Source organism: Streptomyces sp. JH14 (genome assembly GCF_029428675.1).
Classification (GTDB): domain Bacteria; phylum Actinomycetota; class Actinomycetes; order Streptomycetales; family Streptomycetaceae; genus Streptomyces.
The window spans coordinates 2,698,694-2,814,036 of record NZ_JAJNEL010000001.1 but is presented as its reverse complement, the minus strand read 5'-3'; the positions used below and the strand labels follow the sequence as shown (position 1 = coordinate 2,814,036).

The 115,343-nt window shown below is 70.4% G+C and carries 90 protein-coding genes, 2 tRNA genes, 3 pseudogenes and 1 riboswitch (1 of these 96 cut by a window edge); of the genes and pseudogenes, 56 read left to right on the top strand and 39 right to left on the bottom strand.

From position 1 onward, the window contains the following. A protein-coding gene (locus LRD69_RS12505) for an SDR family NAD(P)-dependent oxidoreductase (protein WP_277326646.1) crosses the window boundary here: on the top strand, positions 1-717 show its 3' portion. Its footprint begins 78 nt before the window's first position; 717 of the gene's 795 nt are visible here — the last part of the coding sequence; its start codon lies off the left edge, out of view; it ends in the stop codon at positions 715-717. A 58-nt stretch (positions 718-775) separates the two neighbouring features. On the opposite strand, the gene LRD69_RS12500 is transcribed toward LRD69_RS12505, so the two are convergent. The 4 genes from LRD69_RS12500 to LRD69_RS12485 all read right to left on the bottom strand — a co-directional run bounded on the left by LRD69_RS12500 (position 776) and on the right by LRD69_RS12485 (position 5,123). Beyond that, positions 776-1,684 (bottom strand): helix-turn-helix transcriptional regulator, encoded by a 909-nt coding sequence (locus LRD69_RS12500; RefSeq protein WP_277326645.1) that lies wholly within the window; start codon positions 1,682-1,684, stop codon positions 776-778. Positions 1,685-2,046: 362 nt separating this feature from the next. Then, positions 2,047-2,898, bottom strand: a complete 852-nt coding sequence (locus LRD69_RS12495) for a DMT family transporter (protein WP_277326644.1) — start codon at positions 2,896-2,898, stop codon at positions 2,047-2,049. Continuing rightward, positions 2,895-3,404, bottom strand: a complete 510-nt coding sequence (locus tag LRD69_RS12490) for a YbaK/EbsC family protein (RefSeq protein ID WP_277326643.1) — start codon at positions 3,402-3,404, stop codon at positions 2,895-2,897. Before LRD69_RS12490 ends, LRD69_RS12495 begins: the two co-directional genes overlap by 4 nt. Positions 3,405-3,485: 81 nt before the next feature. After that, positions 3,486-5,123 (bottom strand): penicillin-binding transpeptidase domain-containing protein, encoded by a 1,638-nt coding sequence (locus LRD69_RS12485; RefSeq protein WP_277326642.1) that lies wholly within the window; start codon positions 5,121-5,123, stop codon positions 3,486-3,488. A 524-nt stretch (positions 5,124-5,647) separates the two neighbouring features. Here LRD69_RS12485 and LRD69_RS12480 point away from each other — a divergent pair. Further along, positions 5,648-6,457, top strand: a complete 810-nt coding sequence (locus LRD69_RS12480; RefSeq protein WP_277326641.1) for a hypothetical protein — start codon at positions 5,648-5,650, stop codon at positions 6,455-6,457. Between the two features lie 139 nt (positions 6,458-6,596). Here the strand turns inward: LRD69_RS12480 and LRD69_RS12475 are convergent. Both LRD69_RS12475 and LRD69_RS12470 read right to left on the bottom strand, forming a co-directional pair. After that, positions 6,597-7,254 (bottom strand): annotated as a pseudogene (locus LRD69_RS12475) (site-specific integrase); the annotation flags it as partial. Between the two features lie 525 nt (positions 7,255-7,779). Further along, positions 7,780-9,558: a phospholipid carrier-dependent glycosyltransferase gene (locus tag LRD69_RS12470; protein ID WP_277326640.1), complete on the bottom strand. Its 1,779-nt coding sequence runs from the start codon at positions 9,556-9,558 to the stop codon at positions 7,780-7,782. 53 nt (positions 9,559-9,611) lie between these two features. On the opposite strand from LRD69_RS12470, the gene rsmI reads away from it, so the two are divergent. The 10 genes from rsmI to LRD69_RS12420 all read left to right on the top strand — a co-directional run bounded on the left by rsmI (position 9,612) and on the right by LRD69_RS12420 (position 22,420). Next, the gene (gene rsmI, locus LRD69_RS12465) at positions 9,612-10,505 is read left to right on the top strand and encodes a 16S rRNA (cytidine(1402)-2'-O)-methyltransferase (protein WP_277326639.1); all 894 of its coding nucleotides are present in this window, start codon (positions 9,612-9,614) and stop codon (positions 10,503-10,505) included. 160 nt (positions 10,506-10,665) lie between these two features. Then, positions 10,666-11,037 carry a hypothetical protein gene (locus tag LRD69_RS12460; protein ID WP_277326638.1) on the top strand — a complete coding sequence of 124 codons (372 nt, stop codon included), beginning with the start codon at positions 10,666-10,668 and terminating at the stop codon, positions 11,035-11,037. A 32-nt stretch (positions 11,038-11,069) separates the two neighbouring features. Continuing rightward, the gene (locus LRD69_RS12455; RefSeq protein WP_277326637.1) at positions 11,070-11,936 is read left to right on the top strand and encodes a TatD family hydrolase; all 867 of its coding nucleotides are present in this window, start codon (positions 11,070-11,072) and stop codon (positions 11,934-11,936) included. Positions 11,937-12,112: 176 nt separating this feature from the next. Next, positions 12,113-13,420: a resuscitation-promoting factor gene (locus LRD69_RS12450; protein WP_277326636.1), complete on the top strand. Its 1,308-nt coding sequence runs from the start codon at positions 12,113-12,115 to the stop codon at positions 13,418-13,420. Next, a complete protein-coding gene (gene rsmA, locus LRD69_RS12445) occupies positions 13,417-14,367 on the top strand; it encodes a 16S rRNA (adenine(1518)-N(6)/adenine(1519)-N(6))-dimethyltransferase RsmA (RefSeq protein ID WP_277326635.1) in 951 nt (316 codons plus the stop codon). The genes LRD69_RS12450 and rsmA overlap by 4 nt, the downstream gene beginning before the upstream one ends. Next, the gene (locus LRD69_RS12440; RefSeq protein WP_277326634.1) at positions 14,364-15,257 is read left to right on the top strand and encodes a 4-(cytidine 5'-diphospho)-2-C-methyl-D-erythritol kinase; all 894 of its coding nucleotides are present in this window, start codon (positions 14,364-14,366) and stop codon (positions 15,255-15,257) included. Before rsmA ends, LRD69_RS12440 begins: the two co-directional genes overlap by 4 nt. A 185-nt stretch (positions 15,258-15,442) precedes the next feature. Further along, positions 15,443-17,260 carry an ABC-F family ATP-binding cassette domain-containing protein gene (locus LRD69_RS12435; protein ID WP_277326633.1) on the top strand — a complete coding sequence of 606 codons (1,818 nt, stop codon included), beginning with the start codon at positions 15,443-15,445 and terminating at the stop codon, positions 17,258-17,260. Positions 17,261-17,617: 357 nt separating this feature from the next. Further along, positions 17,618-19,504, top strand: coding sequence for a PQQ-binding-like beta-propeller repeat protein (locus LRD69_RS12430; protein ID WP_277326632.1), 1,887 nt, complete (start codon positions 17,618-17,620; stop codon positions 19,502-19,504). Between the two features lie 88 nt (positions 19,505-19,592). Beyond that, positions 19,593-21,485 (top strand): PQQ-binding-like beta-propeller repeat protein, encoded by a 1,893-nt coding sequence (locus LRD69_RS12425; protein WP_277326631.1) that lies wholly within the window; start codon positions 19,593-19,595, stop codon positions 21,483-21,485. Between the two features lie 239 nt (positions 21,486-21,724). Then, positions 21,725-22,420 (top strand): LuxR C-terminal-related transcriptional regulator, encoded by a 696-nt coding sequence (locus LRD69_RS12420; RefSeq protein ID WP_277326630.1) that lies wholly within the window; start codon positions 21,725-21,727, stop codon positions 22,418-22,420. Positions 22,421-22,457: 37 nt separating this feature from the next. Here LRD69_RS12420 and LRD69_RS12415 read toward each other — a convergent pair whose 3' ends face one another. Beyond that, positions 22,458-22,730 carry a hypothetical protein gene (locus tag LRD69_RS12415; protein WP_277326629.1) on the bottom strand — a complete coding sequence of 91 codons (273 nt, stop codon included), beginning with the start codon at positions 22,728-22,730 and terminating at the stop codon, positions 22,458-22,460. Between the two features lie 85 nt (positions 22,731-22,815). After that, positions 22,816-23,213, bottom strand: a pseudogene (locus tag LRD69_RS12410) (Na+/galactose cotransporter); the annotation flags it as partial. Between the two features lie 159 nt (positions 23,214-23,372). Between LRD69_RS12410 and galT the strand changes: the two are divergent. The 3 genes from galT to galK are packed head-to-tail and all read left to right on the top strand — an operon-like array spanning position 23,373 to position 26,604. Further along, a complete protein-coding gene (galT, locus tag LRD69_RS12405; protein ID WP_277326628.1) occupies positions 23,373-24,416 on the top strand; it encodes a galactose-1-phosphate uridylyltransferase in 1,044 nt (347 codons plus the stop codon). A gap of 32 nt (positions 24,417-24,448) precedes the next feature. After that, on the top strand, positions 24,449-25,429 hold the full coding sequence (gene galE / locus LRD69_RS12400) for a UDP-glucose 4-epimerase GalE (RefSeq protein WP_277329714.1): 981 nt from the start codon (positions 24,449-24,451) through the stop codon (positions 25,427-25,429). Further along, entirely contained in the window at positions 25,426-26,604 is a 1,179-nt protein-coding gene (gene galK / locus LRD69_RS12395; RefSeq protein WP_277326627.1) for a galactokinase, read from the top strand. Before galE ends, galK begins: the two co-directional genes overlap by 4 nt. Before the next feature lie 9 nt (positions 26,605-26,613). Here galK and LRD69_RS12390 read toward each other — a convergent pair whose 3' ends face one another. Continuing rightward, positions 26,614-27,057, bottom strand: a complete 444-nt coding sequence (locus tag LRD69_RS12390; RefSeq protein ID WP_277326626.1) for a GNAT family N-acetyltransferase — start codon at positions 27,055-27,057, stop codon at positions 26,614-26,616. A 277-nt stretch (positions 27,058-27,334) separates the two neighbouring features. Between LRD69_RS12390 and LRD69_RS12385 the strand changes: the two genes are divergently transcribed. Next, positions 27,335-28,111 (top strand): response regulator transcription factor, encoded by a 777-nt coding sequence (locus LRD69_RS12385; RefSeq protein WP_277329713.1) that lies wholly within the window; start codon positions 27,335-27,337, stop codon positions 28,109-28,111. Here the strand turns inward: LRD69_RS12385 and LRD69_RS12380 are convergent. After that, a pseudogene (locus LRD69_RS12380) lies at positions 28,070-28,568 on the bottom strand (MarR family transcriptional regulator). The gene LRD69_RS12385 and the pseudogene LRD69_RS12380 sit on opposite strands and share 42 nt — an antisense overlap. A gap of 88 nt (positions 28,569-28,656) precedes the next feature. Here LRD69_RS12380 and LRD69_RS12375 point away from each other — a divergent pair. Together LRD69_RS12375 and LRD69_RS12370 are read left to right on the top strand one after the other, a co-directional pair. After that, positions 28,657-29,466 carry a trans-aconitate 2-methyltransferase gene (locus LRD69_RS12375; RefSeq protein ID WP_277326625.1) on the top strand — a complete coding sequence of 270 codons (810 nt, stop codon included), beginning with the start codon at positions 28,657-28,659 and terminating at the stop codon, positions 29,464-29,466. Beyond that, on the top strand, positions 29,463-29,825 hold the full coding sequence (locus LRD69_RS12370) for a VOC family protein (RefSeq protein ID WP_277326624.1): 363 nt from the start codon (positions 29,463-29,465) through the stop codon (positions 29,823-29,825). The genes LRD69_RS12375 and LRD69_RS12370 overlap by 4 nt, the downstream gene beginning before the upstream one ends. Before the next feature lie 75 nt (positions 29,826-29,900). Here the strand turns inward: LRD69_RS12370 and LRD69_RS12365 are convergent, their stop codons facing one another. The 4 genes from LRD69_RS12365 to LRD69_RS12350 form a co-directional block, all read right to left on the bottom strand. After that, positions 29,901-31,568: a VCBS repeat-containing protein gene (locus LRD69_RS12365; RefSeq protein WP_277329712.1), complete on the bottom strand. Its 1,668-nt coding sequence runs from the start codon at positions 31,566-31,568 to the stop codon at positions 29,901-29,903. A gap of 365 nt (positions 31,569-31,933) precedes the next feature. Further along, positions 31,934-33,706, bottom strand: a complete 1,773-nt coding sequence (locus LRD69_RS12360) for a VCBS repeat-containing protein (protein ID WP_277326623.1) — start codon at positions 33,704-33,706, stop codon at positions 31,934-31,936. Positions 33,707-33,951: 245 nt separating this feature from the next. Continuing rightward, positions 33,952-34,638: a TetR/AcrR family transcriptional regulator gene (locus tag LRD69_RS12355; RefSeq protein ID WP_277326622.1), complete on the bottom strand. Its 687-nt coding sequence runs from the start codon at positions 34,636-34,638 to the stop codon at positions 33,952-33,954. Beyond that, complete coding sequence (locus LRD69_RS12350) at positions 34,635-35,621, bottom strand: fatty acid desaturase (RefSeq protein WP_277326621.1); 987 nt, start codon at positions 35,619-35,621, stop codon at positions 34,635-34,637. The genes LRD69_RS12355 and LRD69_RS12350 overlap by 4 nt, the downstream gene beginning before the upstream one ends. Before the next feature lie 355 nt (positions 35,622-35,976). Between LRD69_RS12350 and ppc the strand changes: the two genes are divergently transcribed. Then, entirely contained in the window at positions 35,977-38,706 is a 2,730-nt protein-coding gene (gene ppc / locus LRD69_RS12345; RefSeq protein WP_277326620.1) for a phosphoenolpyruvate carboxylase, read from the top strand. 69 nt (positions 38,707-38,775) lie between these two features. Here ppc and LRD69_RS12340 read toward each other — a convergent pair whose 3' ends face one another. The 8 genes from LRD69_RS12340 to LRD69_RS12305 all read right to left on the bottom strand — a co-directional run bounded on the left by LRD69_RS12340 (position 38,776) and on the right by LRD69_RS12305 (position 45,381). Then, positions 38,776-39,480, bottom strand: coding sequence for an LPXTG cell wall anchor domain-containing protein (locus LRD69_RS12340; protein WP_277326619.1), 705 nt, complete (start codon positions 39,478-39,480; stop codon positions 38,776-38,778). 244 nt (positions 39,481-39,724) lie between these two features. Continuing rightward, positions 39,725-40,195, bottom strand: a complete 471-nt coding sequence (locus LRD69_RS12335; protein ID WP_277326618.1) for a hypothetical protein — start codon at positions 40,193-40,195, stop codon at positions 39,725-39,727. 86 nt (positions 40,196-40,281) lie between these two features. Then, complete coding sequence (gene pth / locus LRD69_RS12330; protein WP_277326617.1) at positions 40,282-40,875, bottom strand: aminoacyl-tRNA hydrolase; 594 nt, start codon at positions 40,873-40,875, stop codon at positions 40,282-40,284. Between the two features lie 127 nt (positions 40,876-41,002). After that, on the bottom strand, positions 41,003-41,590 hold the full coding sequence (locus LRD69_RS12325) for a 50S ribosomal protein L25/general stress protein Ctc (protein WP_277326616.1): 588 nt from the start codon (positions 41,588-41,590) through the stop codon (positions 41,003-41,005). Between the two features lie 182 nt (positions 41,591-41,772). Beyond that, complete coding sequence (locus LRD69_RS12320; protein WP_267004755.1) at positions 41,773-42,747, bottom strand: ribose-phosphate diphosphokinase; 975 nt, start codon at positions 42,745-42,747, stop codon at positions 41,773-41,775. Between the two features lie 119 nt (positions 42,748-42,866). After that, on the bottom strand, positions 42,867-44,315 hold the full coding sequence (gene glmU, locus LRD69_RS12315) for a bifunctional UDP-N-acetylglucosamine diphosphorylase/glucosamine-1-phosphate N-acetyltransferase GlmU (protein WP_277326615.1): 1,449 nt from the start codon (positions 44,313-44,315) through the stop codon (positions 42,867-42,869). A 109-nt stretch (positions 44,316-44,424) separates the two neighbouring features. Beyond that, a tRNA-Gln gene (locus LRD69_RS12310) sits at positions 44,425-44,496 on the bottom strand. Positions 44,497-44,520: 24 nt separating this feature from the next. Beyond that, positions 44,521-45,381 carry a hypothetical protein gene (locus tag LRD69_RS12305; protein WP_277326614.1) on the bottom strand — a complete coding sequence of 287 codons (861 nt, stop codon included), beginning with the start codon at positions 45,379-45,381 and terminating at the stop codon, positions 44,521-44,523. Between the two features lie 155 nt (positions 45,382-45,536). Here LRD69_RS12305 and LRD69_RS12300 point away from each other — a divergent pair, with 155 nt between their 5' ends. Next, positions 45,537-46,853, top strand: a complete 1,317-nt coding sequence (locus LRD69_RS12300) for a histidine kinase (RefSeq protein ID WP_277326613.1) — start codon at positions 45,537-45,539, stop codon at positions 46,851-46,853. A 105-nt stretch (positions 46,854-46,958) separates the two neighbouring features. On the opposite strand, the gene LRD69_RS12295 is transcribed toward LRD69_RS12300, so the two are convergent. Both LRD69_RS12295 and LRD69_RS12290 read right to left on the bottom strand, forming a co-directional pair. Next, on the bottom strand, positions 46,959-47,507 hold the full coding sequence (locus LRD69_RS12295) for an SUKH-3 domain-containing protein (protein ID WP_277326612.1): 549 nt from the start codon (positions 47,505-47,507) through the stop codon (positions 46,959-46,961). A 10-nt stretch (positions 47,508-47,517) separates the two neighbouring features. Beyond that, positions 47,518-48,039: a YwqJ-related putative deaminase gene (locus tag LRD69_RS12290; RefSeq protein WP_277326611.1), complete on the bottom strand. Its 522-nt coding sequence runs from the start codon at positions 48,037-48,039 to the stop codon at positions 47,518-47,520. A 301-nt stretch (positions 48,040-48,340) separates the two neighbouring features. Between LRD69_RS12290 and LRD69_RS12285 the strand changes: the two genes are divergently transcribed. From LRD69_RS12285 to LRD69_RS12275, 3 genes are all read left to right on the top strand, one after another. Beyond that, positions 48,341-49,318 carry an SMI1/KNR4 family protein gene (locus LRD69_RS12285; RefSeq protein WP_277329711.1) on the top strand — a complete coding sequence of 326 codons (978 nt, stop codon included), beginning with the start codon at positions 48,341-48,343 and terminating at the stop codon, positions 49,316-49,318. A 5-nt stretch (positions 49,319-49,323) separates the two neighbouring features. Next, positions 49,324-51,876 (top strand): SUKH-4 family immunity protein, encoded by a 2,553-nt coding sequence (locus LRD69_RS12280; protein WP_277329710.1) that lies wholly within the window; start codon positions 49,324-49,326, stop codon positions 51,874-51,876. Positions 51,877-52,062: 186 nt separating this feature from the next. Next, complete coding sequence (locus LRD69_RS12275) at positions 52,063-52,956, top strand: cellulose-binding protein (protein ID WP_277326610.1); 894 nt, start codon at positions 52,063-52,065, stop codon at positions 52,954-52,956. Between the two features lie 118 nt (positions 52,957-53,074). On the opposite strand, the gene LRD69_RS12270 is transcribed toward LRD69_RS12275, so the two are convergent. From LRD69_RS12270 to LRD69_RS12260, 3 genes are all read right to left on the bottom strand, one after another. Continuing rightward, complete coding sequence (locus LRD69_RS12270) at positions 53,075-54,697, bottom strand: cation acetate symporter (protein ID WP_277326609.1); 1,623 nt, start codon at positions 54,695-54,697, stop codon at positions 53,075-53,077. Then, positions 54,694-55,179: a DUF485 domain-containing protein gene (locus LRD69_RS12265; protein WP_277326608.1), complete on the bottom strand. Its 486-nt coding sequence runs from the start codon at positions 55,177-55,179 to the stop codon at positions 54,694-54,696. The genes LRD69_RS12270 and LRD69_RS12265 overlap by 4 nt, the downstream gene beginning before the upstream one ends. Positions 55,180-55,328: 149 nt before the next feature. Further along, a complete protein-coding gene (locus tag LRD69_RS12260; RefSeq protein ID WP_277329709.1) occupies positions 55,329-56,831 on the bottom strand; it encodes an MFS transporter in 1,503 nt (500 codons plus the stop codon). Between the two features lie 533 nt (positions 56,832-57,364). On the opposite strand from LRD69_RS12260, the gene LRD69_RS12255 reads away from it, so the two are divergent. The 3 genes from LRD69_RS12255 to mfd all read left to right on the top strand — a co-directional run bounded on the left by LRD69_RS12255 (position 57,365) and on the right by mfd (position 64,572). Next, on the top strand, positions 57,365-58,153 hold the full coding sequence (locus LRD69_RS12255; protein ID WP_277326607.1) for an ABC transporter ATP-binding protein: 789 nt from the start codon (positions 57,365-57,367) through the stop codon (positions 58,151-58,153). Further along, a complete protein-coding gene (locus LRD69_RS12250; RefSeq protein WP_277326606.1) occupies positions 58,150-60,735 on the top strand; it encodes an ABC transporter permease in 2,586 nt (861 codons plus the stop codon). The genes LRD69_RS12255 and LRD69_RS12250 overlap by 4 nt, the downstream gene beginning before the upstream one ends. Before the next feature lie 306 nt (positions 60,736-61,041). Next, a complete protein-coding gene (gene mfd / locus LRD69_RS12245; protein ID WP_277326605.1) occupies positions 61,042-64,572 on the top strand; it encodes a transcription-repair coupling factor in 3,531 nt (1,176 codons plus the stop codon). Here mfd and LRD69_RS12240 read toward each other — a convergent pair. Beyond that, complete coding sequence (locus tag LRD69_RS12240) at positions 64,550-65,125, bottom strand: TetR/AcrR family transcriptional regulator (protein ID WP_277326604.1); 576 nt, start codon at positions 65,123-65,125, stop codon at positions 64,550-64,552. The genes mfd and LRD69_RS12240 overlap by 23 nt on opposite strands. 105 nt (positions 65,126-65,230) lie before the next feature. Between LRD69_RS12240 and LRD69_RS12235 the strand changes: the two genes are divergently transcribed. Together LRD69_RS12235 and LRD69_RS12230 are read left to right on the top strand one after the other, a co-directional pair. Next, on the top strand, positions 65,231-66,097 hold the full coding sequence (locus LRD69_RS12235; RefSeq protein WP_277326603.1) for a hypothetical protein: 867 nt from the start codon (positions 65,231-65,233) through the stop codon (positions 66,095-66,097). A gap of 121 nt (positions 66,098-66,218) precedes the next feature. Then, a complete protein-coding gene (locus LRD69_RS12230; protein WP_277326602.1) occupies positions 66,219-66,989 on the top strand; it encodes an HNH endonuclease family protein in 771 nt (256 codons plus the stop codon). Positions 66,990-67,173: 184 nt separating this feature from the next. Here the strand turns inward: LRD69_RS12230 and LRD69_RS12225 are convergent, their stop codons facing one another. Next, complete coding sequence (locus tag LRD69_RS12225; protein ID WP_277329708.1) at positions 67,174-67,911, bottom strand: metallophosphoesterase; 738 nt, start codon at positions 67,909-67,911, stop codon at positions 67,174-67,176. A 178-nt stretch (positions 67,912-68,089) separates the two neighbouring features. Between LRD69_RS12225 and LRD69_RS12220 the strand changes: the two genes are divergently transcribed. Both LRD69_RS12220 and LRD69_RS12215 read left to right on the top strand, forming a co-directional pair. Then, positions 68,090-68,704, top strand: coding sequence for a CGNR zinc finger domain-containing protein (locus LRD69_RS12220; protein WP_277326601.1), 615 nt, complete (start codon positions 68,090-68,092; stop codon positions 68,702-68,704). A gap of 156 nt (positions 68,705-68,860) precedes the next feature. Further along, a complete protein-coding gene (locus LRD69_RS12215) occupies positions 68,861-69,607 on the top strand; it encodes an N-acetyltransferase (protein WP_277326600.1) in 747 nt (248 codons plus the stop codon). Between the two features lie 271 nt (positions 69,608-69,878). Here the strand turns inward: LRD69_RS12215 and LRD69_RS12210 are convergent, their stop codons facing one another. Beyond that, complete coding sequence (locus tag LRD69_RS12210) at positions 69,879-70,712, bottom strand: DUF4190 domain-containing protein (protein WP_277326599.1); 834 nt, start codon at positions 70,710-70,712, stop codon at positions 69,879-69,881. A 232-nt stretch (positions 70,713-70,944) separates the two neighbouring features. Here LRD69_RS12210 and LRD69_RS12205 point away from each other — a divergent pair, with 232 nt between their 5' ends. The 3 genes from LRD69_RS12205 (at position 70,945) to LRD69_RS12195 (ending at position 75,428) form a co-directional block, all read left to right on the top strand. Beyond that, positions 70,945-73,137, top strand: coding sequence for an N-6 DNA methylase (locus LRD69_RS12205; protein WP_277326598.1), 2,193 nt, complete (start codon positions 70,945-70,947; stop codon positions 73,135-73,137). A 129-nt stretch (positions 73,138-73,266) separates the two neighbouring features. Continuing rightward, positions 73,267-73,899 (top strand): hypothetical protein, encoded by a 633-nt coding sequence (locus LRD69_RS12200; protein WP_277326597.1) that lies wholly within the window; start codon positions 73,267-73,269, stop codon positions 73,897-73,899. Further along, positions 73,896-75,428 carry a serine/threonine-protein kinase gene (locus LRD69_RS12195; RefSeq protein WP_277326596.1) on the top strand — a complete coding sequence of 511 codons (1,533 nt, stop codon included), beginning with the start codon at positions 73,896-73,898 and terminating at the stop codon, positions 75,426-75,428. The genes LRD69_RS12200 and LRD69_RS12195 overlap by 4 nt, the downstream gene beginning before the upstream one ends. A gap of 253 nt (positions 75,429-75,681) precedes the next feature. Here LRD69_RS12195 and LRD69_RS12190 read toward each other — a convergent pair whose 3' ends face one another. Further along, a complete protein-coding gene (locus LRD69_RS12190) occupies positions 75,682-78,228 on the bottom strand; it encodes a YfhO family protein (RefSeq protein ID WP_277326595.1) in 2,547 nt (848 codons plus the stop codon). Positions 78,229-78,363: 135 nt separating this feature from the next. Between LRD69_RS12190 and LRD69_RS12185 the strand changes: the two genes are divergently transcribed. From LRD69_RS12185 to LRD69_RS12125, 13 genes are all read left to right on the top strand, one after another. Continuing rightward, positions 78,364-79,323, top strand: coding sequence for a glycosyltransferase family 2 protein (locus LRD69_RS12185; protein ID WP_277326594.1), 960 nt, complete (start codon positions 78,364-78,366; stop codon positions 79,321-79,323). Next, a complete protein-coding gene (locus LRD69_RS12180) occupies positions 79,320-79,733 on the top strand; it encodes a GtrA family protein (RefSeq protein ID WP_277326593.1) in 414 nt (137 codons plus the stop codon). Before LRD69_RS12185 ends, LRD69_RS12180 begins: the two co-directional genes overlap by 4 nt. Positions 79,734-79,871: 138 nt before the next feature. After that, positions 79,872-80,528 carry a SurA N-terminal domain-containing protein gene (locus LRD69_RS12175; RefSeq protein WP_277326592.1) on the top strand — a complete coding sequence of 219 codons (657 nt, stop codon included), beginning with the start codon at positions 79,872-79,874 and terminating at the stop codon, positions 80,526-80,528. A gap of 13 nt (positions 80,529-80,541) precedes the next feature. Next, positions 80,542-81,516, top strand: a complete 975-nt coding sequence (locus tag LRD69_RS12170; protein WP_277326591.1) for a nucleoside triphosphate pyrophosphohydrolase — start codon at positions 80,542-80,544, stop codon at positions 81,514-81,516. A gap of 9 nt (positions 81,517-81,525) precedes the next feature. Beyond that, a complete protein-coding gene (locus LRD69_RS12165; RefSeq protein ID WP_277326590.1) occupies positions 81,526-82,899 on the top strand; it encodes a cytochrome P450 in 1,374 nt (457 codons plus the stop codon). A 106-nt stretch (positions 82,900-83,005) separates the two neighbouring features. Continuing rightward, entirely contained in the window at positions 83,006-83,935 is a 930-nt protein-coding gene (locus tag LRD69_RS12160) for a transglycosylase family protein (protein ID WP_277326589.1), read from the top strand. A 300-nt stretch (positions 83,936-84,235) separates the two neighbouring features. Beyond that, positions 84,236-84,407: riboswitch (cyclic di-AMP (ydaO/yuaA leader) on the top strand. Between the two features lies 1 nt (position 84,408). Then, entirely contained in the window at positions 84,409-85,119 is a 711-nt protein-coding gene (locus LRD69_RS12155) for a transglycosylase family protein (protein ID WP_277326588.1), read from the top strand. Between the two features lie 278 nt (positions 85,120-85,397). Then, positions 85,398-86,684 (top strand): phosphopyruvate hydratase, encoded by a 1,287-nt coding sequence (eno, locus tag LRD69_RS12150; RefSeq protein ID WP_277326587.1) that lies wholly within the window; start codon positions 85,398-85,400, stop codon positions 86,682-86,684. Between the two features lie 203 nt (positions 86,685-86,887). Continuing rightward, positions 86,888-87,358, top strand: a complete 471-nt coding sequence (locus LRD69_RS12145; RefSeq protein WP_277326586.1) for a septum formation initiator family protein — start codon at positions 86,888-86,890, stop codon at positions 87,356-87,358. Between the two features lie 81 nt (positions 87,359-87,439). Next, positions 87,440-87,997, top strand: a complete 558-nt coding sequence (locus LRD69_RS12140) for a DUF501 domain-containing protein (RefSeq protein WP_277326585.1) — start codon at positions 87,440-87,442, stop codon at positions 87,995-87,997. A 46-nt stretch (positions 87,998-88,043) separates the two neighbouring features. Then, positions 88,044-88,985: a Ppx/GppA phosphatase family protein gene (locus tag LRD69_RS12135; RefSeq protein ID WP_277326584.1), complete on the top strand. Its 942-nt coding sequence runs from the start codon at positions 88,044-88,046 to the stop codon at positions 88,983-88,985. 623 nt (positions 88,986-89,608) lie between these two features. Beyond that, positions 89,609-90,994 carry an NAD(P)/FAD-dependent oxidoreductase gene (locus LRD69_RS12130; protein WP_277326583.1) on the top strand — a complete coding sequence of 462 codons (1,386 nt, stop codon included), beginning with the start codon at positions 89,609-89,611 and terminating at the stop codon, positions 90,992-90,994. Between the two features lie 332 nt (positions 90,995-91,326). After that, positions 91,327-92,631 carry a cyclopropane-fatty-acyl-phospholipid synthase family protein gene (locus tag LRD69_RS12125; RefSeq protein ID WP_277326581.1) on the top strand — a complete coding sequence of 435 codons (1,305 nt, stop codon included), beginning with the start codon at positions 91,327-91,329 and terminating at the stop codon, positions 92,629-92,631. Positions 92,632-92,710: 79 nt separating this feature from the next. Here LRD69_RS12125 and LRD69_RS12120 read toward each other — a convergent pair whose 3' ends face one another. The 3 genes from LRD69_RS12120 to LRD69_RS12110 form a co-directional block, all read right to left on the bottom strand. Continuing rightward, on the bottom strand, positions 92,711-95,266 hold the full coding sequence (locus LRD69_RS12120) for an ABC transporter permease (RefSeq protein WP_277326580.1): 2,556 nt from the start codon (positions 95,264-95,266) through the stop codon (positions 92,711-92,713). 64 nt (positions 95,267-95,330) lie between these two features. Beyond that, positions 95,331-96,101 carry an ABC transporter ATP-binding protein gene (locus LRD69_RS12115; protein WP_277326578.1) on the bottom strand — a complete coding sequence of 257 codons (771 nt, stop codon included), beginning with the start codon at positions 96,099-96,101 and terminating at the stop codon, positions 95,331-95,333. A 193-nt stretch (positions 96,102-96,294) separates the two neighbouring features. Further along, entirely contained in the window at positions 96,295-97,317 is a 1,023-nt protein-coding gene (locus LRD69_RS12110) for a LacI family DNA-binding transcriptional regulator (protein WP_277326576.1), read from the bottom strand. A gap of 222 nt (positions 97,318-97,539) precedes the next feature. On the opposite strand from LRD69_RS12110, the gene LRD69_RS12105 reads away from it, so the two are divergent. The 8 genes from LRD69_RS12105 to LRD69_RS12070 all read left to right on the top strand — a co-directional run bounded on the left by LRD69_RS12105 (position 97,540) and on the right by LRD69_RS12070 (position 106,939). Beyond that, positions 97,540-99,276: an ABC transporter substrate-binding protein gene (locus tag LRD69_RS12105; protein ID WP_277326575.1), complete on the top strand. Its 1,737-nt coding sequence runs from the start codon at positions 97,540-97,542 to the stop codon at positions 99,274-99,276. Positions 99,277-99,414: 138 nt separating this feature from the next. Further along, positions 99,415-100,410, top strand: coding sequence for an ABC transporter permease (locus LRD69_RS12100; protein WP_277326574.1), 996 nt, complete (start codon positions 99,415-99,417; stop codon positions 100,408-100,410). Continuing rightward, complete coding sequence (locus tag LRD69_RS12095; RefSeq protein ID WP_277326573.1) at positions 100,407-101,333, top strand: ABC transporter permease; 927 nt, start codon at positions 100,407-100,409, stop codon at positions 101,331-101,333. Before LRD69_RS12100 ends, LRD69_RS12095 begins: the two co-directional genes overlap by 4 nt. A gap of 4 nt (positions 101,334-101,337) precedes the next feature. Further along, positions 101,338-102,279 (top strand): ABC transporter ATP-binding protein, encoded by a 942-nt coding sequence (locus LRD69_RS12090; protein ID WP_277326572.1) that lies wholly within the window; start codon positions 101,338-101,340, stop codon positions 102,277-102,279. Continuing rightward, the gene (locus LRD69_RS12085) at positions 102,279-103,178 is read left to right on the top strand and encodes an ATP-binding cassette domain-containing protein (protein ID WP_277326571.1); all 900 of its coding nucleotides are present in this window, start codon (positions 102,279-102,281) and stop codon (positions 103,176-103,178) included. The genes LRD69_RS12090 and LRD69_RS12085 overlap by 1 nt, the downstream gene beginning before the upstream one ends. After that, positions 103,175-105,580, top strand: a complete 2,406-nt coding sequence (locus tag LRD69_RS12080) for a glycoside hydrolase family 2 protein (protein ID WP_277326570.1) — start codon at positions 103,175-103,177, stop codon at positions 105,578-105,580. The genes LRD69_RS12085 and LRD69_RS12080 overlap by 4 nt, the downstream gene beginning before the upstream one ends. A 238-nt stretch (positions 105,581-105,818) precedes the next feature. Then, positions 105,819-105,904: transfer RNA gene (locus LRD69_RS12075), tRNA-Leu, on the top strand. A gap of 147 nt (positions 105,905-106,051) precedes the next feature. After that, positions 106,052-106,939 (top strand): Bax inhibitor-1/YccA family protein, encoded by an 888-nt coding sequence (locus LRD69_RS12070; protein ID WP_277326569.1) that lies wholly within the window; start codon positions 106,052-106,054, stop codon positions 106,937-106,939. 78 nt (positions 106,940-107,017) lie between these two features. Here LRD69_RS12070 and LRD69_RS12065 read toward each other — a convergent pair whose 3' ends face one another. Further along, positions 107,018-107,245: a DUF4287 domain-containing protein gene (locus LRD69_RS12065; RefSeq protein WP_277326568.1), complete on the bottom strand. Its 228-nt coding sequence runs from the start codon at positions 107,243-107,245 to the stop codon at positions 107,018-107,020. Positions 107,246-107,347: 102 nt separating this feature from the next. Here LRD69_RS12065 and LRD69_RS12060 point away from each other — a divergent pair, with 102 nt between their 5' ends. Then, on the top strand, positions 107,348-107,665 hold the full coding sequence (locus LRD69_RS12060) for a hypothetical protein (RefSeq protein ID WP_277326567.1): 318 nt from the start codon (positions 107,348-107,350) through the stop codon (positions 107,663-107,665). 83 nt (positions 107,666-107,748) lie between these two features. On the opposite strand, the gene LRD69_RS12055 is transcribed toward LRD69_RS12060, so the two are convergent. The 3 genes from LRD69_RS12055 to LRD69_RS12045 all read right to left on the bottom strand — a co-directional run bounded on the left by LRD69_RS12055 (position 107,749) and on the right by LRD69_RS12045 (position 112,533). After that, on the bottom strand, positions 107,749-108,576 hold the full coding sequence (locus LRD69_RS12055) for a hypothetical protein (RefSeq protein ID WP_277329707.1): 828 nt from the start codon (positions 108,574-108,576) through the stop codon (positions 107,749-107,751). Positions 108,577-109,958: 1,382 nt separating this feature from the next. After that, positions 109,959-111,179, bottom strand: coding sequence for an acetyl-CoA C-acetyltransferase (locus LRD69_RS12050; RefSeq protein ID WP_277326566.1), 1,221 nt, complete (start codon positions 111,177-111,179; stop codon positions 109,959-109,961). 160 nt (positions 111,180-111,339) lie between these two features. Further along, positions 111,340-112,533, bottom strand: coding sequence for an SGNH/GDSL hydrolase family protein (locus LRD69_RS12045; RefSeq protein ID WP_346771935.1), 1,194 nt, complete (start codon positions 112,531-112,533; stop codon positions 111,340-111,342). A 156-nt stretch (positions 112,534-112,689) separates the two neighbouring features. Here LRD69_RS12045 and LRD69_RS12040 point away from each other — a divergent pair, with 156 nt between their 5' ends. Then, positions 112,690-114,093 carry a cystathionine beta-synthase gene (locus LRD69_RS12040; protein WP_277326565.1) on the top strand — a complete coding sequence of 468 codons (1,404 nt, stop codon included), beginning with the start codon at positions 112,690-112,692 and terminating at the stop codon, positions 114,091-114,093. A 355-nt stretch (positions 114,094-114,448) separates the two neighbouring features. Here LRD69_RS12040 and LRD69_RS12035 read toward each other — a convergent pair whose 3' ends face one another. Continuing rightward, on the bottom strand, positions 114,449-114,871 hold the full coding sequence (locus tag LRD69_RS12035; RefSeq protein ID WP_277326564.1) for a hypothetical protein: 423 nt from the start codon (positions 114,869-114,871) through the stop codon (positions 114,449-114,451). Positions 114,872-115,343: the final 472 nt, after the last annotated feature.

Here is a 115,343-nt window from a genome sequence, read left to right as displayed (position 1 = left end):
ACTGCCCGCCGACTGGCCGACGAGGGCGCACGCGTCCTGGTGACCGATCTGGACGGTGACCGTGCCGAGCGCACGGCGGCGGCGATACGCAAGTCCGGTGCCACCGCGCTGGCGCTGCCCTGTGACGTGGGCGACCGGGCGGCGGTCGAGGCGGCGGTGGTCCGTACCGTCGACGCGTTCGGCTCGCTCGACGTCCTGGTCAACAACGCGTACGGGTGCACCCCCGACGCGCCCCTCTTCGAGGACGAGCCCGACGACGTCTGGCAGCGTGATCTGGACGCCACGCTCACCGGCCCGTACCGCTGCTCGCGCGCGGCACTGCCCCACCTGGTGGCGTCGGGGAGGGGAGCGATCGTCAACATCGGTTCGGTCAACGGCGAGCAGAGCTTCGGCAACCACGCCTACAGCGCCGCCAAGGCCGGCCTCGGCAGTCTGACCCGTACGCTCGCCGGCCATGCCGGTCCGCGCGGGGTCCGGGTCAACCTGGTGGCGCCCGGCACGATCCGCACGGACGCCTGGGCGGGGCGCGATGCCGAACTGGACCGGGTGAGCACGCTCTATCCCCTCGGCCGGGTCGGCGAACCGGACGACATCGCGGCAGCGGTCGCTTTCCTCGCCTCGCGCGACGCGTCCTGGATCACGGGGACGACGCTGCGGGTGGACGGCGGCCTGCTCGCGGTGAACACGGGCTTTCGCAGGGCGATCGCGCAGGAGTGAGCCCGATGGCGGCCGACGGGCATCCCCGTTGCGTACGCATGTGCCGGACGGTCATCGGTCAGTGACCGCTGCGTCGTTCCGCCGGGCGCGGCGTTCGATGCGCGTGCCGCGGTGGAACATGTGCCCGGCGCGGACGCCAGGAGAGTGCCGTCAGTTTGTTCTCGGTCTCCGTGCCGGGCTGCGGAATTCCGAGAACGATCCGCTGCCCCGAGCAGTCGTCGACGACGAGTGCGATCTCCTCCAGCACCAGCCGGCCGACACGGGGGTGCTTCACTTCGCGTGCGGTGACGTGGTGCCGCTCGACTTCGTGTTGCTGCCACCATCTGCAGAATTCCGTGCTGTTCCAGCTCAGTTCGCCGACCAGATCGGTGAACCACGGTTCGTGGACGTACATTCCGGTGGCCGCGCGGAATTCGGCCAGCAGGGAGCGGGCGCTCGGCTCCCAGTTCAGAATGAGTTCGCGCAGATAGCCGCCGAAGAAAAGCCACAGCATGTGACGGTGCTCGGGGGGAACGGCGGTCAGATCGCCGTAGACATCGGTGGTGGCGCGGTTCCAGGCGAGAATGTCGAAACGGGGACCGAGGACGAATGCCGGATGAGGCTGCTGGCTGTCCAGGATGCGCTGGAGCGTCGGCGGCACACCGCCCGCGGGAACGCTCGCGCTGGAACGCGTGTCACCGCCCTCGCTCGCCAGGGCGAAGAAGTAGTCGCGCTCCTCGGCGTTGAGGTGCAGCGCCTCGGCCAGCGAGGTGAGGACGTGCTCGGACACCCGGATGTCCCGGGCCTGCTCGAGGGAGGAGTACCAGGAGACGCTGATGCGTGCGAGGTCTGCGACGTCTTCCCGCCGCAGGCCGGGCGTCCGCCGCCGCGACGCCCGGGATGCCAGGCCGACCGCTTCCGGTTGAAGGGCCAGCCGTCGTGTCCTGAGGAAGTCCGCGAGCTCTGCTCGCCGTTGGTCGTGATTCATCCGTTGTCCCCTGTGCTGGGTGGACAGTTGCGGACATTCATTACCCTGCGATCCCCGCTACTAGGATAATGGCTTGCTGTACGCACCGCCTCGCGTGACGACGCAAAGGCGCTGCCGCCCGGTTCGGCAGCGGAAATTTCGGCAGCGGAAATCATTCATCGTTCACCGACGGGCGCCTGTATTTCGTATTTCGTTCCGCAGCCGGAAGACCTTCAGCACGCCCGTCGGCCCGCTGCACCGGCGGCCGCGGACCGGGAACGCCGCTCACCGTGAGCGCTTCAATCCGGATTGTGATCGCGGGTGGCCGGCCCCGGCACCCGGCACCCGCCGCCCGCCGGGCCCGTCACGGCAGGTCCGCACGCTCAACTCGTGTGCAGCATCAGTCCGATCCCGACGACCATCAGCCCTGCCGCCGCGATCCTCGGTGCGCCGAACCGCTCCTTGAAGAACACCGTCCCTATCGCCGCGCCCACGATGATGGACGACTCGCGCAGGGCGGCGATCGGGGCCAGCGGCGCCTTCGTCTGCGCCCACAGGACCAGCCCGTACGCGGTCACCGACAGGGCCGCGCCGAAAAGCCCCCGTACCGCGAACGGCCTCAGCTGGGGCATCAGTTGCCGACGGCGGCGGTACAGCGCGTACGCCGGCACGGCGAGCCCCTCCAGGATCATCAGCCAGGCGATGTAGCCGAGCGAGGTGCCGGAGGCGCGGACGCCCACCCCGTCGACGGTGGTGTACCCGGCGATCGACAGACCCGTCGCCAGCGCGGCGACGATCGCGGGCCATTGCGGGCGGCTCCGTCCGTCGCGGATGCCCCACAGTGCGATGCCGAGCAGCCCCGCGCAGGCGACCGCGACCCCCGTCGTCGCCCAGCCGTCGGGCCGCTCGCCGATGAAGACCGCCGCCAGCACCGTCACCACCAGGGGCGCGGTGCCGCGAGCGATCGGGTACATCTGGCCGAAGTCACCCAGCGTGAACGACCGCATCAGCAGCACCATGTAGCCGACATGGAGCACCGCCGAGGCGACGAGACAGGGCCACGCCCCCGCGGCGGGCAGCGGGACGAAACAGGCCGTCACCGCGCCGATCAGAACCCCGCCGCCGGAGATCAGGGTGAAGGAGAGCAGTTGGTCCTTGATGGCGTGGGCGATCGCGTTCCAGCTGGCGTGTGTGACGGCCGCGATCAGCACCGCGACGACGACCAGCGGCGTCACTCGGACTGCTCGCGCACGTCCACCACGGTGCCGCCGGCGTGCTTGATGACCGACGTGGGGTCGAGCGGGAAGACCGTGTGCGGGGTGCCCGCCGCGGCCCACACCACGGGGTGGTCGAGCAGTCCGCGGTCGGCCAGCACCCGGGTCTTCGTACGGTGACCGAAGGGCGGCACTCCACCGATCGCGTACCCGGTGGTCTCCCGGACCAGATCGGCCCCGGCGCGCTTGACCTTCCCGGCGCCCAGCTCCTGCCGTACGAGCTCGACGTCGACGCGGGACGAGCCGTCCATCAGAACCAGGACCGGCGCCCCGTCCGCCTCGAAGACCAGCGACTTGACGATTGCGCTGAGCTCGCAGCCGATGGCAGCCGCGGCCTCGGCGGCGGTGCGCGTGGCATCGGGGAAGCGGCGGATCTCGACCTCCAGGCCCAGTTCGCCGAGGGCCTCGGCGAAGCGGGGGTGGGCGTCGGTGCGGGAGGCGGCGGGGGTGGCGTCGGGTGTACTCATGCCCTGCACGCTAGCGGTCGGTGTACCGGGCATGCGACGCGGTTTCGGAGTGCCTCCGGATCGTCCGTCCGATGAGGCCGTTCAGGACCCCGCCCGCAGTACCGCCGCCACCACCGGGCCGGCCGCGTCGCCGCCGTGGCCGCCGGACTGGACGACCGCCGCGGCCGCGAGATCGTTGCTGAAGCCGGTGAACCAACTGTTGGAGGTGGCCTGTCCGTCGACCTCCGCCGAGCCGGTCTTCGCGCCCTTGTCGCCGCCGACCGAGGCCATCGCCGCCTTGGCGGTGCCCCAGCTCGCGGTCTGCCGCATCATGTTGGTCACCTGCTGGGAGACGGACGCGGGCAGCGAACGGGACGCGGTGGCGAGAGGGCGGCCGTCCAGGTCCTGGGGGACCAGGACCGGCTGGCGGAAGATGCCGTTCCGTGCGGTGGCGGTGATCGACGCCATGTTGAGTGCGTTCATCTGGATGGTGCCCTGGCCGATGTACTGCGCGGCGGCCTCACCGCCGACGGCCTCGGGCACGCTGCCGTCGAACGACGCGATGCCGGTCTGCCAGTCGAGGCCGATCCCGAAGACGTCCCGGGCCTCCTTGGCGAGTGCGGCGTCGTCGTGCGCATCGTCGATCAGCTTGATGAAGGCCGTGTTGCACGAGCGGGCGAAGCTTGTGGTGAGCGTGTCGGTGGCCGGGAGCGAGAAGTTCTCCAGGTTGTGGAAGGTGCGGCCCTGGTACATCACGTCCTTCGGGCACTCGACCGGACGGTTCGCGGCGGCGACCCCCTTCTCGATCAGCATCGACGCGGTGACGATCTTCATCGTCGAACCGGGCGCCTGCTTGCCGAGCATGGCCGCGTTGAAGCCGGTCGCAGGGTTGTTGGCCACCGCGCGGATCGAGCCGGTGGACGGCCGGACGGCGACCACCGAGGCCTGGCTGTACTTCTTCACGGCCTTCTCGGCCGCCGCCTGGACGTTGGCGTCCAGCGTGGTCTGCAGCGTGCCGGGCTTCCCCTTGGACAGCGTCAGCAGCGTCTCGTCGGGGGTGTCCTGGTTCGACGACTCGATCCAGGTCTCGATGCCCGCGGTGCCGCCGGCCTTCTCCCCGTACTTCTCGCGCAGCGTGTCCAGGATCGGCCCCAGCGACGGGTACTTCTCCTTCGTCAGCACCCGGCCGTTGTGGTCGAGCGCCTCGATGGACGGGGTCGACGCCTCGCCGGTCTTCAGCGACTCGCCGTCCGCCAGCTGCGGATGGATCACCGAGGGTTTCCAGTCGACCAGCGGCCGGCCGGTGGTCAGGCCGCGCACCACGGTCAGCTCGGAGGAGTACGACCAGGGCTTGGACTTCCCCTCGTAGCTCACGGTCGCCTTCACCGTGAACGGCACCGTCGTGCCGGTCGCCGGGCCCGGCGTGATCACGGCGTCGGTGACATGGGCATCGGTGCTGTATCCGCTGAGCGCCGTTGCGGCCTCGGTCGCGTTGTTGGTGAGCTGGGAGGCCTGCGCCGCCTCTCCGGCCGCCCAGGCGTCGAGGAACTTCTTCGACGTCTCGCCGATCTCCGCCGTGCTCGGCGGCCCCGTCTTCACCTCTGCGGAGGTGGAGCGGCCGTCCGTGCCGCCCCCGCCGCCGTTGAGTGTGTCGAGCACGTTGTACGCCCCGTACCCCACCCCGCCGACCACCAGCGCGAACACGCCGCCGACCACAGCGACCTTCGCTCCACTGCGCATCCCTGCAGTCCCCCTCCCCAGGAGGCTCCCTTGAACGTGTTCAAGAGAGCGCTTGTGGGCACTCTACGGGACGGTAGTGACGGCGGAGGCAGTTGTTATCGGACTGCTATCGGTAATGGCGTGAACGGGCCGTTCAGATCCAGGTATCCAGCCACATGCGGTCGCGCCAGGAATTCTCGGGAATCGACATGCCCGTATACAGCGGCCAGAAGTAGATGAAGCTTCGCTTGTCGCGGAGGCGTAGGCCCCGACCAGCGATTTTCTGGCTGGACGGGGCCGTTCGGGGCCCACTGGGCCGTAATCATGGTTCCTCGATGCCTTGTAGGCCCAGGAGTCCTAGCTCAGACACCAGCCGCAAGGTGGCGGAGTGCTCACGTGCTCGCCGCTCGGTTGGCGATCTCCACCAGGCGCTCGCCGGCTGCTCCAACCGCGCGGTGCGCGTGTACGCTCACCCTCGCCGTGCCAGCCGAGACTTGAACTGCTGCCCCCACGCCGGCGCAAACTCCGACCCCGCCCGAGGAGCCATGCGTCGCACCACCCCCCTTGCCGTAGCCGTCACCCTCGCCGCCGCCCTCACCGCGGCCAGCTGCTCGTCGAACTCCGGCGGCAGCGAGCGCCGAAGCGTCGACTCCGAGAAGCCCGCCGCCGACCCTGCCGCTGCCAAGGAGTTCCGCGCTGTCGTTGAGGCCGCCCGCAGTACAAGCGTGACGATCAGCGAATCGTTGGTCCTCCAGGACGACGGAAAGCGAACGGTCCTCGTCATTGACGGCCCCTTCGACCTCGCCCATGGCCGGGGGAAACTCCTCGTCCATGCAGGAGGCCCCATCGAACAACTCGACCAGATATTCGTCGGCGACAAGGCCTACCTCAGCACCCGCAAAGACCAATGGCTCGTCACCGACCGCTCGAAAGCCGAGTCCCACCACCTCCTGCGCGCCCCGCTCAACGACCCCCAGCATCTGCTTGCCCAGATCGCAGCCACCACCAAGATCACGAAATCCAGCAAGGACCCCGTCTTCGGCGGCGCCGCCACCCGCTACCGCGGCGCGCTCGCATACCACGCTCTGACCTCGCGCACAGCCGAGAAGACCCGTGGCGAGATCGACGGATACCGGCAGGACAGCGAGGGCGCTGTCCTGCCGGTATCCGTGGACGCCTACGTGAAGCAGGGGCGACTCGCTCTGGTCCGCCTTGACTTCAAGATGGACGACGATTTCGCCCACGTCAGCCTTCAACTGTCGGACTTCGGGGAACCAGTGGAAGTCACCGCACCCCCATCTGCGACCCCGATCGCTCCTCCGGCCGAGGGGGCCCTGGCTTTCATGACAGGCTGACGCGGGACATCGCAGCGTCCCCCGCCCGCTAACGGCAGCGCGAGCGCTGAGTGCTGCCCCAGCCGCGCTCAGCGCCGCGGCCGGGGTCGCATCTGCGAACCGCCCACTTCGGTTACGCGCAGAACTTCAGGAATCGGGCTTAGGACGCCTGGGCCTTGTAGAGGGCTTCCACAGCTTTTCGAGTGCGCCCTTCGCTGCTCGGCATCAGGTGTGTGTACGTGCGCAGGGTGAATCCTGGATCGGCGTGACCGAGGTACTGGCTAAGGGCCCGGATGTTCTCGCCAGCGTCCAGGAGCACGGAGGCGTAGAAGTGCCTCAGTGCGTGCATTCCGTGATCGGGAGCGGATGCGTACCGCTCGCCCTCCTCAGGCTGGGGAATGATGCCCACAGCCGCGAGCGCGGGCTTCCACATGAAGTCGTTGAAGTGGCTCACCCGGACGTGGTCGCCCGTCGATCCGGTGAAGATGAGTGACTTTGTCACGAGGGGTCCATCCGGCGTCCGCCACGGCAGTGTGACTCTGACGGGCGGCCACTTCTCCGAATGCGCCTTGAGCGCGTCTGCCACGGCCGCGGGCAACGGAACGTCTCGGACCTTGGCGCCCTTCGGGAGGGCGAAGACGAATTTCCCGCGAATGCGCTTGAGTTGGTGCTCGACGGAGAGCCAACCACCCTCGTAATCCAACTCGTCTTCAGAGAGCCCAAAAGACTTCCCCCTGTCGGAGCCCGCACCCGCCAGCCACGTCCACGGTTGTCCGCAGATGCTTCGGCAGTGCGTCGCGCACGCCGAACACCTGGCGCGCCCCGTTCTACTGGCTAGTGGCAAGTAGGCAGTAGCTGCGTGCGCTCAGGCGTTGCCGTGGGCGGCTGCGCCTGATGCCTTCCAAGGCGAGCGAGGCAACTCCCCGTTGGAAGGCACTCGCCTCCAACACGTTCCGGAGTCGCTCACACACCTCTGGGAGCTCCCAGTGTGGGCGCCCGAAAGTCGCCCGCCCGAAGGGCGGTCTATTCAACTCTTCTCAAAGTACGTGGCTCCCGTCTTGTCGCTTGTCGCGGGTGACGCCGTTCGCGCTCTTCTGGGGACGGAGAGCGCGTCTGACCTGCGTGACGACAAGCGACAAGACAAGCGACAAGGCGGGGAGACGAGTTGCCCGCGGCTACCCCGGGCCGTCCGGCCGTACCTGCCAACACGAGGCTGCCGGAGAGTCGCCTGCCGGCGGGGCCGTCTGTGGGCCGTCTGAGGGTGGCCACCGGCCACCGACGGCCACCAACAACAACCAAGAGGGCGCGGCCACCGGCCACGCCCTCTTCGCGCTTCTGTCCAGCTAGATCCAGGTATCCAGCCACATGCGGTCGCGCCAGGAATTCTCGGGAATCGACATGCCCGTATACAGCGGCCAGAAGTAGATGAAATTCCAGATGATGAGCAGGACGAGCACGCCCGCCGCGATCGCCCCCACGGCCCGGCGCCGTTCACCGGACGGATCGCCCGTCACCAGGCCCAGTTCCCGCTTGGTCCCGGTGCCCGCCGCAGGACCGATCATCGCGCCGATCATCATCGCGACCGCGAGGCAGAGGAACGGCACGAAGACCACCGCGTAGAAGAAGAAGATCGTCCGCTCCTGGTAGAAGAACCACGGCAGCCAGCCCGCCGCCACACCACAGGCGATCGCGCCCGCCCGCCAGTCGCGTCGGAAGAACCACCGCCACAGCACGTACACCAGGGCGAAGCAGCCGGCCCACCACAGCAGCGGCGTGCCGAGCGCCAGCACCTCGCGGGCGCACTTGCCGGTCTCCGAGGCGACGCAGCCGTTCTGCTCGTCGTAGAAGTACGAGACGGGGCGGCCCAGGACGATCCAGCTCCAGGGGTTGGACTGGTAGGTGTGGCCGGACGTCAGGTTCACGTGGAACTCGTAGACCTGGTACTCGTAGTGCCACAGGCTGCGCAGCCAGTCCGGCAGCCAGGTCCAGCTGCCTCCCCTGCCGTCGGTGGTGGCCCAGTTCCGGTAGTAGCCGTGGTGTGCGGGATCGTTTCTGACGATCCAGCCGGTCCACGACGCGAGGTACGTCAGGATCGCGACCGGCACCGTCGAGACGAACGCGGGCAACAGGTCCCGCTTGATCACTGCCTCGTACGGCCGCACCGCTCCCGCCGTCCGGCGTGCACCGACGTCCCACAGGACCGTCAACAGGCCGAACGCGACCAGGATGTACAGGCCGTTCCACTTCGTGCCGAACGCCAGACCCAGCGAGAGGCCCGCCGCGATCCGCCACGGCCGCCATCCCAGCCGCAGTGTCCGGGCGATCTGCGCATCCGGGCGCAGCACCCCGTCGGCGTCGACGGGCAGCGCCGCGGCGAGCCTGCGCCGCGCCCAGTCCCGGTCGATCAGCAGACAGCCGAACGCCGCCAGCACGAAGAACATCAGCACGAGGTCGAGCAGCGCGGTGCGGCTCATCACGAAGTGCAGGCCGTCGACGGCGAGCAGCGCGCCCGCCAGGCACCCCAGGAACGTCGACCGGAACAGCCGCCCCCCGATCCGGCACAGCATCAGCACGGACAGCGTGCCGAGCACGGCCACCATGAAGCGCCAGCCGAACGGTGTGAACCCGAAGAGCTGCTCGCCGAACCCGATGATCCACTTGCCGACCGGCGGATGCACCACATAGCCGGGATCCGTCGGCACCGGCACCGCCGAGGGATCGGCCAGGATCGACTTGTCGATGTCCTTCGGCCAGGACCCCTCGTACCCCTGCTTGATCAGTGCCCAGGCGTCCTTGGCGTAGTACGTCTCGTCGAATATCACCGCCTTCGGGCTGCCCAGGTGCCAGAACCGCAGCACTCCCGCGACCAGTGCCACCAGCAGCGGACCGCCCCACGCCGACCACCGCACCAGCCGGTCGGCGGTCGGCGGCGACACCCCCAGCACCGCCCACAGCTGCGGTCCCGGCCGGGTGTACGGCGGGACCAGCCGTTCCCGCAGCCCGGTTCCGGGGCGCGGAGAATGGCCGAAGCGGCGCAGCCGCTGCTGCCAGGAAGGCGGCTCTTCGCAGCGCTGTTCCCTGACGTCTTGACCCTGCTGGGCTTCGGGCGCAGTACTCGTCACCGCGCCATCGTAGGGAACGCATCTGTGCGACTGCTGTCGCCCGTGCTGCGAGGATGGCTGATGTGACTGGAACGACTGGAACGCTGGTACTCGCAGGGACCCCCATCGGTGACGTGGCGGACGCCCCGCCACGGCTCGCCAAGGAACTGGAGACGGCGGACGTCGTCGCCGCCGAGGACACCCGCCGGCTGCGCCGGCTGACGCAGGCGCTCGGCATCCACACCACGGGGCGTGTCGTGTCCTACTTCGAGGGGAACGAGTCGGCGCGTACGCCCGAACTCGTCGAGGCGCTGACCGGTGGGGCCCGGGTGCTTCTGGTCACGGACGCCGGAATGCCGTCCGTCTCCGACCCCGGCTACCGGCTCGTCGCCGCCGCCGTGGAGAAGGACATCAAGGTCACCGCGGTGCCCGGCCCGTCCGCCGTGCTCACCGCGCTCGCCCTGTCCGGTCTGCCCGTCGACCGGTTCTGCTTCGAGGGTTTCCTGCCGCGCAAGGCGGGCGAACGGCTCGGACGGCTCCGCGAGGTCGCCGACGAGCGCCGCACCATGGTCTTCTTCGAGGCCCCGCACCGGCTCGACGACACCCTCGCCGCGATGGCCGAGGTGTTCGGTGGCGACCGCCGGGCCGCCGTGTGCCGGGAGCTGACCAAGACGTACGAGGAGGTCAAGCGCGGCCCGCTGGCCGAGCTGGCGGTCTGGGCGGCCGAAGGCGTACGCGGCGAGATCACCGTCGTCGTCGAGGGCGCGGCGGACACGGCCGAGGAACTGGACGCCGCCGAGCTGGTACGCAGGGTGCAGGTGCGCGAGGAGGCGGGGGAGCGGCGCAAGGAGGCGATCGCCGCCGTCGCAGCCGCGGCGGGCCTGCCCAAACGCGAGGTCTTCGACGCCGTCGTCGCGGCGAAGAACGCCTCGCGCAGCGGTCCGGCGGACGGCAAAGGACTATCCTGAAAAGCAAAGCATGAGCCGCGCACCTGCCCCTTTTTGCCACGAGATGGCCAAGACCGCTCCAATACTCGACAGGGCTTGGTGCGCTCCCGCCGGTATGGGCGTCCACTGGATCAGGGACGCATTCTCCGGAGTGCTTGTCCGGCGGACAAGAGGAGCAGGCATGAGTGAGATCGCAGCAACCACCGTGCATGAGGCGTACGCCTTCGCGTGCATGAGGTGCGGATACGGCTGGGAACAGGCCTACGAGATCGAGCATCACGTCGACGGTTCCAACAACGACTTCATCATCTACAAGGCGGACGGGGAACGTGTGCCGTCCCCCCTGTCCAGGCCCACCTGCATGAACTGCGGCGGCCATGTGGTCCGGATCATGCGGTCCGGCCGTGTCTCGACCGTCCAGCGGACGCTCTTCCCGGAGGAGAGCGGACGTACCGAGGACGTCGACGCTCGTGAACGCGAGGCCGCCGCGCCGGCGGCCGCGGAACACCACTGGCACCTCTCCGACCTGCTGCACCCCTTCCACCGCAAGTGAGGGCGGCGCCACGGTCCTCGTACGATCGTGGCATGAGCCGTACGGAAGCCCCGCCGCTGCCCGAACCCCTGCGGGTGCCGGTCGCCGATTCGCACACCCATCTGGACATGCAGGACGCCACCGTCGAGGAGGGCCTGGCCAGGGCCGCCGCGGTCAACGTCACCACAGTGATCCAGGTGGGCTGCGACGTGCAGGGGTCGCGCTGGGCGGCCGAGACCGCGGCCGCGCACGCCGGTGTGTACGCGGCGGTGGCCCTGCACCCCAACGAGGCGCCGCGCATCGTGCACGGGGACCCGGACGGGTGGTCGCGCCAGGGGGCGCGGGAGCCGGGCGGGAAGGCGGCGCTCGACGAGGCGCTCGCCGAGATCGACAAGCTGGCCGCCCTCGACCGGGTGCGCGGCGTCGGCGAGACCGGGCTTGATCACTTCCGTACCGGTCCGGAGGGCATGGCCGCCCAGGAGGAGTCCTTCCGGGCCCATATCGAGATCGCCAAGCGGCACGGCAAGGCGCTCGTCATCCACGACCGCGAGGCGCACGCCGATGTGCTGCGCATCCTCGCCGACGCGGGCGCCCCCGAGCGGACCGTGTTCCACTGCTACTCCGGTGACGCCGAGATGGCGCGGATCTGCGCGGACGCCGGGTACTTCATGTCCTTCGCGGGGAATGTGACGTTCAAGAACGCCCAGCCGCTGCGGGACGCGCTGATGGCCGCGCCTGTCGAACTGGTGCTGGTCGAGACGGACGCACCGTTCCTCACCCCCGCCCCGTACCGCGGACGGCCCAACGCGCCCTATCTCATTCCCGTGACGCTGCGCGCCATGGCGGAGGTGAAGGGCGTCGACGAGGACACCCTGGCGTCGGCGATCAACGACAACACCGCTCGCGCATTCGACTACTGACGGATCACGCCGCGACGGTGTGTAGTCGCGCCGCTTTGGAGAGTGACCGAAGCTCCACTATCGTCCCGGACGCCCATCGGGCCACCGGGGACGAACGGACCTTCTGGAGCGTCGTGATCAATGCACAGGGCAGTCACCGTGCGAAAGCGGGCGGAGTGCGCAGGGGAACTACAGCGGTGGCGACACCGCCGTACGTCCCCGCGTCCCCGCCGTTCCACGAGGAGCAGACACTGGGTGCTCCCTGGCCGGTCCACGATCCGACCGTCGTGGACAGCGCGGCCCCGCCCCGCCCGGCAGCCGGGCCCGGGACCGACGGCTCCCGCACCGTCCCCCGCCCCGGCGGCCGTGCCGAGGCCCGGCGGGCCGCACGCCGGCGCAAGGCCGCCGCCCGCCCGGAGAACCTGCGACGGCTCGTCCCGCAGGCCCTGGTCGTCGCCTTCCTGGCCGGCGGCACCAGCGCGTTCGTCGCCCACGACAAGGCGGTCAGGCTCACCGTCGACGGGGAGCCGCGCACCCTGCACACCTTCGCGGACGACATCGGTGAACTCCTCGACGACGAGGGCATCGCCGTCGGCGCCCACGACGTCGTCACCCCCGCCCCCCGCGGCGACCTCGACAACGACGACGAGATCACCGTCCGCCACGGACGCCCGGTGACCCTCACCCTCGACGGGGTACGGCACGTGGTGTGGACCACCGCAGGCACCGTCGACGGCGCCCTGCGCCAGCTCGGGGTGCGCGCCGAGGGCGCCTACCTCTCCGTCGCCCGCTCCTCCTCGATCGGCCGCACCGGGCTTGCTCTCGACGTCCGTACCGAACGCACCGTGACCCTCATGGCCGACGGCCGCGAGCGCACCGTCCGCACCAACGCGGCGACCGTGGCCGAGGCACTCGCCGAGGCGGGCGTCACCCTGCACGGCGAGGACACCACGTCCGTGGCCCCACAGAGCTTCCCGCGCGACGGCCAGACGGTCTCCGTGCTGCGGATCACCGGCTCCCGCGAGGTGCGCGAGGAGTCCGTCCCGTACGGCGAACAGCGGTCCGAGGACGGTTCGCTCTTCGCGGGCACGGAGGTCGTCGAGCGCGAGGGCAGACCGGGCGCCCGCCGGGTCACGTACGCCCTGCGGACCGTCAACGGCGTCCGGCAGCGGCCGCGGGTCCTGGACGTGGACGTCGTCCGTCCCCCGGTCGACCGGATCGTGAAGGTCGGCACCAGGGCCCGTCCGCAGTCGGTGGCGGGCGCCGACGGGCTGAACTGGCACCGACTCGCGGCCTGCGAGTCCGGCGGCCGGCCCGACGCGGTGGACTCCAGCGGTACGTACGGCGGGCTGTACCAGTTCGACAGGCAGACCTGGCACGCCCTCGGCGGCCGCGGACGCCCGCAGGACGCCCCCGCGTCCGAGCAGACGTTCCGGGCGAAGAAGCTGTACGTGCAACGGGGGGCGAGCCCGTGGCCGCACTGCGGCCGTAGGCTTACCGGGTGAGCACCACAGAGCCCGACGCCCTCCTGGGCCCCGCAGACATCCGCGAACTGGCCGCGAAGCTGGGGGTACGCCCCACGAAGCAGCGCGGACAGAACTTCGTCATCGACGCCAATACCGTCCGCAGGATCGTGCGGACCGCGGAGGTCCGCCCGGACGACGTGGTGGTCGAGATCGGACCCGGTCTGGGCTCGCTGACGCTGGCGCTGCTGGAGGCGGCGGACCGGGTCGTCGCCGTCGAGATCGACGATGTGCTGGCCGCTGCGCTGCCGGACACGGTCCAGGCCCGGATGCCGGGCCGCGCCGACCGGTTCTCGCTGGTCCACTCCGACGCGATGCTGGTCACGGAGCTGCCCGGCCCGGCGCCCACCGCCCTGGTCGCCAACCTGCCGTACAACGTGGCCGTGCCGGTCCTGCTGACGATGCTGGAGCGGTTCCCGACCATCGAGCGGACCCTGGTCATGGTGCAGGCCGAGGTCGCCGACCGGCTGGCCGCCCGGCCGGGCAACAAGGTCTACGGCGTGCCGTCGGTGAAGGCCAACTGGTACGCGGAGGTCAAGCGGGCCGGGTCCATCGGCCGCACGGTCTTCTGGCCCGCCCCGAACGTCGACTCCGGGCTGGTGTCGCTGGTCCGGCGTACCGAGCCGATCACGACGACCGCGAGCCGCGCCGAGGTCTTCGCGGTCGTCGACGCGGCGTTCGCCCAGCGCCGCAAGACGCTGCGGGCGGCCCTGTCCGGCTGGGCGGGCTCCGCACCCGCCGCCGAGGCCGCCCTGGTCGCGGCCGGGATCTCGCCGCAGACGCGCGGCGAGGCGCTGACGGTCGAGGAGTTCGCGGCCATCGCGGAGAACAAGCCCGCGGCGCAGAAGACGGACGCGGACGAGTCCGCCACGACCGGGTCCCGCACGGGCGGGTCCACCGGGAACGGGTCCGCCGGGAGCAGCGAGTGAGCGTCACCGTCCGCGTCCCCGCCAAGGTCAACGTGCAGCTCGCGGTCGGCGCCCCGCGCCCCGACGGCTTCCACGACCTGGCCAACGTCTTCCTCGCCGTCGGCCTCTACGACGAGGTCACCGTCACCCCCGCCGACGCGCTGACCGTCACCTGCTCGGGCCCGGATGCCGCCCAGGTCCCGCTGGACGCCACGAACCTCGCCGCCCGCGCCGCGATCGCGCTCGCCGAACGTCACGGCATCGCGCCCGGCGTGCACATCCACATCTCCAAGGACATCCCCGTGGCGGGCGGCATGGCGGGCGGCAGCGCCGACGGCGCGGCAGCCCTGGTGGCCTGCGACGCCCTCTGGTCCACCGGAGCCACCCGGGACGAGCTGCTCGCCATCTGTGCGGAGCTCGGCAGCGACGTGCCGTTCTCCCTGGTCGGCGGCGCCGCGCTCGGCACCGGCCGCGGTGAACAGCTGACCCCGGTCGAGACCGGCGGTACGTTCCACTGGGTGTTCGCGGTGGCCGACGGCGGACTCTCCACCCCGGCCGTCTACGGCGAGTTCGACCGGCTCACCGCGGGCACCGACGTCCCCGTACCGGAAGCCTCCCCGGCGCTCCTCGACGCCCTGCGCAGCGGCGACGCCACCGCGCTCGCCGAGGCGCTCTCCAACGACCTGCAGCTCGCCGCGCTCTCACTGCGGCCCTCGCTCGCCGACACCCTCGCCGCGGGCACCGGGGCAGGCGCCCTGGCCGCACTGGTCTCCGGCTCGGGGCCGACCACCGCGTTCCTGGTGGCGGACGCGGAGACGGCGCGGAAGGTCGCGGACGCGCTGCTGGCGTCGGGGACCTGCCGGACCGCACGGGTCGCGGAGTCCCCCGCCCCGGGCGCCACGGTCGTCTGACGGCGGGTACCCGGACGGGCACCGGGCGGTGGCCGCACCGCCCCCTGGCGACCCGGTCACCCGTACCCGCACAGGGTTTCGCACCGCGGAAGTCCCCTTCGCTGCCCCTGAGAGATCACCGCACGCTGTCCCAGCCGCGCGGCGACTACCCTGGGATGTCGATCCATCCCCCTGTCAGGAGTGAAATGGCCGTCAATCTGGTCAATGTCGAGCAGGTCAGCAAGGTGTACGGCACCCGTGCCCTGCTCGACGGCGTGTCCCTCGGCGTGTCCGAGGGGGACCGGATCGGAGTCGTCGGCCGCAACGGCGACGGAAAGACGACCCTCATCCGGATGCTCGCCAAGCTGGAGGAGGCGGACAGCGGACGCGTCACCCACAACGGCGGCCTGCGCCTCGGTGTCCTCACCCAGCACGACTCGCTCGACCCGAAGGCGACCATCCGCCACGAGGTCATCGGCGATCTCGCCGACCACGAGTGGGCGGGCAGCGCCAAGATCCGTGACGTACTCACCGGACTCTTCGGCGGCCTCGGTCTGCCCGGCTTCGAGCACGGCCTGGACACCGTCATCGCGCCGCTCTCCGGCGGCGAGCGGCGTCGGATCGCACTCGCCAAACTGCTCATCGCCGAACCGGACCTGATCGTCCTCGACGAGCCGACCAACCACCTCGACGTCGAGGGCATCTCCTGGCTGGCCCGGCACCTGCAGAACCGGCGCTCGGCACTGGTCTGCGTCACCCACGACCGCTGGTTCCTCGACCAGGTCTGCACCCGCATGTGGGACGTCCAGCGCGGCACGGTCCACGAGTACGAGGGCGGCTACAGCGACTACGTGTTCGCCCGGGCCGAGCGGGAGCGGATCGCCGCGACCGAGGAGTCCAAGCGGCAGAACCTGATGCGCAAGGAACTGGCCTGGCTGCGGCGCGGTGCCCCCGCCCGTACGTCGAAGCCCCGCTACCGCATCGAGGCGGCCAACGAGCTGATCGCCGATGTGCCGCCGCCGCGCGACACCAGCGAGCTGATGAAGTTCGCCAACGCCCGGCTCGGCAAGACCGTCTTCGACCTGGAGAACGTGACCGTCCAGGCCGGACCCAAGACGCTGCTCACCCACCTCACCTGGCAGCTCGGCCCCGGTGACCGGATCGGCCTGGTCGGGGTCAACGGCGCGGGCAAGACATCGCTGCTGCGGGCGCTCGCCGAAGCGGCCCGCACTCAGGGCGACGCGCAGCCCGCCGCGGGGAAGATCGTCGTCGGCAAGACGGTCAAGCTCGCCTACCTCTCCCAGGAGGTCACCGAGCTCGACTCGAACCTGCGGGTGCTGGAGGCGGTGCAGCAGGTACGGGACCGCGTCGACCTCGGCAAGGGCCGGGAGATGACCGCGGGCCAGCTCTGCGAGCAGTTCGGCTTCTCGAAGGAGAAGCAGTGGACCCCGGTCGGCGACCTGTCCGGCGGCGAGCGGCGCCGGCTGCAGATCCTGCGCCTGCTGATGGACGAGCCGAACGTCCTCTTCCTCGACGAGCCCACCAACGACCTCGACATCGAGACGCTGACGCAGCTGGAGGACCTCCTCGACGGCTGGCCCGGATCGATGATCGTGATCTCGCACGACCGGTTCTTCATCGAGCGGACCACGGACCGGGTGATGGCGCTGCTCGGCGACGCCTCGCTGCGGATGCTGCCGCGCGGCATCGACGAGTACATCGAGCGCAGGCTGCGCATGGAGGCGGAGTCGATGCCCGCCTCGGCCGGCGCACCGGCGGCGAAGGAGGCCCCCGCCGCGACGGCCGTCTCGCCGCAGGCCGCGCGTGCGGCGAAGAAGGAACTGCAGAAGATCGAGCGGCAGCTCGACAAGGTGTCGAGCAGGGAGACGACCCTGCACGCCCAGATCGCCGACCACGCAACGGACTTCGAGAAGGTGGCGAAGCTCGACGCGGAGCTGCGTGAACTGGTCGCGGAACGCGACGAGTTGGAGATGCGCTGGCTGGAGCTGGCCGAGGACGCCTGATACGGCAGGGGGCTTGCCGGCTCCGGCTCCGGCGCCGCCGTCGGTGAGCGGCGCCGGAGCCGGTTGCGGTGGACGGGCAGGGAGCGGCTTCGTGGCCGTGGGCCCGAACCGGTGGCCGTTCACGAAGAGTTGAATCGGCTCCGTAACGGCGGCATCACGAGGCGGTTCTCCCTTGGGAACAGGGGATGGACCGATTCGGCGTCCGATGCGTTGCGGGTGGTACAAAGAAGCCCCGCTCGACTGTCGTAACGCCGCGGAAGCCATGCCCGATTCGCTCCTTTCCGAGGGGAATTCAGCCCAGCGGAATCGCGGGGGAGACCGGAACGGACACCGGACCGCACGAAGGGGGACGTGCTGATGACCCAGCCGCCCAGCCAGCAACCGCCGCAGGGAGGCTTCGGCGCCCCGCAGGAGCCGCCGCAGGGGAGTCCTCAGCCGGCGGCGCCCGGACAGCCGCCGCAGAGCGGGCCGACGCAGGGTCAACCGCCCGCCCAGCCACCGCAGATGCCGGCCGCGCCGCCGACGCCACCGCCCGCCCAGCCGGGTTACGGCTACCCGCAGCCGCCGGCTCAGGCCCCTGGCTACGGCTACCCGCAGCAGCCGGGCCAGCAGCCGGGTCCGTACAACCAGCCGGGTCCGTACGCCCAGCAGCCCGGTCCGTACGGCCAGCAGCCGGGCCCCTACGCCCAGCAGCCCGGCCCCTACGGCCAGCAGCCGCAGCCCGGTTACGGCTACCCGCAGCAGCAGTACCCCGGTGCTCCGGTCCCCGGCGGCCCCGGCGGTACGGGCGGTGGCAACCCCTTCAAGGGCAAGCCCGCCGTGATCATCGCCGCCGCGGTCGCGGCCGCGGTGGTCATAGCCGGTGGCGTGTTCCTCGCCACCAGCGGTGGTGACGACGACAAGAAGCCCGTCGCGCACGAGAGCAATGACGGCAAGGCGCCGACTGGTTCGCCCTCCGTCGACGAGGGCGACGGCAACGGCGACGGACGGCAGGCCGACGACGACCTCAACGCCGGGCGCAAGCCGGGCGAGGCGAAGGCCCTCTGGCTGCAGACGAACGATGTCGACCTGCCGCGCAACGGCGCGGACGTGTACGGCCCCTGGGTCGTCGGGGACACCGTCGTCAAGGGCATGTACCGCGCGGTCTCCGGCTACTCGGTGGCCGACGGCAAGCAGAAGTGGACGCTGAAGCTGCCGGCCGACATATGCGCCGCGCCCGCGCAGCCCACCACCGACGGCAAGATCGTCATCGGGGTCGAGAACGGCACCACCGACAAGGCGGACTGCTCGGACCTCCAGATGATCGACCTCAACACCGGCAAGGCCGGCTGGAAGAAGTCGATCACGAAGAACGGCATCTGGGACATGATGTCGGACATCTCCCTCGCCATCAGCGCCGACACCGTCACGGTCGGCCGGACCGGCAACTCCAACGCGTACCGGGTCAGCGACGGCAAGGAGCTGTTCGGCAAGCAGGAGGGCAACTGCCAGCCGTTCGCCTTCGCCGGCGGCGCCAAGCTGATCGCCGCGTCCAGCTGCCGTACGGACGACCTCGACAACCCGCAGCACCAGCTCCAGGTGGTCGACCCGGTCACCGGCAAGCCCAAGTGGACGTACCGGCCGGCCCGCGGCTGGGAGATCGACCGGGTCTATTCGGTGAGCCCGCTCGTCGTCTCGCTGACCCAGCGCGAGAAGAAGAAGTGGAGCATTCTCGCCATCAAGGAGAACGGCACGCTCCGTTCCCAGCTGATCGGCGACAAGGGCGACAAGTTCGCCCCGGACTGCGGCAGCACGTTCGCGGTCTTCGGCAAGTCGCTGGACGGCTGCACCGGTGTGGCCGCCGATGCCAACACCTTCTACATGGCGACCCAGCCCGACTCCAGCGGCTCCGCCCGTACGAACGAGGTCGTCGCGTTCAACCTGAACACCGGCAAGCCGAAGTGGAGGGCCGCGGCCCCGGCCGAACAGACCGTGAAGCCGCTGCGGATGGAGGGCGGCAACGTGCTGCTCTACGTGGAGGCCGGGTACAACAAGGGCGGCGGGATCGCCACCCTCGCCCCGGCCGGCGGCGCCCCGCAGATGCTGCTCCGGCACCCCGAGTCGACGTCGCAGATCGAGAGTTCGTTCTGGGAGGCGAAGGTCGTCTACGCGGGCGGGCGCTCCTTCATCGCGAGCGGGCGGGTCAGCGCGAGCAACGACAAGGAAGAGCTGGAGACGAAGACCATGATGGCCTTCGGCAAGTGACGGCTCACGCAGGCCCCCGACGGACCCCGGCCGACCACGACGGGTTCCGACCGACCGACTTCCCTTCCGCCGACGAGGTACGTACGCCATGACTCAGCCGCCCCAGCCGCCCAACGAGCCGCCCCAGGGCGGGTTCGGCGCCCCGCAGGATTCCCCGCCGGGCGGGTTCGGTGCCCCGCAGGACCCACCGCCCGGTGGGTTCGGGACCCCCGCGCCGCCGCCCGCCGACCCGTTCGGCCAGCAGCCGGCCACCCCGCCCGCGGGCGGTTTCGGCGCCCCGCAGCCGCCGCCGGCCGGTGGGTTCGGGGCCCCCACACCGCCGCCCGCCGGTCCGCCGCAGCAGCCGGGTTACGGCTACCCGCAGGCGCCACCGCCGCAGGCCGGTTACGGCTACCCGTCCGGCCCCCCGGCCGGACAGGGGCTGCCGCCCGGTCAGCCGCCGCAGCAGGGCTACGGTTACGGCTATCCGACCGCACCGATGCAGCCGCAGTACGTGTCGCCGCAGCAGGGCGGGAACGGCGGCAAGAAGTTCTCCCCGCAGATGCAGATCATCGTGGCCGCGGTCGTCGCGGTGGCGCTGATCGTCGGCGGCGGGATCTTCCTCGTCTCCGGCGGCGACGACAACAAGAAGGGCGACACGTCCCAGTCCGACTCCGGCGGCACCACCGGCGAGGACAAGGACGGCGACAAGGGCATCGGTGGCGGTGGCAAGGAGAAGGCGCCGGCGAACACCAAGTCCACCGTGGGGTTCCAGCTCCCGCAGCCGAAGGTCACCGACGTCACGAAGCTCGACGGCTCCTGGCTGACCGACAAGGCCTATGTGAAGACCGGCGTCTACGAGATCGTCGGCTACGACAAGGCCAAGGGCACCAAGCTCTGGTCGATCCCGCTGCAGGGCCAGCTCTGCGCCGCCTCCCGGCACATGTCGAAGGACTACAAGACGGCCATCGCCTTCGAGGCGAGCAAGCCGACCAAGGAACAGAAGTACCCGCAGTGCAACCAGATCGGTGCACTCGACCTGAACACCGGCAAGCTGATGTGGAGCAAGTCGGTGACCGCCGCGACCGGCGGTGACGAGCCGATCAGGTTCGACGAGGTCACGCTCAGCGGCACCACGGTCGCTGCGGGCGGCACCGAGGGCGGCGCCGCCTTCGACCTGAACACCGGCGCCGAGCGCTGGAAGCCGAAGGTCGCCACCGACGGCTGCTACGACAAGGGATACGGCGGCGGAGACGCGCTCGCGGTGGTCCGCAAGTGCGGTACGTACGAGAGCCCGCAGCTCGTCATCCAGGCGCTGAACCCGACGACGGGCGCCCCGCTCTCGTCGTACAAGATGCCGCCCGGCGTCGAGTACGCGAGCATCGTCTCCACCAAGCCGCTGGTCGTCGCGGCCGATGTCGGCGACACCGCCGGTGACGGCAGCGGGATCTCGGACTTCTTCTCGATCGACGCGTCGACCGGCAAGCTCCTCACGAAGATCGCCGCGGACGCCGAGAAGTACGCCGCCAGCTGCCGTTCCACCGAGGTCGAGAGCTGCCAGCAGCTCGCCGTCGGCAACAACCGGCTCTACCTGCCGACCGAGGAGCACGAGGGCACCGGCGACTACGGCAACACCAACGAGATCGTCTCGTTCGACCTCACGACCGGCAAGCCGACCAGTGACAAGGCCGACGCGGGCGAGCGGTACACGATGTTCCCGATCCGCATGGACGGTTCCAACATCCTTGCGTACAAGGCGCCCCCGTACGACAAGGGCGGCCAGATCGTCTCGATCGACGGCGCCACCTTCAAGCAGACCGTGCTGATGGAGAACCCGAGCGACGAGTCCGTCCGGGAGGCGGAGACCAGCTACAGCCTCGACTATGCGGAGATCCTCTTCGGGGACGGGCGGATGTACATCTCCGAGGTGATGGCGAGCAAGCCGACCACGACCACGCTGGACGACAAGCGCTACCTCGCGGTCTCGTTCGCCACCGGCTGACCCGGCGGCACCGCGCACGCACACCGGCCCTGCCGGTCGATCACTCGACCGGCAGGGCCGGTCGTTTCTGTACGCCCGCTGATCCGCTTGTGTCCGCCCAGCGCCCGTCAACCGGACCGGAACGTCACATAATTCGGCTTTCCGGGGGTCTTCTGCCTGGTAAGGGGCGCGCCACGTCGAACAAGCGTGTAGCTTGCCGGGTCAAAGGGCCGGGGGGCCCAGGCCTTGGGGGTCAATCAATGGGCGTGCGGCTCATGGTGGTCGATGACCACCGACTGCTCGCCGAGGCGCTCGCCTCGGCGCTGAAATTGCGGGGTCACCGGGTGCTCGCGGCCGCCGCGCCGACCGCCGGTGCGGCGGAGCTCGTGGTGAGCCGGGCCCCGGAGGTCTGCCTGTTCGGCACGGCGACTCCGGCCGAACCGGGTGCGTTCGACCCGATCGCGCGGATCAAGCGGGAGCGCCCGCAGGTGGCGGTGGTGGTGCTCGGGCCGGTCCCCAGCCCGCGCGGGATCGCGGCGGCGTTCGCGGCCGGGGCCGCCGGATACGTCAGGCACGACGAGCGGATCGAGGGGGTCGAGCGCGCGATGGTCAGGGCGCGCTCCGGGGAGGCGGCGATCGCACCCCAACTGCTGCAGGGCGCCTTCGCCGAGCTGCTCAACCCGGCCGTCCAGCCGGACGACGAGGGGCAGCGGCTGCTGCAGATGCTCACGCCGCGCGAGATCGAGGTCCTGGTGCGGGTCGCGGAGGGCGAGGACACCCGGCTGATCGCGGCCGGGATGCGCATCGCGCCGAGCACCGCGCGTACGCATGTGCAGCGGGTGCTGATGAAGCTGGGCGTCGGCTCCCGGCTGGAGGCGGCGGCGCTGGCGGCCCGCACCGGGCTGCTGGACCGGGCGGCGGTGGTCCCGAATCAGCAGGGGCCGGACGTCGAGTGACGTCCGGCCCCTGCTGCGCGTTTCGACTGATCAGGCGTCAGGACCGTCTTCGGCGTCCGCGGGCCGGGCGCAGCTTCAGCCGCACCAGGAAGAACAGCCCGAGGACCAGCATGGCCAATCCGGTCCACAGGTCGATGTGGACGCCCTCGGCCTTCTTCAGGTCCGCGTCGGACGGGTTGATCCCGGCGATCGTGACGATCACTCCGTAGACCACGAAGGGGCCGCCGACGATCCGCCGGATGTCGAAGAGGCGGGCCGCGGTCGCGGACTTGCGCTCCAGTTCGGAGACTTCCTTGTGCAGGTCGGACATGGCGATGCCTCCGATCAGACCGAGTAGGGCAGGTGGCAGAGGGCGGCGAGGACGATCGCTCCCCAGCCGAGCAGGGCCGGCTCGCGAGCACGCCGTTGGGCAGCAGCTCCTGCATCAGCAGCGGGATGGCGTCGTTGTACGTGAGACCGGAATCCGGCGCGCCGATCTTCGGTACGAATACGGCGGCGACCAGGCCCGCGATCATCACGAGGAAGACGATGAAGATCTTGGGGAACGCGGCGATCAGCGGCGTGCGCCGGGGGCCGACAGGTTCTTCGCGGACAGGGCGCGCTGCACCTCGGCGAAGTCGGTCGTCCAGTAGCCGAAGGAGAGCACGAAGCCGAGGCCGAGGACGATCGTCAGCCAGTTGGCGCCGAGCGGGTTGGCGTCACCGATGCCCGTACCGCCCCGGGCGGACAGGAAGTCGGAGCCGTGGCTGTTCTCCGGCGAGCCGGTCAGACCGCCCCAGCCGCCGACACGCTTTTTTGGGGGTCCTTGTTGGATTGTGATCGCATGAGCGCGAATCACCGTCTTTGAGGGCGTGGGCGCGTGCGAGATCCGGGTCACATGCGGTGGTGTCGGAGCATTGACGTGCGTGTTGGCTTGTGATTTGTTGTGTGCGGTTATGTTTGGAGGAACCTGGTGAAGAAGACGGTTACGACGCTCGCCGACGGCCGGGAGCTGCTCTACTACGACAGCCGCGACGACGTGGTCCGGGACGCCGTCGACCGGCGGCCGCTGGACGCCGTATCGACCTCCTCCGAAATCCGCCGCGATCCCCTCCTCGGGGACAGCGTCGCCATCGCCTCGCACCGTCAGGGCCGTACGTACCACCCGCCGGCCGACGAGTGCCCGCTCTGCCCGTCGCGGGACGGGCGGCTCAGCGAGATCCCCGACGACCAGTACGACGTGGTCGTCTTCGAGAACCGCTTCCCCTCGCTCGCCGGTGACTCCGGCCGCTGCGAGGTCGTCTGCTTCACCTCCGACCACGACGCGTCGTTCGCCGGCCTCACCGAGGAGCAGGCGACCCTGGTCCTCGGCGCCTGGACCGACCGCACCGCCGAACTCGCCGAGCTTCCGCAGGTCAAGCAGGTGTTCTGCTTCGAGAACCGGGGCGCGGAGATCGGTGTGACCCTCGGCCACCCGCACGGGCAGATCTACGCGTACCCCTTCGTCACCCCGCGCACCGAGCTGATGCTCCGCTCGATGGAGGCGCACCGCGAGCGGACCGGCGGCAATCTCTTCGACGACGTCGTGGCCCGCGAGCTGGCCGACGGCGACCGCGTGGTGCTGACCGGCGAGCACTGGGTCGCCTTCGTCCCGTACGCCGCCCACTGGCCGTACGAGGTCCATCTGTACCCGCGCCGCCGCGTCCCCGACCTGCGGGCACTCGACGACGCCGCGCGCACGGAGTTCGCACAGGTCTATCTGGAACTCTTGAGGCGATTCGACCGGATCTTCGGCCCCGGTGAGCCGCCGACCCCGTACATCGCCGCCTGGCACCAGGCGCCGTTCGGGGTTGCGGGTCGTGAGGAGTTCGGGCTCCACCTCGAGCTTTTCACCATCCGACGCACCTCGGGCAAGCTGAAGTTTCTCGCGGGTTCCGAATCCGGCATGAGTGTGTTCATCAACGATGTGCCGCCGGAGGCCGCGGCCCAGCGACTGCGAGAGGTAGCGAGCGAGTGAGCAAGCCCCAGAGCGACGTCCAGAGCGATCCCCTGCCCAGCCCCGGGAAGAAGTACCTGGTCACCGGCGGCGCAGGCTACGTCGGCAGTGTGGTCGCCGCGCATCTGCTCGAGGCCGGTCACCGGGTGACCGTCCTCGACGACCTGTCGACCGGGTTCCGCGAGGGCGTCCCGGCCGGTGCCGAGTTCATCGAGGGCCGCATCCAGGACGCCGCCACGTGGCTGGACGCCTCCTACGACGGGGTGCTGCACTTCGCCGCGTACTCCCAGGTCGGCGAGTCCGTCGCCCACCCCGAGAAGTACTGGGTGAACAACGTCGGCGGCACGACCGCGCTGCTCGCCGCGATGCGCGACGCCGGGGTGCGGACCCTGGTCTTCTCCTCCACCGCCGCGACCTACGGCGAACCGGTCTCCAGCCCCATCACGGAGTCCGACCCGACCGCGCCCACCAGCCCCTACGGCGCCACGAAGCTCGCCGTCGACCACATGATCACCGGCCAGGCGGCCGCACACGGACTGGCCGCCGTCTCGCTGCGCTACTTCAACGTGGCCGGCGCCTACGGCAGCCAAGGAGAGCGGCACAGCCCCGAGTCGCACCTCATCCCGCTCGTCCTCCAGGTCGCGCTCGGCCGGCGCGAGTCGATCTCCGTCTACGGCGACGACTACCCGACCCCCGACGGCACCTGCGTCCGCGACTACATCCACGTCGCGGACCTCGCCGAGGCCCACCTCCTGGCCCTGGACGCGGCCACCGCGGGCGAGCACCTGATCTGCAACCTCGGCAACGGCAACGGCTTCTCGGTACGCGAGGTCATCGAGACCGTCCGCAAGGTCACCGGCCACCCGGTCCCCGAGACCGCGGCCCCGCGCCGCGCCGGGGACCCGGCCGTGCTGGTCGCCTCCGCCGCCACCGCCAGGGAACGGCTCGGCTGGCAGCCGTCCCGCGCCGACCTGGCCGGAATCGTCACCGACGCCTGGACGTTCGCCCGCCGAGAGGAGCCCACCGCGCCATGACCGACCACACGGCCGACAACGCAGAGCTGGTCACCGCCTTCACCGAGCTGTACGGCGCCGCCCCCGAAGGAGTCTGGGCGGCGCCCGGCCGAGTCAACCTGATCGGTGAGTACACCGACTTCAACGACGGTTTCGTGATGCCGCTCGCGCTGCCGCACACCGCGCGCGCGGCCGTCGCCCGCCGCACCGACGGAGAGCTGCGGCTGCACTCCACCGACGTGCCCGGCGGCGTCGTCCGGCTCCGCGTCGACGAGCTGGCCCCGCACTCGGGACACGGCTGGGCGGCATACCCGGCCGGGGTCGTCTGGGCGCTGCGCGAGGCCGGCCACCCGGTCACCGGGGCGGACATCCAGCTGACCTCGACCGTTCCCACCGGCGCCGGGCTCTCCTCGTCCGCCGCCCTCGAAGTGGTCACCGCGCTCGCCCTCAACGACCTCTTCGGACTCGGCCTGTCCGCCTCCGAACTGGCGGTCCTGGCGCAGCACGCCGAGAACGCGTTCGTCGGCGTGCCGTGCGGCGTCATGGACCAGATGGCGTCGGCCTGCTGCACCGACGGCCACGCCCTGCACCTCGACACCCGCGACCTGACCCAGCGCCAGGTCCCGTTCGACCTGCCCGCGCACGGACTGCGGCTGCTGGTCGTCGACACCCGGGTCAAGCACGAGCTGGGCGACGGCGCGTACGCGGAGCGGCGGGCCGGCTGCGAGGCGGGCGCGCGGGCGCTCGGCATCGGGACGCTGCGCGACCTTCCGTACGAGGGTCTCGGCGCCGCACTCGACACCCTCGCCGAGGCCGGCGCGGACGAGTCGGTCGTGCGGTACGTACGCCATGTGGTCAGCGACAACGCGCGGGTGGAGCAGGTCATCGCGCTGCTCGACGCGGGCGATGTGCGCGCCGCGGGCCCCGTCCTGACGGCCGGCCATGTCTCGCTCCGCGACGATCTGCGGGTCTCCTGCCCCGAACTGGACCTGGTGGTCTCCGCGGCGAACGCGGCCGGGGCGCTCGGCGCGCGGATGACCGGCGGCGGCTTCGGCGGCTCGGCGATCGTGCTGGTGGAGGAGAGCGACGCGGACGCGGTCACCAAGTCGGTGCTGGAGGCGTTCACTTCGGCGGGATACGCGACGCCCGGGGTCTTCCCGGCGGTCCCGTCGGCCGGGGCCCGCCGCACCGGCTGAGCCGGCCGGTCAGCCGAAGGACTTCGTCAGGATGAACTCGGTGACTCCGGGCGGGTAGTCGTCGATCTGCCCGCTCACCTCGTACCCCCGCTTCCGGTAGAAGCCGGGAGCCTGGAACCCCCAGGTCTCCAGCCGGGAGCGGGTGCAGCCGCGGTCCGTCACGGCCACCCGCTCCGCCTCGGCGAGCAGTTGCGAGCCGAGTCCGGAGCCGCGATGCTCCTCGCCGACCCAGAGCAGGTCCACATGGAGCCAGTAGGCCCAGGTGCGTCCGGTCAGCCCGCCGGCCAGCGCACCCCGGCCGTCCATCGCCCACACCTCCAGCGGGAGTTCGTGCTCGGCCGGTGTGGCGAGCAGGGCGCGGAGCTGCGGCGAGCGCTCCGTATTGCTGTGGTGCAGCCGTTCACCCAGCAGAAGACGACGATCTTTGTCTACTTCTGTCTCAAGACGAAACATGAACCACACCCTAAACACCGAGGTCCATCAGTTCTGTCAATTGCCTTCCGCTTCGGGCCCTCAGCCGTACGCTGATGCACAGCACCGGTGGGGGCCGGTGCTGATTCAGGGGTACGAGACGGTCGGGTACGACGCCCGGGGCGGGGTGGCAGCCGGCACACGGCGGCGGCCGTGGCATTGCGGTTCACCTCAGCGCTCCGGGCGTCGTACCCGCACTTGTCCGCCCCGTCGGGGTGCCGGGGGTGTGGCCCCGGGCCAGACACAGCTGGGGGTGCCTGTGGTCCGTATCCGGGTTCTCGTGGTGGACGACCACCGCATTTTTGCCGAATCGCTCGCGGCGGCCCTCGCGGCCGAGCCGGACGTCGAGGTGGCCGCGGCGGGCAGCGGCCCCGCCGCGCTGCGCTGCCTGGAGCGCGCGGCCGCCGAAGGCCGCACGTACGACGTGATCCTCGTCGATGCCGAACTGGGCATCCTGTCGCCGGGCGGACGCGCCGTCCCGGGCCCGGTCCCCGTCCCGCGCAGTGGCGACAGCACCCCGGTCGACGGGATCTCGCTGGTCGCCGGGGTCCGTGCGGGCCAGCCGTCCGTCCGTACGGTGGTGCTCGCCGAGAAGGACGACGCGCGCCGGGCCGCGCTCGCACTGCAGGCCGGAGCGTCGGGCTGGGTGGCCAAGGACTGCTCGCTGCAGCGGCTGCTCACGGTCATCCGCGGGGTGCTGCGCGACGAGACGCACCTTCCGCCGGCGCTGCTCACCGGCGTGCTGCGGGAACTGACGGCGGCCCGCAAGCACCGCACCGAGAGCGAGCGGCTGGTCGAGTCGCTGACCCCGCGCGAGCGCGAGGTGCTGCGCTGCATGGTGGCCGGACTGGGCCGCAAGGCGGTGGCGGAGCGGCTGTTCCTGTCCCCGCACACGGTGCGTACGCATATGCAGAACGTGCTGGGGAAGCTGGGCGTGCACTCGACCCTGGCCGCGGTCGCCCTGGCCCGGCGGGCCGGTGTCGGACCGGCCGAGCTAGCCGGGGACGTTGTCGAACGGGGCGGTCAACTGGCGTAGCAGCGATGCCAGTTCGGCGCGCTGCTGGCGGGAGAGTTCGCCCAGGATGGCCCGCTCCTGGGCGAGCAGCCCGGCCAGCGACTGGTCGGCCTTGTCGCGCCCCTCGGCGGTGAGCCGGACGAGGACACCGCGCCGGTCGCTGGGGTCGGGGAGCCGCTCGACGAGGTTCTTCTTGGTCAGCCGGTCGATCCGGTTGGTCATCGTGCCCGAGGTGACCAGGGTCTGGGTCAGCAGCTGGCCGGGGGGAGAGCTGGTACGGGGCGCCCGCGCGGCGCAGCGACGTCAGTACGTCGAACTCCCACGGCTCGAGGTTGTGCTCGGCGAAGGCGATCCGGCGGGCCCGGTCGAGGTGACGGGCGAGGCGCGAGACGCGGCTGAGCACCTCGAGCGGTTCCACGTCGAGGTCGGGGCGCTCGCGGCGCCATGCTGCGACCAGTCGGTCGACCTCGTCCTCCATGTGGATCAGTGTAAAGGGTCTGTCGACATGAAGTCTCTTGAATTCAAGTGTCTTGACATCAAGATAGTTTCCCCGTGATCCTTGCCGCATGACGACACCCATCTGGGACCCGCAGCAGTACCTGCGCCACGCCGACCACCGCACCCGCCCGTTCCACGACCTCCTGGCCCGCATCCCCGAGCCCCCGGCCGTCCCCGCACCCCGCATCGCGGACCTCGGCTGCGGAGCGGGCAACGTCACGGCCCTCCTCGCCGACCGCTGGCCCGGGGCCCGCATCACCGGCTACGACAACTCCCCCCAGATGCTGGAACGGGCCCAGGCCCACGCCACCCCCCTCATGGACTTCGCCGAGGCCGACGCGACGACCTGGACGCCGCAGGAGCCGTTCGACGTGATCGTCTCCAACGCCCTCCTCCAGTGGGTCCCCGGCCACGCGGACCGCTTCCCGGCCTGGCTCGACGCCCTCACCCCCGGCGGCACGTTCGCCCTCCAGGTCCCCGGCAACTTCGACCAGCCCACCCACGTCCTGATGCGCGAACTGGCCGACTCGCCCCGCTGGCGCTCCCGTCTGGGCGGCATCCTGCGCCACGGCGACGCGGTCCTGACGCCCGCCGCCTACCTCGACCGCCTCACCGCCCCCGGCATCACCGCCGACGTCTGGGAGACCACCTACCTCCACCTTCTCCAGGGTGAGGACGCCGCCCTGGACTGGGTCAAGGGCACCGGTCTGCGCCCGGTCCTGACGGCGCTCGCGGACGACCCGCAGGCCAGGGACGCCTTCCTCGCCGAATACCGCGATGCACTGCGCACCGCGTACCCGAAGGGCCCGCACGGCACGGTCTTCCCGTTCCGCCGCATCTTCGCCGTGGCGCACAAGTCCCGGCGGGAGAACCGATGATCGCCGCCCTCGACCACGTACAGCTCGCCGCCCCGGAAGGCGCGGAGGACCTCCTGCGCGCCTACTACGTCGGCACCCTCGGCATGACCGAACTGCCCAAGCCCGGCGCTCTGGCCGCCCGCGGCGGCTGTTGGTTCCAGGCGGGCCCGGTCCAGCTCCACCTGGGCGTCGAGAAGGATTTCCGCCCGGCGAGGAAGGCGCACCCCGGTCTGCGCGTCACGGACATCGAGGCGTACGCGTCGCGGCTGGAGGCCCACGGCGCGGAGGTCCGCTGGGACACCGGTCTGCCGGGTCACCGGCGCTTCTTCTCCCACGACCCGGTGGGCAACCGGCTGGAGTTCCTGGAGCCGACGGGATGAGCCCCGGCGCCGGCACGCAGGAGCGCCCTGCCGCCGGAAGCCCGGCCGCAGGGCGCTCTGTGTGGTGCGGGGTGATCAGTACAGGTTGCGGTAGGTGTTCCAGCCGCCGCCGACCCGGACCTTCGCCGCGAACTTCCCGGTTCCGGTCGAGGTGTAGCGGTAGAGGTCGCCGGCGGAGTTGACGCCGACGATGTCGCCCTTGCCGTCACCGTTGATGTCGCCGGGTGCGGCGAGCTTGTTGTAGGTGTTCCAGCCGCCGCCGATGGAGACCCGCGACTTGAACGGGGCGGAGGCGTTGCCCGTGCCCGCGTACAGGTAGAGGGTGCCGCCGGTGGTGCGGGCCAGGAGGTCCGTGCGGCCGTCACCGGTGTAGTCGCCCGCGCCGAGGAGCTTGTTGTACGCACCCCAGCCGGAACCGACCTTGATCCGGGTGGCGAACGCGCTGCCCGTGCCGTTGCCGCGGTACAGGTAGAGGTTGCCGGACCGGTCCCGCGCCAGCAGGTCGCCCTTGCCGTCGCCGCTCAGGTCGCCCGGACCGACGAGGCTGTTGTAGATGTCCCAGCCGTTGCCGATCGTGTATTCGCCGTTGTAGAGCGTGCCCTTGTACACGATCGGCAGGTCGGACTGGCCGTCCTTGTCGAAGGACGAGGCCAGTGTGAAGCTGAGGCCCGACGGGAACGCGTCGATGAGCTGGCGGTCGCTGAGCGCCCCGTTGTTCTTCGCGTAGTACCAGTACAGGTTGTTCTTGCCGTCCAGCCCCATCAGGTCGTTCTTGCCGAAGTCGGGGTTTCCGCCCGCTCCGAGGAACAGCGATGCGACGTTCCAGTTCGTCCCCCAAGTGCTGCGGGGGAGGAAGGTGCCGTACCCGGTCGACTCGTAGTAGTACATCGTGCCGGACTGGGTGCGCACGAGGAGGTCGGCCAGGCCGTCGCCGGTCTGGTCGTCGATCCCGATGAGCTGGTTGTACGCGTTCCAGCCGTTGCCGACCTTCACCCGGCCCTTGAACGGGGTCGCGGCGGTGCCGGTGCCGGCGTAGAAGTACAGCTCGCCGGCGGTCGTACGGGCGATCAGGTCGCCGATGCCGTCGCCGTTCATGTCGTTCGCGCCGACGAGCTGGTCGTACACGCCCCAGCCGCTGCCGACCTTGACCCGCGACCTGAACGGGTTGCTGTCGACCGCGCCCGTGGTCGTGTAGAGGTACAGCTCACCCGACGGCGTACGGGCCAGGACATCGCCCAGGCCGTCGCCGTTCAGGTCGCCGGGAGCGAAGACCTTGTTGTAGATCTGCCAGCCCTTGCCGGACCAGGTGGCGTAGCCGGTGCTGTCCGCCCCCCAGCTCTGGAAGAGCGAGAGGGTGCCGGTCGCCGACAGGGTGAAGAACTCGGGACGGCCGCCACCGTCGAGGTCGCCCGGCGCGATGATGTCCTTGGACTGCTCCTCGTAGTCGCCGTTGATCGTGTAGGTGTGGCTTCCGGTACCGGTCGACGGGTAGACGTACAGCTGTCCGTCGATGCCGCGTTCCATCAGGTCGCTGTACCCGTCGTCGTCCACGTCCTGACGCGGCTTCGCCGGGATGACCGCGTCGGCCGCGCCCGCGACACGCGCGGCCGGGGACTTCTTGGCGGTGCGCTGCGGCAGCGTGAGCGTCGGCAGCCGGTCGAGACCGGGCTGCGCGGGCCGCTCGACGGCCGGGACGTGCGGTGCGGGTGTGGCATCGGCCGAAGCCGGGGCGGCCAGCAGCATGCCGGCCGAGAGAACAAGTGCGGTGCAAGCCGCGATCCGGCGTGCGCGCTTCGGGCGCGCGGGCGCGGACAGGGCGGGTTCCACAGAAGACAAAGCCCCCCCAGGGGTAAGTGGTGGAACCGGGTCGAACGGATTCACGGATGCTTTACATGCATGGTGAATCAATGCCCGGGATAGCCACAGACTCTACAGCTGTGGCTCACGTGACTGAAGTGGTTTAACGATTGAGTAATAACGGGGTTCCTGCCGTTCGGAACGGCCGGGCGGCAGTTCCTGGAGCCGGCGGGATGAGCCCGGCGCCGGCACGCAGGAGCGCCCTGCCGCCGGAAGCCCGGCCGCAGGGCGCTCTGTGCGGTGCGGGGTGATCAGTTCAGGATGCTGTACGTGTTCCAGCCGCCGCCGAGCCTGACCGGGGCGGCGAACTGGCCGGAGCCGTTCGAGATGTAGAGGTAGAGGCTGCCGTTGCGGTCGACCCCGACGAGGTCGGCCTTGCCGTCCCCGGTGAGGTCGCCGGGCGCGGCCAGCTTCGTGTAGGTGTTCCAGCCCCCGCCGACGGGGAACGGGGACTGGAACGGCCTGTACTTGTCGCCGGTGCCCCGGTACATCTTGAGCACCCCCGCGGAGTCGCGGGCCACCACGTCGGTGCGGCCGTCACCGGTGAAGTCGCCGGCGCCGATGATCGTGTTGTACACGTTCCAGCCACCACCGACCTTGATGCGGGCACCGAAACCGCTGCCCGTGCCGTTGCCGGGATGGATGTACAGGTAGCCGCCGGTGTCGCGGGTCAGCACGTCACCCTTGCCGTCGCCGGTCAGGTCGCCGGGGCCGACGGTGACGTTGTAGCTGCCCCAGGCGCTGCTCATCAGGTGAACGCGGTCCGAGTAGGTGTAGTTGTAGAGCCCGCCGTCGAACACCTCCAGCAGACTGGCCAGGGTGGTCTCCGCGAGCGAGGACGCGACGAGGGGCTTGAAGCCCTTCCACCCGCCCACGTCGCTCCAGCGGGCACGCGGGCTCAGCTTGCCGTTGTTCAGCGACCAGTAGGCCCAGAGCGTGCCCTCGGAGTCGAGCCCGATGAGATCGTTCTTGCCGTGGTCGGGGGCGCCGCCCGTGCCGGCGATGAGCGATGCCACGTTCATACCGGTGCCGCTCGCCACGCGCGTCGCGAGTTCGCCGCCGGTGCCGGTGGCGAGGTAGACGTAGACGTCCCCGTTGACCGCGCGGCCGAGCAGGTCGCCCCGGCCGTCGCCGTTCAGGTCGTCGACGCCGATGACCTGGTTGTAGATCTTCCAGCCACGCCCGACGTGGTCGGGATCGGTGAACGGGGCTGCCGTGGAGCCGGTGCCCGTGTAGAAGTACAGCTCGCCGGAGACGGTCCGCCCGTAGAGGTCGGCGATGCCGTCCCCGGTAACGTCGTTCGCCCCGATGAGCTGGTCGTACGCGCCCCAGCCCTTACCGATCAGCACCCGTGCGGAGAAGGGGGAGGCGGCCGTGTTGCCGGTGGCCGCGTACAGGTACAGCTCGCCCGCAGGCGTGCGGGCCAGCAGGTCGGACCGTCCGTCGCCGGTCAGGTCACCGGGCGAGAGCACCTTGTTGTAGATCTGCCAGCCCTTGCCGGTCCAGGTCGAGTTCCCGGTGCCCGCCGCCGACATGCCCGCATGGAACGAGAGCGAGCCGTACGGCGACAGGGTCAGGACGTCCGCGACCCCGTCACCCGTCTGGTCGCCGACCGGAATGACGTCCTTGTGTACGTCCGGAGCCTTGCCGGGGATCTCGAACGCATGCGCCTGATCGGCGGTGCTCGGCAAGATGAGGAGTTCGGCGTCGTACGTCCGGTAGATCAGGTCGGAGTAGCCGTCGTCGTCGAAGTCCGCACGGGGCTTCGCCGCAACGACCGCGCCGCCCGCATCTTCCGCCGCTGCCGCCTTCGACTTCCGGGCGGTGTGCTTCGGCAGGGTCAGGGTCGGCTGCAGGCCCGTCGAGGACGTGGGCCTCTCGGTCACGGTGCGGTGCGGTGCGGGTGTGGCATCGGCCGAGGCCGGGGCGGCCAGCAGCATGCCGGCCGAGAGAACAAGTGCGGTGCAAGCCGCGATCCGGCGGGCGCGCTTCGGGCGCGCGGGCGCGGACAGGGTGGGTTCCACAGAAGACAAAGCCCCCCCCAGGGGTCAGTGGTGGAACCGGGTCGAACGGATTCACAGATGCGTTACATGCATGGTGAATCGGTGCCCGGGATAGTCGCAGACTCTACAGCTGTGACCCACGGGACCGAAGCGGTTTAACGATTGAGCAATAACGGGGTTCCTGCTGTTCGGAGCGGCGGTACGAAGGCCGCAGAAGCCGCGTAAGCCGCAGACGCGCGGGGCGCCGGGCGGGCACCCCGCACCGCTCAGCTCTTGCGGTGTCCGATCAGCCGCGGCTTCGACTCCAGGTTCTCCAGACCGTGCCAGGCCAGGTTCACCAGATGCGCCGCCACCTCGGCCTTCTTCGGCTTGCGCACGTTCAGCCACCACTGACCCGTCAGCGCCACCATGCCGACCAGCGCCTGCGCGTACAGCGGCGCCAGCTTCGGGTCGAAGCCGCGGGCCTTGAACTCCAGGCCCAGAATGTCCTCCACCTGGGTGGCGATATCGCTGATCAGGGACGCGAACGTGCCCGTCGACTGGGCGACGGGAGAGTCACGGACCAGGATGCGGAAGCCGTCCGTGTACGTCTCGATGTAATCGAGCAGCGCGAACGCCGCCTGCTCCAGGAGCTCACGCGGATGACCCGCCGTCAGGGCGCTGGTCACCATGTCGAGCAGCTGGCGCATCTCACGGTCGACCACCACCGCGTACAGGCCCTCCTTGCCGCCGAAGTGCTCGTACACGACCGGCTTGGAGACACCGGCGCGGGCGGCGATCTCCTCGACCGACGTGCCTTCGAAACCCTTGTCGGCGAAAAGGGTGCGGCCGATGTCCAGCAGTTGCTCGCGGCGTTCCTTGCCCGTCATCCGCACGCGTCGGGTGCGCCGGGTGGAGGAGGGCCGGTTCTTCTCGCTGCTCGTGCTGCCGTCGGTCGCCACGCCGTCAATCATGCCGCGTCGGCCCGTGCGGACTTGCGCCGGGAGTCGATCCGGGACGCGTCGGGCCAGCGCACGTCGTACGCCCAGCCGAGCTTCTCGAACCACCGGATCAGCCGGGCACTGGAGTCGACCTGGCCCCGCAGCACCCCGTGCCGGGCGCTCGTCGGGTCCGCATGGTGCAGGTTGTGCCACGACTCTCCGCAGGACAGGACCGCCAGCCACCACACGTTCCCGGACCGGTCACGGGACTTGAACGGGCGCTTGCCGACCGCGTGACAGATCGAGTTGATCGACCACGTGACGTGGTGCAGGAGCGCCACCCGTACGAGCGAGCCCCAGAAGAACGCCGTTGCCGCACCCCACCACGACATCGTCACCAGACCGCCGACCAGCGGCGGAACCGCCAGCGAGACGATCGTGAGCGTGAGGAAGTGACGGGAGACCCCGCGCATCGCCGGATCCTTGATCAGATCCGGGGCGTACTTGTGCTGCGGCGTCTGCTCCTCGTCGAACATCCAGCCGATGTGCGCCCACCACAGGCCCTTCATGAGCGCCGGAAGCGACTCCCCGAACCGCCACGGCGAGTGCGGATCGCCCTCGGCGTCGGAGAAACGGTGATGCTTGCGGTGGTCCGCCACCCAGCGCACCAGCGGCCCCTCCACCGCGAGCGACCCGGCGACGGCCAGGGCGATACGGAGCGGGCGCTTCGCCTTGAACGCACCATGGGTGAAGTAGCGGTGGAAACCGATCGTGATGCCGTGGCAGCCGATGTAGTACATGGCGACCAGCAGACCCAGATCGAGCCAGCTCACCCCGCGCCCCCACGCCAGCGGCACCGCCGCGACCAGGGCCACGAACGGCACCACGATGAACAGCAGCAGGGCGATCTGCTCGATCGACCGTTTGCTGTCGCCACCGAGCGTGGCGGAGGGGAGATCCGGACCGTCGGCCGCCGGTGCCCGGGCGTCGCCGATCACGTCGGGGGTGGTGTTCATGGGGAGCCCCTGGAGGGTGAGGAGTACGACGGAAAGCTCTGGCTACGCATCCGTAACCTACGGCTTCGTAAGTATGACAGCGCGGAGGCCCGCAGCACGAGAGCGCGACCGGACGGGTGCCGGCCCCCGGGCCCCGACGGAACACCGAGCGGGCCGCGAACCGCGCCGACGCCGTCGACACCTATCCTGGAACCGTCGGACAGCGCGGTCCGCACTCTGCTTTCCCGGGCGGGTGACCGCATCATGCGGCCCCCTCGGACCCCCTGACAGACGTGCCCACCCGTCTCCCGCCACCACCCTTGTAGGGAGACGCTTCACCACGCACCTCCTCATCCGCTGCAAGGAGCCGCACACTGTGAGCAGTGCCGACCAGACCCCCGCCGCCAGCCCCGAACTGCGCGCCGACATCCGCCGCCTGGGTGATCTTCTGGGCGAGACCCTTGTACGCCAGGAGGGCCAGGAACTCCTCGACCTCGTCGAGCGTGTCCGCGCCCTGACCCGCACCGACGGCGAAGCCGCCGCCGCACTCCTCGGCGACACGGACCTGGAGACCGCCGCGCAACTCGTACGCGCCTTCTCCACCTACTTCCACCTCGCCAACGTCACCGAGCAGGTCCACCGCGCCCACGAGATGCGCGACCGACGCGCCGCCGAGGGCGGCCTCCTGGCCCGCACCGCCGACCGGCTGAAGGACGCCGACCCGCAGCACCTGCGCGAAACCGTCAAGAACCTCAACGTGCGGCCCGTGTTCACCGCCCACCCCACCGAGGCCGCACGGCGCTCCGTGCTCAACAAGCTCCGCCGCATCGCCGAACTGCTCGACACCCCCGTCATCGAGGCCGACCGTCGCCGCCACGACCTGCGGCTCGCCGAGAACATCGACCTCATCTGGCAGACCGACGAACTGCGCGTGGTCCGCCCGGAACCCGCCGACGAAGCCCGCAACGCCATCTACTACCTCGACGAACTGCACGCCAACGCCGTCGGGGACGTACTCGAGGACCTCGCCGCCGAACTGGAGCGGGTCGGCGTCCAGCTGCCCGCAGGCACCCGCCCCCTGACCTTCGGCACCTGGATCGGCGGCGACCGCGACGGCAACCCCAACGTGACCCCCGCCGTCACCTGGGACGTGCTGATCCTCCAGCACGAGCACGGCATCACCGACGCCCTGGAACTCGTCGACTACCTGCGCGCCCAGCTCTCCAACTCCATCCGCTACACCGGCGCCACCGACGAACTGCTCACCTCCCTCGAAGCCGACCTGGAACGACTCCCCGAGATCAGCCCCCGCTACAAGCGGCTGAACGCCGAGGAGCCGTACCGCCTCAAGGCCACCTGCATCCGGCAGAAGCTCGTCAACACCCGCGAACGCCTCGCCGGCGGCACCCCGCACCGCCCCGGCTGCGACTACCTCGGCACCAGCGAACTCGTCGCCGACCTCGCACTCATCCAGACCTCCCTGCGCGAGCACCGCGGCGGCCTCTTCGCCGACGGCCGGATGGACCGCACCATCCGCACACTCTCCGCATTCGGCCTGCAGCTCGCCACCATGGACGTACGCGAACACGCCGACGCCCACCACCACACCCTCGGCCAGCTCTTCGACCGGCTCGGCGAGGAATCCTGGCGCTACGCCGACATGCCGCGCGACTACCGGCAGAAGCTCCTCGCCAAGGAACTCCGCTCCCGCCGCCCGCTCGCCCCGACCCCGGCGCCCCTCGACGCCGCGGGCGAGAAGACCCTCGGCGTCTTCCACACCATCAAGGAAGCCTTCGAACGGTTCGGCCCCGAAGTCATCGAGTCGTACATCATCTCGATGTGCCAGGGCGCCGACGACGTCTTCGCCGCCGCCGTACTCGCCCGCGAGGCCGGACTGCTCGACCTGCACGGCGGCTGGGCCAAGATCGGCATCGTGCCGCTCCTGGAGACCACCGACGAACTGCGCGCCGCCGACGTCATCCTCGACGACATGCTCGCCGACCCCTCCTACCGGCGGCTCGTCTCCCTGCGCGGCGACGTCCAGGAGGTCATGCTCGGATACTCCGACTCCTCCAAGTTCGGCGGCATCACCACCTCCCAGTGGGAAATCCACCGCGCCCAGCGCCGCCTGCGCGACGTCGCACACCGCTACGGCGTACGCCTGCGCCTCTTCCACGGCCGCGGCGGCACCGTCGGCCGCGGCGGCGGCCCCTCGCACGACGCGATCCTCGCCCAGCCCTGGGGCACGCTGGAAGGCGAGATCAAGGTGACCGAACAGGGCGAGGTCATCTCCGACAAGTACCTCATCCCGGCACTCGCCCGGGAGAACCTGGAACTGACCGTCGCGGCCACCCTCCAGGCCTCCGCGCTGCACACCGCGCCCCGCCAGTCCGACGAGGCCCTCGCCCGCTGGGACGCGGCCATGGACACCGTCTCCGACGCCGCCCACGCCGCCTACCGCAAGCTGGTCGAGGACCCCGACCTGCCCGCGTACTTCTTCGCCTCCACCCCCGTCGACCAGCTCGCCGAGCTGCACCTGGGATCCCGCCCGTCACGCCGCCCCGACTCCGGCGCCGGCCTCGACGGACTGCGCGCCATCCCGTGGGTCTTCGGCTGGACCCAGTCCCGGCAGATCGTCCCCGGCTGGTACGGCGTCGGCTCCGGGCTCAAGGCACTGCGCGAAGCCGGCCTGGACACCGTCCTGGACGAGATGCACGAACAGTGGCACTTCTTCCGGAACTTCATCTCGAACGTGGAGATGACACTCGCCAAGACCGACCTGCGGATCGCCCGCCACTACGTCGACACACTCGTCCCCGACGAGCTGAAGCACGTCTTCGCCGACATCGAGGCCGAGCACGCACTGACCGTACGGGAAGTCCTCAAGGTCACCGGCGGAACCGAACTGCTCGGCACCAGCCCGGTGCTCCAGCAGACCTTCTCCATCCGCGACGCCTACCTCGACCCGATCTCCTACCTTCAGGTCTCCCTGCTGGCCCGCCAGCGCGCGGCCGCCGAACGCGGTGAGGAAGCCGACCCGCTGCTCGCCCGGGCCCTGCTGCTCACGGTGAACGGTGTCGCCGCGGGTCTGCGCAACACCGGCTGACCTTCTCGCCCGCAGCACGACAGTGCCCCCACCGGACGCATCCGGTGGGGGCACTTCGCTGCGCGGACGTCAGTGCTGCTGAGCCCTGCGGCGGCGCATCACCAGGAAGCCGCCGGCCGCGGCGAGCGCCACGGCGACCGCCGCCAACATGCCGACCGGGGCACTGCTTCCGGTCTCGGCGAGGTTGCCGGACGCGCCGTCCTGGGTGGCCGAAGCGCCGGCCGGGGTGCTTTCCGAGGGCGACGGGGCGCCGGACGGCTGCTCGCCGCCGGGAGCGGACGGGCCGGTCGACGGCGTGGCCGAGGGCTCCTCGCCGGGCTTCGTGGGCTCTTCACCGGGCTTCGTGGGTTCCTCGCCGGGCTTGCCCGGCTCGCAGTCGCTCTTGAAGACCTTGTGCTTGGCCTTGCCGTTCTCGCCCTCGAAGTTCCAGAACAGCTTGTACTGGCCGTCGGGCAGGGTCATGTCGGTGGTACGGCCGTGGCCGGAACCATCGAGCGCGAAGGCGCCCGTCTTGACCGTCTCGCCCTTGTCCAGGTCGTTGTCGGCCCAGGCCTCGATGTGCCACTGGACCTTCTGGGTGGCGTCGAAGCCGAAGGCGTCGAGGTAGAAGGAGCAGACCTTCGGCTCGTTCCTGCGAAGCTCCTCGCCGGTCTTGGCGTCGTGGATCTTCACCGTGCCGTTGTCGCCCTTGGGCGTCGCGGAGGCGGAAGGTGCCAGCAGCAGCGAGGCGGTCACCGCGGTGACCAGAGCGCCGGCGGGAATGAGTATGCGCATGGGCAGTCCAACGTGAGAGATGAGGGATGCCGTGGGGGGGACGGCTCAGCTTCCTGTGGCTGCTTCAGCGAGTCAAGGTTGATGTGTTCACATCCGCCCCCTGTGCCTCGCTCTGCCCCAATGGTTCCGGATAACGATCGGGCGCACACACAGCTCCCGCACAGGAGTCCGCGCCTCGGGGCGTCCCGGGGAAGGGCCCCGAGCGCGGCCCGGGAGCCGCTCGGAGCGCGGCTCGGGGCACAGCTCAGAGGGCGATGAACGTCGCCACCAGCAGGACCGCGCCCGCGATCCCGGTTCCCCATGCGGTCCGGGTGAGCCGCAGACCGCCGCCGATGATCAGGGCGGCGAGCAGCAGTGCGCCGCCGAGCGGCACCCAGGAGTGCAGAAACCCCGGAAGCCCCGTGCGCACGACAACGTCGGTCCCGGGCTTCACCACGACCGGATACCTGCCGCCCTTCCGCACCGCGACGGACTTCTCGACCGTCACGCGCCCACGCGCGGTCGCATCGTCGGCCGGGGCGAACGAACCCGTACAGACGTCCGCGCCGCAGCCGGTCACCGTCATCGTGCCGTGCTCACGGCCCTTGGCGAGGACGATGTGCTGCGCCGAGGACCAGGACGACAGGACGCCCGCGACGAGCAACAGCAGGACGACGCAGCCCAGGGCGGCGCTGCGGCCGTAGAGCAGTGCGCGGTGGGAGGTGCTCCGCTTCATGGGGAGCGATCCTTGGGCAGGCGAACGCTTGCGGTCAACTTCACCTCGGCCCCTGGTCGGAAATGATCCGGGATCGCCCTGCTATCTCATGAGTTGTACGCGCTCTGTGCGCGCTCAAGACCCTCCGCCAGCAGACACTCCACCGAATCCGCCGCCCGGTCCACGAGATAGCCGAGCTCCTTGCGCTCGGTGGACGAGAAATCCTTCAGTACGAAGTCGGCGACCTGCATCCGGCCCGGCGGGCGGCCGATCCCGAACCGGATCCGGTGGTAGTCGGACCCCATCGACTTGGTCATCGACTTGAGTCCGTTGTGCCCGTTGTCGCCGCCGCCCAGCTTCAGCCGCAGCATCCCGTAATCGATGTCCAGCTCGTCGTGGATCGCCACGATGTGATCGGTCGGCACCTTGTAGAAGTCGCGGAGCGCGGTGACGGGACCCCCGGAGAGGTTCATGTACGACATCGGCTTGGCCAGGATGACCCGGCGGTTGGCCGGTCCGGGCGGGCCCATGCGGCCCTCGACGACCTGCGCCTGAGCCTTCTGAGCGCGCTTGAACTTCCCGCCGATCCGCTCGGCGAGGAGATCGGCGACCATGAAGCCGACATTGTGCCGGTTCGCCGCATACTCGGGACCGGGATTGCCGAGGCCCACGATGAGCCAGGGGTCGGTGGCTTCGGACATCTGCGCTCGGTCTCCTTCGCGTACGGATGGTTCCGGATGGCCCGGATACAGGCCGACGGGGCGGCAGGTCCCCGGAGAAGGAACCGCCGCCCCGTCAGTCAAGCAGGTCACGCGTGAAGGGCGAGGCTCAGGCCTCGGCGCCCTCGGCCTCGGCCGACTCGGCGGTCGGCTCCTCGGCCTGCGCGGCGACGACCTGCAGGACGACAGCGTCCTCGTCGCCGGCCAGCACCGAGCCGGACGGCAGCGGGATGTCCTTGGCGAGGATGGAGTCACCGGCGTCCAGGCCCGCGACGGAGACCGTGACGGACTCGGGGATGTGGGTGGCCTCGGCCTCGACGAGCAGGGTGTTCTGCACGTACTCGAGAAGGTTGCCGCCCGGGGCCAGCTCACCCTCGACGTGCACCACGACCTCGACGTTGACCTTCTCGCCGCGCTTGACGGTCAGCAGGTCGACGTGCTCGATGTCGCCCTTGAGCGGGTTGCGCTGCACAGCCTTCGGGATGACCAGCGCGTTCTTGCCGTCGAGCTCCAGGCCGATCAGAACGTTCGGGGTACGCAGCGCCAGCAGCAGCTCGTGGGCCGGCAGCGTGATGTGGACCGGCTCGGCGCCGTGGCCGTAGACGACCGCGGGAACCTGGTTGTCACGACGGGCGCGGCGGGCAGCACCCTTGCCGAACTCGGAACGGGGCTGGGTGGCGAGCTTGATCTCGGCCATGACTGCACTCCTCGTGGGGTGACGAAAACGGGATGGTCACCCGGCCCACGACAGGCCTGCTACGAAGAGCGCGTCGATAACGGACCGCCGTACCCATGAGTACGGCCTCCCTCGCCGAGCAACTCGCTGAGTCTACCCGGCGGGGAGGCCGCACCCAAAGTGGATCTTTTCCGCAGTGCTGCTTACTGCTCCTCGAAGAGGCTCGTCACCGAACCGTCCTCGAAGACCTCACGCACCGCACGCGCGATCGTCGGCGCGATCGACAGCACCGTGATCTTGTCGAGCTCCAGCTCACCCGGCGTCGGCAGCGTGTCCGTGAACACGAACTCGCTGACCTTCGAGTTCTTCAGCCGGTCCGCCGCCGGACCCGACAGCACACCATGCGTCGCCGTCACTATGACGTCCTCGGCACCATGCGCGAACAGCGCGTCGGCAGCGGCACAGATCGTGCCACCGGTGTCGATCATGTCGTCGACCAGGACACACACCCGGCCCTTGACGTTACCGACGACCTCGTGGACCGTCACCTGGTTCGCGACGTCCTTGTCACGGCGCTTGTGCACGATCGCCAGCGGGGCGTCCAGACGGTCGCACCAACGGTCCGCGACCCGCACACGGCCGGCGTCCGGGGAGACGATCGTCAGCTTCGACCGGTCGACCTTCGCACCGACGTAGTCGGCGAGGATCGGCAGCGCGAAGAGGTGATCGACCGGACCATCGAAGAAGCCCTGGATCTGGTCGGTGTGCAGATCGACCGTGAGGATGCGGTCCGCACCCGCCGTCTTCATCAGATCGGCGACCAGACGGGCCGAGATCGGCTCACGGCCACGGTGCTTCTTGTCCTGACGGGCATACCCGTAGAACGGCACGATCACCGTGATCGAACGGGCCGACGCGCGCTTCAGCGCGTCCAGCATGATCAACTGCTCCATGATCCACTTGTTGATCGGAGCCGTGTGGCTCTGGATCAGGAAGCAGTCGGCGCCACGGGCGGACTCCTGGAAGCGGACGTAGATCTCACCATTGGCGAAATCGAAGGCCTTCGTCGGCACGAGGCCGACACCCAACTGGTGCGCAACCTCCTCGGCCAGCTCGGGGTGGGCGCGGCCGGAGAAGAACATCAGTTTCTTCTCGCCGGTCGTCTTGATCCCGGTCACAGCACAGTCTCCTCAGACGTGTTCCTGGCGCTGCACGCATGTGTCCGATGTGCAACGAGCCAGCCGAAATGGGGTGAGCATCTATCACGGTACGCCGTGCGCGGCGCAGCCGTTTCCGGTCAGCTTTCCTCGCCGGCTTCCTGCGCGGCGGCCTCAGCCGCCTGCGCAGCCGCGCTGCCCGGACGCTTCCGAGCCACCCAACCCGCGATATTCCTTTGCTGGCCGCGGGCGACAGCCAGCGAACCGGGCGGCACGTCCTTGGTGATGACCGAGCCCGCAGCGGTGTACACGCCGTCCCCGACCGTGACAGGAGCCACAAACATATTGTCCGAACCGGTCCGGCAGTGGGAGCCGATCGTCGTGTGGTGCTTCGCCACACCGTCGTAGTTCACGAAGACGCTCGCGGCACCGATGTTGGTGTGATCACCGATCGTCGCGTCGCCCACGTAACTCAGATGCGGCACCTTCGTGCCCTCGCCGATCGTGGTGTTCTTCATCTCCACATACGTACCGGCCTTCGACCTCGCGCCGAGCCTCGTACCGGGACGCAGGTACGCATACGGACCGACCGTCGCCCCCGGGCCGATCTCCGCCCCGTCCGCGACCGTGTTGTCCACACGTGCCCCCGCATGGACGGTCGTGTCCGTCAGCCGGCTGTTCGGGCCGACCTCGGCGTCCTCGGCCAGATGCGTGGTACCCAGCAGCTGGGTACCCGGATGCACGATCGCGTCCTGCTCGTACGTCACCGTGGCATCGATCGACGTCGTCGCGGGGTCCACCACAGTCACGCCCGCCAGCATCGCCCGCTCCAGCAACCGCTGGTTCAGCAGGGCACGGGCCTGGGCGAGCTGCACCCGGTTGTTGATCCCGAGAATCTCGCGGTGGTCGGCCGCGACCGAGGCACCGACACGGTGCCCGGCCTCACGCAGGATGGACAGCACATCGGTGAGGTACTCCTCGCCCTGGCTGTTGTCGGTACGGACCTTGCCGAGCGCGTCCGCCAGCAGCCGCCCGTCGAACGCGAACACGCCGGAATTGATCTCACGGATCGCGCGCTGGGAGTCGGACGCGTCCTTGTGCTCGACGATCTCGGTCACCGCACCGCTCGCCGCGTCACGGACGATCCGGCCGTAACCCGTGGCGTCCGGGACCTCCGCGGACAGCACGGTGACGGCGTTGGCGTCGGCCGAGTGGGTGGCCGCGAGCGCGGTGAGCGTGGCGCCGGAAAGCAGCGGGGTGTCGCCGCAGACGACGATCACGGTGCCCTCGACGACGCCGCCGAGCTCTTCGAGCGCGACGCGAACGGCGTGGCCGGTACCGCCCTGAACGGCCTGGTAGGCCGTCCGCACCTGGCTGTCGACGGTGGCGAGATGCGCGGTGACCTGCTCACTCGCATGGCCCACGACCACGACGAGGTGCTCGGGGTCCAGTTCGCGGGCGGCGGTGACGACATGTCCGACGAGCGAGCGCCCGGAGATCTCGTGCAGGACCTTGGGGGTCTTCGACTTCATGCGGGTGCCCTCACCCGCTGCGAGGACGACGACGGCTGCCGGGCTGTGGACGCTCACAGATGTGCCCTTCGGCTTTGGGTGGTGGACACCCGAAGGATACCGGGGGCGTACGGGGCGGACATGAGTGCGGGCCCCGACCGGTGAGGTCGGGGCCCGCACGTGAATGCTCCCCCGCCAGGACTCGAACCCGGACAAATAGCACCAAAAGCTACTGTGCTGCCAATTACACCACGGGGGAATAAAGCCAACTAACCGGACATTTTCATCTGGTCGCTGGATCAGCACCCAACACTATGCCGTACCAGGCCCCCTCTACGCGACGATAGATGTCGGCGCTTTTGGTCACGTAGATGATCAAACAGCCTCGGTAGCGCTCCGTGGTGTTCTTCCGCGTCGTCTTCGGGTTGTGCTTCTTCAGGGTCGTCTTCTTGAGTGCAGAAGTAGGGATCCCTGCCAACTCTGCCCAGAACCGCTCCGCTCCGGGGATGTCCGCCGATTCATGGATGCTCACTCGCATATGCATGCGGTCCCGCGCGACTTCCAGCAGGTCGAGCCAGCGCAGGTAGAGCTTGATCACGTTCGGGTCGCTGTTGATGAACTGGAGGCTTTCCCGCCTGCTGTATGTCTTGTCCTTGGCGCCTTCGGCCCAGTACAGAGTCACTCCGGCAAGGAAGAGTTCCCGGTCCGACAGTTCACCTACGGCGTCGCGCGCGAGGCGCTTGGTTTCCTCCCGCTCCTTCTCCCGTGAGGTGCGCAGCTCGACCAGGCCGGCGTTCATGAGGGCAAGTTGTTCCGCAGGTGTGTAGCGGGGCTCCGGCTTGGGTAGATCTCGCACCCACAGCGAGATCGAGCTCTTCGAGCACCCCAGCTCCACCTGGATCTGGTCGTAGGTCATGCCCTGCTGTCGTAGCCCTCGCGCCTTCTCTCGCAGGTCGTCCTTGGCGTTCGGCCGCTTCGTCCATTGCGGCGCGGGTTCCCCCTTTACCAGGCGGCTCAGGATGTCGTTGTTGTGGACGTGGAGCCGATCGCGTATCTGCCGGAGGCTCAGGCCCTCGCGGCGCAGGGCGACGGCCTGCTCGCGGAGGCCTTCGAAGTCGGCGTATTTGCTGGTGATGTCTGTCACGGATCAAGCGTTGTCCGGAATGCGGATGCCCGGGTCGAATGAGCGGTCGATTCGCCATTTCGGGCGATCGTCGCTTATTTCGTCGCCGTTCGAACGCGGTACGTGCTGTCCAGGTCGCCCAAAAATGGGATGCGGCCGCCCGTAGTCTGGATGCCATGACCGCAACGGGGGAACACCGGGAAGGCGCGGGATCGACCACTCGCGGCTATGGGTGGTGGGAGCGACGGCGCAGTGTCGTCCTGGATGTGTGGCTGGCGCTGCTGTCCGCGGTGGAGTGCGTGTTGGAGGGGGTGCGTTTCGCGGGGGACGCCGGGGTGCCGGTGCCTTTCGGGGTGGTGTTCGGGCTGTTCGCAGGGTCCGTGCTGGTGGTGCGGCGGCGCTGGCCGATCGCCGTGGTGCTGGTCTCGATCGCGACGACGCCTGCGGAGATGGGCTATCTGATGGGCCTGGTCGGTCTGTACACGCTGGCCGCGTCGGATGTGCCGCGCAGGATCACCGCGGTGCTGACGGGGATGTCCTTGGTGGGCACGTTCATCGTCGCGTACGTGCGGTTGCAGCAGAGTGTCTCGGTGCACGCCGGGGACCTGGGGCACGGTGACTGGTACGTGCCGGTGCTGTCCCTTCTGATGTCGTTGGGGCTGACGGCCCCGCCGGTGCTGTTCGGTCTTTACATAGGGGCGCGGCGCCGGCTGATGGAGAGCTTGCGGGAGCGGGCGGATTCGTTGGAGCGGGAGTTGTCGCTGCTCGCGGATCGGGCGGAGGAGCGGGCGGAGTGGGCGCGCACGGAGGAGCGGACGCGGATTGCGCGGGAGATGCACGATGTGGTGGCGCACCGGGTGAGCTTGATGGTGGTGCATGCGGCGGCGCTGCAGGCGGTGGCGCCGAAGGATCCGGCGAAGGCGGTGCGGAACGCGGCGTTGGTCGGCGATATGGGTCGGCAGGCGTTGACCGAGTTGCGCGAGATGCTGGGTGTGTTGCGTACGGGTGATCCGGCGGTGGCTCGGGTGGCGCGGGTGCCGTTGGCGGCGGTGGGCCGGGCGGCGGCTGCGGCGGCTGCGGCGGCTGTGGAGGACGGGCCGCGTTTGCGTGAGGTGGAAGTGCTGGTCGGGCAGTCCCGGGCGGCGGGGATGACGGTGGAGCTGTCGGTGGACGGTGAGGTGCGTCCGTATGCGCCGGAGGTGGAGCAGACGGCGTACCGGGTGGTGCAGGAGGCTTTGACGAACGTCCACAAGCATGCGGCGGGTGCGAGGACGTGGGTGCGGTTGGCGCATCGTGGTTCGGAGGTTGCGATGCAGGTGGAGAACGGCCCGTCGGACGGCGCTGCGGCGGATGCGGGGCTGCCGAGCGGTGGTAACGGTCTGGTGGGGATGCGGGAGCGGGTGCTGGGTCTGGGGGGTGTGTTCGTGTCGGGGCCGACGGACGCGGGTGGTTTCCGGGTTTCGGCGGTGCTGCCGGATCAGGGGCCGGTGTAGCGGGCGACGGGGGTTGTGCGGGGTCGGGGCGGCCTGTCGGGCCCGTCGGGCGGGGTGGCCGGCCGGGCGGGCGTGGTCTGTCGTCGCGCCCGCCCGGGGTGTGGTTCAGCCAGTCGTCAGCCGTTCCGGCTGGATTCCTCCGACCAGCGTTGCCAGTGCTTCGTCGATGCCGGCGCCGAGGTACCAGTCCCCGGTGTGGTCGATGCTGTAGACGCGTCCTTCGATGTCGATGGCGAGGACTGCCTGTCCGTCGCCTTCTTCACCGAGCGGGCTGACTTCGGTTTCCAGTGCTCGTCCGAGGTCGGCGAGTGTGCGGGCCATGTGCAGGGCGCTGAGTGGGTCGATGTGTACGGAGGCGGGGGCGATGTGCCGCCCGGGTGCGGCGGCGGTGATGTGCAGGCCGCCGAATTCGGCCCATGCCTCGACGGCTGCGGGGAAGACTGCGTGCTGGTGGCCGGCGGGGGAGGCGTGGGCGCGCAGTGCGTCGGCCCATTCCTCTGCTTGCCGGATGTCCCAGCGGCCGGGCTGCCAGCCTGCTGTGCGCAGGGCGGCGTCGACGTCGGCGGGGAAGCGGGTGGTCGTGGCGGTGCGGTCCGCGTGGGTGGTGCGGTCGGCCTGTTCGGGCAGGTCGGGTTGGTCGGTTCGGTCGTGCATCGGCGCGCGATCAGCCCTTCTCGGCGGTGGTTGCCGCGCTGGTGGTGAGGTCGACGGGGCGTACGCCGAAGTGGGCGAGCATCGCCGTGCAGGAGCGGCAGGGTGGTGCGTAGCTGCCGTGCAGGGGGTCGCCGTCCTCGCGGATGCGGCGTGCGGTGAGCCGTGCGTGTTTGAGTGCGCGGCGGGCTTCGCCGTTGGTGAGCGGTTTGCGCTGGGCGCGCTTGGACCGTTCGGTTTCGGCGGCGGTGAGTTGTCGGGAGAGCAGTATGGCTTCGGGGCAGCGGCCGGTGAAGCGTTCGCGCTGGTTGCTGGTGAGGGTGTCGAGGAAGTCCTGGACGAGCGGGTGGAGTACGGGCGGTTGGTCGCCTTTGCCCGCTGTGCAGGTCAGTGTCTCGCCGCGGACGGACAGCGCTGCGGCCACGGCGGGCAGGATGCCGTCGCGGCGGTGGTGCAGGCGGGGTGTGCGGCTGATCTCGGTGCTGCTCCAGCTGAGGCGCGGGTCCCCGGATGTGACTGTTTGTGTTGTGTGCATGGTGTGGATGTCCCTCCCGTGCCCGCAGCGGCAGCTGCAGGTGTGCACGTCCCCGGGTTGCGGTGACAGCCTGCCAAATGTGCCAGGTGGTGGGGAAGCTGGGGCGGTGAAACGTGTCTGCGTGTCGCGGGGAGTGGCCGGACCGTCGCTTTTCCGTCACCGGCTCGTGACGGTTCGTGATCGGGATGGGGGTGAAGTGGAGGGGCGGGACCCCCTGTTGCGCCACCGCATAGGCTGTGCGTGGACCGCCCCCATGGGCAGGTCGGTCCTCATCGGTCAGACGCAGCAGGGGGCAACCGCCATGACGACAGGTCGGCTCGGGCAGCAAGCCGCGCCACCGAACGCGGCCTATGCCGGGCAGGTCGTGCACTTCCCGGATCCGGTCCGGGCGTCGCGCCACCCGAGGGGTGTGCGCGTGGACGAGAACGGCTGTCCGGTTTTCGCGCCGTATGCGCGTGCCGCCGCCGAGATAGCGGAGCCTCCGCAGGGCTTCGGCGTGGATGAGTTGAGGCTCACCGATTACGTTTCGGCCAATGCGGCGTTGGCGGCGGCCGGTCATGAGTTGTGGGACACGATTCCGGCGGTGGCCACTCCGCATGGTTGGACCTGGCATCACGTGCCGGGCGGCCGGCGGATGGAGCTCGTTCCGGTCGAGGTCAAGGCGTTGCTGCGGCATCACGGTGGTCTGGCCACGGCTGCGGTCGATCAGAACAAGCGGGGTACGCGTCCGCTGCAGGAGACCCGGCCTGCGCACTTCCGGCTTCCGAAGGGGTCGGTGGCGGTCGGTGAGCAGCAGATCCTGGGTGTGGAGGAGGATCTGGGGTATCGGCTGCCGGGTGCGTATCGCTCGTTCTTGAAGGCGGCGGGTGGTTCGGCTCCGGTCGGTGCGGCGTTGTATGCGGAGCTGGGTCTCCTGGTCGACCAGCCGTTCTTCACGGTGCGCGATGAGGCCGCGGTGAATGACCTGGTGTATGTGAACAAGTGCCTGCGGGACCATCTGACCAAGGATTATCTGGGGGTCGGTTTCGTTCAGGGCGGCATTCTCGCGCTGAAGGTCCGGGGCGACGGGGTCGGTTCGGTCTGGTTCTGTGCGTATGACGATGCCCGGGATCGGGACGGCTGGGGTGTGCAGGAGCGCGTGGACCGGCTGTTGCTGCCGTGCGGTGCGGACTTCGACGCGTTTCTGCAGCGGTTGGCGGGCAATCCGCCGGAGTTGGAGACCGTGGCGAACCTGATGGTGGACGGTGGCTTTGCGTACGCCGTCCCGGTGGAGGGGTGAGCGCGATGGTGACCTTCGCGCAGGCGCAGGAGCGGGCGGACGAGTGGGTCAACGGTGAGGTGCCCGCGTATCAGCATCGTGAGGTGCGGGTCCGTGAGTTCGAGCTGGGTTTCGTGGTGTGGGCCGAGGACCGTGCGGAGGGTCCGGTCTCGGACGGTGGCCGGCAGCGGTTGGTGATCGCGCGGGACAGCGGTGAGGCCACGTTGTGGCCGGGGTTGCCGGTGGGTGAGGTGATACGGCGGTACGAGGAGGAGTACGGCGCGGTCGATGCGGCGCCGGTGGCTCCGGAGCCGCCGCAGCGTGTCGATCTGAATCAGACGTCGTTCCTGTTGAGTCCGCCGGAGTGGCTCCAGGAGGCGGCGGACAAGCTCGGGATTCCGGATCGCCGGGCGGAGCGTTCGGGGGAGGCTCCCTCTCCTTCTCCGTCTTCTTCCTCCGCTTCTCCTCAGGCTGTGGATGCTTCGGGGGCGCCGTCGGGTGGGACGCCGTGGTCGGCTCCTGGTGGGCCGGTCGCGTACGAGCCGACGGCGCAGGACGGTGTTCCGGCGTCGTCGCCGAGCGGGTCGACGCCGTGGGCGGGGACCGACACCAATGCGGACTCCGACGACGGGGCGGTCGAGCTGCCGGCGACGGTGTTCGCGCCGCCGCTCTCGGGCGCCGATGACGAAGGCGCTCCGCCGCCGGCGGTGTCGGCGGATGCGCCGACCGCGCTGATGTCCGGCGGTAGTCAGCTGCCGCGGACGGCGGTGGCTCCGGGGCTGAATCCGCAGGGTCCGGGTGCGCCGGGTCCTGGTGCGCCGGCCGGTCCTGGGAGCGGTGACATCGCGGATGCGGCGACCAGCAAGGCCGTGCGGCCGCCGCGTGGTGCGCGTGGGGGCGGTCCGACGGCTCCGCCGCCGCCGGGTGCTCCCGGTACGCCGGGTGCCCGGCCGGGTGCGCCGGTGCCGCCGCCTTCGGGGCCGGGTGCGCCCGGTGTTCCGGCGGGCGGTTATGTGCCGACGCAGCTTGTCTCGCAGGCCGGTCCGCCGGGTGCGCCTCAGCCGCCCGGTCCTCCCGGGCCGCCTGCCCCTGCTGCTCCTCCTGGTCCGACGCCGCCGCCCGGTGGCGGTTTCGACCAGGCCGCGACGATGCTGGCCGATCCGGGTCCGGGTGGTCCGAGTGCGCCGCGGCCTCCGGGTCCGCCGGGTGCGCCCGGTGTTCCGCAGCCTTCCGGCCCGCCCGTTCCTCCTGGTTCGACGCCGCCGCCCGGTGGCGGTTTCGACCACGCTGCGACCGTGCTGGCCGATCCGAGCCTGGGTGGTCCGAGTGCGCCGCGGCCTCCGGGTCCGCCCGGTGCGCCCGGTGTTCCGCAGCCTTCCGGCCCGCCCGGTTCCACGCTGCCGCCCCCGTCGCCGCCCGGTGGCGGTGTGCACCATGCCGCCACGATGCTCGCGGGTCCCGGCCAGGCCGGGCCGGCCGCTCCGCAGCCTCCGGGTCCGCCCGGTGCGCCCGGGGTGCCGCCGGTCGGCGCCGCCGGTCCCGTACCGCCGAATCCGCACACCCCGCCGCCCCCGGCGTACGGCTATCCGCAGGCACAGGCGGGTCAGCCGACCGTCGGCCCCGGGTACCAGGCCGTGCTGCGTTTTCGCGCGCCCGACGGCAGCGAGCAGCAGTTGATCCGCCGCTCGGCGCCCGGCACCCCGCACCCCGAGTGGCAGATGCTGCACGAGCTGCGGGCCATGAATGTGCCGCCGCAGCAGGTCATCGAGCTGCACACCGAGCTGGAGTCGTGCGAGCTGCCCGGTGGCTACTGCGCGCGGATGATCCGGGAGACCTGGCCACAGGTCCGGATCACCAGCGTGGCTCCGTACGGCACCGATCACGCCAGCCGTCAGCAGGGCATGCAGCATCTGCTCACGCACCAGGGCGAGCTGCACCAGGTGGCGGACGGTCCGGCGCGGCCGGCGCCGGTGCGGGCCCCGTTGCCGCAGATGCCGCCGACGATGCCGATCCCACCGGAGGCCGTCGCGGAGGAGCTGCTGCAGTCCTTCGGGCCGCAGGGTGTGCTCCGTTTCGATCAGCGTGCGGTGTCCCGGCAGGGGGTGCCGGAGATCGTGGCGCGGACGTTGGTGTGGGCGGGTCTGCCCGCCGACTTCGGGCCGTTCTTCTGGGCGCAGCCGGGTCAGCCGGTCGTGCCGACGCTGGCGGAGCTGGCTGTGCAGCGGCAGGTGCAGCCGGCTGCCGATGCGGGGTCGTATCTCGTCATGGGGTCCGACTTCGGGCGGGCGATCTGTGTGCAGTACGGCACGGCGAACATCGTGGCCGTGCCGGTCGAGGCGGGTCCCGGTGGGCAGTCGGTGCCGCCGCAGTTCGTGAACACCGGGCTGCCGGAGTTCGTGCGTTCGATGGCGCTGCTGGGCCGGATGTGGCGGCTGCGTTTCGGTCTGAATCCGGAGCAGGCGGGTCGCTGGACGGTCGATTTCCAGGCGCAGCTGGTGGCGCTGGACGCGGCGGCGCTGGCGTCGCCGGAGAGCTGGTGGTCGGTTCTGCTGGAGCAGATGTGGGACGGCCTGATCTGACCTGCTGTTCTGTGTGAGAGGCGCCCGGACCCCGTGAGGGGCCGGGCGCCTTTCTGTGTGCGTGCCGGTCCTGTGAGACCCGTCGCTTCCGTCCGGAAAGAAGCGAAACGATTCGGACTTCTCGGCTAATTGCCGCATCCTTGGCGTATTGCTTGGTGGTCGGAGAGTCGGAGAGAGGCGTCAAGGATGAGTGCTGCACCGGTGTCCGCGCATGGCTTCGTCGCGGTGCGCGGACGTGGCTACCGCCCGGAGCAGGTGGACGGGACCGTGGCCGGTCTGTCGGCGGAGCGGGATGCGGCGTGGGCGATGCTGTCCCGGCTGACCGCGCGGGCCGAGGAGCTGGAGGCCGAGTCGGCCCGGCTGGCCGAGGCCGTGGCTGTGCTCGCTCCGCCGACGTACGACTCGCTCGGTGAGCGGGCGCAGGAGATCCTGTCGCTCGCCGAGGGGGAGGCGGAAGCGGTCCGCAGTTCCGCGCTGGAGGAGGCGCAGGTGCTGCGGGACGCGGCGGCTGCGGCTGGGCGTGCGCTTCGCGACTCGGCCCGTGCGGACTCCGACGCGATCCGGTCGGGTGCCGAGGCGCAGGCCGACCGGACGGTGTCGGCCGCGCAGCGGAGCGCCGACGAGATGCTTGCCGCGGCCCGCACGGGTGCTGCGGAGGTGCGCGACGAGGCGGAGGCCGCGATGTCCGGGACGCGCCGCCGCACCGCGGGCGTGCTGGCCCATCAGGAGCAGGAGCACAGCGAGCGGTGGCAGGCGGCCGAGCGTGAGCTTTCCGACGCCGAGGCGGCGCAGGCCGTGCGCCTCGACGCGCTGACCGAGCAGGCGGAGGCCCGTCTGGCCGAGGCGCGGCGTGCGCTGGCGGAGACGGTGGAGGCGGCGCGGCACGGCCAGGAGGACGCCGAGGCGCAGGGTGCGGAGCTGATCGCGGCGGCGCGGGTGCGTGAGGAGCGCGTGGTTCGGGAGACGGAGCGGGTCCTGCGGGAGCACGAGGAGGGCCGCGAGGAGGTCCAGGCGCACATGACGCATGTACGGAACTCTCTCGCGGCGCTCACCGGGCGTGGGGCTCAGGTGGGGGACTGAGCGCCCCGGGATCGAGCGCCCCGGGGCCGGGTGTTGCGGTGCCGGATGTCGCGGGACCGAGCGGACGGGATCCGCGCGTGGGCCGGTCCCGTCCGGTCCGTGCACGGGTGCGCGGTGGTCAGCGGCGTGCCGCTGCCGGGGGTGCGCCTGCCAGGATCCACGGTTCGACGGCTTCGTACTGGCTGCGTTCCTCGGTGGCCGTGCGCCGGCTGCGTACGGTGCCCAGCCAGCCCGCCAGGAAGCCGACCGGGATGGAGACGAGGCCCGTCGTGGTGAACGGGAACCAGTTGAAGTCGTGTCCGGGGAAGACGGCGCCGGGGGAACCGGAGACCAGGTTGGTGCCGGTGATCAGGACGAATACGGCGGTGGTGCCGCCGATGAGGGTGCAGAGCAGGCCCGTACGGGTGTAGCGCCGCCAGAACATGCTGTAGACGAGCGCGGGAGCCAGTGCCGACGCCCCGACGCAGAAGGAGAGCGTCACCATCGCCTGGAGGTTCCAGTGCCGGGCGAGGACCGCGAGAGTGATCGCGAGCAGGCCGACGGCGACTGCGGCTCCTTGCGCCGTGCCCATTTCGATGCGGCCCGCGACCGGTTCCTTGTTCCGGTTGCGTGTTCCGTGCAGCCCGTGGGCGAACAGGTCGTGGGCGAGGGAGTTCGCGCAGGCCAGGATCATGCCGGCGACGGAGGCGAGCAGCGTCAGGAAGATGGCTGTCGTCATGGTCGTGACGACCAGTGCGCCGAGCCCACTGCTGCCCGCGACCGCCCCGCTGACCTGCAGGATCGCGCCGTTGCCCTGGGCTCCGGCGGCGACGATCAGGTCGTGGCCGACGAGCGCCGCGGCGCCGAAGCCGATCACGGTGAGCAGCAGGCAGAGTCCGACGACCACGGAGATCGCCCAGGACAGGGAGCGGCGGACGTCCTGTGCGCTGCGGCCGCTCGACATGCGCATGGTGATGTGCGGCAGGCAGGCGGCGCCGAGCACCACGGTCAGTTCGGAGCTGACCATGTCGAGTCCGCTGCCGCCGAACTGGAGCCCCGAGTGGAGGTAGGCGGCCCCGGCGCCGCTGCCGTGCTGTGCTGCTGCGAGGAGTGCGCCGGTGGACCAGTCGTAGCGGTTCATGACGAGTACGGCGATGGTGAGGCAGGCGGCGACGAGGAAGACCGTCTTGAGGATCTGGATGAGGGCGGTGCCCTTCATTCCGCCGATCGCCGCATAGCTGATCATCACGATTCCGAGCACGATGATCGCGCCGGTGCGGAACCCGGAGTTGTCGAATCCCAGGATGAACGCGAGCAGGTCACCGCTGCCCGCGAGCTGTACGACCATCAGGGGGACGAGTGCGGCGAGGGTGACTCCACAGGCGGCGATGCGGACCGCGCGGCCGGGCGCGCGGCGGGTGAGTATGTCGCCCATGGTGAACCGGCCCGCATTGTGCAGGGGTTCGGCCAGCAGGAACATCAGCAGGACGAGCGAGAGGGCGGTGCTCAGGGCGAGCACGAGCCCGTCGTATCCGGTGAGGGCGATGATTCCGGTGGTGCCGAGGAGGGTGGCGGCGGAGAGGTAGTCGCCGGCGATGGCGAGACCGTTGCGGATCGGTGAGAGCGAGCGGTAGCCGGTGTAGAACTCGTCGAGGTCGTCGCGGTCCGGGCCGGTCATCACGCAGAGCAGCAGGGTGACGGTGGCCACGGCGATGAACGCCACCAGGGACATCGTCTCTGCGGACTCGTTGAATCCGTTCATCGGGTCCCTCCTGTTCTGCGGAGTTCGGCGGAGAGCGGATCGACCGTGCGCCGGGCGGTCCGTTCGTACAGGGCGATCGCGAGCAGGGTCACCGGGAGCTGGCACAGTCCGAGCGCGAGCCCGGTGGTGAGGCCGCCGCCGAGGGGGTGGGTCATCAGACCCGGTGCGAAGCCGGACAGCAGGAGGAAGAGCGTGAAGAAACCGAGCGCGGTGAGCGTCGCGCCGCGCCGCAGTATGCGGTAGGCGGCGCGCAGTCTGCGCACGTCGCTGTGGTGGCCGGGGGCGGGGACGGGGGTGACGGGCGGATTCGGCCACCGGCGTGGGGTCGCGGGCGCCGAACTCTGCCAGGGCAGCAGGAAGTCGGGGTCCTGGGGAGGCTGGTACTGGGGCCGGTGGGAGGGCTGCGGCCGTTGGTGGCGGGGCTGGTACCGGGGGCGGTGCGGCGGCTGGGAGGGGGAGGCGTGCGGAGGCTCGTACGACATGAGGGTGCTGCTCCTTGCATGGCTCGGGCCCGGGGAAGGACTGCAAGGCAGAAGCGCGTGTGCGCGCTGTTGGAAGCGCGTACGTTACTAGCGAGTATCTCCGCTGGGGAGGGGTTGGCCGAAACTACCTACGGTAACCCTTCAGATGTCTAGTCCCGTGGTGCTTTGGCGGCGCTCTCGGTGGTGGCGTCGGTGTCCTCGGCAAGGACCGGGAAGCGCCGCGGCGCCACGAAGACCAGCACCAGCAGAGCCACCGCCGCGGCCGCCGCGGCCCCGAGGTAGACCTGGTCGACGGCCGCGTCGACGGCCCGCCGCAGATAGTCCGTTGCCGCGGCGGAGATCGCCCCCGGGTCGTCCAGCGCGTGGGAGATCGCATCGAGGTCGCCGGGCAGTCCGGCGACGGGCGCGTCGGTGAGCCGGTTCGCGAGGACGCCGTTGGCGACGGCCCCGAACAGCGCGGCGCCCAGGCTCTGGCCGACCTGCCGGCAGAAGAGTACGGAGGCCGTCGTCGTACCGCGTTCGGACCAGCCGACCGTCGACTGGACCCCCACGATCAGGGGCAGTTGGAACAGCCCCAGCGCCGCACCCAGCAGCAGCATGATCAGGGCGGGCTGCCACGGTTCGCCGGGATACGGCAGCAGCGGGAAGGACAGCAGGATCAGCAGGGCGGCGCCCATGCCGATGATCGCGGTACGGCGGAACCCGATGCGGTTGTAGACCCGGTTGGACAGGGCCGCCGAGACCGGCCAGCTCAGCGTCATCACGGAGAGCACGAAACCGGCGGCGATCGGGCCGAGTCCGAGGACCGACTGGGCGTACGTCGGCAGGAAGACGGTGGGGGCGACCATCAGCAGGCCCATCGCGCCCAGGGCCAGATTGACCGAGGCGATGGTCCGCCGCCGCCACACCCAGCCGGGGATGACCGGGTCGGCGGCGCGCCGCTCGATGACGACGGTCAGTGCGGCCAGGGCGGCGCTCGCGGCCAGCAGGCCGAGCGACGGCGCCGACAGCCAGGGCCAGGCGACACCGCCCTGCACGAGCGCGGTCAGCAGCAGGGCGCCGGTGGCGAACACGGCGAGGGCGCCCGCCCAGTCGATCCGGGGCCGGGGTGCGCCGGGGGCGCGGCGGGTGCGGGAGGGTTCCTGGAGGTGGCGTACGACCAGCCAGAGGGCGACCGCCCCGACCGGCAGATTGATCAGGAAGATCCAGCGCCAGTCCGCGTACGCCGCGAGGAGTCCGCCGATCACCGGCCCCGCGACGGCGGACGTGGCCCAGACGGTGGACAGCTTGGCCTGGATCCTGGGGCGTTCCTTGAGCGGATAGAGGTCGGCGGCGATCGTCTGGACCGTGCCCTGCAGCGCGCCGCCGCCGAGTCCCTGGACGACGCGGAAGGCGATCAGGGCGGCCATGCTCCAGGCGGCGGCGCACAGGACCGAGCCGGCGAGGAACAGGACGATGCCGGCGATCAGGACCGGTTTGCGGCCGAAGGTGTCGGAGAGCTTGCCGTAGACCGGCAGGGTGACGGTGACGGCCAGCAGATAGCCGGAGAAGAGCCAGGAGAAGACGGCGAAGCCGCCGAGATCGCCGACGATCTGCGGGACGGCGGTGGAGACGATGGTGCCGTCGATCGCCGCCAGGGCCATGCCGAGCATCAGCGCGGCCACGACCGGGCCGCGGCCCCGGGACGCGGTGGGGGAGGGTGCCGGATCCAGTCCGGACCCGGAGATCGCTTCGGTACCGCCGCCCGCGCCGTTCACAAAGATCCCTTCCCTATGCACGTACTTTCCCGGGGACACTGTCTCACCTGCTGCGGCGCCGGGGCGGCGGAACGGTCCGCCGCCACCTCCGGGTGGAGTCCCTGAGAGTCGCCTCCACCCGGGGGCGCAGACCCCTAGGGGTAGCTCCTCACTTCTGCCCAGGGACGGTTCCTCCCGGCGGAGGACGTGGGGCCGGGAGGCGGTTCCCTAACGTGGTTCTACGCCGCAATTGCGGCTGACCGCAGGGGGCGGGGTGGGGAAAACCCCACTCCAGGACTGCACTGGGCACCAGCGCGCCGGACCGCCTCCGGACGCGAGACTCAGTGCGTACACCACGACGTTCCGGGCACGGCCCGCCATCCGGGTCCGACCCGGCGCAACCGGCATCAACTGCCGTACAGGCATCGACCGACACAAGGAGAATCACCGTGACAACGGCTGTAACCATTCCCAGGCACGGGGGCACTGGAGGGCGTACGGCCGTCGCTGCGCGGGCGCGGCAGGTCGTCAAGGCGTACGGGGCCGGGGAGACCCGGGTCGTGGCGCTCGACCATGTCGATGTGGACATCGTCCGCGGGCAGTTCACGGCGATCATGGGGCCGTCCGGCTCCGGCAAGTCGACCCTGATGCACTGCCTGGCCGGTCTGGACACGGTGACCTCGGGCGAGATCCATCTCGACGAGACCGAGATCACCAAGCTCAAGGACAAGAAGCTCACCCAGCTGCGCCGGGACCGGATCGGCTTCATCTTCCAGGCGTTCAACCTGCTTCCGACGCTCAATGCGCTGGAGAACATCACGCTGCCGATGGACATCGCGGGCCGTAGGCCCGACGCCGGCTGGCTGCGGCAGGTCGTGGAGACGGTCGGCCTCGCCGACCGGCTGAAGCACCGGCCCACGGAGCTGTCCGGCGGCCAGCAGCAACGGGTCGCGGTGGCCCGGGCACTCGCCGCCCGGCCGGAGATCATCTTCGGTGACGAGCCCACCGGGAATCTGGACTCGCGGGCCGGCGCCGAGGTGCTGACCTTCCTGCGCAAGTCCGTCGACGAGCTGGGCCAGACCATCGTCATGGTCACCCACGACCCGGTGGCCGCCTCCTACGCGGACCGGGTGCTGTACCTCGCGGACGGGCGCATCGTCGACGAGATGCAGAACCCGACGGCCGACCAGGTCCTCGACCGCATGAAGGACTTCGACGCACGCGGGCGGACGTCATGACCATCTGGAAGACCTCGGTGCGCAACTTCTTCGCGCACAAGGGGCGGATGGCGCTCTCCGCCGTCGCGGTCCTGCTGTCGGTGGCGTTCGTGTGCGGCACGCTCGTCTTCACCGACACGATGAACACCACGTTCGACAAGCTGTTCGCGGCGACCTCGGCCGATGTCACCGTCAGCCCCAGGAACGCGCAGGGCGCCGACGACATGCCGCAGAGCGGCAAGCCGGTCTCCCTGCCGGCAGCCGCCGTCGAGCAGGCCGGGAAGGCGGACGGGGTGAAGACCGCCGAGGGCGCGGTCACCAGCATGTCCGTCACCGTCGTCGACAGCCACGACAAGAACATGGGCTCCTCGACCGGCGCCCCGACGATCGCGGGCAACTGGACGCAGAACGACCTGCGTTCGATGGAGATCACCTCCGGCCACGCACCGCGCGGACCGACCGAGGTCATGGTCGACGCCGACACCGCGGACAAGCACCACCTGAAGATCGGTGACGAGCTGCGCACCATCGCCGTCACCGGCGACATCAGGGCGAGAATCAGCGGTATCGCCTCGTTCAAGGTCACCAACCCGGGTGCGGCCGTCGTCTACCTCGACACCGCCACCGCGCAGACCAAGCTGCTCGGCAAGCCCGATGTCTTCACCCACATCTCCGTCACCGCCGAACCCGGTGTCAGTGACACGCAGTTGAAGAAGAACGTCGCCGCCGCCCTCGGCGACAGCGCCGCGTACAAGCTCCAGACCCAGCAGGAGGCCGCGGACGCCAACAAGGACTCGATGGGCTCCTTCCTCGACGTGATGAAGTACGCGATGCTCGGCTTCGCCGGGATCGCCTTCCTCGTCGGCATCTTCCTCATCGTCAACACCTTCTCGATGCTGGTCGCCCAGCGCACCCGTGAGATCGGCCTGATGCGGGCCATCGGCTCCAGCCGCAGGCAGGTCAACAGGTCCGTGCTGGTCGAGGCGCTGTTCCTCGGCATCGTCGGCTCGGTCCTCGGTGTCGGCGCGGGCATCGGACTCGCCGTCGGGCTGATGAAGCTCATGGGCGCCATGGGCATGGAGCTGTCCACCAACGACCTCACCGTCGCCTGGACGACCCCGGTGATCGGCCTGGCGCTCGGCGTCATCGTCACCGTCGTCGCCGCGTACGTCCCGGCCCGCCGGGCCGGGAAGATCTCCCCGATGGCCGCCCTGCGCGACGCCGGAACCCCGGCGGACGGGCGCGCCGGCCGGGTACGGGCCCTGATCGGTCTGGTCCTCACGGCCGCCGGTGGCGCCGCCCTGTACACCGCGGCGCAGGCCGACGAGGCGACCGACGGATCGCTCTTCCTCGGTGTGGGTGTGGTCTTCACCCTGATCGGCTTCATCGTGATCGGCCCGCTGCTGGCCGGCTTCGTGGTCCGGGTGCTCAGCACGGTGGTGCTGCGGATGTTCGGCCCGGTCGGACGGATGGCGGAGCGCAACGCGCTGCGCAACCCGCGGCGTACCGGAGCGACCGGAGCGGCCCTGATGATCGGCCTCGCGCTGGTCGCCTGCCTCTCCGTCGTCGGCTCGTCGATGGTCGCCTCGGCGACCGAGGAGCTCGACAGGTCGGTCGGTGTGGACTTCATCGTCCAGCCGAGCGGCAACCCGCCCCAGCCGATCGTGCCGCAGGCCGCGAAGGCGCTGGAGGCCGTCCCGGGTATCGAGCACATCACCCACTACAAGTCGGTCGGTGCCAAGCTCACCGCCCCCGACGGCGCGGTCGAGGACGAGGGTGTCGTCGCCGCGGACCCGACGTACAAGGAAGACCTGCGCCGGGAGACGGTCTCCGGGAACCTGGCCGATGCCTACGGCAAGGACGCCATGTCGGTCGGCGACGCGTACGCCACCCGGCACAAGGTCGAGGTCGGCGACCGGATCACCGTCGCGTTCAAGGACGGGGAGACGGCGAAGCTGAGGGTCGCCGCGATCACCTCGGACGACACGAACGTCGACAAGGGCGCGATGTACATCAACATCACGACCGCCGAGAAGTACGTCCCTGCCGACAGGATGCCGAAGAACATGCTCATGTTCGCCGAGGCGCAGGACGGCAAGGAGAAGGAGGCGTACGCCGCCCTCAAGGACGCGCTCGCCGCGTACCCGCAGTACAGCGTGCAGAACCAGGCCGACTTCAAGCAGGACCTGAAGGACCAGATCGGCCAGCTGCTGAACATCGTCTACGGTCTGCTGGCGCTCGCGATCATCGTCGCGGTGCTCGGTGTGGTGAACACCCTGGCCCTGTCGGTGGTCGAGCGGACCCGTGAGATCGGTCTGCTGCGCGCCATCGGCCTCTCCCGCCGCCAGCTGCGCCGCATGATCCGCCTGGAGTCGGTGGTCATCGCCCTCTTCGGAGCCCTGCTCGGCCTCGGCCTGGGCATGGGCTGGGGCACGGCGGCCCAGAAGCTGCTGGCCCTGGAGGGCCTCCAGGTCCTGGAGATCCCGTGGCCGACGATTCTCACGGTCTTCGTCGGCTCGGCCTTCGTCGGCCTGTTCGCGGCCCTGGTCCCGGCGTTCCGTGCGGGCCGGATGAACGTGCTGAACGCGATCGCGACCGAATAGCGGGCGCAGGTCCACGTAGGATGACGGATCCGGCCCCGGGGTGTTCCTCCAAACACCCCGGGGCCGGACGCGTTGCGGCTCCCGGCGCGCCGTCCCGCCGGGAGAAAACTTGTTCACCCAGGTGAAGGCGGACGTGCCGGCGGCGCCGCAATCCGGCCCGGTGGGCCGGATTGCGGGCGCGGGTGTCACAGGGGAGTCGTACGCTGGGAACCCCCGGCCCGTGATACGTGTCGGGCCCTTCGCGTTGCCCCCTGGCAGCAGCCGGCTGCCGGAACCTCGCCCTCGTAACCCGGACGGAAGCGCTTCATGAGCCTGCACGGTCTGCTGGATGCCGTCGTACGTGACCCGGCACTCGCCGAAGCGGTGAAGGCCGCCACCGACGGCCACCGCATGCATGTCGACCTCGTCGGCCCGCCCGCCGCCCGCCCCTTCGCCGTGGCCGCGCTGGCCCGTGAGGCCGGGCGGACGGTGCTTGCCGTGACCGCGACCGGGCGGGAGGCCGAGGACCTGGCCGCGGCCCTGCGGACGCTGCTGCCGCCGGACAGCATCGCCGAGTTCCCGTCCTGGGAGACCCTGCCGCACGAGCGGCTCTCACCGCGCTCGGACACGGTGGGCCGCCGCCTGGCCGTGCTGCGGCGGCTCGCGCACCCGAGGGCCGACGACCCGGAGACCGGCCCGGTGAGCGTCGTCGTCGCGCCGGTGCGCTCCGTGCTGCAGCCGCAGGTCAAGGGGCTCGGCGACCTGGAGCCCGTGGCGCTGCGCATCGGTCAGGCCGCCGATCTCGGCAAGACCGTCGATGCGCTGGCGGCAGCCGCGTACTCCCGGGTCGAACTGGTCGAGAAGCGCGGCGAGTTCGCCGTCCGCGGCGGCATCCTGGATGTCTTCCCGCCGACCGAGGAGCACCCCCTGCGGGTGGAGTTCTGGGGCGACGACGTCGAGGAGATCCGCTACTTCAAGATCGCCGACCAGCGGTCGCTGGAGATCGCCGAGCACGGGCTGTGGGCGCCGCCCTGCCGCGAGCTGCTGCTGACCGACGAGGTGCGCGAACGGGCCGCCGCGCTCGCCGAACTCCACCCGGAACTGGGCGAGCTGCTCGGCAAGATCGCCGAAGGGATCGCGGTGGAGGGCATGGAGTCCCTCGCACCGGTCCTCGTCGACGACATGGAGCTGCTGCTCGACGTGTTGCCGAAGGGTTCGATGGCGCTGGTCTGCGACCCGGAGCGGGTCCGCACCAGGGCGGCGGACCTGGTCGCCACCAGCCAGGAGTTCCTGCAGGCGTCGTGGGCGGCGACGGCCGGTGGCGGCGAGGCCCCCATCGATGTCGGCGCGGCCTCCCTGTGGGGGATCGCCGACGTCCGCGACCGGGCCCGTGAGCTGAACATGATGTGGTGGTCGGTCTCGCCGTTCGCGGCCGACGCCGAGCTCGACGAGGACACCCTGAAGCTTGCGATGCACGCCCCGGAGTCGTACCGCGGCGACACCGCGCGGGCGCTCGCCGACACCAAGGGCTGGCTCGCCGACGGCTGGCGCACGGTGTACGTCACCGAGGGGCAGGGCCTCGCGTCCCGTACCGTCGAGGTGCTCGGCGGCGAAGGCATCGCGGCCCGTCTCGACCCGGACCTGGCGGAGATCGCGCCGTCCGTCGTCCATGTCTCGTGCGGTGCGATCGACCACGGCTTCGTGGACCCGGTGCTGAAGCTCGCCGTGCTCACCGAGACCGACCTGACCGGTCAGCGCACCGCCACCAAGGACCTGGGCCGGATGCCGGCCCGCCGCCGCAAGACCATCGACCCGTTGACGCTGGAGACGGGCGACTACATCGTCCACGAGCAGCACGGCGTGGGCCGCTACATCGAGATGGTGCAGCGCACGGTGCAGGGCGCCACCCGTGAGTACCTCCTCGTCGAGTACGCCCCCGCCAAGCGCGGCCAGCCCGGCGACCGCCTCTACATCCCGACGGACCAGCTGGAGCAGGTGACCAAGTACGTCGGTGGCGAGGCACCCACGCTGCACCGGCTCGGCGGTGCCGACTGGACGAAGACCAAGGCGCGCGCCAAGAAGGCCGTCAAGGAGATCGCCGCCGACCTGATCAAGCTGTACTCGGCGCGGATGGCGGCGCCCGGCCATGTCTTCGGCCCCGACACCCCGTGGCAGCGCGAACTGGAGGACGCGTTCCCGTACGCGGAGACGCCGGACCAGCTCACCACGATCGCCGAGGTGAAGGAGGACATGGAGAAGTCGGTTCCGATGGACCGGCTGATCTGCGGCGACGTCGGTTACGGCAAGACGGAGATCGCGGTGCGCGCCGCGTTCAAGGCGGTGCAGGACGGGAAGCAGGTGGCCGTCCTCGTCCCCACGACGCTCCTGGTCCAGCAGCACTACGGCACGTTCACCGAGCGCTACTCCCAATTCCCGGTCAATGTGCGGGCGCTCAGCCGCTTCCAGTCCGACTCCGAGTCGAAGGTGACCCTGGAGGGCCTGCGCGAGGGCTCGGTCGACCTGGTCATCGGCACCCACCGCCTGTTCTCGTCGGAGACGAAGTTCAAGGACCTGGGGCTGGTCATCGTCGACGAGGAGCAGCGGTTCGGCGTCGAACACAAGGAGCAGCTGAAGAAGCTGCGGGCCAACGTCGATGTCCTGACCATGTCCGCGACGCCGATCCCCCGGACGCTCGAGATGGCCGTCACCGGCATCCGCGAGATGTCGACGATCACCACCCCTCCCGAGGAGCGCCACCCGGTCCTGACCTTCGTCGGGCCGTACGAGGAGAAGCAGATCGGTGCCGCCATCCGCCGTGAACTGCTGCGTGAGGGGCAGGCGTTCTACATCCACAACCGTGTCGAGTCCATCGACCGTGCGGCCGCGCGACTGCGCGAGATCATCCCCGAGGCCCGGATCGCGACGGCGCACGGGCAGATGTCGGAGCAGGCCCTGGAGCAGGTCGTCGTCGACTTCTGGGAGAAGAAGTTCGACGTGCTCGTCTCCACGACGATCGTCGAGTCCGGCATCGACATCTCCAACGCCAACACCCTGATCGTGGAGCGCGGCGACAACTTCGGTCTCTCCCAGCTCCACCAGCTGCGCGGCCGTGTCGGCCGTGGCCGCGAGCGCGGCTACGCGTACTTCCTGTACCCGCCGGAGAAGCCCCTCACGGAGACGGCCCACGAGCGCCTGGCCACGATCGCCCAGCACACCGAGATGGGCGCGGGCATGTACGTGGCCATGAAGGACCTGGAGATCCGCGGCGCCGGAAACCTCCTGGGCGGCGAGCAGTCCGGCCATATCGCGGGCGTCGGCTTCGACTTGTACGTCCGCATGGTCGGCGAGGCCGTCGCCGACTACCGGGCCTCGCTCGAAGGCGGTGTCGAGGAGGAGCCGCCGCTGGAGGTCAAGATCGAGCTCCCGGTCGACGCGCACGTCCCGCACGACTACGCCCCCGGAGAGCGCCTGCGCCTGCAGGCGTACCGCGCGATCGCGTCCGCCACCACGGAGGACGACATCAAGGCCGTCCGCGAGGAACTCACCGACCGCTACGGCAAACTCCCGGAGCCGGTCGAGAACCTCCTCCTGGTCGCGGGCCTGCGGATGCTCGCCCGCGCCTGTGGTGTCGGCGACATCGTGCTCCAGGGCCCGAACATCCGGTTCGCCCCGGTGGAGCTGCGCGAGTCGCAGGAGCTGCGGCTGAAGCGCCTCTACCCGAAGACGGTGATCAAGCCGGCCCTCCACCAGATCCTGGTGCCGCGCCCGACCACGGGAAAGATCGGCGGCAAGCCGGTCGTCGGCCGCGAACTGCTGGCGTGGACCGGGGAGTTCCTCACGACGATTCTGGGGTCCTGAACAGCAGCCCGGCGAGCGACCGGAACACCTCCTCGGAGTTCCGGTCGCCCAGCGGGTCGTCCAGATTGCCGCTCAGGAGCAGGGTGGCGTAGCCGTGGGCGAGGGACCAGGCGGCGATGCCGGCGAGCCGCGGGTCGTCACCGCGCCCCTCGGCGGCGAGGCCGGTGACCCCCGCGCGCAGCGCCTGCGCCGCGCGGGCCTTCGCCGCGAGGAGTTCCGGGTCGTCCGGGCGGTGGAGCTCCGGCTGGAACATCACCTGGAAGTGCGCCGGGTGGCCGGTCGCGAACCGTACGTAGCGCACGCCCCTCTCCCGCAGGTCCGGAGCGTCGGCGAGGGCGTCGGCGAAGAGCCCGTACCCCTCGGCGGCGATGGCGGTGAGCAGGCCCGTGCGGTCCTTGAAGTGGTGGGCGGGGGCGGCGTGGGAGACGCCGGCGCGGCGGGCCAGGTCGCGCAGGCTCAGGGCGCCGGGGCCCTCGGTGCGGATGACGTCGAGTGCGGCGGTGAGGACGGCCCGTCGCAGGTCGCCGTGGTGGTAGGTGCGCTCGCTGCTCATGGACAGCACAGTACGCGGAATCTAGTCATTGACAAGTTGATGGGGAGCGAGGATTCTCTAGAACTAGTCAGCGACAAGATGCAGGTACGGCCGGAGGGCGGAGACATGTCCGAAGAGTTGGGTCGCGTACGTCAGATGTGGCACCTGCTGGAGCCCCTGCACGCGGTGCTCTACTACGCGCCGGAGGTCTTCGAGGAGGCCGCCGCGCTCGGCTACCGCACCGATGAGCGCTGGCCCAGCTACTTCGCCTGGCGCGCGGCGCCGTTGGGGGCGGTGGGCGCGGAGCGGGTCGCCGACACCTTCTACAGCTTCAGCCCGCAGATGGTGCGGGAGCACGTTCCGGCCGCCTGGTCCGTCGCCTCTCCCGGCGCCGTGCTCGCGGCCCGCGCGAGGGCGGTCGACCGTGCGTACCGCGCGCTGCTCGGGGAACAGGCCGCCGGCCCGGAGATCGCCGAGGCCGCCGCGCTCGCCCGGCGCGTCGCGGAGGCCGCCGATGCGACCGGCCGTCCGCTGGCCGAGGCCAACGCCGCCCTGCCGTGGCCGGACGAACCGCATTCGGCGCTGTGGCACGCGGCGACGGTTCTGCGCGAACACCGCGGGGACGGGCACATCGCCGCGCTCGCCGAAGCCGGACTCGACCCGGTCGAGTCGCTGGTCTCGTTCGCCGGCATCGGCGCCGCACGCCCTGAGGTGTTCGCGAGCCGGGGGTGGAGCGGCAAGGAGTGGGACGCGGCCCGTGAACGGCTGGCCGGGCGGGGGCTGTTGGAGGAGGACGGTACGGCGACGGAGGCGGGCCGGGCGCTGCGTGCCGAAGTCGAGCGGCGGACGGACGAGCGGGCGGCCGCCCCCTGGCGGGCGCTCGGCGAGGGGGAGCGGGAGCGGCTGGTGGAGCTGCTGGGGCCGCTGTGGGTGGCGGCGCTCGGGTCCGGGCTGCTGCCGTCCGAGACGACGCTCGGCATCGGGAAGGTGTGAGACGCGGCGCGGTGTGATGCGGGCCGCATCCCTCGCGCATTGCGGCCTTGAACGCCCGTCGGCGGGGAAGACGTCCGTAGGATTCCCGCGTTCGGCTTTCTCCCCGTCAGGACGGTCCCGAGTGATATCTCCCCGCGCGTACCGAGTGATGCTGCCCGCCCTGAGTGCGGCCGCGGTCCTGACCCTGACGGGCTGCGACCCCGATGACGTGACCGCCGGCGACAGCGGATCGGCGGGCGGCGGGCAGCAGGCGGGCAGCTTCGGCGTCAGCCCGCTGGCCAACGCGGACGGTACGAAGCCCGGGCTCGCGCCTCTCACCACCGAGGCGGACCGGGCCGCCGCCCGGAAGATCGTGGAGAAGGTGTCCACCAAGGGTCGCGGCCCGAAGACCGGTTACGCGAGGGACGAGTTCGGCTACGCCTGGATGGACACGGCGGACGGGGTGCCGCTGGCGAGGAACGGGTGCGACACGCGAAACGATCTTCTGCATCGCGATGGCCGCAACCTCCGCTTCCGGGCCGGCTCCGACTGTGTGGTCGTCGCCCTGACGCTGCACGATCCGTACACCGGGAAGACGATCGAGTGGCGCAAGGCGAAGGCCGCCGAGGTGCAGATCGACCACGTGGTGCCGCTGTCGTACAGCTGGCAGATGGGCTCGTCCCGCTGGCCGGAGAGCAAGCGCAAGCAGCTGGCCAATGATGTGCTCAATCTGATCCCGGTCGAGGGGCGGGCCAATTCCGCCAAGAGCGATTCCGGGCCCGCGTCCTGGCTGCCGCCGAACAAGCAGATCAGGTGCGCCTACGCGGTCCGGTTCGCCCAGGTCGTCATCAAGTACGCGATGCCGGTCACTGCGCCGGACAAGCAGGCGATGCTGCGCCAGTGCGGCGGTTGAGGAGCCGCACGTCCCGGCCGGGGCGTGTCGGCCGGCGGCGGCCCGTGACCGGCTTCTGATCGCTCCGGGCCTGCGGCTGCACGGCGCGGCCATGCGGCGGGTGAGGGCGAGCATCCTGAGCCGGGCAGCTTTCGGGCGCCGGCCCCGGGGCGCTCGGCCCCCGGAGCTCCAGGAACCGCGGGGATCAGAGCACGACGCGGAAGTGAGTGGTCAGACGCCGGTCGTCGCCCAGGACGTGAAAGGCGAGGCCGGGTGGCTGGTCGCGGTCTGCGACGTGGCCGCCCTCCCAGGGCATGCGCAGCGTCCAGGTGACGGCGGGTGCGGCGATCAGCGGACGTGCGGCGAAGGCCGAGGCGGCTGCGGTGTGGGCATGGCCGGTGAGTACGGCGGCCACCTGCGGGTGTGCGTCGAGCAGGGCGGCCAGTTGCTCGGGCTGTTCGAGTCTCCCGGAGTCGGGCAGTGGGTGGTGGAGTTCGACCGGCGGCTGATGGAAGGCGATCAACGCCGGGCAGTCCTGCGGCAGTTCGGTGAGAGTGGCGTCGATCCAGGAGAGGGTCCGGGCGTCGAGGCGTCCCTCGTCCCTCCCCGGGATCGTGGAGTCGCACATCAGGACGGCGGTGCCGGCGATGTGGTGGACCCGGTTGACGGGGCCGTCGTCGGGCGCCTTCCCGAGCAGGACCTTGCCGTAGGCCTGGCGCACATCGTGGTTGCCGGGGCAGGTGAGCACCGGGAAGGGGGCAGCGAGGATGCGGGCCGCTTCCTCGTATTCGGCCTCCTCGCCGTGGTCGGCGATGTCTCCGGTGACCAGAAGAGCGTCGACCGGGCGGGGCAGTGCCCGCAGATGGTCCATGACGCGGGTGGCTCGCCCGGTCGCCCTTTCGCTGCCGTCCAGGTGCAGATCACTGATGTGTGCAAGCAACAGCGTCACTGTTCTCTCTCCTTCTGCGGCGGGCTCGGCCGGCGGTGCATGCCGACCCGGAGCGCGGGTACGCACCCCGTCCCTAACGGAAGTTCTCAGTTTTCCGTTAGGGACTTTAGGGTGTGCCTACAGGTGCGATCAAGTGGCCGGCGACCGGGCACGGGAGGAACAGGGAGGCCTTGTGGAGCGCTGGACGGCTTTGGAACTGGCGAGCACGATCCGCCATGACGGAAACGGCGGCGTCACCGACGACCTCGCCACGGTCGAGGGAACGACCCGCTGGATTCACCGGCAGAGCGACCTGCTGGCCGGCCACGTCCCGGCCGGAGACATCACGGCCGACGAGGACCTGAGGAGCCGGATCATCGGACTGCGGCGGGCCGTCCGGACGCTGTTCGCCCGAACGGTCAGCCCGGCTCCCCCCAGCCCGGCGGACGCCCATCGGCTCATGCCCGTCGACCAGGCCTTGGCCGACCTCAATGCGGCTGCCGGCCGGGAACTCGTCGCCCCGCAACTGGACTGGCCCGCCGAAGGGGCCCCCACGGCCCGGCTTTTCTCCACCGAGAACGATCCGCACGTGCGGCTGGTCGCCGCTCTGGCCCGCGCCGCCATCGACTTCCTGGGCGGTCCGCAGCGCGAGCAGCTGCGGGCCTGCACCGCACCCCGCTGTGTGCGCTACTTCGTCAGGAGCCACGGACGGCAGGAATGGTGCAAGCCGTCATGCGGAAACCGTGCACGACAGGCCCGCCACTACGCGCGCCGCAGCGCGTCGTCCGACGGCCCTGCCCCGTCCTGACGCTGCCCCGGAGGGGGCCCGTCCCGAGGTGGGGGAGCGCGCGTGGGTGTGCGGGGGCGCCGAATGCGGATCGGGCCGGCCGTTTCGGTCGCGGCCGTGTCCGCACACCGCTGAATACGGTGGCCGGCGCGGGTGCCCCCGCCTAGCGTGGGGTGGATGGAGCTGACGATCACCACCCTCGCCGCGCGCCCCGAGCTCGCCCGGCCCATGTATGAGATGCCCGAAACCTGGCCGGAGTTCGTCCTGGAGGATCTCGTGGGGTGGGCGAACTACCCGAGGCTCGCCGTCGATTTCCCGGAGTACGCGCTCGTCGCGACGGACCCGGACGGCACCGTCGTCGCACGGGCCTACAGCGTGCCGTTCGCACTGCACGCCCCGGGGCGCGGGGAGTTGCCGGAGGGCGGCTGGGACCAGGTGCTGCTGTGGGCGTTCTCCGACCTGCAGCACGGGCGTACGCCGGACACGGTCAGCGCGATCGAGATCTGCGTCGCCAAGGGTCTGCAGGGTCAGGGGATTTCGGGGCGGATGGTCGCCGCGATGCGGGAGAACGCCGGACGGCTCGGATTCCGGGAGGTCGTCGCTCCGGTGCGGCCGAACGCCAAGCACCTGGACGCCTCGGTTCCGATGGAGGAGTACGCCCGCCGGACCCGGGCGCAGGACGGTCTCCCGTACGACCCGTGGCTGCGTGTCCATGTGCGCGCGGGCGGGGTGATCGAGGCGGTGGCGCCGGTGTCGATGACGGTGTCCGGCTCCCTCGCGCGGTGGCGGTCCTGGACCGGGCTGCCGTTCGACGAGGACGGTCCGGTGGAGGTGCCAGGGGCGCTGGTGCCGGTGCAGTGTTCGGTGGCGCACGGGTACGCGGTCTACGTGGAGCCCAATGTGTGGGTGCGGCACCGGGTGTGAACACGGCAGGAACCCGCCCGGGTGGGCGGGTTCCGCACATGCCGGCCGGCCGCTCTCTTCACTGTGAACGCTCCGTCGGCCACGGGGAACGCGGCCGGGACCCGGCGGCCGGGGCGCACGGGGCGGTGTCCTGCTGCCGGGCGGACACCGGGTCGCAGGCCGTGAGAGCCAGGGCCTCGGCGGTGCGGTGCGGCGCGCGGAGCGGCGGCGGCGACGCGGGCGGGACGGCGCACGGCGGACCTCCGGCCGGGGCCGGCAGGGGCGGGGCGCTCTACAGCTTCAGGTCCCACTGGGTGGCGGTGTAGGTGAAGCCGGGGTTGACCTCGACGGTCAGGTTCTTGGCGTCCGCCGGGGCGTCGAAGGCGAACTGGACCGTGACCTTCTTGCCCGGAAGGACCGTGCCGCTGAAGCCCTCGCCGACCTTGCCGTCGAAGATCTGCTCGGCGTTCACACCGTCCTTGCCGGCCCGCGCCTCGACGTTGACGAGCGCCGCGTCGAACTTCTCCTTGCCCGCGTTCTCGATGACGACGGCGATCCGGTACGCCCGGTTGCCCTTCGTGTGACCGGCGGCGAACGAGGCGGGGGCGTAGGACGTCGCGTCGCCGACCGTGACCGTCAGATCGTCGTCGTACACGGCCGAGTCGCCGGCCTCCAGCGCCTTCCCGGTGTCCTTGTCCTTGCCCTTGTCCTCGGTGGATCCCGCGTCGCCCGCCTTCGGCTTTGCGGACGCCGTGGTGTCCGACACCGCCTTGTTGAGGTCGTTCACGGCGTCGTCCACCGCCTTGAAGGTGATCACTGCACCGACCACCGAGAGGATCAGCGCGACCAGCCCGAGGACGGCGCCGAACGTGGCCGTGCCCTTGTTGGTGGCCTCGCCGCGCTTGGCGCGGCCCCGCCCGACCAGGCCGAGGATCAGGGCGATGACCCCGAGGATGCCCGCCAGCCAGAAGAAGAACGGGATCAGGCCGGAGACGGCGCCGATGATGCCGAGGATCAGCGCGGAGATGCCGAGCCCGTTGCGGGCCGGACGCAGGCCCGGCGTCTGGGCGGGGGCGTACGGCTGCTGGGACTGCGGGGACTGCGGCGGCTGCGTGAACTGGGACATGGCTGTGCCCTCCGGCATGTGCAGGGATTGAGTGGTGAGCGGTCTGTTGCGCCACCTGATGTAGCGACAGGTCAATAACAGCAGAGCTTGTGAACCGAGTCAACACCGTTCACACGCGACGGGTTCATGCACGCTGTGAATGGGTTCCGCGTGAACAGCTCGGTATGCTCGACAACACAGCAGGCAGCGCGGACGGATCAGGACCAGGACACCCAGACCAGGGAGACAGTCAGTGCCGGAGAACTCGACAGAGGTGACCGCGGCCGGGATCGCCCGGCTCGCCGGAGTGGGGCGCGCCGCCGTCAGCAACTGGCGTCGCCGCCACGCCGACTTCCCCAGGCCCGTCGGCGGCACGGAGACCAGTCCGTCCTTCGCCCTGCCCGAGGTCGAACAGTGGCTGCGCGCCCAGGGGAAGCTCGCCGAGGTCCCGCTCCGTGAACGGGTCTGGCAGCAGGTGGCGGGCCACCCCGCCGGCGCCGTTCCCGCCCTCGTCCACACCGGCTGCGCCCTGCTGTACGTCCGGGACAGGCCCACCGCCTGGCTGGAGACCACCGCGGTGTCGGACGAGCGGATGGCCGAGGTACTCCACCTCGCCCTGAGCGACCTGCTCACCGCGCGCTTCGGCCCCGCTTCCCCGGACACGGCACCGGGCACGTCACCGCAGGCGGACCGCGGAACCGGCTGTGTGCGGGCCGTGCGCGCTCCCGGCAGCGACGAACTCCTGCCGTCCGTCCCCCTTCTGCGCGCCGCCGCCGAACTCGCCGCCGAGACCGGCGCCCACCAGGCCTTCGAGTTCCTGCTCGGCCGTCAGCTCGATGCCAACCCCCGCCAGTTCACCCTCACCCCGCCCGGCCTCGCCGAACTGATGGCCGCCCTCGTCGAGACGGGCACCCGGCCCGCCCGCACGGTTCTCGACCCGGCGACGGGCACCGGCGCCCTGCTGCGCGCCGTCAGCCGTCCGTCCGCCCTGTACGCGCAGGACGCCGACCCGGACCTTGCCGCGCTCAGCGCACTCCGCCTCGCCCTGAACTCCGCCCCCGAGAGCTGCACGCTCGCGGTACGGGCCGGTGACACGCTGCGCGCCGACGCGTTCCCGCAGCTCACCGTGGACGCCGTGCTCTGCCATCCGCCGTTCAACGAGCGCAACTGGGGCCACGACGAGCTCGCCTACGACCCCCGCTGGGAGTACGGCTTCCCCGCCCGGACCGAGTCCGAACTCGCCTGGGTCCAGCATGCCCTGGCGCATCTGCGCGACGGCGGCACCGCCGTCCTGCTGATGCCGCCGGCCGCCGCGTCGCGCCGTTCCGGCCGCCGGATCCGTGCCGATCTGCTGCGCCGCGGCGCCCTGCGTGCCGTCGTCGCCCTCCCGGCCGGCGCCGCACCCCCGTACGGCATCCCGCTCCACCTCTGGGTGCTGCGCAAGCCGGGCGCCGGTGTCCGGCCCTCGCCCGAACTGCTGCTCGTGGACACCTCGGAGCCCGCCGAACCGGCTTCCGCGGCCACCGCCACCCCCGCATCGGGCGGCCGCGACCGGCTCGACTGGCAGGCGGTGCACAGCGCGGTGCTGGACGCCTGGGAGCCGTTCGACCGGGCCGAGCGGAACGGGTCGGGCGCCGGGCCGGACGGCACCGCCGGCCGAACGGGCCGGGACCGGCCGGGTGTCAGCCGGGTCGTCCCCGTCATCGAACTCCTCGACGACGATGTGGACCTGGCCCCCGCCCGCCATCTGCCGCCCCCGACGGCCGGAGGCGGACCCGCCGAACTCACCCATGTACGGTCCCGGCTGACCGACACGCTGCGGCAGACCGCCGCCCTCACCCCGTCGCCCGCGGATCCCTCCGACCCGGCCCGCTGGCCGCTCACCACCGTCGGTGAACTTGCCCGGGCCGGCGCCCTCCAGCTCCGTACCGGTGGCTCCGGCACCGGACAGGGCCCCGTCCTCACGGAGCACGACGTCCTCGGCTCCACCGCCCCGTCCGGAACGCTTCCCGCCGCCCCCGCGGCCGCCGACGGGCCACCCGAGGAACCGGTCCTCGTCGAGCCCGGTGACGTCGTCGTCCCCGTCCTCGGCGGCGGCACCGTCGCCCGGGTGATCGACGTGGCCACCGCGGGCGCCGCGCTCGGCCGCAACCTCCAGCTGCTGCGCCCCGATCCGGCCGCCCTCGACCCGTGGTTCCTCGCCGGGTTCCTGCGCGGTACGGCCAACAACCGGCAGGCCAGCAGCTATGCGTCCACCGCGACCCGGCTCGACGCCCGCCGCCTCCAGCTGCCGCGGCTGCCGCTCGCGGAACAGCAGCGGTACGGGGCGCAGTTCCGCGCTCTGGCCGCGTTCGAGGACGCGCTCCGGCTGGCCGGACGGCTCGGCGGACAGCTGGTCCAGGGGATGTACGACGGGCTGACGGACGGCACGGTCACGCCGGAGTGAGCCGAACCACAACGGTTCGGTACAACCCCGGGACCGTTGTCGGTGTCGCCCTTTACGCTCAGGTCAGCCAGATCTGCGCGCGCTGACAGGTGCGCCCAGCACGTTCCCCACCAGGTACCAGGAGCAGCCATGTACGCCCCGGGTCATCCACCGACGCCGACGCCGATGCCGCCGCGTCGGATGCCCAGCAGGGCCTGGATCGTCTCGATGCGTGTGCTGTTCGTCGTGATCACGGTGGGCTCGATCGGTCTGCTGCTGTGGGCCCCGCTCCTGCGCCTCGCGATCGTGCGCCGCAGGACGAGCGACTGGTGGCTGACCGGGGCCGGCTTCGTGCTCATCTGTGTCCTCGTGCCGACCATCGGCAGGGACGGCGAGAACGCCGAGGCCAATGGCATCGACTTCGTCCTCATACCTCTGCTGTTCCTGGCGATGCTGGGTGCCTGCGCCTACTACCTGACAGCGGACATCCGCCACTACGAGCAGCTCGCGAGGCAGCAGTTCACCGGCGGCTACGTGCCGCCGGTGCAGGGGTACGGGTATCCGACGGTGCCCGTGCAGCCGCCGCTGGCCGTGCAGCCGCAGCAGTATCCGCAGCCCCAGCCGCCCCGGTACCAGCCGGGGACCCCGCCGCAGCCCGCACAGCCCAGCACGCCGCCCCGGCCGCAGCACGCGGCGGTACCCACCCCGCCGCACCGTATCGACCAGGTCCGCGCCGAGCTCGACGAGCTGAGCGACTACCTTCGCAAGGAGGAGGGCCGTTGAGCGGCCGCGTCATCGCAGGGCGGTACGAACTGGCGACGATCCTCGGCCAGGGCGGCATGGGCCAGGTCTGGACGGCGTACGACCAGCGCCTCGACCGCCGGGTCGCGGTGAAGCTGCTCCGGCCCGACAAGGTCGCCGGTCCCGCCGGCAGCGACGCCGTCGACGAGCTGCGGCGCCGGTTCGTGCGCGAGTGCCGGGTCACCGCCCAGGTCGACCATCCTGGCCTGGTCACCGTCCATGACGCCGGCAATGACGGCGACGACCTGTTCCTCGTCATGCAGTACGTCGAGGGCTCCGACCTCGCCGACCATCTTGCCGAGCACGACCCTTACCCCTGGCAGTGGTCCGTCGCCGTGGCCGCCCAGCTCTGCGCCGCGCTCTCCGCCGTGCACGCCGTGCCGATCGTCCACCGCGACCTCAAGCCCCGCAATCTGATGGTGCGCCCGGACGGCACGGTCACCGTCCTGGACCTGGGCGTCGCCTCCGTCCTGGACAACGACACGACGCGCCTCACCCACACCGGCACCCCGATCGGCTCCCCTGCCTACATGGCGCCCGAGCAGGCGATGGGCGGCGCCGTCGGCCCGTACACCGATCTGTACGCGCTCGGGGTGCTCCTCCACGAACTGCTCAGCGGGGACGTGCCGTTCTCCGGATCCACGGCCCTCGGCGTGCTGCACCGCCACCTCTACGAGCCTCCGCTGCCGGTCCGTCAGATCCGGCCCGAGATCCCCGAGCCCCTCGAGGCGCTGGTGCTGCGGCTGCTCGCCAAGGACCCGCAGCACCGCCCGGCGAGCGCCCAGGAGGTGTACGAGCACCTCACCCCGCTCCTCCCGTCGCGCTCCACCGGGCTGCCGTCCGGCCCGCTCGACCCGACGCGCCCCTTCCTGCGGCCGCACGCGCCGTGGCCCGACCGCGTCACCACCCCGCCCGCCGCGCAGCCCGCGCCGATGCCCGCCCGGCCGGATGTCGCGGCCGCCGTCGACGAGGTGAAGCAGCTGCTCGGGCAGGGCCGGATCACCCAGGCCGTGGACATCCTCGGCGGCATCCTTCCGGCCGCCGCCGAGCAGCACGGCGAGGGCTCACCGGTGGTCCGCATCCTGCGCAAGCAGTACGCGGCGACGCTCATGGACGACGGGCAGTACCGCCGCGCCCTGCCCGAACTGCGGCGTCTCGCCGACGACCGGGCGGCGGAGTCCGGCCCGGCCGACACGCAGACGCTGCAGTACCGCTACGACGCGGCGCAGTGCCTGGAACAGCTGGGCGAACCGGCGGCCGCACTCGCGGAGTACCGCGCGGTCCTGCCGTACTACGAGAACCAGTACGCGACCGGCAACGACCCGGCCCGCTCCTTCGAGATCCGCCGGCGCATCGGCTATCTGCTGCTCGCGGTCGGCGACCACGCGGCGGCGCGCGGGCAGCTCCAGGCGCTGCTGTACGACACCGAGCGGATGTACGGGCCGCACCACCCGCTGCCGGTGGAGCTGCGCCGCCAGCTCGACCGCCAGGTGCGGGTCCGCGGGGGCTGAGCGGACGCGCGGCTGCCGCCGCGATCACATCCGGGCCGGCGTGTCGGTGCCCGGCCGGTCGGAGGAGGCGCCACCGGCTCACCTCGTTCATCACGTACGGCAGACGCCCTGCCGCTGCCGCTCAAGCCGCCGGGCCCACCGTCGACATGCCTGCCTGACATCCGGACCCGCCGGCACCAGGAACACCGGTCGGCGTCCCGGCGGAGGCGCCGGCACCGGCCTCACCTCACTCGCATGCACCGGCGGTGGTCCGTCAGTCCGGACCCGCCAGCACCAGCTCCCGTCGCCTGGAGCGCCGGCGCAGCAGTGCTCCGCGCACTCCCATCCCGATCAGGACGAGCAGCCCGCCCGCCGCGGCCGCCGATCCCGCCCGCAGGCCGGGCGGCCGGAACGTGCAGTCGACGGTGGTCGTGTGGGCGGGGACCGGGACCGCGACCAGGCCCAGATACGAGTCGGCGGGGTGTCCCTGGCAGCTCCAGCCCGCGATCCGGGGTGCGGCGAGCACGACGGTTCCGTGGCTGCCGGGCGGCAGTTCGGCCCGTATGCCGTCGTCGGTGACGTGGACGGATGTCGCTCCTGTGCGCTGCAGCCCGGTCACGGCCTTCGCCAGCCGGCCCCGGTCCAGGCAGCCGAGGGACTCGTGCGGCACGGTTCCCGTGTGGGCGGACGTCAGAGTGATGACGACCGGAACGCTCCCGGCCGCGGCCTGCCCGTCGCCGCCCGCCACGCGCCCCAGCGATTCCATGGCCGCGCGCCGGGACGGCAACAGCCCGCGGATCTCGGTCTCCTGTGCGTCCGGCCGATCGCCCAGCCGGGCCGAGCCGAACAGTCCGGGCGCCCACAGGAACGCCTCGCTGCCCGCCGGACAGAGGGCGGTCAGCTGGTAGGTGCCGTGCCCCACCATGTAGGTGTACGGGTCCGCCTCCTTGACCGGTCCCCCGCTCATCCTCCGGAGCGTCTGCTGCGGCACCGTATAGACCTGCGAGCCCAGCAGCGCCTCCTGATTGCGGTACGGCGACCGGCCGAACGACGGTGCCGTGCCCGGCTGCCGCACGGTCACCAGGGGCGGGACCTCCTGCCGGGTCACCGTCACCGGCCGTTCGTCCGGCGGCATGTTCGTCTGCTGGTGCGGGTCGCGTGGCCCGTACACCCGCGCGCCGACCGAGAAGATCGCGTCGGTGACGGGGTTGTTCAGGCTGTGCATGGCCCGGCCGTTGGACGTCCAGCCGGCGCCGAGAGCGGCGAACGTGCGGGTCAGCACGTCCGGTGTGAGGCTGCTGTAGTACGCGGCGCCCTGACCGCCCACGAGCAGCGGATCGTTGGAGGTGCTCAGCTCCCCGCCGGGGTCGGTCCGGTATGCGGGCCAGCCGTCCGCGCCGGCCACTGCGGCGGCCTCCACGCTCTGCCGCTCGCCCCACGGCGCGTAGTCGTCGAGGTTCGCCACGCGCTGACGGTCGGCGAACGCGGTGGTCGCCGCCGCCTGCCCCACCAGCGCTCCGGCCAGCAGCACGGCGGCGACCGGCGCCCAGCGGCCCCGGCCGGGCAGAGCCAGCGCCGCGGCCGTCGCCACCAGACCGGCCGCGAACAACAGGTACGCCCAGTTCGTGATCTCGACCTTGTCGCTGAAGGTCGCTCCCGCTGCGACCAGCGCCAGCACCCCGCACCCGGCGATCAGGGCGCGGCGTCCGGGCCGTCCGTACGAGAGGGAGATCCAGGCGGCCATCACGACCAGACCGGCGAACACGAACGTCTGCCGGTACGGACTGCCGTTGGGCGTCGCGAACGCGTGCCAGAGCAGATGGGTCGGCCTCCACTGCAGGGACAGGCCGACCAACGCCACCAGCCCCACCCACGCCCACCGTTCGCGCCCCGGCACCCGCCGGTGGAAGACGAGGGCGCAGGCCGGGAGCAGCGCGACCGTGGCCAGGAAGAGGGCGGGGGTGAAGAAGCTGTACGTGGTGGGGAGCAGCCGGGCGAACACATCGGGCCAGGGCGCGGGCCGGAAGGTGCGGACCCAGCCGGGGTAGGCGTGTTTCGTGCCCAGGTAGACGGGAAGCAGGACGGGCGCCGCGAGAGCGACCCCCAGCAGCACGGTCCCGACCGCGCGCGCCAGCCCCCGTACCGCCGCCCTGCCCTTGTCGCCCTCCGTCAGCAGACGCACCACCAGCACCAGAGCGGCCCCCAGGGTCGCCATGTACGCCGTATAGAAGTTGGCGGTCCACACCATCGCGACGAGCAGCGGCGCCACCACCCGGTGGCGCCCGGTCCGGGCCCACTCAGCGGCCAGGCAGAGCAGCGGCAGGGCGATCAGCCCGTCCAGCCACATCGGGTTGTACGACGCCTCGATGACCGACCAGCCGCACAACGCGTACGCGGCGCCCAGCACCCCGGCCACCCACCGGCGACCGCTCCGCAGCACCGGCAGCAGCCACGCCATGGCCGCCGCGGCCGCCGCCATCTTCAGCACCGTCACCACATACACCGCAAGGTCGATGCGGTCGCGCGGGAACACCCCCACGAGCAGTGCGAACGGGCTGGTCAGATAGGTGCCGAGGTCCGGCAGGAAGCTGGTCCCGTACCCGGACGACCAGTTCAGGAGCACCCCGCCGTCGCCGCGCCCGTGCAGCAGGTCCCAGAGCCGGGCGTGGAACGGCACGAACTGGTTGCCGAGGTCATTGACGCTGCGGGTGCGCGGCCCGAACGGAAAGGTGCGGGCCACGGCGTCGCCCGCGCACACGGCGGCCGTGGTGATCAGTGCGGCGAGCGCGGGTGCGGCCGTACGGGAGCGAAGGGTCGGCATGCGGACGAATATCGCATTCTCGAAAGCAATGCTCAGCGTCGAATTGGTCGTTTAATCATTCAATTCATGTGATGGTCGCTCGTTGTCCATCTGCAACCCTCCGGACCGGCCCCGTTGCCGGGGTGGGATACCCATGTGCTGATCTCGCTGGTAGTGCCCTGTTTCAACGAGGAGGAGATCCTCGAACGCTTCCATGAGCGCGTCACGGACGAAATGACGCGCCTGGGACATGACTTCCGGCTCGTCTACGTCGACGACGGCAGTGCCGACCGCACGCTTGCGATCCTGGAGGAACTCGCGGCCGTCGACCCGCGGACCCGGTACCTCTCCTTCAGCCGCAACTTCGGCAAGGAGGCCGCCATGCTCGCCGGTCTCCAGCACGCCGAGGGCGACGCGGTCGTCATCATGGACGCCGACCTCCAGCACCCGCCCGAGCTCATCGGACGCATGCTGGCGGAACACGCCCAAGGCTACGACCAGGTGATCGCCCGCCGCACCCGCAAGGGCGACCGCGTCACCCGCACCCTCAGCGCCCGCGCCTACTACTGGATGATCAACCGCTTGGTGGACGTGGAGCTGGTCGACGGTGTCGGCGACTTCCGGCTGCTGTCCCGGCGTACCGTCGACGCCGTCCTCGAACTCACCGAGTACAACCGGTTCTCCAAGGGCCTGTTCGCCTGGGTCGGATTCCGGACGACGACCTTCGGCTACGAGAACGCGGTCCGTGAGCAGGGCCGCTCCGCCTGGACCTTCGGGAAGCTTCTCAACTACGGGCTGGACGGGCTGCTCTCCTTCAACAACAAGCCGCTGCGCGCCGCCCTGTACCTGGGGATGGCGCTGATGTCCCTCGCCTTCGCCTACGCCGCCTGGATCGTCGGCGTCGCCCTGGTGCGAGGCGTGGACACCCCCGGCTATGTCACGCTGATCGTCGTGCTCACGGCGCTCGCCGGTGTGCAGATGGTGATGGTGGGCGTGGTCGGCGAGTACGTGGGCCGTATCTATTACGAGGTGAAGCGGCGCCCGCACTTCCTGGTGAAGGCGTCCAATACCGGCGTACCGAATCAGCAGAGGACCCGGGAGCTCGCACGCCGATGAAGGTCACGGTTCAGATGGCGCGCTTCGCCCTCGTCGGCGTCGTCAACACCGGTACGTACTACGGCTGCTACCTGGCTCTGCTGACCGTGCTGCCGTACCTGGCCGCGCATGTGATCGCGTTCGTGTCCAGCATGATCGGGTCGTTTCTGCTGAACTCGTACTTCACCTACCGGATACGTCCCACCTGGCGGAAATTCCTGCTCTTCCCGCTCACCAACGCCGCCAATTTCGTGATCACGACCGGTGGCGTCTGGCTGCTGGTGGACCGGGCGGGGTTCAGCAGCCGCTACGCGCCGCTGGTCGCGGCGCTGGCGGCCATCCCGATCACCTTCGTGGTCTCGCGCGCGATCATGCTGCGGCCGGACACGCGGCAGGACGCGAGGCCGAAAGCGGTCGAACAGGTGCGCTGAGTGCACCGGATCGGGCCCACATCCCCAACTCCTCCCGAATCGTTGGTCGAACCAGTGGCCCGGATCACGCCCACTGCCTAACATCGATCATCGCAAGGCCTTGTGCACCGCCGCACAATCTCTCCCCGGGAGGCTCCTTTGCACCGCCGCCGTCGCACCGCGCTCGTCGTCTCCGCTGCCACGCTCATCGCGGCGCCGCTGCTCTCCGCCTGCGGCAGCCAGGCCCACCCAGGTGCCGCAGCCGTGGTCGGCGGCGACCGGATCGAGGTGTCCACCGTGCAGGCGCAGGTGGCGGACGTACGCACCGCGCAGGGCGACTCCGACGATTCGGTCCAGCTGATCAGCAAGTCCGGGCAGCTCGGCCGGGCCAAGCTGCACGGACTGATCTTCGACCGGATCCTGGATAAGGCCTCGGCGGACGCGGGCGTGACGGTCAGCCGCAAGGAGATCCAGGAGATGCGGCAGGCACAGGCCGCGCAGAGCGGTGGAGAGAAGGCGTGGCAGCAGCAGCTGCTCACGGCGAGCTGGCTGGCCCCCAACCAGATCGACGCCGCTCTGCGGGAGCAGATCCAGGTGCAGAAGCTGGCCGACTCGCTCGGCGCCGACCTGCAGACCCCCGACGGAGTGGCGGCCATCAGCAAGGCGCTCACCGCTGCGTCGACGTCGCTGCACATCGACGTCAACCCGCGCTTCGGCACCTGGAACAACAAGCAGACCCAGCTCGCCGACTTCAAGGCCCCGTGGATCACCCAGGTCACCAAGCCCGCCCAGCAGGAGACCGCCGCCGGCGCGTAGGTAGGTTGGTGGGGTGAACGCTGAAGATCCCGGTCGTATCGTCCTGCTCACCGCCAGCCACCGGGTCGCGCCCGGACTGCTGTCCTGGCCGGCCTGGCAGACGCTGCACGCCGCCGACCGGGTGCTCTGCGCCGAGCCGGACCACCCCCAGCTGCCCTATCTGCGCGAGGCGGGTGTCCCGGTCGCGCACGCCGCGCCCACCGCGCAGGAGCTCGTCGACGCCTGCGCGGGCGGCCGGACCGTCGTGGTCCTGACCGGCGGCGAGGGCAACCAGCCGCTGACCGACGGTCTGGCCCGGCTGGCCGGCTCGGGCCGGGTCCGGATGCCGAACCTGGAGCTGCTGCCCGGCTCCTACGACCTGCCGGGCGCCCGGCTCCTCGATCTGGTCCAGGTCATGGACCGGATCAGGGCCGAGTGCCCCTGGACGTCGCAGCAGACCCACCAGGGGCTCGCGAAGTACGCCATCGAGGAGGCGTACGAACTGGTCGAGGCGATCGAGGACGGCGACCGCGACGAGCTGCGCGAGGAACTCGGGGACGTACTGCTCCAGGTCGTCTTCCACGCCAGGATCGCGGAGGAAGGCCGCCCCGAGGACGGAGCCGAGCCGTTCTCCGTGGACGACGTCGCGGCCACCCTCGTCGAGAAGCTGATCCACCGCCATCCGCATGTCTTCGGCGACGAGACCGCCGAGACCCCGGAGGACGTGCACGCGCACTGGCTGCGCACCAAGGCCATCGAGAAGCAGCGCGCATCGGTCACCGAAGGCGTGCCGCTCGGCCAGCCCGGTCTGGCGCTGGCGGCGAAGCTGGCCGGGCGGGTGCGTACCGCGGGACTCGATGTGGCGCTCCCGGCGGGCGACGGCATCGGGTACGAGCTCCTCGCCCTCGCCGTACGCGCGGAACGGGACGGCACCGACCCCGAGGCCGCCCTGCGCGCAGCGGGCCGTGCCTACCGGGACGCGATTCTTGCCGCGGAGGCCAACGGATAACGTCAGGGGGTGAACGACAGCCCCGCAGACCGGTCCACCGGCAGCTCCGCAGACAGCCCCGCCGAGCGGTCTCCCGGCAACGCCGCCGGCTGCCCTGCCGATCGCCCCGCCGACGCCCCTCCCGGTGCGCCCGAACTCTTCACATGGGAGTTCGCCACCGATCCGTACCCGGCCTACGCCTGGCTGCGCGAGCACAGCCCTGTGCACCGCACCGCGCTGCCCAGCGGGGTCGAGGCGTGGCTCGTGACGCGGTACGCGGACGCCCGGCAGGCCCTCGCCGACACCCGGCTCTCCAAGAACCCGGCGCACCACGCCGAGCCGGCACACGCCAAGGGGAAGACCGGCATCCCGGGCGAGCGCAAGGCGGAGCTGATGACACATCTGCTGAACATCGATCCGCCCGACCACACCCGGCTGCGCCGCCTGGTCTCGAAGGCGTTCACACCCCGCCGCGTCGCGGAGTTCGCGCCGCGTGTGCAGGAGCTGACGGACCGCCTCATCGACAACTTCATCGAGGAGGGGAGCGCGGACCTCATCCACGACTTCGCGTTCCCGCTCCCGATCTACGCGATCTGCGATCTGTTGGGCGTGCCGCGCGAGGACCAGGACGACTTCCGGGACTGGGCGGGCATGATGATCCGCCACGGCGGCGGGCCGCGCGGCGGTGTGGCCCGGTCGGTGAAGAAGATGCGCGGCTATCTCGCCGAACTGATCCACCGCAAAAGGGAGAACCCCGGCGACGATCTGATCTCGGGGCTGATCCGGGCCAGCGACCACGGCGAGCACCTCACCGAGAACGAGGCCGCCGCCATGGCCTTCATCCTCCTCTTCGCGGGCTTCGAGACGACGGTCAACCTCATCGGCAACGGGGTGTACGCGCTGCTGCGCAACCCCGGGCAGCGGGAGCGGCTGCAGCGCTCGCTGGACGCCGGGGAGACGGGGCTGCTGGAGACGGGCATCGAGGAACTGCTGCGCTACGACGGTCCGGTGGAGCTGGCGACCTGGCGGTTCGCCACCGAACCGCTCACGCTCGGCGGGCAGCGGATCGCGACGGGCGACCCCGTACTGGTGGTGCTCGCCGCCGCCGACCGGGACCCGGAACGGTTCGCGGACCCCGACACGCTCGATCTCGCACGGCGTGACAATCAGCACCTCGGTTACGGGCACGGCATTCACTACTGTCTGGGGGCGCCGCTCGCCCGGCTGGAGGGCCAGGCGGCCCTCGCCACTCTGTTGAGACGCCTGCCTGACCTGCGGCTCGCAGGGGAACCTACCGATTTGCGCTGGCGCGGTGGGCTCATCATGCGCGGACTGCGCACTCTTCCCGTGGAGTTCGAACCCGGACATCGCTCCGACGAAGGTGACTCACTGTCAACTCCGTGACTTTTACGTGATCTGTGCTGCATCGACTTGTGACAAGCGTTCGACTGCGGCTACGTTCACCGTTCGACGCACCCGTCACTTTGTCAGTCACACGGAAGGCACTCCCATGGGCTCCGCGAACGGCAGGCACCGTCGCCCTCGTCAGGCACCCGCCATCGTCGTCGCCGCAGGCGTGACCGGCTCGGCCATCGCCATCCCGCTGCTCGGCACGGCCGGCGCGCACGCGGCCGACGCCACGACCTGGGACCGGGTCGCCGAGTGCGAGAGCGGCGGCATGTGGAGTGCCGACCTCGGCAACGGCTTCTACGGCGGTCTCCAGTTCTCGCAGGACGCCTGGAAGTCGTACGGAGGCGAGGCGTACGCCCCCCGTGCCGACCTCGCCAGCCGCTCGCAGCAGATAGCGATCGCCGAGAAGGTCCTGGACGACCAGGGGCCGACGGCATGGCCCAGCTGTGCGGTGATCTCCGGCCTCACGCTGGACGGGGCACTGCCGGGCGTCGACCCGGGCACCGTGCCGTCGGCCGAACCGGCCGAGGGCGCGCAGGCGTCCGACGAGGCGAGCGTGTCGGACGGCGCGAAGTCGTCCACCAAGGCGTCGGAGAAAGCCTCGAAGAAGTCGTCGGGCGAGACATCGGACAGGAAGTCGAGCGAACCGACGTCCGATACGTCTGATTCATCCAATTACTCCGAATCGCCCGACTCCGTTGATTCCTCGGACTCTTCCGGCAGTGAGGCGGGCGGCAAGCACCGCGGCGCGCCGGCCTCCGAACTGGGCCAGGACGCGGGGGCGGACAACGGCCGGGAATCGGGCCGCCATGCTTCCCGCGGGGACGGCGAGGGGCGTGACGCGGGTGCCCCGGCGGCCGACGGCTCCTACGAGGTCCGGCCCGGCGACAACTTGTGGGCGATTGCTGATGCACATCACGTCCCCGGCGGGTGGCCCGCACTCTATGAGGTGAACAAGGATGCCGTCGGCGCCGACCCGAACCTCATTCTCCCTGGCCAGAGCCTCGCTCTCGATGTGAAGGCGAACTGAGACCAGTCTGATCAACAGCTAAAAATGCCCCAAAAATAGGGGTAGTTCAGAGGCCTATGTCCGCTTATGCGTAAGTGAGACATGGGTCTCTTTGCGTCAACTGGCGTGTCGCGCCTGCGGAGTCCGTCCGCATCACCCCCGACCTGCGAAAACGTTGACGAGCCGGATGCAAGTAAGGACTGATTGTCCGGTATGTCCATCTTTGAATATGGGGGTTGGCTATGTTTACGGTCGGAACTGCTCGCACCGCGGGCCCCGTCGATCGTCACGCCGAATCCTGCCGTCGGTCGAAGGGAACAGACGCGTAAAGCGCCGTAGGCAGGAGCGGGGGACCCAGGTAAGCCGCCGGGGCCGATGGTCGAAACACCGTCAGCACCGGCTCGGGGTGAAGTCGCGCGCCAGGACGTGCGACCGGGCAACTCACTAGGCCCGAACCCGACAGCTCACCTCGTAGGCGTCGGTGAGGAGATTCCATGCTGCTGAACAGCAAGGGCAAGCACCGTCGCCCGTCCAAGGCCGTCCGTGTCGCCACGCTCGCGGGTGTTGCCGGTGCCGCCATCGCCGTTCCCCTGATGGGTGCGACCAACGCCTCCGCCGCGTCCGTCGCCACGTGGGACGCCGTCGCCCAGTGCGAGTCCGGTGGCAACTGGTCCATCAACACCGGCAACGGCTACTACGGCGGCCTGCAGTTCTCGCAGTCCAGCTGGGCCGCCGCCGGCGGTACGAAGTACGCCCCGCGGGCCGACCTGGCCACCAAGGCCCAGCAGATCGCCACCGCCGAGGTGCTCCTCGACATGCAGGGCCCGGGCGCCTGGTCCTGTGCGGGTGCGGGCAACCTCACCAACGACGGTGTCGACCCGGGTGTCGACACCGGCGCGACGCAGACCACCCCGGCCGCGCAGCCGAAGCCGGCCGCGCCGAAGCCCGCCGAGCACACCGAGGCCCCCGCCGCCTCCCGCTCGGACCGCGGCGCCGCGGCCAAGAAGACCGTCACCACGCCGACCGGCGAGAAGGTCGCGAAGGGCGACGGTGAGTACACCGTCAAGTCCGGCGACTCGCTCAGCGAGATCGCCGCGACGCACAAGGTCAAGGGCGGCTGGCAGCAGCTGTTCAAGCTCAACAAGAACATCGTCGAGGACGCCGACCTGATCTACCCGGGTCAGCAGCTCCACCTGACGAAGTAGGACCCTGCAGAAGAGGGCTCTCCTCTCCCTGAGCACCCCGACCCGGCGCGGATTCCCCCGTACGCGCCAGGTCGGGGTTTCTGCGCTCTTCGTTCACCTGTTGTAGTTACCGACCAGTAGATTTCTTGATCTTTGTCCGCCTATGGCTGCCCTTGGGTCCTTTTTCGTCCCAGGAGGCGGGCGGTCGCCGAACGCAGCGGGCCGGGCCGGTTAGGCTCTTGTCGCAAGGCCAAAGCGACCCTGCACAAACAGCGTCATATCTCAGAAGGAGATGCCTCGTGCCGTCCATCGACGTCGTCGTAGCCCGGGAAATCCTCGACTCCCGCGGAAACCCCACGGTCGAGGTCGAGGTCGGCCTCGACGACGGCAGCACGGGCCGTGCTGCCGTTCCGTCCGGCGCCTCCACCGGTGCGTTCGAGGCCATTGAGCTTCGCGACGGTGACCCCAACCGCTACCAGGGCAAGGGCGTCGAGAAGGCCGTCCTCGCCGTGATCGAGCAGATCGGCCCGGAGCTCGTCGGCTACGACGCGACCGAGCAGCGGCTGATCGACCAGGCCATGTTCGACCTGGACGCCACCGAGAACAAGGGCTCGCTCGGCGCCAACGCGATCCTCGGCGTCTCGCTGGCCGTCGCGCACGCCGCCTCCGAGGCCTCGGACCTGCCGCTGTTCCGCTACCTCGGTGGCCCGAACGCGCACCTGCTGCCCGTCCCGATGATGAACATCCTCAACGGTGGGTCGCACGCCGACTCCAACGTGGACATCCAGGAGTTCATGATCGCCCCGATCGGTGCGGAGTCCTTCTCCGAGGCCCTGCGCTGGGGCGCCGAGGTCTACCACACGCTGAAGAAGGTCCTGAAGACCAAGGGCCTGTCGACCGGTCTCGGCGACGAGGGCGGCTTCGCGCCGAACCTGGAGTCGAACCGCGCCGCCCTGGACCTCATCGTCGAGGCCATCAAGGAGGCCGGTTACGTCCCGGGCCGCGACATCGCGCTCGCGCTCGACGTCGCCGCGTCCGAGTTCTACAAGGACGGCTCGTACGAGTTCGAGGGCAAGTCCCGCTCGGCCGCCGAGATGACCGAGTACTACGAGGAGCTCGTCTCCGCGTACCCGCTGGTCTCCATCGAGGACCCGCTGTACGAGGACGACTGGGCCGGCTGGAAGGTCATCACCGACAAGCTCGGCTCCAAGGTGCAGATCGTCGGCGACGACCTCTTCGTCACCAACCCGGAGCGTCTGGCCCGTGGCATCGAGGAGGGCTCCGCCAACGCCCTGCTGGTCAAGGTCAACCAGATCGGTTCGCTGACCGAGACCCTGGACGCCGTCGAGCTGGCCCAGCGCAACGGCTTCAAGTGCATGATGTCCCACCGCTCCGGCGAGACCGAGGACGTCACCATCGCCGACCTCGCGGTCGCGGTGAACTGCGGTCAGATCAAGACCGGCGCCCCGGCCCGCTCGGACCGTGTCGCCAAGTACAACCAGCTGCTGCGCATCGAGGAGATCCTCGACGACGCGGCGGTCTACGCGGGCCGCTCCGCGTTCCCGCGGTTTCGCTCTGCGAACTAGTCGGGCACAGCGCCCCGCGAACTGGTCAGGCACAGCGCCCTGCGAGCTGATGCAGTACGGCGCTCCGTGAACTGACCGGCGCAGCAAGGGCTGATCGCAGGCCGCAGGCCCGTCACGGGTCAAAGGCCCCGGCCTCCGACCGTCCCCGCACTCGGTCCCGTACCGTGTGCGGGGACGGACGTGCGTAATGGGGAGGCGGAGACATGGCCGCGAAGGACCGGGACCGGTTCTCCACCGCGACCCGGCTGCGGCTGCTCGGAGAGCAGACCGCCGCCCGCGTCTACCGGTCCCAGAACCGCCGTCAGGCGCGTCGCTCCCGGCTCACCGGGCGGGCCGCGTTCCTTGCGCTGGTCGTCTGTTCGCTGGTGGTGGCGCTCGCGTACCCGATGCGGCAGTACGTGTCGCAGCGCGACGAGATCGCCGACCAGGAGCGGCTGGCGCGGGAGGCGCAGGCGCGCACCGAGGAGCTGCGCGACGAGAAGGCGCGCCTCCAGGACGACGCGTACATCCGGCGGCTGGCGCGGGAGCACCTGCATTACGTCCTTCCCGGGGAGACCGGTTACACGGTGGTCGACCCGGACGCGGCCAAGGCGCGCAGCGGCGGGTCGCAGGAGACCGACCGGCCGTGGCACTCCAACCTGTGGGACGGCGTGGACTCCGCCGACCGGAACTGACCGCTCCTCCGACCGCTCTTTCGCCCCTTTCATTCCGCTGCGGAACCGCAGCTCAGCATCTCGAGTAGAACCAAGGCAGGCATGGAAACGCCCCCTCCCCAGACCGAATCCACCGCGCCCACCGAGGCGGACATCGCCGCGTTCCGGCAGCAGCTCGGCCGCCCGCCGCGCGGGCTGCGCGCGATCGCGCACCGCTGCCCGTGCGGCAACCCGGACGTGGTCGAGACGCAGCCCCGGCTGGAGGACGGTACGCCGTTCCCGACGACGTACTACCTGACGTGCCCGCGCGCGGCCTCCGCGATCGGCACGCTGGAGGCCAACGGCGTCATGAAGGAGATGACGGAGCGTCTGGCCACCGACCCGGAGCTCGCGGCGGCGTACCGCAACGCGCACGAGGACTACATCGCCCGGCGCGACGCCATCGAGGTGCTGGAGGGCTTCCCGAGCGCGGGTGGCATGCCGGACCGGGTGAAGTGCCTGCATGTGCTGGTGGGGCACTCGCTGGCGGCGGGGCCGGGGGTCAATCCGCTGGGGGACGAGGCGATCGCGATGCTGCCGGAGTGGTGGCGCAAGGGCCCGTGCGTGACGCCGTGCGGACCCGCGGACGAGTCCGGCACGTCGAGCCCGTCCGGCGACTGAGGATCAGGGTCCGGGGCGGAGCCCCGGGCACACGACAGGAGAACCCATGACCCGCGTTGCCGCCATCGACTGCGGAACCAACTCCATCCGCCTGCTCGTCGCCGATGCCGACCCCGCCACGGGTGAGCTCGTCGAGCTCGACCGCCGGATGGAGATCGTCCGGCTCGGGCAGGGGGTGGACCGCACCGGCCGGCTCGCTCCCGACGCGCTGGAGCGGACCTTCGCCGCCTGCCGCCGGTACGCGGCCGTCATCAAGGAGCATGGCGCCGAGAGGCTGCGCTTCGTCGCCACCTCCGCCTCCCGCGATGCGGAGAACAGGGACGAGTTCGTCCGTGGCGTGCTGGACATCCTCGGCGTGGAGCCCGAGGTGATCAGCGGCGACCAGGAGGCGCAGTTCTCCTTCGACGGCGCCACCAAGGAGCTCGAGGGCAGCGACCATCTCGCGAAGCCGTATCTGGTGGTCGACATCGGCGGCGGCTCCACCGAGTTCGTCGTCGGCGACGACCGGGTCCTGGCCGCACGGTCCGTGGACATCGGCTGCGTACGGATGACGGAGCGTCACCTCGTGCACGACGGTGTCGTCACCGATCCGCCCACGCCGGGTCAGATCGCGGCGATCCGTGCGGACATCGACGCCGCCCTGGATCTCGCCGAGGAGACCGTCCCGCTGACCGAGGCCGCCACGCTCGTCGGCCTCGCCGGGACCGTCACCACCGTGGCCGCGATCGCGCTGGGACTGCAGGAGTACGACTCGGAGGCGATCCACCACTCACGGCTCTCCTTCGAGCAGGTCCAGGAGATCACCGGACGGCTGGTCACCTCGACCCACGCCGAGCGCGCCGCGATCCCGGCGATGCACCCGGGACGGGTCGATGTCATCACCTCCGGAGCGCTCGTCCTGCTGGCCGTGATGGAGCGGACCGGGGCCCGCGAAGTCGTCGTCAGCGAGCACGACATCCTGGACGGAATCGGCTGGTCCGTCGCCTGAGGGCTGTCCCGTCGTCCCTGGCGGGTGCACGACGACAGCCGTGGCACCCCGCTGCGTCGCCGGAACGCCCGGATATGCCCCGTATGAGGACGCTCCTCGGCCTTGTGATGCCCCATGTCCGATGCCGCGCGCTGATCCACCGGGGATGACGGGACGGCCCTTGGCGAGGGGTGCGGCGGGGTGCGGGGAGCGCGGTCGCCGATCCGCTCATACGCACTCCCGCCTGCCCCTTTGAGGCATCTTCGGCTCCTCGCGGGCCCTTCCCGGCCCCCTTGCGAAGACACGCCGCGACGAAGTTCGTGAACTTCTTCACAAGGAATTCGGCGCTCCGGAGCACACTTCTGCTCCGTACGGGCCTCCATGGCCGTCTGCGGGCGCGTTTGCCGCGTGCACGGCAGGGTTCCGGGGAGGGTGCGAGAGGGTGGGGAGGAGCGGGTGGTCCACTCCGCCGTTGGGCTCAACAGCCTGCTCACAAGCGGTGAACAACGTTCGCCGCGGCACGGTGGTTCCCTCGTGCCGTCATGACCTCGGTCACGTGGGCGGCGAAGTGTAGCAGAGGGTGGGGGAGACCTTGTGAAGGGGCTCACGAGCGTGCCCTCCGAGGGGGGTGGATACTCGATGGCATGAGCACCACGGAGCGTCCCAGGATCCTCGTAGTAGGCGGTGGGTACGTAGGCCTGTACGCAGCTCGGCGCATTCTCAAGAAGATGCGCTACGGCGAGGCGACCGTCACGGTCGTCGACCCGCGGTCGTACATGACCTACCAGCCCTTCCTCCCCGAAGCCGCCGCCGGCAGCATCTCCCCCCGGCACGTCGTCGTCCCGCTGCGACGCGTGCTGCCCAAGGCGGAGGTTCTCACCGGCCGGGTCACCACCATCGACCAGGACCGCAAGGTCGCCACGATCGCGCCGCTCGTCGGCGAGGCGTACGAGCTGCCTTTCGACTACCTGGTGATCGCGCTCGGCGCCGTCTCCCGCACCTTCCCGATCCCCGGCCTCGCCGAACAGGGCATCGGCATGAAGGGCATCGAGGAGGCCATCGGCCTGCGCAACCACGTCCTCGAGCAGCTGGACAAGGCCGACTCGACGACCGATGAGGACGTCCGCCGCAGGGCGTTGACGTTCGTCTTCGTGGGCGGCGGCTTCGCCGGCGCGGAGACCATCGGCGAGGTCGAGGACATGGCCCGCGACGCGGCGAAGTACTACACGAACGTGAAGCGCGAGGACATGCGCTTCATCCTCGTCGACGCCGCCGACAAGATCCTTCCCGAGGTCGGCCCGAAGCTGGGCACCTGGGGCCGGGAGCACCTGGAGTCCCGTGGCGTCGAGGTCTTCCTCTCGACCTCCATGGACTCCTGCGTCGACGGTCATGTCGTCCTGAAGAACGGCCTCGAGGTCGACTCCAACACCATCGTGTGGACGGCCGGCGTGAAGCCGAACCCGGCGCTGGCCCGCTTCGGCCTGCCGCTCGGCCCGCGCGGTCACGTGGACACCTCCGAGAAGCTCCAGGTGCAGGGCACCGACTACATCTGGGCCGCGGGCGACAACGCCCAGGTTCCGGACATGGTCGGCCGCAAGGCCGGCAACCCGAACGCCTGGTGCCCGCCCAACGCCCAGCACGCGCTGCGTCAGGCGAAGGTCCTCGGCGACAACGTCATCTCCGGGATGCGCGGCTTCCCGCAGAAGGACTACAGCCACGCCAACAAGGGTGCGGTCGCCGGTCTCGGCCTGCACAAGGGCGTCGCGATGGTCGTCATGGGCAAGGTGAAGATCAAGCTCAAGGGCCGTCTCGCCTGGTACATGCACCGTGGCTACCACGGCCTGGCGATGCCGACCTGGAACCGCAAGATCCGGATCTTCGCCGACTGGACGCTCGCGATGTTCCTCAAGCGCGAGGTCGTCTCGCTCGGTGCCATGGAGACGCCGCGCGAGGAGTTCTACGAGGCCGCCAAGCCGGCCCCGGCTCCGGTCGTCGCCAAGGCCGAGGGCGAGAAGGCCAAGGCCTCCTAGTCCGCCCGCGGATGCTCGCATCCGCGCAGCATGTGCACAACGCCCGAAGGGGCCGTCCGCCATCCGTGGTGCGGACGGCCCCTTCGCCGTATCCGGAGCGCCGGCTCCGGGCCCTTCGTCCGGAGCGTCCCGGCCCGCAGGCCGGGACCCGGAAACTCTGTGTGGCGTACAGGTATTTTGCCGATCCGTTGCGCCACTGCGGGATGGCGCGGGCGCCGGAGGGCGTTGACGGGGATGTACCTCGTCGTGGCGCCACGGGTGCAGGGCGTGGTGCACGGCATGTTTGGGCATATTGGGGCACGTTGGGAAACACCATCACGGAGGTGTACGCCATGGCAGACGCCGCCTTGCGGCTGACCGCTCTCGCCGAGGAACTGCTGGGAGAACCCGTACCGGTCCGGATCCGGGCCTGGGACGGCAGCGAATCCGGGCCGCCCGGCGCCCCCGTACTCGTCGTCCGCAGCCGCCGTGCGGTGCGCCGGCTGCTGTGGAAGCCGGGCGAACTGGGCCTGGCCCGCGCCTGGGTGGCCGGCGAACTCGACATCGAGGGCGACCTGTACGAGACCCTGGACCTGATGGCCGGGCTGCTCTGGGAACGCGGGGCGGACGCGAAGGACGCCGTCCACCCGATCCGGGATCCGAAAGTGCGGGCCGCCGCCCGCGGCCTGCTCCAACTGGCCGGGCCCTGGCCGCCGCCGCCCCCGCCCGCCGAGGAGGTCCGCCGCCGCACCGGCCCCCTCCACACCAGGCGCCGCGACAAGGAGGCCATCAGCCACCACTACGACGTGGGCAACGACTTCTACGAACTGGTCCTCGGGCCGTCCATGGTCTACTCCTGCGCCTACTGGGAGGACGACGGGAGCCTGGAGGACGCCCAGCGCGACAAGCTCGACCTGGTCTGCCGCAAGCTCGCCCTCAAGGAGGGCGACCGTCTCCTCGACGTCGGCTGCGGCTGGGGCTCCATGGCCATCCACGCGGCCCGCGAGTACGGCGCCCAGGTCACCGGAGTGACCCTCTCCGCCGAACAGGCCGCGTACGCCCGCAAGCGCATCGCCGAGGAGGGGCTGACGGACCGGATCGAGATCCGGGTCCAGGACTACCGGGACGTCAGGGACGGTCCGTACGACGCCATCTCGTCGATCGGCATGGCCGAGCACGTCGGCTCTGTCCGCTACCGCGAATACGCCGACGACCTCTACGCGCTGCTGAAGCCCGGCGGCCGGCTGCTCAACCACCAGATCGCCCGCCGCCCCGAGAGGGACGAGTCCGCGTACCACGTGGACGAGTTCATCGACGCGTACGTCTTCCCCGACGGCGAACTCGCCCCGGTGGGCCGGACCGTCGCGACCCTGGAGGAAGCCGGCTTCGAGGCCCGGGACGTCGAGTCGATCCGTGAGCACTACGCACTGACCCTGCGCCGCTGGGTCGCCAACCTGGAGCAGCACTGGGACCGCGCGGTCGCCCTGACCTCGCCCGGCCGGGCCAGGGTCTGGCGCCTGTACATGGCGGCCTCCGCCCTCTCCTTCGAGCACAACAAGATCGGCGTCAACCAGATCCTCGCGGTGCGTCCGGCGAAGGGCGGTTCCTCCCGCATGCCGCTGCGCGCCCGCGACTGGAGGGCGTCCGCGGACGGCTGACACATCTGCCCGCGGAAGAGGGCCGGTACCCGCAGCGCCTGCTGCCGGGTACCGGCCCTCCGTCCGGGACGCGGCCGCGTCACTCGGTCTTGATGGCCGTCAGCATGTTCAGCTTCGCGGCGCTGCGGGCCGGCCACAGCGAGGCCAGCACGCCGACGAGTCCCGCGAGCACCAGGAAGATCCCGATCCGGTCCCAGGGCAGGACCAGCTGGTAGCCGGGGATCGACGCCCTGATCGTCTCGCCGATCGCCCAGCCGAGGAACGCGCCGAGGCCGATGCCGATCAGTGCGCCGAAGAGGGCGATGACGACGGCCTCCAGGCGGATCATCCGCTTCACCCGACGCCGGTCGAGACCGATCGCGCGGAGCATGCCGATCTCCTGCTGCCGCTCGAAGACCGACATCGCGAGGGTGTTGACCACACCGAGGACGGCGATGAGGAGAGCCATCGCGAGCAGGCCGTACAGGATGTTCAGCATCAGGTTGATCATGCCGCCGAACTGGTCGCGGATGTCCTGGTGGTCCATCACCGTGATGGCCGGGTTCTCACCGAGGGCGCTGATCAGGGCCTTCTCGTTCGCCTCGGTCCGACCGCCCTCCATCTTGACGAAGATCTGCGGGATGAACGGCTTGGCCTCGTGCGGGTTGACGACCTTGGTGCTGACGATCACGGGGGACACGAACTCGTTGTCCTTGTAGACCGCGCCGACCGTCAGGGTGTCCTGCTTCTTGTCGCCGAAGGTGACGGGGATGTCCGTGCCGACCTTCCAGCCCCTCTTCTCGGCCGTCTTCTCGGCGACCGCGATCCGTCCTTCGGCGAGCGAGCCGAGGCTGCCCTGCACGACGCCGATGTTCAGGACCTGCTCGATGGCGCCCGGTGTGACCGCCGAGGCCGACACGAAGCCGTCCCTCTCGGCCTTGCCGCCCTTCCTGAGCTCGAAGTACACGGACTGCTGCGGCGAGACCGCGCTCACGCCGTCCGCCTTCTCCAGGGCGGTCAGCGTGGACTGGTCGAGGTCACCGCCGTTCGCCATCACGACCATGTAGTCGGCCTTGATGTTGTCCGTGGTCATCTTGTCGAGGGCCTGGCCGACCGTGACACCGAGCACCGACAGACCGGTCACCAGCGTCAGACCGATGGCGAGCGCGGAGGCGGTGGCGCCGGTGCGGCGCGGGTTGCGGACCGCGTTCTGCCCGGCCAGCTTTCCGGAGACCCCGAACGGGCCGGTGAGCAGCGGGCGGATGAGCGCGATGACGGGCCGCGACAGCAGCGGGATCAGGATGATGATGCCGATCAGTGCGAGGAACGCACCCGCCGCGATTCGGATCCGGCCGTCGTCGCCGCCCATTCCGGCGCCCCACACGATGGCGGCCGCGCCGAGCGCGGTGATGAACGCGCCGATGGAGTTGCGTACCACCAGCGACTTGGTGGTGGCGACCGCGTGGACGCTGCTCATCGCCGCCACCGGCGGAATCTTCGCGGCCCTGCGGCCCGGCAGCCAGGCGGCGAGCATCGTGATCACCACGCCGACGGCGAGCGCGGCGATCACCGGGGTGGTGGTCACGACCAGCGGTCCGGGCGGGACGTTCATGCCGAACGCGGCCATGCCCAAGCGCAGCCCGAGCGCCAGACCGATGCCGATGACGAAGCCGATCGCCGAGGCGATCGCACCGACGACCGCGGCCTCGACGAGCACCGAGCGGGTGATCTGCTTGCGCGAGGCGCCGATGGCGCGCATCAGCGCGAGCTCCTTGGTGCGCTGGGCGACCAGCATCGAGAAGGTGTTGGAGATCAGGAAGATGCCGACGAAGAGCGCGATGCCTGCGAAGCCCAGCAGCACCTGCTTGAGGGCGCCCAGGCCCGACTCGATGTCCTTCGCCTGTTCGTCGGCGAGCGCCTGGCCGGTCTTGGCCTCGGCGGTGTCCGGTAGCAGCGGCTCCACCGCCTTGAGGAGATTCCTGTCGTCGGCGCCGGGGGCGGCCGTGACTGCGACGTCCCGGTAGTAGCCGGGCTTCAGGTACTGCTTCTGGGCGACGGACGTCTCGAAGAGCACCAGGCTGCCGCCGGCCTGCACCTCGCCGTCCTCGGTGGTGAAGACGCCGCTGAGGGTGAACTCCTTCACCGGGCCGTTGGTGGCGACCCGGATCCGGTCGCCGATCTTGTACGCGCCCTTGGCGGCGGTGCCCTCGTCCAGGGCGATCTGGTCGGCCTTCAGCGGGCCCGAGCCGTCGATGAAGGTATAGGCGGGGTCCTTGCCGTCCTCGCCGGGGGAGAAATTGGTGCCCTTGGGGCTCCCGAAGGTGCCGTCGATGAGCTTGCCGTCGGGGTCGGCGACCCCGGCGAAGCCGTCGACACGACCGTGCACCTCGGCGACGCCGTCCAGGTCCCGGATCCTGTCCAGGGTCTTCTGGGAGACGCCGGGGGCTTCCGTGGGGTCGTTCCGGTTGCCGTATGCGGTGACGGCGACCGCCACATCGTCGTAGTTCTTGGCGGACTGGTTGCGGAAGGCGTTGCCCAGGGTGTCGGTGAAGATCAGGGTGCCGGAGACGAAGGCCACGCCGAGCATCACGGCGAGGACGGTCATCAGCAGTCTGGCCTTGTGCGCGAGCACATTGCGCAGGGCGGTACGGAACATGTCTGTCAGTCCTGGGGTGGGGTCCGGAAGCGGGATCGGGCAGGCGGTCGCAGCTGTACGGGGCTCAGCTGGTACGTCCCTTGGCGTCGAACGCCTTCATCCGGTCGAGGACCCCGTCCGCGGTGGGCCGCATCATCTGGTCGACGATCGCCCCGTCCGCAAGGAAGATCACCCGGTCCGCGTAGGAGGCGGCGACCGGGTCGTGGGTCACCATCACCACGGTCTGGCCCAGTTCGCGCACGGAGTTGCGCAGGAAGCCCAGCACCTCGGCCCCGGAGCGGGAGTCCAGGTTGCCGGTGGGCTCGTCACCGAAGATGATCTCGGGCCTGGAGGCCAGGGCGCGGGCCACCGCGACGCGCTGCTGCTGGCCGCCGGAGAGTTCGGTGGGCCGGTGCTTGAGCCGGTCGGACAGCCCCACCATCTCGATGACGTTGCGCAGCCACTCGGCGTCGGGCCGGCGGCCCGCGATGTCCATCGGCAGGGTGATGTTCTCCAGCGCGGTCAGTGTGGGCAGCAGGTTGAACGCCTGGAAGATGAAACCGATCTTGTCCCGGCGGAGCTGGGTGAGCTGCTTGTCCTTGAGGGAGCCGAGCTCCGTCTCACCGATCCGTACCGAACCGCTGCTGAAGCTGTCGAGTCCGGCCACGCAGTGCATGAGGGTGGACTTGCCGGAGCCCGACGGGCCCATGATCGCGGTGAACTCGCCCTGCGGGAAGTCCACGGTGACCCGGTCCAGGGCGGTCACCTTGGTCTCGCCCTCTCCGTAGATCTTCGACAGATCCGTGGCGCGGGCGGCCACCGCGGTGGCGCGGTGAGCGGTGGAGGTGATGGTCACGGGAACACTCCTGTTCAGGACTTCGGTCCGGGGCGGGGTCGGCCACTCCATCCTCATCGCCCGAAGGCAGCAGGTCGTCAGTCCCCGTGCCCGTTCGCGGGGGCCACTTGAGTCGCACCGGAGGGCCGCTCCGTCCTCCTCGGGTATGACACCGACCCTGAGCCCGTCGTCCTGCGAGGACCGCCGGGGCCCGCTACCGGCGCGGCGGTGCGGTGGAGCCGCGCGGTACGAGCCGGGCCGCGGCGTCCTCGAAGCCGGGCGCCGCCCCGTGGGTGACCAGGGCCAGCAGTGTCCGCGCCGCATGGCTGCCGTATGCGGGGATGTCCCTGCTGAGCGCGGTCAGCGGCGGCCGCACGACCCGCGACAGCTGGGAGTCGTCCCAGGCGACCAGCGACAGATCGCCGGGCACGTCGAGCCCCATCTCCTGGGCGACCGAAAGGCCGGCGACGGCCATGATGTCGTTGTCGTAGATGATGGCGGTGGACCGCTGCGGCGAGCTGATCAGCTGCCGGGTCGCATGGGCGCCTTCCCCGCCGGAGTAGTCGGTGTGGATCACCACCGGTTCGCCGAGGCCCAGTTCGGCGCAGATCTCGCCCTGGGCGCGGTCGCGCAGCTGCGTATGGATCAGGTCGGGCAGCCCCGCGACGCGGGCGATGGAGCGATGGCCCAGTGCGGTCAGATACGCGAGGGTGTCCCGCAGGGCCCCGGAGTCGTCCGACCACACGGGGGTGAGCGGGCCGGCCGCCGAGGGGTGCCCGATCGCCACGGCCGGCATCCCCAGTTCGGCGACGCCCTCGATCCGTGGGTCGGGGCTGCGCAGATCGGCGAGGAACACGCCGTCCACCCGGCCCTCTCCCCACCAGCGGCGGTAGACCTCCAGCTCCTGTGCGGGGTCGTTGACGACCTGGAGCAGCAGGGCGCAGCCGCGCGGGGACAGTTCGCTCTCGATGCCGCTGATCAGTTCCATGAAGAACGGTTCCATGCCGAGCAGCCGGGCCGGCCGGCACAGGGCGAGGCCGACGGCGTCGGCGCGCGCGTGGGTGAGCGCGCGGGCCGCACTGTTGGGCCGCCAGCCGATCTCCTGGGCGATGGCCTTGATGGCGGCACGGGTTGCCGGGGAGACCCCGGGCCGGTCGTTCAGCGCGTACGACACCGCCACTTTGGAGACCCCGGCGCGGCGTGCGATGTCGGCGATCGTGGGGCGCTGCTTGGACATGCGACCTCGCTTAACCGGTTCGTGTTCAGCGGTCATCGTAGCTGCCGACGCCCGTACCTGCGGCTTCTCCCCGTGGGGCGATGATCGCTCAACTACCCCTGAAAATAAAGGAATGGGAGCGCTCCCGCGCTCTTGACACTGTCCGGCGACAGCCATAACTTCACGGCACTTACCCGGTTCAGTGACTCCGCTCACAGGGACCGCGGAGGAATGGGAGGGACGATGAGTACGGGAATCCGGGTGCGGATCGCCACCACGCTTGCTGTGATCGGGCTCGCCGCCACCGCGTGCACGGGGGGCGGCTCCTCGTCCAACGGCTCCGGCGGTTCGGGCGGCAAGGCGGGCGGCGCACTGCCGCGCAACGAGACGCTCTACACGACCGGTACGCAGTGGGGGCCGCCGGCCAACTACAACCCGCTGCACGACTGGGACCACGCGACCGGCACCAAGGGGCTGGTCTACGAGACGCTGTTCCACTTCGACCCGAACGCGGGCAAGCTCACGCCCTGGCTGGCGCAGTCGGGCGGCTGGACCGCGGACAAGACCTACGAGGTGAAGCTGCGCCCGGGCATCACCTGGTCCGACGGCAAGCCGCTGACCGCCCAGGACGTCGCGTACTCCTACGGGATCGGCAAGATCGAGGCGTCGTCCTTCCACACCCTGTGGGACTGGCTCGCAGACGTGAAGGCGGTGGACGCCACCACCGTCCGCTTCACCTTCAAGCAAGCCCGCTACCAGGAATGGGACTTCAACCTCTACGGCCGCCCGATCGTCCCCGAGCACATCTGGAGCAAGCGCTCCGAGAAGGATGTCCTCGACGGCGTCAACGACAAGCCGGTCGGGACCGGCGCGTACACCCTCAAGAGCCACACCCAGGACCGTGTCGTGTGGCAGCGGCGCGACGACTGGTGGGGCGTCAAGGGGCTCGGCATGAAGCCCGCGCCCCGGTACATCGTCGACGTGTCCAACCCCAGCAACGAGGTGGTCATCGGACAGCTGGGCCAGGGGCAGCTGGACCTGAGCAACAACTTCCTGCCGGGCGCCTCCTCGCTCATCAAGACCAAGAAGGTCGTCTCCTACTACGACAAGCCGCCGTACATGCTCTCCGCCAACACCGCCTGGCTGGTGCCCAACACCACGAAGAAGCCGATGGACGACGCGGCGTTCCGCAGGGCGCTCGCCGCGTCCGTCGACGTCGGGAAGATCGTCAAGGGGGTGTACGGGGAGCTGGTCAAGCCCGCCGACCCGACCGGACTGCTCCCGCAGTGGAACCAGTTCGTCGACCAGGACCTGGTGGCGAAGGAGGGCTTCTCCTACGACACGGGCAAGGCCAAGCAGACCCTCGCGGACGCCGGGTACAGGGACACGGACGGCGACGGGTTCGTGGAGAACAAGGACGGCTCGAAGATCAGCCTCAAGCTGGCCGTGCCGACGGGCTGGACCGACTGGATGGAGGCCGCGAAGGTCATCGCCGCGTCGGGCAAGGCCGCGGGCATCCGGATCACCACCGAGTTCCCCGACCAGAACGCCCTCAACGAGCAGCGCGGCAAGGGCGACTTCGACCTCGTCGTCAACAACGAGCGCCAGCTGTCCAACACCCCGTGGACGTACTACGAGTACATGTTCCAGCTGCCGGTCCAGAAGCAGCAGAACACCGTCAACTTCGGCCGGTACGAGAACGAGGAGGCCTGGAAGCTGGTCCAGGAACTCGGCGGGGTGAAGACCGACGACACCGAGGGCATGAAGGAGGTCATCTCCAGGATCCAGGACATCCAGCTCAAGGAGATGCCCGTCATCCCGCTCTGGTACAACGGCCTCTGGTCGCAGTCCACCACCGGGACCTGGAAGAACTGGCCGTCGGACGCCCCGGGCGCGCCCAAGTACGCCCCCGCTCTCTGGCGCAACTGGCTGGAGATGGGCGGATTCGAGGCCCTCACCCAGCTCAAGCCCGCCAAGTGACCGGCGCGGTCTGACCGTTCGCCGCAGGTTCTGCCCGGCCCGCGCGGCGAGCCGGGCAGGACCCTTCCATGACCGCCCCGCCGTGCGGCCCGCGCCCTGACCGCGGCCGCGCGGCTGGGCTCTGCCCGGGGAGCCCCCTTGCGCCGCTACTTCGCCAGAAAACTCCTGATCTACGGATTCACCTTCGTCATCGCCGTCACCGTCAACTGGATGATCCCGCGCTTCATGCCCGGTGACCCGGTGGCCGCCATGGTGGCCCGCGCCCGGGTCTCCCAGCCCGAGGCCGTCGAGGCCATGCGCTCCTACTACAACAACCTGTTCGGCTTCGACGAACCCGTCTGGCAGCAGTACCTGCACTTCTGGAGCGCCCTGCTGCAGGGCGACTTCGGGCTGTCCATCTGGGTCTTCCCCAAGCCCGTCGGCGATGTGCTCCTCGACGCGCTCCCGTACACCCTGGGGCTGATGATCCCGGCCGTCCTGCTCAGTTGGTTCGCCGGCAACTGGCTGGGCGCGCTCGCGGCCCGCCGGAAGGTGCTCGACAACACCGTGCTCCCGGCCGGATATCTACTGACCGCGATGCCCTACATGTGGATCGCCGTCATCCTCGCCTGGGCGCTCGGCTCCAAGGCCGGCTGGTTCCCCCTCTCCGGCGGCTACAGCCTGGACGTCCAGCCCAGCTGGACCACGGACTTCGTCCTCGATCTGCTGGACCACTGGGTGCTGCCGTTCCTCTCCCTCTTCCTGGTCGCGCTCGGCGGCTGGGCCATCGGCATGCGAAACATGATCATTTACGAGCTCGAGTCCGACTACTCGTCCTATCTGTCGGCCCTCGGTGCACCGCAGCGGCTGATCCGCCGCTACGCCTTCCGCAACGCGGTCCTGCCGCAGATCACCGGTCTCGCCCTCCAACTGGGCGTGCTGGTGGCGGGAGCGCTGGTCACCGAGATCGTCTTCGCCTATCCCGGGCTCGGCTCCCTGATCCTGGCCGCGATCCAGAACCAGGACTTCTTCCTGCTCCAGGGCGCGTTCCTGTTCATCGTCATCGGCGTACTGATCGCCAACTTCCTCATCGACATCGTGTACGTCGTGGTCGACCCCCGGACCCGTACGGGCATGGCAGGAGGCCAGTCATGAGCACCCGGCCCGAACCCGCCACCGCGCCCGTCGCGGCGACGGCCCCCGTCGCGACGGCGCCAGCCCCCGCGGCCGGACCCACCCGCGAGACGCTGCACTACGCCGTGCGCAACCCCAAGCTGATCATCGGCTTCACGGTGGTCGCCCTGCTGCTGGCCGTCGGCCTGGTGGGACCGGCCCTGCTCGACAACGCCAACCCCAACGAATACGTGGGGCCGCAGTCCGCGCCACCGGACGGAACGTACTGGCTGGGCACCACGACGTTCGGCCAGGACGTGTACGCGCAGTTCGTGCACGGGCTGCGCGCCACCTTCCTGGTGGGCGTCATCGGCGGTGCCATCGCCGCCGTCATCGCCATGCTCGTCGGCTTCCTCGCCGGCTACCGCGGCGGAGCCGTGGACGAGATCCTCAACATGTTCACCAACGTGGTGCTGGTGATCCCCGCCCTGGCGGTGCTGCTGATCATCAACGCCTACCTCGGCGTCCGCTCCGTCACCGTCCAGGGGATCTTCATCGGACTCACCTCCTGGCCCTGGGCGGCCCGCGCGATCCGCGCACAGACCTTCTCGCTGCGCACCCGGGAGTTCGTCGACCTGGCCCGGCTCAGCGGCAGCGGCACCTGGCGGATCGTCTTCCGCGAGATCGCGCCCAACATGAGCTCGTACCTCTTCATGATGTTCATCCTGCTCTTCGGCGGCTCCATCCTCGTCGCCTCGTCGCTGGACTTCATCGGACTCGGTCCCACCGAGGGCGTCTCGCTCGGCCTGATGCTGCAGAGCGCCCAGCAGTGGAGCGCCCTCCAACTCGGCATGTGGTGGTGGTTCGTCCCGCCGGGCGCCGGGATCACCGCGATCGTCGGCGCGCTCTACGTCGCCAATGTCGGCCTCGACGAGGTCTTCAACCCGAAGCTGAGGGAGTCCTGAGCACATGACCCTGACCGTCACCGACCTGCGGGTCCACTACCGCACGCTGCGCGGCGAGGTCCGGGCCCTGGACGGCGTCGGCTTCGACCTCGCCGACGGAGAGATCCTGGGCCTGGCGGGCGAGTCCGGCTGCGGCAAGACGACGCTCGGCAAGTCCCTGATCCGGCTGGACGGACGGATGCGGCACGCCGGCGGCACCGTCACCCTCGACGGCGAGGAGGTCCCCATCGCCGACGACCGCGCGATGAACGCCTTCCGCTTCCACCGGATATCGCTCGTACCGCAGTACTCGATGAGCGCCCTCAACCCGACCCGGCGCATCGGCCGCATGATCCGCGAACTCCTCGCCTCACGCGGCGTCGGCGTCGACACCGGCGAACTGCACCGCCGCCTCGCCCTGGTGGGCCTCGACCCCGACGTCCTGGACCGCTACCCCATCGAACTGTCCGGCGGCATGAAACAGCGCGCCGTCATGGTGATCTCCACTCTCCTCGACCCGGCCGTGCTCATCGCCGACGAGGTCACCTCCGCGCTCGACGTCTCCACCCAGCGGGCCGTCGTCGGCGCCCTCACCGGGCTGCGCGACAAGGGGCTGGTCACCAGCATGCTCTTCATCACCCACGACCTGGCGCTGACCTCGCACATCGCCGACTCGATCATGGTCATGTACGCGGGCAGGCTCGCCGAGAAGGCCCCGGCCAAGGTCCTGACGACCGAGCCCCGCCACCCCTACACCCGGCTGCTGCTCGGATCGCTGCCCGAGGTCGGCGCCCGCCACGCGGACCGGCCGCTGAGCGGCATCGCGGGCAGCCCGCCCTCCCTGCTCGACCCGCCGGCCGGCTGCCGCTTCCGTGACCGCTGCCCGCTCGCCGACAAGCAGTGCGGCGAGGAACCCCCGGTGGTCGAAATCGCCCCCCGCCACACCGTCGCATGCTGGAAGGCCTGATGCTGACCCTCGACCGCGTCACCAAGACCTACCGGGCCGGTGCCTTTGGCGGCGGCTCCGTCACCGCCGTCGACCGGGTGTCGTTCGAGGCCGCACCGGGCGAGGTCGTCTCGCTCATCGGCGAGAGCGGCAGCGGCAAGTCCACCATCGGACGGATGATCCTCGGCCTCACCCGGGTCAGCGAAGGCCGCCTCACCCTGGACGGCCATGAGGTCCGGCCCGGCAAGGACTTCTACCGCCGGGTCCAGGGGGTCTTCCAGGACCCGTTCAGCTGCTACAACCCCGTCTTCAAGGCCGACCGCGTCTTCGCCCTCATCCGCCGCGCCTACCATCCGGGCGTCCCCGACAAGGAGTGGGCCGACCGCGTCGAGAAAGCGGTACGGGACGTGCGTCTCGACCCGGGCCAGGTGCTCGGCCGTTACCCGCACCAGCTCAGCGGCGGACAGTTGCAGCGTCTGCTCATCGCGCGCGCCCTCCTGCTCGGGCCGAGCTTCCTGGTCGCCGACGAGATCACCAGCATGCTGGACGCCTCCACCCGCATCGACGTGCTCAACCTGCTGGCCGGCCTCAAGGAGAACGGCCTCGGCGTGCTCTACATCACCCACGACCTGTCGCTGGGCACCTACCTCGCCGAGCGGACCGTCGTGCTGCGCCGCGGCAGGGTCGTCGAACGCGGCGACACTCAGAAGGTCTTCGGTAACCCCCTCCACCCCTACACCCGTACGCTCCTGGCCGCCGTGCCCCGGCTGAACACGCCGTGGACCCTGCCCGAGCCCCTGGAGGCGTGCGCCTTCCACGAGGCAGGGTCCCGGACGGACAGCAGCGACCTGTACGAGACGGAGCCGGGCCACTTCGTCGCCTGCGCCGGACTCCCCGACTGCGGAAGGATCTCCGCATGACCCTTCGCCACCTGCCCCTGCACGACGGCTGGACGCTCGACGCCGGCGGTCCCGTACCCCTCGCACTCCCCGCAGGAGGCGTACCGGCGACCGTGCCGGGCTGCGTCCACACCGATCTGCTGGCCGCCGGACTCATCGACGACCCGTACCTGGACGACAACGAGACCAGGCTCGGCTGGATCGGCCGCACCGACTGGACGTACCGCACCACGTTCGGCTGGACGCCCGACGGCCACGAGCGCGCCGATCTCGTCTTCGACGGCCTCGACACCGTCGCCACCGTCCTGCTCAACGGCACCGAGGTCGGCCGCACCGCCAACCAGCACCGCGGCCACCGCTTCGCCGTCCGCCCGCTGCTCGTCGAGGGCGCCAACACCGTCGAGGTACGGTTCACCGCCCCGTACACCTACGCCGAGGAGCTGCGCGAACGGCTCGGCGACCGGCCGGGCGCGTACACCGAGCCGTACGCCTTCATCCGCAAGATGGCGTGCAACTTCGGCTGGGACTGGGGCCCCACCCTGGTCACCTCCGGCATCTGGCGGCCGGTCGCCCTGGAGTCGTGGACCGGGCCGCGGATCGCTTCGGTGAAACTGCTGGCCGACCTCGCGGACGACGGGACGCCCCGGCTGAGCGTGACCCTGGACGTGGACCGGGGCGGCGACGGGGCACTGGAAGCGACCGTCGAGGTGGCCGGCGAACGGGCCGGGCTCACCGTCCCCGCCGGGCAGGACAGCGCCACCACCACCCTGCCCGTCCCGCACGCCGGGCTCTGGTGGCCGCACAGCCACGGCGGGCAGCCGCTGTACGACGTCACGGTCCGCCTCGGCGACCACACCTGGGACGGCAGGACCGGCTTCCGCGGCGTCGCCCTGGAGCGCGAGGCGTTCCGTATCTCCGTCAACGGCGAGCCCGTCTTCGTGCGCGGCGTCAACTGGATCCCCGACGACTGCTTCCCGGCCCGGCTCACCCGGCAGCGGATCTCCGACCGCCTCGACCAGGCGGTGGCCGCCGGGGTCAATCTGATCCGGGTCTGGGGCGGCGGCCTCTACGAGAGCGACGACTTCTACGAGCTGGCCGACGAGAAGGGCCTGCTGGTCTGGCAGGACTTCCCGTTCGCCTGCGCCGCCTATCCGGAGGAACAGCCGCTGTACGACGAGGTGGCGGCCGAGGCCCGCGAGAACGTCACCCGCCTCGCCCCGCACCCCTCCCTGGTCCTGTGGTGCGGCAACAACGAGAACCTGGAGGGCCACGCCGACTGGGGCTGGCAGAAGGAGCTGGGGGACCGCACCTGGGGCCACGGGTACTACCACGAGCTGCTGCCCGCGATCTGCGCCGAGACCGACCCCACCCGCCCCTACTGGCCGGGCTCGCCCTACTCCGGCTCCCCGGAGCTGCACCCGCAGGACCCCGCACGCGGCACGATCCACATCTGGGACGTCTGGAACCGGGCCGACTACCGCGCCTACGCGGACCGGGTCCCGCGGTTCGTCGCCGAGTTCGGCTTCCAGGGCCCACCGGCGTACGCCACCCTGCGCCGCGCCGTCAGCGGTGAGCTCGATGCGGCGGCCCCGCTGCTGGCCCACCACCAGAAGGCCGAGGACGGTGCGGGAAAGCTGCTCCGCGGCCTCGGCGACCACCTGCCGCAACCGGGCGGCTCCTTCGACGACTGGCACTGGCTCACCCAGCTCAACCAGGCCCGCGCCGTCGCCTTCGGCATCCGGCACTTCCGCTCGCACATGCCGTACTGCATGGGCACGATCGTCTGGCAGCTGAACGACTGCTGGCCGGTCGTCTCCTGGGCGGCCGTCGACGGCGACGGCCGCCGCAAGCCGCTCTGGTACGCACTGCGAGCCGTGTACGCCGACCGGCTGATCGTCGTCAGGGACGGCGCGGTGCACCTGGTCAACGACTCGGACCGGCCATGGGCGGGCACACTGCGGACGACGCGGCACGAGCTGTCCGGCGCCGTGCTGGCCGACGAGGAGATCGCGGTGAGCGCGGCCGCACGCACGGTGACCCGGGTGGATCTGCCGCGGTCGGTCGCCGAGCCGCACGAGCGGACACGGGAGGTGCTCGTGGCGCGGCTGGGCGAGGTGCGGGCGGTCGAGTTCTACGAGGAGGACACCCGCCTCGCGCTGGAGCCCGCCCGCTACGACGTGAAGGTCACGGAGAGTGAGGAATCGGGGGCCGGATATCGCGTCGAGGTGACCGCCCGTACCCTGCTCAGGGACCTCGCCCTCTTCCCCGACCGGCTGAACCCGGCGGCCGAGGTGGACGACATGCTCGTGACACTGCTGCCGGGCGAGAGCACCGTCTTCCGTGTGACGGGCGCGGTGCTCACGGACCCGGAGGCGCTGGGCGCCCGCCCCGTTCTGCGGTGCGTCAACGACACTCTCGCCTAGCGGGGGCGGCGGGCACGTGACGATCACGGCGCACGGCTGTCCGGGTGCGGCGACTTTCCGTCATTCCCGATGGTCGATCTCCGTGCCCGCCATCCGCCCCAGGCATGTGAGGATGCCTGCTACCTGTGCTGACGGCCCCTCAAAGGGTCAATAAAATAAGACAACATCGCGCCACTGTTCCGCTGATCGGGGGACGTCCCCGGATAGGGTCATGTGCCAACGCGGAGCCGCGCGCCAGGCCCGGATGGTGGAATGCAGACACGGCGAGCTTAAACCTCGCTGCCCCTCGGGGGCGTACCGGTTCGAGTCCGGTTCCGGGCACCACCACGAGCTTCGGCGAAGACGCCGGCCGGCCGGGCGTTGCTTCAGCACTCAACGTTCATAAAGATCCTCCTCTGGCACTAGGGTGCTTCTTTTGCCTACCCATTACTCTTGTGGGAAGGCCACGCAGGGTGGCCATGGAGGAGAGCAATGAGGAGCAGCAACCCGGTCTTCTCGCGACGGGGGTTCAGCCGCGACAACGGCTACGCGGGCTTCAACGCGGCGCCGCAGGCCGGGGCCCCTGTGACGGGCGCCGGCCCGTACGCGCAGGGCACCGCCGCGAACCCGTACGCCACCAACCCCTACGCCCAGCAGGACGCCCAGTACGGCGCCCCGCAGGCGCCCGCGCGCACCGGCGCGATGACGATCGACGACGTCGTCACGCGTACCGCGATCACGCTGGGCACCGTCGTGCTCGGCGCGGCCCTCGCCTGGGCCCTGCTGCCGGTCGACGAGGCCAATCTCGGCAAGTCCTACGGCATCGCGATCGGCGCCGCCCTGGTGGCGTTCGTCCTGTCGCTCGTCCAGTCGTTCAAGCGCAGGCCGGTTCCGGCGCTGATCGTCTCGTACGCGGCCTTCGAGGGTGTCTTCCTCGGGGTGATCTCCAGCGCGGTCTCCACGTACATCGGACCCGGCGTGGTGATGCAGGCGGTGCTGGGCACCATGTGCGTCTTCGCCGGTGTGCTGCTCGCGTACAAGATGCGCTGGATCCGCGTCACCCGCCGTTTCTACGGCTTCGTGATGGCCGCCGCCATGGGCTTCATGCTCCTGATGGTGGTCAACCTGCTGTTCGCGGTCTTCGGCGGGGGTGACGGCCTGGGCTTCCGCAGCGGCGGCCTCGGCATCCTCTTCGGTGTCATCGGCATCGTCCTCGGTGCCTGCTTCCTGGCCCTGGACTTCAAGCAGGTCGAGGACGGCATCGCGTACGGCGCGCCCCGCGAGGAGTCCTGGCTGGCGGCCTTCGGCCTCACCATGACCCTGGTGTGGATCTACCTGGAGATGCTGCGTCTGCTCTCCATCCTCAGCGGCGACGACTGACCGTCCGCACCCGCACGACGCAACGGCCCGCAGGCGCATCGCCTGCGGGCCGTTCCGCTTGTCCGGGGGCCGTCGGTCCTAGAGCAGCTTCCGTGCCGCCCGCCTCAGGTCGTACTCGTGGATGAGTGCTTTTGCGTGTCCGTAGGCGAGGTCGTGTTCGCTCCGCAGCCAGCTGACTTTTTCGTCGAACCGGAGGGCGGGGCCTTCGTCGACGGTGCGAAGCCAGTCGGCGATCTCACGACCGGTGCAGCGAGGGATTCGGGAGAGCAGATTGCGATGGGTCTCTTCGGAGAAGACATGGGACATCGGCGCCTCCGACGCATTGTGCGCGTTGCTGGTCCTTCCCGACACCGTGCCTGAGCGTTGGCCTGTTGGCAACCATCCCGGCCCGGCGCGTAGGGTCACTGAGTGCTTGATACGACCGCCCTTGTCACCGCCGTGGACCGATTTGCAGACCGGCTGCGCGCCGCCCCGCAGAGCAGGCTTCAGCGCGGAGCCGCCGCCGAAGGGCTGGCCACGGCCAGGGAGCTGGCCGTGCGGGCCCAGCTCATCGAGGCGCCGGACCGCGAGCCCCGGGTCATGCCGGACGCCGGGATGTTCGCCATCGGCGACGAACTCGCTGTCGCGGGGCGGGACTTGGCGTTGGCATTGGAAAAGGCCCCGCCCGTGGAACTGGACGAGGCCGTGCGATACGTCGAGGAAGCGACCGCTCGGGCATTCGCGTAGCGGCCGTCCCGTCACCACATCGGGAAGCAGCGGCCGACGAGAGCCGCTGCGGGGAACCCGGGGTTCCCCGGGGCGTCACGGTGTCAGAACGAGGCGATGACGCGGTCGGCGAGGATGTAGACGCTGTCCTTGCCGCAGGAGAAGGTCAGGGCGTACGCGCCGGAGACACCGGAGCCGCCCAGCAGCACCGGGTGCTCACCGGCCAGCAGCGCCCGGGCGAGGCGATCGGCCGTCTCGCGGTGACCGGGGGTCATGCAGAGCGTGGTGCCGTCGGCGAAGACATAGACGTCGAGCGTGCCGAGCGGGCCGGGGCGGACGTCGGCGAGCTCGGTACGGCTGTCGGCCAGCTCCTCCAGCCGGTGCACGGTGCGCTCGTGGTCGGTGACGACGGGGGTCTGCACCGGTACGAAGTCGGGGTGCGAGGGGTGGCGGCGACGGGCCGCGGCCAGCTCGGGGGAGTCCTCGGGGAACTCCGAGACCTCCGGCAGCTCCGTGATCTCCGCCAGCTCGGCCAGTTCCGTCAGCTCTTCGAGCGCCTCGGTCGCGTCGATGTCCATCGCCTCCAGGCCCGCGAAGTCGGCCTGGCGCGGCATGAAGAACGGCGCGTCCTCGCCGATCCCCGAGAGCCCGCCCAGCAGGGACGGCGCGTCGGCGGCGTCGCGCGCCTCCTGGGAGGCCCAGAACGCACGGGCCTCGGCGAGCTCGCGCTCACGCTCCTCGGCGAGCGCCTCGGCGACGGCGGCACGTATTTCGGCGGCGGGAGTGGCCGTGGCACGGCTCTGCGGCGGCACGACGGGACGGGCGTGGCCGGCGGCCAGCTCGATCCGCAGTGCTGCGACCTGCTTGCGCAGCCCGTGAGCAGCGTGCAGCGCAGCAGCGCCCACCGCCGTCGCAGCGGCGGTGGTCAGCAACAGGGCAAGAGGCATGATGCTCACTGACATACTCCCGGTTTCAATTGATTCCTCGACTTCCTACATCAGCTTGGCCCGTACCTGTACTCCGTGTCAGTGCATTACGTCACGAATTGGACAGGTCTTTGTGCCTGGGGTTTACCCCTGATGCGGGTGTGACCTGCGCAAATGGATCTCCCCCAGGAGATAGGTCACATCCTGGGGGAGATTCGGTCACGGTCGGGGCTCGGAACCGGCCACCTCGTCAGCGGGGAGCCACCGGAAGAGGCCGACCCGGTCGATCCCGGCGGCGCTCAGCTCAGCCGCTCGCTCCTGTGGTCGCGTTCGCTTCGCTTCCGCTGCGGGCAGGTGCCGCCTTCGTACCTCAGGCGACCCCTACCCTCCGCTGCAGCTCAGCTCAGCCGCTCGCTCCTGTGGTCGCGTTCGCTTCGCTTCCGCTGCGGGCAGGTGCCGCCTTCGTACCTCAGGCGACCCCTACCCTCCGCTGCAGCTCAGCTCAGCCGCTCGCTCCTGTGGTCGCGTTCGCTTCGCTTCCGCTGCGGGCAGGTGCCGCCTTCGTACCTCAGGCGACCCCTACCCTCCGCTGCAGCTCAGCTCAGCCGCTCGCTCCTGTGGTCGCGTTCGCTTCGCTTCCGCTGCGGGCAGGTGCCGCCTTCGTACCTCAGGCGACCCCTACCCTCCGCTGCAGCTCAGCTCAGCCGCTCGCTCCTGTGGTCGCGTTCGCTTCGCTTCCGCTGCGGGCAGGTGCCGCCTTCGTACCTCAGGCGACCCCTACCCTCCGCTGCAGCTCAGCTCAGCCGCTCGCTCCTGTGGTCGCGTTCGCTTCGCTTCCGCTGCGGGCAGGTGCCGCCTTCGTACCTCAGGCGACCCCTACCCTCCGCTGCAGCTCAGCTCAGCCGCTCGCTCCTGTGGTCGCGTTCGCTTCGCTTCCGCTGCGGGCAGGTGCCGCCTTCGTACCTCAGGCGACCCCTACCCTCCGCTGCAGCTCAGCTCAGCCGCTCGCTCCTGTGGTCGCGTTCGCTTCGCTTCCGCTGCGGGCAGGTGCCGCCTTCGTACCTCAGGCGACCCCTACCCTCCGCTGCAGCTCAGCTCAGCCGCTCGCTCCTGTGGTCGCGTTCGCTTCGCTTCCGCTGCGGGCAGGTGCCGCCTTCGTACCTCAGGCGACCCCTACCCTCCGCTGCAGCTCAGCTCAGCCGCTCGCTCCTGTGGTCGCGTTCGCTTCGCTTCCGCTGCGGGCAGGTGCCGCCTTCGTGCCTCAGGCGACCCCTACCCTCCGCTGCAGCTCAGCTCAGCCGCTCGCTCCTGTGGTCGCGTTCGCTTCGCTTCCGCTGCGGGCAGGTGCCGCCTTCGTGCCTCAGGCGACCCCTACCCTCCGCTGCAGCTCAGCTCAGCCGCTCGATGACCATCGCCATGCCCTGGCCGCCGCCCACGCACATGGTCTCCAGACCGAACTGCTTGTCGTGGAACTGCAGGCTGTTGATCAGCGTGCCGGTGATCCGGGCACCGGTCATGCCGAAGGGGTGGCCGACGGCGATAGCGCCACCGTTGACGTTGACCTTCTCCAGCGGGAGGCCGAGGTCGCGGTAGGAGGGGATCACCTGGGCGGCGAACGCCTCGTTGATCTCGGCCAGGTCGATGTCGTCGATGGTCAGCCCGGCACGCTTGAGAGCCTGCTTGCTGGCCTCCACCGGTCCGTACCCCATGATCTCGGGGGAGAGGCCGGAGACGCCGGTCGAGACGATCCGGGCCAGCGGGGTCAGGCCCAGCTCGCGCGCCTTGGTGTCGGACATGATCACGAGCGCAGCGGCGCCGTCGTTGAGCGGGCAGCAGTTGCCCGCGGTGACCAGGCCGTCGGGGCGGAACACCGGCTTCAGGCCCTGCACGCCCTCCAGCGTGACGCCCGCGCGCGGGCCGTCGTCCTGCGAGACGACCGTGCCGTCGGGGGTCGTGACCGGGGTGATCTCGCGTGCCCAGAAGCCGTTCTTGATCGCTTCCTCGGCGAGGTTCTGCGACCGCACGCCGAACTCGTCCATGTCCTGGCGGGTGACGCCCTTGAGCCGGGCCAGGTTCTCGGCGGTCTGCCCCATCGAGATGTACGCGTCGGGGACGAGGCCGTCCTCACGCGGGTCGTGCCAGCCCGCGCCGGCCTCCTCGGCGCGCGCGGCGGTGCGGGCCTCGGCCTCGGCGAAGAGCGGGTTGTGCGTGTCCGGCAGGCTGTCGGAGTTGCCCTTCACGAAGCGGGACACCATCTCGACACCGGCCGAGATGAAGACGTCGCCCTCGCCGGCCTTGATGGCGTGCAGGGCCATGCGGCTGGTCTGCAGGGAGGACGAGCAGTAGCGGGTGACCGTACAGCCGGGGAGGTGGTCCATCCCCATCTGTACGGCGATGATGCGGCCCAGGTTGTTGCCCTGCTCGCCACCGGGGAGACCGCAGCCGAGCATCAGGTCGTCGATGTCCTTCGGGTCCAGCTCGGGGACCTTGGCCAGCGCGGTCTGGATGATCGTGGCGGTCAGGTCGTCCGCCCGCAGGTCCTTGAGCGAACCCTTGAAGGCCCGGCCGATGGGGGAACGGGCAGCAGAGACGATCACGGCTTCGGGCATCACGCGGCTCCATGAGGGCTGAAGGGCTGACTGACGGGCAGAACTGCTCTGGAAGTTACCCGGCCGTATCGCTGAGGTCACCCGGCGAGGCGTGTGATGCGGACCTCTTTTCTAAGCGACCGCTCAGTCGAATGGTCGGAGACGGGCGGACGGGGGGTGTTCAGGCGGGCCGCGAAGCGGGATCCGTGCCCGCGTCCCCGCCCGCACGGGGGTCTTTGCCCGCGCGGGGATCCCCACCCGGGCGCACCCCGGGCTGCTGCCCGTCGGGGTGCTGCCCATCCGGGTGCGCACCGTCCGGGCGCGCACGGTCGGCGTGCTGCACGTCCGGGTGCACACCGTCCGGGTGCGCACCGTCCGGGTGTGCACCGTTGGGGTGCAGCTGAGGCGCCGGATGCGGTTCCATCGCCGCCGGCAGACGCCGCCGCCTGCGGTGCTTGAGCAGCGCCCAGGGCGCCCGCGCCCCCGTGACCTCCGTACCGGCCTCCCGGGCCGCCTGGGACGCCGCCTTGGCGACCGGCAGCATGTCCTCGCGCCGCGCCCCGTCGAGGCGGTCGGACTCCGGCCACAGCCCGAGCACGGCACAGAGCGTGGGCAGCAGCGCCATCGCCGCCGTCGCATAGCCCTCGGCGGACGGGTGGTAGTTGTCCGGGCCGAACAGTTCGCGCGGATTCGCCTCGAACTCCGGCCCCAGCAGGTCGCCCAGCGACACCGTGCGCCCGCCCTGCTCCACCGAACCGATCGTCTGGGCCGCCGCCAACTGGCGGCTCGCCCGCCGGGCCAGCCAGCGCAGCGGCTGGTAGACCGGCTCGATCGTGCCCAGATCAGGGCACGTTCCGATGACCACCTCCGCACCCGTCGTCCGCAGCCTGCGCACGGCGGTGGTCAGACAGCGCACCGAATGCGTGGCAGGCATCCGGTGCGTCACATCGTTCGCCCCGATCATGATCACGCAGACGTCGGGGGTGCGGGACGTGTCGGCCAGCAACAGCGAGACCTGTCGCTCCAGATCGTCCGAACGGGCGCCGGGCTGCGCCACATTGCGCAGATCCACCGGCCGTTCGGACACCGCCGCGAGCCCCGAGGCGAGCAGCGCCCCGGGCGTCTGCCCGGCCCTGCGCACCCCCTGACCGGCCGCGGTCGAGTCGCCGAGAAGCCCGAGCAGCAAGGGCTCCGCCGGGCCGGTGAACGCCACCCCGTACCGCCCGTCCGCACTGGGGGGGACCGGTGCGATACCCCCGCCCACCTGCCGCTTCGCCAGCTGGACCTCCGCCAGCACCACACCCACCGCCGCCGCACCGAGCAGTCCGATGCTGCCGCCGCCGTAGGCCGCGCCCGCCGCGATCCGCCGTGCCACCCTTGCCCTTGACACAGTCCGGTCCACCTCCTCGTCGCCGTACCGCCGTACATACAGCTAACTGCCCCGTAATGACCGCCGCCCAATCGCTTCGCCCAATCTCATCCCCGTACGCATACGCTGGCGGCACCATCTCGGAGACCCCGGAGTATCACGGTGCAATTTCACGATTCGATGATCAGTCTCGTTGGCAACACCCCGCTGGTGAGGCTGGGCCATGTGACGGCCGGCATCGAGGCGACGGTGCTGGCCAAGGTCGAGTACTTCAACCCCGGCGGTTCGGTGAAGGACCGCATCGCCCTGCGCATGATCGAGGCGGCCGAGGAGAGCGGCGCGCTCCGGCCCGGCGGCACGATCGTCGAGCCGACCAGCGGCAACACGGGCGTCGGCCTGGCGATCGTGGCGCAGCAGAAGGGTTACAAGTGCATCTTCGTCTGCCCGGACAAGGTGTCCACGGACAAGATCAACGTGCTGCGCGCCTACGGCGCCGAGGTCGTCGTCTGCCCGACGGCCGTTGACCCCGAGCACCCGGACTCCTACTACAACGTGTCCGACCGGCTGGTCCGCGAGACGCCGGGCGCCTGGAAGCCCGACCAGTACTCGAACCCGAACAACCCGCGCTCGCACTACGAGACCACCGGTCCCGAGCTGTGGCAGCAGACGGACGGGAAGATCACCCACTTCGTGGCCGGCGTGGGCACCGGCGGCACCATCACCGGCACCGGCCGCTATCTGAAGGAGGTCAGCGGCGGCTCGGTCAAGATCGTCGGTGCGGACCCGGAGGGATCGGTCTACTCCGGCGGCTCCGGACGCCCGTATCTGGTCGAGGGCGTCGGGGAGGACTTCTGGCCGAGCGCGTACGACAGCTCGGTCACGGACGAGATCATCGCCGTGTCCGACAAGGACTCCTTCCAGATGACCCGCCGGCTCGCCAAGGAGGAGGGCCTCCTCGTCGGTGGCTCCTGCGGCATGGCGGTCGTGGCGGCCCTGGAGGTCGCACAGCGGCTCGGCCCCGACGACGTGGTCGTCGTACTGCTGCCGGACAGCGGCCGCGGCTACCTCAGCAAGATCTTCAACGACGAGTGGATGGCCGACTACGGCTTCCTGGAGGACAGCGGCCCGTCCGCCCGGGTCGGGGACGTACTCGACCACAAGGAGGGCCCGATCCCCACGCTCGTTCACATGCACCCGGAGGAGACCGTCGGTGAGGCGATCGACGTGCTGCGCGAGTACGGCGTCTCGCAGATGCCGATCGTGAAGCCGGGCGCCGGTCACCCGGACGTCATGGCCGCCGAGGTCATCGGATCGGTCGTCGAACGGGAGCTGCTGAACGCGCTGTTCGCGCAGCGCGCTTCGCTCACCGACCCGCTGGAGAAGCACATGTCGCCGCCGCTGCCGCAGGTCGGCTCGGGTGAACCGGTCGAGGACCTGATGTCGGTGCTCAGCGGTCCGGATGCCGCGGACGCGGCGATCGTCCTGGTGGAGGGCAAGCCGAAGGGCGTCGTGAGCAGGCAGGACCTGCTGTCGTTCCTGGCGAAGGTCGCCGGTCCTAAGCAGTAGAACGGGAATCGGGCTTCGTGAAAACGGTACGAGCACGACACGTACCTGCAGCACCGGCTTAACACGGCTCCGGCACATTGATGGGTGTCGGCAGGGAAACCCGCCGGCACCCGAGACGGCGACACGGACTACGGAGCGGCTCCCGGACCTCCACCGTCGCCAGGACGCGATCAGCCGGCCCTGACCCGGACCCGCGTCCCTCGCAGGGACCGCCGTCGTCCCGCCCCCTGGGAAACCGGGGGTGCGGCGGTCCCTGCGACATGTCCGTGCGCGTCACGTGCGGCGTCACGCATGTCCGTCCGCTCCCTCCGACGCGCATCGGCACGGTTTCGCCCACCCCGGGCTCGACGCCCGCTCAGTCCTCCCACTCGGACTTCGTACGTGCCTCCGAGCGCCGGAACAGCGGCCGGCTGCGGGCGGCCTGGAAGGCGTTCACCCCGACGATCCCCAGCCAGGCCACGGCGAGCCCCTCGATACCGGCGTTCGCGACCCCGATCGCGGACAGCGGGATGGCCAGGATCAGCGAGATGATCCCGAACCCGAACCGTTCACCGAAGTTCCCCAGCGGCACCTGGGGCGCCCGGGCCCCTCGGGCGACCGTCACCTGCTGCTCGGCGAGGTGGCGCCGCACACGCTGGTCGAGCGTGACGTCGAGGCGCTGGTCGAGCTTCTCCAGGAACGAGTCGATGAGTGCGGACTCGTACTCGGGCCCCAGTTCGCTGCGGGCCTGCAGGGTGGCATTGAGCTCTTTCCTGAGCTCGGAGTCACGGGGTTCCATGTTCCAACGGTACGGAGCGAAGGGGGCCCGGCGCAGTGGGGCTAACCCCCCTGTCGGGGGTCGGGGCCGCACCGGGGCAGGGCCCTCGGCGGAGACGGTCCACGTGCCGATCGTGATGTCCTCGCCGTACGCGAAGCCCTTGCGGGTGGCGTACCGCGGACCGTGCGGAGCCGGGTGGACGACGGGACAGCCCTCAGGAAATCCAGCCCAGTTGGTGAATATCACCCATGTGAGTGAGCGGGGCGAGCGAGAGGCTGGAGGGGCCGGGAAGGGTACTTGCCCGGGTTCTTGAAAAGCCCTTTTGATGTCGTGTGCGACCGCGCCGCGGCCGGCCGGGTCGTGGACCACCGCGACCCGGTGGGCTGGGGAGCGGTCGGACTGTCGGACGCAGACGCGGGCGCCGGGCAGCTCTGCGAGCCGACCGCCCGGCCGCGCCGCAGAGGCCGGATCCACTCCGCGAACGTACGGGGCC

What these genes read in the sequence shown, in the direction of transcription:
- LRD69_RS12500 (WP_277326645.1), bottom strand. Translation starts at nt 1,684, where the DNA reads ATGAATCACGACCAACGGCGAGCAGAGCTCGCGGACTTCCTCAGGACA.
- LRD69_RS12490 (WP_277326643.1), bottom strand. Translation starts at nt 3,404, where the DNA reads ATGAGTACACCCGACGCCACCCCCGCCGCCTCCCGCACCGACGCCCAC.
- LRD69_RS12485 (WP_277326642.1), bottom strand. Translation starts at nt 5,123, where the DNA reads ATGCGCAGTGGAGCGAAGGTCGCTGTGGTCGGCGGCGTGTTCGCGCTG.
- LRD69_RS12480 (WP_277326641.1), top strand. Translation starts at nt 5,648, where the DNA reads ATGCGTCGCACCACCCCCCTTGCCGTAGCCGTCACCCTCGCCGCCGCC.
- rsmI (WP_277326639.1), top strand. Translation starts at nt 9,612, where the DNA reads ATGGCTGATGTGACTGGAACGACTGGAACGCTGGTACTCGCAGGGACC.
- LRD69_RS12460 (WP_277326638.1), top strand. Translation starts at nt 10,666, where the DNA reads ATGAGTGAGATCGCAGCAACCACCGTGCATGAGGCGTACGCCTTCGCG.
- LRD69_RS12455 (WP_277326637.1), top strand. Translation starts at nt 11,070, where the DNA reads ATGAGCCGTACGGAAGCCCCGCCGCTGCCCGAACCCCTGCGGGTGCCG.
- LRD69_RS12435 (WP_277326633.1), top strand. Translation starts at nt 15,443, where the DNA reads ATGGCCGTCAATCTGGTCAATGTCGAGCAGGTCAGCAAGGTGTACGGC.
- LRD69_RS12430 (WP_277326632.1), top strand. Translation starts at nt 17,618, where the DNA reads ATGACCCAGCCGCCCAGCCAGCAACCGCCGCAGGGAGGCTTCGGCGCC.
- LRD69_RS12425 (WP_277326631.1), top strand. Translation starts at nt 19,593, where the DNA reads ATGACTCAGCCGCCCCAGCCGCCCAACGAGCCGCCCCAGGGCGGGTTC.
- LRD69_RS12420 (WP_277326630.1), top strand. Translation starts at nt 21,725, where the DNA reads ATGGGCGTGCGGCTCATGGTGGTCGATGACCACCGACTGCTCGCCGAG.
- LRD69_RS12415 (WP_277326629.1), bottom strand. Translation starts at nt 22,730, where the DNA reads ATGTCCGACCTGCACAAGGAAGTCTCCGAACTGGAGCGCAAGTCCGCG.
- galK (WP_277326627.1), top strand. Translation starts at nt 25,426, where the DNA reads ATGACCGACCACACGGCCGACAACGCAGAGCTGGTCACCGCCTTCACC.
- LRD69_RS12390 (WP_277326626.1), bottom strand. Translation starts at nt 27,057, where the DNA reads ATGTTTCGTCTTGAGACAGAAGTAGACAAAGATCGTCGTCTTCTGCTG.
- LRD69_RS12375 (WP_277326625.1), top strand. Translation starts at nt 28,657, where the DNA reads ATGACGACACCCATCTGGGACCCGCAGCAGTACCTGCGCCACGCCGAC.
- LRD69_RS12370 (WP_277326624.1), top strand. Translation starts at nt 29,463, where the DNA reads ATGATCGCCGCCCTCGACCACGTACAGCTCGCCGCCCCGGAAGGCGCG.
- LRD69_RS12365 (WP_277329712.1), bottom strand. Translation starts at nt 31,568, where the DNA reads ATGCTGCTGGCCGCCCCGGCTTCGGCCGATGCCACACCCGCACCGCAC.
- LRD69_RS12355 (WP_277326622.1), bottom strand. Translation starts at nt 34,638, where the DNA reads ATGATTGACGGCGTGGCGACCGACGGCAGCACGAGCAGCGAGAAGAAC.
- LRD69_RS12350 (WP_277326621.1), bottom strand. Translation starts at nt 35,621, where the DNA reads ATGAACACCACCCCCGACGTGATCGGCGACGCCCGGGCACCGGCGGCC.
- LRD69_RS12340 (WP_277326619.1), bottom strand. Translation starts at nt 39,480, where the DNA reads ATGCGCATACTCATTCCCGCCGGCGCTCTGGTCACCGCGGTGACCGCC.
- LRD69_RS12335 (WP_277326618.1), bottom strand. Translation starts at nt 40,195, where the DNA reads ATGAAGCGGAGCACCTCCCACCGCGCACTGCTCTACGGCCGCAGCGCC.
- pth (WP_277326617.1), bottom strand. Translation starts at nt 40,875, where the DNA reads ATGTCCGAAGCCACCGACCCCTGGCTCATCGTGGGCCTCGGCAATCCC.
- LRD69_RS12325 (WP_277326616.1), bottom strand. Translation starts at nt 41,590, where the DNA reads ATGGCCGAGATCAAGCTCGCCACCCAGCCCCGTTCCGAGTTCGGCAAG.
- LRD69_RS12300 (WP_277326613.1), top strand. Translation starts at nt 45,537, where the DNA reads ATGACCGCAACGGGGGAACACCGGGAAGGCGCGGGATCGACCACTCGC.
- LRD69_RS12295 (WP_277326612.1), bottom strand. Translation starts at nt 47,507, where the DNA reads ATGCACGACCGAACCGACCAACCCGACCTGCCCGAACAGGCCGACCGC.
- LRD69_RS12290 (WP_277326611.1), bottom strand. Translation starts at nt 48,039, where the DNA reads ATGCACACAACACAAACAGTCACATCCGGGGACCCGCGCCTCAGCTGG.
- LRD69_RS12285 (WP_277329711.1), top strand. Translation starts at nt 48,341, where the DNA reads ATGACGACAGGTCGGCTCGGGCAGCAAGCCGCGCCACCGAACGCGGCC.
- LRD69_RS12280 (WP_277329710.1), top strand. Translation starts at nt 49,324, where the DNA reads ATGGTGACCTTCGCGCAGGCGCAGGAGCGGGCGGACGAGTGGGTCAAC.
- LRD69_RS12275 (WP_277326610.1), top strand. Translation starts at nt 52,063, where the DNA reads ATGAGTGCTGCACCGGTGTCCGCGCATGGCTTCGTCGCGGTGCGCGGA.
- LRD69_RS12270 (WP_277326609.1), bottom strand. Translation starts at nt 54,697, where the DNA reads ATGAACGGATTCAACGAGTCCGCAGAGACGATGTCCCTGGTGGCGTTC.
- LRD69_RS12265 (WP_277326608.1), bottom strand. Translation starts at nt 55,179, where the DNA reads ATGTCGTACGAGCCTCCGCACGCCTCCCCCTCCCAGCCGCCGCACCGC.
- LRD69_RS12260 (WP_277329709.1), bottom strand. Translation starts at nt 56,831, where the DNA reads ATGCTCGGCATGGCCCTGGCGGCGATCGACGGCACCATCGTCTCCACC.
- LRD69_RS12250 (WP_277326606.1), top strand. Translation starts at nt 58,150, where the DNA reads ATGACCATCTGGAAGACCTCGGTGCGCAACTTCTTCGCGCACAAGGGG.
- mfd (WP_277326605.1), top strand. Translation starts at nt 61,042, where the DNA reads ATGAGCCTGCACGGTCTGCTGGATGCCGTCGTACGTGACCCGGCACTC.
- LRD69_RS12240 (WP_277326604.1), bottom strand. Translation starts at nt 65,125, where the DNA reads ATGAGCAGCGAGCGCACCTACCACCACGGCGACCTGCGACGGGCCGTC.
- LRD69_RS12235 (WP_277326603.1), top strand. Translation starts at nt 65,231, where the DNA reads ATGTCCGAAGAGTTGGGTCGCGTACGTCAGATGTGGCACCTGCTGGAG.
- LRD69_RS12215 (WP_277326600.1), top strand. Translation starts at nt 68,861, where the DNA reads ATGGAGCTGACGATCACCACCCTCGCCGCGCGCCCCGAGCTCGCCCGG.
- LRD69_RS12210 (WP_277326599.1), bottom strand. Translation starts at nt 70,712, where the DNA reads ATGTCCCAGTTCACGCAGCCGCCGCAGTCCCCGCAGTCCCAGCAGCCG.
- LRD69_RS12200 (WP_277326597.1), top strand. Translation starts at nt 73,267, where the DNA reads ATGTACGCCCCGGGTCATCCACCGACGCCGACGCCGATGCCGCCGCGT.
- LRD69_RS12190 (WP_277326595.1), bottom strand. Translation starts at nt 78,228, where the DNA reads ATGCCGACCCTTCGCTCCCGTACGGCCGCACCCGCGCTCGCCGCACTG.
- LRD69_RS12180 (WP_277326593.1), top strand. Translation starts at nt 79,320, where the DNA reads ATGAAGGTCACGGTTCAGATGGCGCGCTTCGCCCTCGTCGGCGTCGTC.
- LRD69_RS12160 (WP_277326589.1), top strand. Translation starts at nt 83,006, where the DNA reads ATGGGCTCCGCGAACGGCAGGCACCGTCGCCCTCGTCAGGCACCCGCC.
- LRD69_RS12155 (WP_277326588.1), top strand. Translation starts at nt 84,409, where the DNA reads ATGCTGCTGAACAGCAAGGGCAAGCACCGTCGCCCGTCCAAGGCCGTC.
- LRD69_RS12145 (WP_277326586.1), top strand. Translation starts at nt 86,888, where the DNA reads ATGGCCGCGAAGGACCGGGACCGGTTCTCCACCGCGACCCGGCTGCGG.
- LRD69_RS12140 (WP_277326585.1), top strand. Translation starts at nt 87,440, where the DNA reads ATGGAAACGCCCCCTCCCCAGACCGAATCCACCGCGCCCACCGAGGCG.
- LRD69_RS12135 (WP_277326584.1), top strand. Translation starts at nt 88,044, where the DNA reads ATGACCCGCGTTGCCGCCATCGACTGCGGAACCAACTCCATCCGCCTG.
- LRD69_RS12130 (WP_277326583.1), top strand. Translation starts at nt 89,609, where the DNA reads ATGAGCACCACGGAGCGTCCCAGGATCCTCGTAGTAGGCGGTGGGTAC.
- LRD69_RS12125 (WP_277326581.1), top strand. Translation starts at nt 91,327, where the DNA reads ATGGCAGACGCCGCCTTGCGGCTGACCGCTCTCGCCGAGGAACTGCTG.
- LRD69_RS12120 (WP_277326580.1), bottom strand. Translation starts at nt 95,266, where the DNA reads ATGTTCCGTACCGCCCTGCGCAATGTGCTCGCGCACAAGGCCAGACTG.
- LRD69_RS12110 (WP_277326576.1), bottom strand. Translation starts at nt 97,317, where the DNA reads ATGTCCAAGCAGCGCCCCACGATCGCCGACATCGCACGCCGCGCCGGG.
- LRD69_RS12105 (WP_277326575.1), top strand. Translation starts at nt 97,540, where the DNA reads ATGAGTACGGGAATCCGGGTGCGGATCGCCACCACGCTTGCTGTGATC.
- LRD69_RS12095 (WP_277326573.1), top strand. Translation starts at nt 100,407, where the DNA reads ATGAGCACCCGGCCCGAACCCGCCACCGCGCCCGTCGCGGCGACGGCC.
- LRD69_RS12090 (WP_277326572.1), top strand. Translation starts at nt 101,338, where the DNA reads ATGACCCTGACCGTCACCGACCTGCGGGTCCACTACCGCACGCTGCGC.
- LRD69_RS12085 (WP_277326571.1), top strand. Translation starts at nt 102,279, where the DNA reads ATGCTGACCCTCGACCGCGTCACCAAGACCTACCGGGCCGGTGCCTTT.
- LRD69_RS12080 (WP_277326570.1), top strand. Translation starts at nt 103,175, where the DNA reads ATGACCCTTCGCCACCTGCCCCTGCACGACGGCTGGACGCTCGACGCC.
- LRD69_RS12070 (WP_277326569.1), top strand. Translation starts at nt 106,052, where the DNA reads ATGAGGAGCAGCAACCCGGTCTTCTCGCGACGGGGGTTCAGCCGCGAC.
- LRD69_RS12065 (WP_277326568.1), bottom strand. Translation starts at nt 107,245, where the DNA reads ATGTCCCATGTCTTCTCCGAAGAGACCCATCGCAATCTGCTCTCCCGA.
- LRD69_RS12050 (WP_277326566.1), bottom strand. Translation starts at nt 111,179, where the DNA reads ATGCCCGAAGCCGTGATCGTCTCTGCTGCCCGTTCCCCCATCGGCCGG.
- LRD69_RS12035 (WP_277326564.1), bottom strand. Translation starts at nt 114,871, where the DNA reads ATGGAACCCCGTGACTCCGAGCTCAGGAAAGAGCTCAATGCCACCCTG.